Raw genomic sequence first — 113,016 nt, forward strand, 5'->3', positions numbered from 1 at the left:
TATTCATTTGTGCGATTTGAGATTTCATACTGCAGAACGCAGAACGCAGAACGCAGAACGCAGAACGCCGGCCCTCTCTACCCGGAAATCGGCTAAAGACATTTTTGCGCGATGCGGCGCGGTTCGGCGTTGCATTGTGCCGCGCGGTGCGTGCCATGGCGGCCGAATCAGCATCGGCATCCGATAGCCATCCGGCAAGGTTTCGGCGGTTGAAGCTATCATCGCGCTTTGGCCGCATCGCGTATCGGCGATCGCCGGCCTTCCCTCCACGACGTCTCGCCGATGACCACCCCGTTACCCGAATCCACTTCGCCGTCGCCGTTACCCGTCAACCTGTTCCGCCACACACCGTTCCAGCGCTTCTGGGGCACGCGCGTGATGTCGTCGCTCGCTTTCCAGATCCTGTCGGTCGCGATCGGCTGGTACGTCTATGCGCTCACGCACAGCGCGTTCGCGCTCGGGCTCGTCGGGCTTGCGCAGTTCGTGCCGATGTTCGCGCTGACGCTCGTCGTCGGGCAGGTGGCCGACCGCTACGACCGCCGGCGCATCGCGACGATCTGCCAGGGCGTCGAGGCGCTGGCCGCCGGCGTATTCCTGTTCGGCGCGGCGCAAGGCGGGCTCACCGCCCCGGGCGTGTATGCGCTGGCCGCGATCGTCGGCACCGCGCGTGCGTTCGAATCGCCGTCGGTGTCGTCGCTGCTGCCGGCCGTCGTGCCGCGCGGCGACCTGCCGCGCGCGACCGCACTGTCGACGTCCGCGAACCAGGCCGCGCAGATTCTCGGGCCCGCGTTCGGCGGGGTGCTGTATGGCGTCGGCGCGCCCGCGGCGTTCGGCACGAGCGTCGTGGCGTTCGCGATCGCGGCCATCCTGAGCGGCACGATTCCGCTGCGCAGTGCGCCGCCGGCGCGCGAACCGGTCACGCTGCGGTCGGTGTTTTCCGGCATCGCGTTCATCCGGCGCGAACTGGCGATCCTCGGCGCGCTGTCGCTCGACCTGTTCGCGGTGCTGTTCGGCGGCGCGACCGCGCTGCTGCCGATCTACGCGCGCGATATCCTGCAGGTCGGCCCGTGGGGGCTCGGCGCGTTGCGCGCGGCGCCGGCGGTCGGCGCGCTCGCGGGCACGCTGTGGCTCACGCGCTTTCCGCTGAAAGGGCGGCCGGGCCGCGCGATGTTCGGCGGCGTGATCGCGTTCGGCATCGCGACGATCGTGTTCGGGCTGTCACGCAATTTCGTGGTGTCGCTCGTCGCGCTGGCGGCGCTCGGCGCATCGGACGTGGTGAGCGTCGTCGTGCGCCTGTCGCTCGTGCAGCTGCGCACGCCCGACGACATGCTCGGCCGCGTGAGCGCGGTCAACTCGCTGTTCATCGGGACGTCGAACCAGCTCGGCGAATTCGAATCCGGCGTGACGGCTGCGTGGTGGGGTGCCCCGGTGGCGATCGTCGTCGGCGGCGCGGCGACGATCGCCGTCGCGCTGACATGGATGCGGTTGTTCCCGACCTTGCGGAACATGACGTCGCTGGAGCGCGATCATTGAGTCGACGTCAGCGGGGCGATGCGTTTACCGTTCACGGGAAACCGGCCTCATGCGTCGCGATTCATTTCAAATTGCTTTCTTGTTTCAATCGAATTCCAAACGGCATTCGGCCTGGATAATCATCTGAACAATCAATCCGGCGACTGTCGTTTCGCGTGATGCGAGGTATCGGAGCTGAAAGCGGTGCGCATCATCGAGCGCGCCGAGGATGAAATCCGAAAAGAGGCTGATACTTCAGTGCCTTGCTGCACAAGGCTCCCAGCCCTAAATTTGTCAGACTGAATATCCCGACCAATTACAAAAGCCATTCATATAATTACATAAAACTTTCCGTAATTTTTCGAAACATCGTGCTTTCGTATGATGAAGCGGGTATCAATTGAAACGAAAAGAAATATCTGGAATGATACCGATTCTCATTTTCATGACCGCGGCGTCGACTGCGCTGCCGGTCACTCGTCAACCGTAGCCAGCTAGTGTCGCCGTCGGTCTGATCGTCGGCGGCCAGCGAGCCAGCGTATCCGTGCCTCGTGCGCGCGTCGCCGCGCGTCCACGCGGGGCGGTTTCAAATTCCGACTGGATTTTCATGCCGAACAAGACCCCGTTCGCGAGTGCGCTCGCGCTGGCCTTTGCTTTGCCTATCGCTTCGCCTGCATTCGCGCAGAGCACGAGCGCCGAGTCGGCGCCGGCCGTCACCGCGAAACCGGGCAGTGCGACGCCGGCCGCGAGCGACACGCTGCCGACGGTCAACGTGGCGGGGCAGGCCGTGCATCAGGACTTCCAGGCCGAGCGTTCGACCGTCGGCGCGAAAACCCCCACCGCGCTGCGCGACATTCCGCAGTCGGTCACGGTGATCAACAAGGCGCTGCTGGAATCACAGGGGCTCACGTCGTTCCAGGACGCGCTGCGCAATGCGCCGGGCATCACGATCGGCGGCGCGGAAGGCGGGCAGATCGGCAACAACATCAACCTGCGCGGCTTCACCGCGCAGAACGACATCTATCTCGACGGCTTCCGCGACCGTAACCAGTACTACCGCGACACGTTCGATCTCGATTCGGTCGAGGTGCTGTACGGCCCGTCGTCGATGCTGTTCGGGCGCGGCTCGACGGGCGGCGTGATCAACCAGGTGTCGAAGAAGGCGAACCTGAAGCCGTCCGCCGAAGTGTCGACGACGCTCGGCACCGACGACCACTACCGCACGAGCGTCGACCTGAACCGGCCGCTCGGCGCGACCTCCGCGTTCCGCATCAACGCGTTCGGCCAGTCGCTCGGCTCGACGCGCGACGTGATGAAGAACAAGGACTACGGAATCGCGCCGGAGCTGCGCTTCGGCATCGGCACGCCGACGGAGATCACGCTGTCCGCGCTGATCCAGCACAACTACGACATGCCGGACTACGGCGTGCTCGCGGTCGACGGCCATCCGGCGCCGGTGTCGAAGCACACGTTCTACGGCCTCACCGACGACCGCACGATCCAGGACGTGCAGACGGTGTCCGCGCGCATCGATCATCGCGTCAACGACGCGCTGACGATCAGCAACCGCACGTCGTTCTCGCACTCGATGACCGATGCGCGCGAGACGGCCGCGAACGCGGTGCTGACCGGGCCGCTCGCGTCGAGCACCGCGCTCGCGAACGGCAACTACACGTCGTTGCCGATGTCCGCGCTGTACGTGAAGCTCGCGAGTCACGATCGCGTGATCGAAAACCATTCGGTCGACAACGACACGATGGCGCATTTCAAGTTCGACACCGGCTTCGTGAAGCACGACCTGATCGCGGGCGTCGAGGTCGGGCACGACAGCTACACGAACCAGGCGTACACGCGCAGCGGCCTGCCGATCCTGTCGCTGATCGATCCGGCCTATCTGTCGTCGAGCGCGTCCAACGCGACGCAGACGCCGGCCAACCACGCTGAATCGGGCGCGACGACGCTCGCCGCGTACATGAACGACACGGTGTCGATCGGCCGCGACTGGAAGTTCGTCGGCGGCCTGCGCTGGGATCGCTTCCAGGCGCATCTCGCGAACACGGTGAGCGCGCCGGGCTACGCGTCGCAGACGAACTACTTCACGAGCGTGCGGGCCGGCGTGATCTACCAGCCGACCGAATCGCAGTCGTACTACTTCTCGTACGGCACGTCGTTCAACCCGTCGCTCGAGACGCTGACGGTCACGAACAACACGCAGAACCTGTCGCCGGAACACACGAAGTCGTACGAGGTCGGCGGCAAGTGGGATCTGCTGAACGACAACCTGTCGGTCACGTCGGCGCTGTTCCAGCAGGAGAAGAGCAACGCGCGCACGCTGACGTCGACGGGTGAATACCTGCTCGAGGGCGACATTCGCGTGCGTGGCTTCCAGGCGAGCGTGACTGGCCACATCACGCCAAAGTGGCAGGTGTTCGGCAGCTATACGTACATGAACGGCGTGATCCTGAGCGCGCTCGACGGCACCCAGGGCAAGACGCTCGCGAATACGCCACGCAACACGTTCACGCTGTGGACTACGTATGCGTTCACGCCGCACTGGGAAATCGGCGGCGGCCCGACCTACATGTCGGGTCGCTACGCGGCGAACACGAACTACGTGCAGGTGGGCGGCTATACGCGCTGGGATGCAACGGCCGCGTATCACGCGAAGCAGTGGGACCTGCGCCTGAACCTGCTGAACCTGACCGACAAGTTCTATTACGATGCGCTGATCCAGTCGGACGGCGGCCGCGCGGTGCCGGGCGTCGGACGCACGTTCCTCGCGACGCTCGACTACCGGTTCTGACCGCACGCGTGCGATCGCCGCGTCATTCGATGAAAAAGGTGGAACGATGCTTGTACACATCCCGAACGTGCTGACACCCGAGCAGGTGCGCACGGTGCGTGACCGGCTCGACCAGGCGGGCGACGCGTGGGTCGACGGCCGCGCGACGGCCGGCTACACGGGCGCGCCGGTCAAGCGCAACCAGCAGATCGCCGAGCATGCGCCGATTGCGCGCGAACTGGGCGACGCGATCCTCGCCGCGGTCGAGCGCAATCCGCTGTTCATCAGCGCGGCGCTGCCGAACCAGGTCTATCCGCCGCTCTTCAACCGCTACGAAGGCGGGATGACGTTCGGCAGTCACGTGGACGGCGCGGTGCGCGTGCTGCCGAACGGCGTGAAGCTGCGCACCGACGTGTCGGTCACGCTGTTCCTGTCCGCGCCGGACGAATACGACGGCGGCGAACTCGTGATCGAGGACGCGTATGGCGTGCAACAGGTCAAGCTGCCCGCGGGCGACATGATCGTCTATCCGGCGACGAGCCTGCACCAGGTCACGCCGGTCACGCGCGGCGTGCGCGTCGCGAGTTTCTTCTGGGTGCAGAGCCTCGTGCGCAGCGATGCACAGCGGGCGCTGCTGTTCGACATGGACACGGCGATCCAGCGGCTCAACGCCGGCGGCGCCGATACGCAGGCGTGCCGCAGCCTGGTCGGCTGCTACCACAATCTTCTGAGAATCTGGAGCGAGACGTGAGCGTTGCCGATCCCATCGACATCGACGCGGCATCCGCGTCCCGCATCGCGCCGGGCGTGTGCCCGGCCGGCTCCGGCGGCACGCGTTCGCGCCGCGGCACCTTCATCAAATGGCTGCGCAAGGTGCACGGCTGGATCGGCCTGTGGGGCGCGGCGCTCGGCCTGCTGTTCGGCACGACGGGTTTCCTGCTGAATCATCGTGCGCCGCCGCTGCGCATCCAGACCGGCGCGCCGCGCGTCGAGACGTTGCGGCTCGGCGTGCCCGATCCGCGGCCCGCGTCACCGCGCGCGCTCGAGCAATGGCTGCGTGCGCAACCGGATCTGCATCTGCCCGAACGCATGGGCCGCGTGCAGAAGGAGCCCGCGCATCCGGTCGCATGGGGCGACCGCGAAACCGTGCAGCCGGAGCACTGGCAACTCGTGTTCGCGTCGCCGCATGAAAACGTCGCGGTCGACTACTGGATCGGCAGCGACACGATGACGCTCAAGCGTACCGGCAACGGCACGCTCGCGTGGCTGACGAACCTGCACAAGGGCGTCGGGACGAGCATCGGCTGGGTGCTGCTCGTCGATACGCTCGCGGGCGCGCTGATTCTGCTGTCGCTCACCGGCGTGCTGTTGTGGACGGAGCTGAACAAGCGCAAGACGATCGGCGTGGTGCTCGTGATCGGCTCGATCGTCGCGATCGTGTGTGCGGCCAGCGCATAAGCGCATAACGGCTGACGGTCAGACGCCGGCGTCGCGCGCGACCTGTACGGCCGTGCCGTAGCAGATGACTTCCGTGACGCCCGACCCGATCTCGGTCGAGTCGTAGCGCATCGCGACGATCGCGTTCGCGCCGAGCTTGCGCGCGTCGGCGAGCATCTTGTCGAACGCCTGCTGGCGCGCCTTCTCGCACAGCGACGTATAGAGCGTGATGTTGCCGCCGAAGATGGTTTGCAGCGCCGCGCCGAACGAGCCGACGATCGAGCGCGAACGCACGATGATGCCCTGTGCGACGCCGAGCGAGCGGACGATCGTGTGGCCGGGCAAATCGAATGCGGTCGTGACGTGCTCGGGCGAGAGGGCGTCGACGGAGCGGGAGAAATCGGTCATGGCGGAGCACCGTGGTGCGGAAGTGATCGAACGACGATTCTATCCGGAACGGGCAACGCGCTCGACCGGGCGCGCATGATGCACGCGCCCGCCCGGGCGGCTCGAGCCGGTCAGCGCTTGACGGTCGTACTGCCGTCGCCGCCGAGATCGACCGCATACGCAAGCGCCAGCTTGCCGAACTTCAGCGCGTGGTTCGCCTGCCGGTCCGAATTCTCCAGCGTGTCGTTCACGGTATGGATATAGGGACTGTCGTTCTGGTCGGCCTCGAACGGGAACGACGCCGGATAGCCTTGCGCATGCCACGACGCGTGATCCGAGCACGCATAGCCGCATTGCGACGTGCCGATCGCGAGCTCGGGCAGGTAGGTCTTCGCGAGGTTCGTGAGGTAGGTGTTCTGCGCGGCGTTCGTGTAGTCGGTGATCAGATAGATGTCTTTCGGATCGCCCTGGTAGTTCGTCATGTCGAGCTGCAGCACGCCGACCACGTTCGCGTTCTGCGTGCGGAACTGCTTCGCGATCGCCTTTGACCCGAGCAGGCCGGCTTCCTCGGCCGCGTAGCCGACGAACTTGATCGTCCGTTTCGGCCGGTAGCCGTTCGCGAGCAGCACGCGCAGCGCTTCGGTCAGGCTGGCGATGCCGGACGCATCGTCGTCGGCGCCGGGCGAGCGCGTGTTTTCCGTCGTGCGGCCGACCGTCGAATCGAGGTGGCCGCCCAGCACGATCGTGCCCGCGGCCGGATCGCTGCCGCGGATCGTCAGGATCACGGCCTTCTGCGGAAAGCCCGCATGCGTGAACTGCTCGACGGCGATATCGGTGCGCGAGCCGGCCAGTTGCCGCCACTGCAGCGCGAGCCAGTCCGACGCGGCGACGCCGTGCGACGTCGTGTAGTAGCGGTTCGTGAAGCCGGACAGCGACGTGATCGTGCCGACGATGTTGCTGGCCTGCAGTTGCTGGATCCAGGTCTTGATCTGCGGCGCGTTCGATACCGGGTAGGCGGGCACGGCCGCCTGTTTCGCGAATGCCGCGGGCACCGGCTCCAATGCCTGCCGTGCGTCGTCGAACGAGTCGTGCACGATGTAGCCGGGCCCGTGGCCGCGCGCATGGTGGACAGCATGGGCGAGTTCACCGAGTCGTGAATCGTCGATCTCGACGATATGCACGGTTTCGCGGCGCACGGCGCCGTCGGCCGTCTTGCCGGTGTCGACCGCCGTGCTGTACTGCGCGGTTGCGCTCGCATCGATGCGTTGAAGCTGGCGGAACGCGGTGTCGCCGAGCGTGATCCACACCGGCGTCGCGTGCGCGGCGGCGGTCAGCAGCATGCCGCCGAGCGCGGCGCTCAGGCGGGTCAATGTCAGAGTAGGCATGTTCGATCTCATGAGGATGGCGATGTCGAGGAAGAGGGCGCGCGCACGTCGTGCGGCGCCCCCGCCTGCTGCGGAATTACGACTTCTGCGGCACGGTCACGCCGTACGTGCAGCTCTTGTTGTATGCATTGCCGATCGCCGTGAGTTGCGCGCTGCTGTAGCCGAGCGCGGCCGCTGCCGTCAGCACCGCCTGGGCGGCGGCCTTCTGGTTCGTCGAGCTGTTGGTCATCGACAGCCCTTTCAGGAAGGCCTTGTCCATCGCCTGCGCGCCGATCGCGTCGCGCGCGACGAGGTTGCACGACGCCCAGTACTGCCCGGCCGTGTGGATCTCGGCGCCGCGTGCCTGCGCGTAGGTGCGCCCGACGTTCCAGTTCGTCACGCGGCCGCCCCAGTATTCGTTGTGGCCGTCCCAGTTGTAGACCCAGTGATACTGCGCGTCGGACGGGCTCCATTGATTGAAGTCGCGGCTGTACGCGGCGGCGAGATAGTCGCCCGTGCCTTCCGACAGGCCTTCCTGCTGCGACAGGCCGCCGTTGGTCACCCAGTCGTGGATGCCGTGGCCGAGCTCGTGGATCACGACGTCCGCATCTTCCGCGTCGTCGACGCCGCCCTGGCCGAAGGTCAGCCGGCCGCTGCTCGACGAGTACGACGAGTTGTCGTCGCCCGATTCGCCGTGCGGGTCGTACTGCACGCCGCCCGTGTACTGGTAGGGCAGCGCCTTGATGCCGAGCGTCTGGTTCACGTAACGGAGGAACGTGTCGATGTGGTAGTACGTGTTCACCGCCTCGAAATACAGGTTGCCGCGCGTGAACTCGAACGTCGGCGTCGCCTGCGCCGGACACGCGTTGTCGCGCGGCGCATCGAAGTCGACGCACGACGCATACGGGCCCGACAGCACGTAGCGCGAGTTCGACTGCGCGAGATCCTTCAGTGTCACGCGCACGCGCGCGGCCGTGAGCTGGGTTGAATCGGCGTCGTTGCCGTCCTTGTAGCCCGTGCTGCCGTAGCTGCTCTTCGTCGACGAAAGCGGATCGGGCCGGAATACGAAGCCGGTGCCGTCGGTCGCATAGAACGCCTTGTCCTCGGCGCGCAGCACTTCGCCGCTATCCGCGTCGATCAGCAGTTCCCAGTCGCCCTTCGGGCCGTCCTGCGGGCGGCCGCGTACCTTCCATGCGGTATGCGTGCCGGCCTTGTCGACGAACGCGACGCGCTGTGCGTCGAGGTTCGTGAAGCCGCTGACGCCGAGATACGCGCGGGCGCGGTCGAGCGCCTGCTGTTGGTCGACCGCCTGTGTCTTGTGCGCGGTGACGACCACGCCGTTGATCGTGTTGCTCGCGACGTACAGGATGCGGCCGTCCTTCGCGACCGTCACCGCGATGTCGCTGCCGTACACGGGCAGTCCGGCCGCCTGCTGCTGGAAGCGCACGACGGTGAAATCGGCATCGCTGCGCTCCGACGTCACCGCGAGGCTCGCGAGCGCGGCCGGGTCGAGCCCGAGCTGCGTCGCCTGCGCCGCGACGAAATCGCGCGCGGCGGCCGCGGGCGTGGCGGCCGCCTTGTTCGCGCGATAGGCGGGGTTGTACAGCGTGACGGCGACGCCGTCGGCGCGGAACTGCCCGGCGGCGGTATCGGCCTTGGCCGCGGCCGGTGCCACGCCGCGCGTCAGGCTTTCGCGCAGGCTCGACGCCTGCGGGTTCGCGACCTTGGTATCGGCCGCGCTGCCGCCGACGATGCCGAAACCGAGCGCGAGACCCAGGGCGAGCGGCAATGCTTTGCGTGATGTCTGCATGGGTGATCCTCATCTCAACGGTTGGACACGCCCGCGCGCTTATGGCGAGCAGGCACGACACGGCTCGCGCGCCGGCTCGATGGAACCGGTGCGGCGAAGCGGTGCTCGGAGATTCGACTGACTGAGGATAACTAAGCGTCAGGTCGAAACGAATCGGAACGCAATGGCGGCGGGGAAGCGAACGGCAGGCAGGTGCGGCGACGGTGAGGCGAACATCGTCATGTCATACCCCTCGGAATTGATATCGGTCTGGCAGCCTGCGTGGCGCGACATGCGTCGGGCCCGGGCTCTCATCTCCTTAGGGCTGCCTATCTAATTGCGAGGTATGTTACAGAATATTTTCGGCAACTTTGCAATTTATTTTCGAAGGCCGCTTCGGTGCGTCGATCAATCGGCGGCATTATTGAGCGAATGGCGGGGAACGCTGCCGGCGCGTGCAATGGCGCGCCGGATTGTACGCAAAAGCGGCGCCGTTCAGCGCGTCGCGCGGCGGTCGCTGCGCGGGCTCACGCCGAAACGCGAGCGATACGTGCGCGAGAAATGCGACGGCGATTCGAAACCGCACGCAACGCACACCGACGTGATGCTCATGTCGGTCTGCTGCAGCAGCTCGCGTGCGCGATCGAGGCGCAGGTTCAGGTAGAAGCGCGTCGGCGTGTCGTTCAGCGTCGCGCTGAACAGCCGTTCGAGCTGGCGCCGCGTGATCGCCACGTCCTGCGCGAGCGCATCGGAGCCGAGCGGGGTTTCCATGTGCCGCTGCATCGTGTCGATCACCTGAATCAGCTTGCGGTTGTGCACGCCATAGCGCGCGGCGATCTCGAGCCGCTGGCTGTCCGAGCGTTGCCGGATGCGGCTCACGACGAACTGTTCGGAGATGGCCGCCGCGAGATCGGCGCCATGCCGCCGGCCGATCAGGTCGAGCATCATGTCGATCGACGCGGTGCCGCCCGCGCAGGTGATGCGCCGGTCGTCGATCTCGAACAGTTCCTGCGTCGCGTTCAGTCCCGGGTAGCGCTCGCGGAACGCGGCGAGCGCTTCCCAGTGCAGCGTCAGCGTTTGCGATGCGTCGAACAGCCCGGCTTCCGCGAGCACGAAGCTGCCGGTGTCGATGCCGCCGAGCGTCGCGCCGTGCCGGTTCTGGCGGCGCAGCCAGTCCGCGAGCGCACGGTCGTAGCACACGAGCGGATCGAAGCCGGCGACGACGAACACCGTCTCGACCTGTGCGACATCCGCGTACGCGGCTTCGGCCGCGACCGGAATGCCGTTGCTCGCGGCGACGGGCGTGCCGTCCGCGCTGATCACGTGCCAGCGGTACAGCTCGGTGCGAAAGCGGTTCGCGACGCGCAGCGGTTCGACCGCCGACATGAAGCCGAGCGCGGAGAAGCCGGGCAGCAACAGGAAGTGGAAATCCTCTGGCATCGGGGCGTGGGGTGGAAGCGGGTGGTCGTCACGTACTGCGCGGCGCGGCGCGGCGAGCGGGCAGGCCCGCGCGCACCGCGCTCGGCTCGCGGAAGCCGGACGTTCAACGCACGATTATCGCGGTTTTTGCCGGCGCTCAGCGCGTTTTTGCGCCGCGCACCGTCCGGCGCGCCGTCGTCGAAGGCAGTTCGCCGAACTGGGCCCTGTACGCGTTCGCGAAATGCCCGAGGTGGATGAAGCCCCAGCGCGCGGCCGCCTCGCTGATCGGCAGGTCCGACTGCCGCGTGTCGAGCAGCAGGCGTCGCACCTGCGCGAGGCGCAGCGAGCGCGTGTAGTTCAGCGGACCGGTCTGCACGACCGACTGGAAGCTGTTCTGCATCGTGCGCCGGCTCACGCGCAGCTGCGTACACAGGCTCAAGATGTCGACGGGCGCTTCCGGGTGCTCGATCACGTAGTCATGCACGCGCCGCACGATGTCGGCGTGGCACGCATGCGTGAGGCGGTGTGGCGGCTCGGGCATCCGGTAGGTCAGGAGATCGACGAGCACGTTGGCGACCTCGCCGCGCAACTCGGACTGCGCACGCGCCGCATCGAACGTGGCGGGTGCCGACAGCACGCGTTCGAGCAGTGTCGCGAACTGCAGGCTCGCGCGTTCGCGTGCGGCGACCGGCACGTCGACGACGCCGCGCCGCAGCGCGCGCTCGTCGACCCGGACGTCGGCGGCATCCTCGATCTGCTGCATCAGCTCGGCGTCGACGACCACGCCGATCAGCGACATGTCGTCGGGTGAATGCAGTTCGAAAGGCGAGCCGCCGCGCGCCATCACGATCGTGCCGTGCTCGATGCGCGCATCGCCGAAGGCGAAGGTGCCCGAGCCGGTGAGCGGCATTCCGAATACCGTATGGCCAGCCGGCAGGCGCCCGCGCTGGATGACGCGCACGTTCGCCGCTTCCTGGAACAATTGCACGCCGTCGAGCTCCACGTGCTTGACCGTGCTGCGATACGAGCCGCAGCCGATCTGGTCGTAACGCTGATCCCAGCCGCGCAGCGCCTCGGCATGCCGGTCTGCGTCGTCGAACATCTGGTGAAACACGAGCACGGCGCCTCCGGCGGTCGTTCGGACCGCGCAAGATTAAACCGACCGGGCGGTCGGTGCAATACGGATGAGCGCTATTCCGGCAGGGGTTCTGGCGGGGTCGGATGGGGCGCGCCGCAGGTGCCTTTCAGGCGGTTTTCCAATATCCCGAATCGGCACGCACGCGTTGCCGGTCCGGGTGCTGAACCGATTTATTGTCGAACTACAGTCGCCCCACATTACCTGAATCCCAACTGGAGGCGACATGAGAACAAGGCGACGCACCGCGGCTTTCGCGGCGACGCTGGCGTTCGCGGCGGCGTGGGCCGGCAGCGCGGACGCGACGGAAAAGCCCGAGGAACTGGTCGTGCAGAAGATGCCGCCGTGGCATCCGCACGCGGTGTACGTCGTGGACATCGCGATGCCGACGATGACCGACGGGCGCATCTTCGTGTACGACGCCGACGCGAAGAAGCTGCTCGGCCAGATCGACGGCGGCTTCGCGCCCGGCCTCGCGATTTCGCCCGACCGCAAGACGAGCTTCATCGCGACGACCTATTTCTCGCGCGGCTCGCACGGCACGCGCACCGACGTCGTCGAGATGACCGACAACACGACGCTCGATCACACCGGAGAGATCGTGATTCCGGCGAAGCACGGGCAGCACGTGCCGTCGCCGTACAACACCGCGTTCAGTGCGGACGGCAAGCGGCTGTACGTCGCGAACATCACGCCGGCCGCGTCGGTGACGGTGATCGACGCGGTGTCGAAGCAGGTGCTGTCCGAGATCGACACCGCGGCATGCGTGCTTGCGTATCCGTCGGGGAACGACCGCTTCACCGCGCTGTGCGAAAGCGGCAAGGCGCTCACGGTCACGCTCGACGCGAACGGCGAGGAGGTGAAGCGCACGATGTCCGATGCATTCATCGACGTCGACAACGATCCGGCCTTCATCAACGCGTCGCGCTACCAGGGCGGCTATCTGTTCACGACGTATCACGGCAACGTGCGCAGCGCCGATTTCAACGGCGCCAGGCCCGCGTTCGGCAAGTCGTGGTCGCTGCTGACCGACGCCGAGCGCGCCGAAGGCTGGCGCCCGGGCGGCATGCAGCAGACGGCCGTGCAGGTCAGGCAGAACCGTTATTACGTGCTGATGCACAAGGGTGGTGACGGCACGCACAAGGATCCCGGCACGCAGGTGTGGATCTACGACCTGAAGACGAAACAGCGCGTCGCGCGCTGGGATCTCGCGCAGCAGAAGGTCGATCCGCTCGTGTCGATCCAGGTCAGCGAGGATGACAAGCCGCTGTTCTACGGGCTGACGGGCACGTCCGATCTCGTCGTGATGGACGCGCACAGCGGCAAGCTGCAGCACGTCGAGAAGCAGATCGGCAGTACGCCGACGCTGCTCGTGAATCCGTGAGGCCGCGATGACGCTCGATCCCGTACTCGCCACCAGCGCGCAGGCCGGCGCGGCCGTCGTCGTGTTGCTCGGCGCCTTCGCGAAGATGCGCCGGCCCGGGGCGTTCCGGCAGGCGCTCGCCGGCTATCGCCTGCTGCCCGATGCGCTCACCGCGTCCGCCGCGTTCGCGATTCCGCTCGCCGAAGCCGTCTGCGCGGCGGCGCTGCTGTTTCCCGATACACGCATGACCGGCGCGCTCGGCCTGATCGCATTGCTGCTCGTGTTCGCGGCCGGCATGACGATCAACATCCTGCGCGGCCACACCGACATCGACTGCGGCTGTTCCGGTTTTGCCGATGCCGCGCGCACGGATGCGCCGCGCGGCATCGGCTGGCTGCATGTCGCGCGCGTGCTGCTGATCGTCGTGCTGGCCGCGACCGCGCTCGTCGAGCCGGGCAGCCGCGCGGTCGTGTGGTTCGACTACCTGACGCTGTTCTCTTCCGTGCTGCTGATCGTCTGCGCGCTGCTCACCGTCGACGTGCTGCTCGCCAACGTACCGCGCCTTTCCCACCTGAGGAATTCATGATGCAAACCGCTCTCACCGTTTCCACCGCCTTGCTGTGGCTCGCCGTGCTCGGGCTCGGCGCGATCTGCCTCGCGCTCGTGCGCCAGATCGGCATCCTGTACGAACGCATCATGCCGGCCGGCGCATTGATGATCGACAAGGGGCCGGCGGTCGGCGCGATCGCGCCCGCCTTCGAGCTGACCGACATTCGCGGCTCGCAGGTGAAGGTCGGCGGCATCGATGCAGCGGGCAAGGCGACGCTGCTGTTCTTCCTGTCGCCGACGTGCCCGGTCTGCAAGAAGCTGCTGCCGCTGCTGCCGTCGCTGCAGGCGAGTGAGTCGACGCCGGTGAACATCGTGCTCGCGAGCGACGGCGATCCCGACGAACACACGCGCTTCGCGCAGAAGCACGACCTCGCGCGCTTCCCGTACGTGCTGTCGCAGGAGCTCGGCCTCGCATACCAGATCGGCAAGCTGCCGTACGCGGTGCTGCTCGACGACACCGGCACCGTGCGCGCGAAGGGGCTCGTCAATACGCGCGAGCATCTCGAGAGCCTGTTCGAAGCGAAAGAGCGTGGCGTCGCATCGCTGCAGCAGTTCGTGCACGGCGATCACGACCACGACGGCCATCAAGAGCACGCGCAGCACGCGTGATCGGCCGACCTTCCTTCAACGTCAACGGAGAACAACGGAATGGGCCTGTTTGATTCATGGTTCGAACGGTCGGCGCGTGGCGTCGCGCAGCATAGTTCGCGGCGCAGCGCGATGGCGAAGCTCGGCAAGGTGCTGGTGGGATCGGCGATGCTGCCGCTGTTGCCCGTCGATCGCACCGCGTACGCGGCTGACGCGGCCTCGGGTGCATCGGCGGCGTCCGGTGCCGACGCATCGGGCGCGAGCGACGATCCGATGGGCTGCGACTACTGGAAATACTGCGCGATCGACGGCTGGCTGTGCAGCTGCTGCGGCGGTACGTCGAGCAGCTGCCCGCCGGGCACCACACCGTCGCCGATCACGTGGATCGGCACCTGTCGGAATCCGCACGACGGTTCGGACTACATCGTGTCGTACAACGATTGCTGCGGCAAGACGTCGTGCGGCAAGTGCTTCTGCAACCGCAACGAGCGCGAGAAACCGCTGTACAAGCTGTCGCTGAACAACGACATCAACTGGTGCATGGCGAACGGTAATTCGAATTACCACTGTTCGGTTTCGGTCCTGCTGGGAGCGGCAAAGCAATGAAAGTGAAGCAAGCTGGAAAGATCGTGGCGGGCGTGGCCGCCGCCGCCGGGTTTCTGATGCTGCCGGGCGAGGCCGGTGCGCAGCAGGCCGTTCATTACCCGGCGGGCAAGAGCCTGTTCGACGCGCAGTGCGCGGTGTGCCACCAGGCGGGCGGCAAGGGGCAGGACGGCCTCGCGCCGCCGCTGACCGAGTATCCGGGCAAGTACGCGACGGCCGACGCGGGCCGCGCGCAACTCGTCGCGACGCTGTTGCACGGGATGTTCGGCGCGATCGAGGTGCACGACAAGCGCTACAACTTCAAGATGCCGTCGTTCGCGAGCGCGAGCGACGACGACATCGCGAACGTGCTCAACTACGTCGTGTTCGATCTCAACGACCGGCACGGCGACGCGAAGCCGTTCACGGCAGCCGACATTCGCGCGGCGCGGGCGAAGGAGATGGACGGCACGGCCGTTCACGCGCAACGGGCGATCGTGACGAAGGGGCTGGGGCTGTGAATGCGGCCGGCATTCGGCGTCGTGGCGGGCGTACGGCGGCGTTGCGGATCGGCTCGTTCGTGACACGCCGTCTGTCTTCGGCGCTGGTGGTTGCTGTCGCGACATGTGCGATTGCAGCTCCCGCGCATGCCGACGGCGCGGCCGACGCGACGCTCGCGCGGCAGCACTGGGTCCTCAACTGCATGGGCTGCCACACGGCGACGGGCGGCGGCATTCCGGGCAAGGTGCCGCCGCTCGCGAACTCGCTCGGCTATTTCACGCATCTGCCGGCCGGGCGCGAATACGTGATGCGCGTGCCCGGCGCGTCGAACTCGGCGCTGTCGGACCAGGATCTCGCCGACGTACTGAACTGGGTGCTCACGACGATGAATCGCGATGCGCTGCCGCGCGATTTCAAGCCCTATACGGCTGACGAAATCGCCGCGCGTCGACGGCCTGCGTTTTCCGATGTCGCGACGGTGCGTGCGAGGCTCGTGCGCGAATTGCACGAGCGCGGGATCGACGGTGTGTCCGAGCGCTACTGATTGGCGACGACGAGGCGACGCAGCATGTCGCGGCGCTTCGGTCGCGAACACCGGATTGGCAGCGCGCGGGTTCCGCGCTACGCTCTTCGTCATTGGCCGGCGCATGCGCCAGGCGGATCGAACGGAGGTTCAAATGGCAATCGAATACTTCGCAGAAAGCAACCCCGTCACGCGAAACCTGCCTCGATCGTTGGCGACCAAAGCCGGCGATCTGGTATTCGTATCCGGTCAGGTGGCGAGAAACGAAGACGGCAGCATCGTTGCCGGCGGGATCGAAGCGCAGACGCGTCAGACGTTGAAGAACGTCGCACACGTACTCGCGCTGGCAGGATGCACGCTCGGCGACGTCGTGAAAACCACCGTCTGGCTCGAAGACGCGCGCGACTTCGCCGAATTCAATCGCGTCTATGCGGAGTTCTTCCCCGAGAACAAGCCGTCACGCTCGACGTTGCAGGCGACGAACATGGTCGGCACCAGGATCGAGATCGAGGCGATCGCGTGCAAGCCCTGAGTGCCATCGCGCCACGTCGATGCGGCCGCGTGCCGCTTCAGTGCGGCGGCGACAGCCGTTTGAAGCGGCTCCACAGCTGCTTCAACGTCTGATGATCGGCCGCGGCACGCGCGGCCAGAAAGCCGCGAGCAAAGCCCGCGCCCGGCGCGGCGTCGGGTGACGTGCGAGGCAGCGCCTTCAGAAACTGCTCGGCGACCACGGCATCGTTACGCCAGCCCAGATCATCCTGAAGTTCGGACAGCGCGTCGACGTACGAGCGGACGGCTTGCTTGCGGCACAGCGACGCGAAGAATTCGGTGGCATACCGGACCTTCTTCGCCGCGATGCGCGCACGGTGACGCCGGTGATCGTCGAGATCGGCCAGCCTCTTGCCGCGTTTGATCAGTTTCCGGTGCCGGCGACGCAGAACCTCGTGAGCAAACGGACTCGCCGGCTGCATGATGGCATCGCGCCGTTCGTCAGGCATCCCGTCCCGCCAGCCCTTTCGGTTCACCCATGACGCGAGCTGTAACGCGAGCCGCGTGTAGCGAACCGATCCGACTGCGGAAGCCGCGCGCTGGCGATTGACGGCGGCAATGCGCTTGCAGGCGTTCCGCACTGAACGGATCTCGTCCGGATTGCCGTTCGTGCCGGCATGGTCGAGCGTCGCTCCGGCAAGCACTTCCCAGTCGCGCGCGGCGCCGAGCTCGCCGGCGATCCAGCGCAGTTCGTCGTCAAGGCCGGGATACGCGGGAATCACTTTCGCGAACAGGTCGAGCGCCGAACGCAGGCGACGCAGCCCCACCCGCATCTGATGCACGCTCGACGGATCATGACCGGACTCGACACCGCGTTCGTTGGCGCGGATCTGGTCCAGGCAGTTGCGCACGATCCGGCAGAACGCGTCTTCGATCGAATCGTGCTTCTTCAGTTGCACCGGTTGCGCCTTGACGGCCGGCTGGTGCTCGGCGACGAGCAGCCCGTACCCGAGATCGGCCTTGCTCTCGTGATCGATGCGCAATGGCGCGATGTCGAGCAATTTCAGTGCGATGCCGTACAGGTTTTCGGGGCGGCCGCGTTTCAGTTCCAGTTCGATCGCGGCGATCGGGACCGACTTCGAATCCGCGTCGACCGTCCCCTTGTCGAGCGCGACCTCGACTTCATCGCCGGAAGGCAGGCGCAGCGGTAGAACCCGCCGCTTGATCCGCGTGACGAACACGGGCTGAAGATCCGGTGCCGTGGCCTGGTCGCGAACCAGGCGGCCACACTCGGTGTCGTCGGGGAGCGTGTCCCGCAGCCGTGTCAGATCGGGGACGTCGCCGTCGACGGGCGTCTCGAATTCGTCCCGCTCGAACAGGCCGGCCCGGGCCGATCCTTCCAGTTTCAACGTCTGGACTCTGCGGTTGCCGGCCGCACGCACCCGCAGGGAAGCCGCGCACCGGTGAAATGCGAGCGTGGCAGTGTCGAAGTACGTGCTCGTCAGCTGTTGAGTCGCGCCGGCGCCGTTGGACTGCGCAAGCAACGGCGCGTGGCGCAACTTGTCGAGGTTCTTTGCGGAAACCCGCAGCTTCAGCTCTCGTTCCATACCGCCTCCGATATGTTGCCGACCATCAGTCCCCCGCCGATCCCCGGGAGTCTTCCCAGTCGTGCCACTCGATTCGATGCATGTCCACATAACGACTTACCGCTGCGCCGATCGTCGGAAAGAAGTTGTCGTCGCCGAACATGCTGTACATGCCGTAATGCCTGAGGCTGTCCTTGACGGGGCCTTTCAGCTCCGCGAAGACCAGCTTGACCTGCCGGGCGGCAAGTTCGAGATGCAGCCGTTCGAGCACATCGGCAGCCGTGAGGTCGATGTCGGTCACGGGCTCCGCCGCGATGACGATCCAGCGTGCCGGCTCCGGCGATTCATCGACCGCGCGCAACACGCGTTCCCGAAAGATTTCGCCGTTCGCGAAAAAGAGCGGCGCATCCCAGCGCAGCAGCACGAGCCCGGGCACGCGCCGCGCGTCCGGATGGCGCGACACGTCGTGATAGCCCTTCCTGCCGTCGACCCGCCCGAGCACGGCATCGTAAGGCCGCCACGCGCGCCACAGAAACGACAGCACGGTGAGCAGCAGTGCCAGCGCAATGCCGTTCACGACCCCGACGGCTGCAACGCCGACGAAGCACGCCACCGCCTGCACGAACTCGCTTTTGCGGAGCCGATAAAGCCGCACGACGCCGCGCACCTCGATCATGTTCACGCATGCCGCGATCACGACGGCGGCCAGCGCGGATTGCGGCGTGTGCGCAAGCGCGCGCGGCGCGAACAGCAGCAGTGCGGCAACGACCGCGGCAGCCACCACGCCCGTCGCCTGCGTCTTCGCGCCCGCCGCTTCCGCGACGGGCGTGCGTGACCCGCTCGCGCTCACCGCGAACCCTTGCATCAGGCCGGCGGCGAGGTTCGACAGCCCGAGCGCGATGCATTCGTGATTCCGGTCAACGCTGGTGTCGTTGCGCAGTTCGTAGGTGCGGGACAGCACGCTGATATCCGTGAACGAAACGAGCGCGATCGCCGCTGCGCTTCCCGCGAGATGCAGCCAGCCGTCGAGGCTCACGTCGGGGATGCGCGGCACCGGCAGGCCTTGCGGGACCGCACCGACGGTTGCAACGCCGGCGCGCGTCGACAGATCGAACCACATTACCACTGCGGTCGCGCCCGCCACGGCGAGCAGTACACCCGGCAACCTGGGCCAGAGCCGTTTGCACACGAGTATCAGCGCGAGCGCGGCGACGCCGAGTGCGAACGACGTTGCGTTCACCTTCGATGCCGCGATGCCGGCGGCCACGTCGCGCACCTGCTCGATGAACGATTCGCCGCTGCCCTTGTAGCCGAGGAGCTTGGGCAATTGTCCGATGCTGATCGTCAGCATGATGCCGTTCAGAAAGCCGTACCGGATGGGCAGCGACAGCAACTCGGTGACGAATCCGAGCCTGAGCACTCCGACCGCGATGCAGATCGCGCCCGCGAGTATCGCGAGCGCGCCGGCAAGGGCCAGCGCATGCGCGGCATCGCCGTGAGCAAGCGGCGTGATGCTTGCGGCAATCAGCGCGACCAGCGCGGAGTCGGGGCCGAGCACGAGGATGCGGCTGGGGCCGAAGAGCGCATACGCGAGCATCGCGGCAAGCGACGCATAGAGCCCGTTGACGGCGGGCAGGCCGGCTGCGTTCGCGTACGCCATGCCGGCGGGCACGAGCACGGCACTGAGCGTGACGCCGGCAAGCAGATCGTGCGGCAGCCAATGCAATCGATACGTGCGCGCCGCGGCGAGTCCGTTGATCCACTGCAGCAGGCCGGCATCGGGCTTGCGGGGCGGGCGGGCCGTGTGCTGGCGGGCACGGCTTTTGATGTTCATCGCAGGACGTCAGGGAACCCGGGCGGAATCGTTCGTTACGTCCGCCGGTATCGTTAAAGATTATGTTCCCGTGCCCTCGGAGCGCAAGCCCGGTTTCACGATGTTGCGTTTCGGCGCGCCGGTCTGACAGTCCGGCTACTTCGCCGAACACTTGCCCGATCCAGGCTGGCGATGGCCGAAGTGATCGGCGGTGCGGGTGAATCGCCGGCGGGAGAGGCATCGTCCCGCCGTTGTCCGTTACTCGGTCCCGCGATCGCTCGCCGCGCCGAACGAAGCCCGAACTTCGTTCGCCGTCCGGGCGGGCGCCTGCAGATGCGGAAAGTGGCCCAGTTCCGGAAGAATCGAAATGTTCACCCCGTTTCGGTCCGCGTACTCGATGCCCATTTCCTTCTTGATATAGATGTCCTTCCCGCCCCACACGACCTTCACGGGGACTTTCAGCTTTGCCATATTGGCTTCGAAGTAGTCCTGGTCCCGGGTGAAGCTTGCGTAGTAGTGGAAAAAGGCGTCGGCCGCGGTCAAGTCACCGTCCCATCCCTTCGCCACGTCGTCCATGAATTCCTCGGGCAACGTGTAGCGCTCGTCATCCTCCATGCCCCGGAAGAACGTGTTTGCGAGGATTTCGTCGCGATTCCTGTTCATGGCGGCGCGCACGATATCCGACGAAGGCTTCGACTTCAGGCCTTGCAGGCTTTCGTACATATATTGCGGCCGGTTGAACGGGGCAAAGTCGCCAACGATGATTTCCCGCGCGATATCCGGTTGTTCCAACGCTGCCAGCAGCGCCGGAAGCGCACCGATATCCGTCGCATAAATCAACAGTCTCGAACCATCGATGCCCGACGTTCGGATGTAGTCTCTCAGCACACGGGCATAGTCGCTCGGCGCGTACGAAAAGCGATCGGCGCGCGGACGCGACGATTGCCCGTAGCCTGGCCAGTCGAACGCATGGACCTCGTAGTCGCTGGACAGTGATTCGGCAATCGGCTTCCATGCATACATTGTCTCGGGGAAGCCGTGCAGGAACAGCACGATGCCCTTCGATCGTGCGGGGCGGTAGACCATGCAGCGCAGCGTGATGTCGGCATTGACCTGGACGTCGCCGACGTCGACCGTGGGTTCCGGCGACGACGGCGCCGGCACGGTCGGGCACGTTGAAGAACTCGCAGCGGCGGCGGGAGAGGCGGGTGTTTTCGTTACGGGTCGAGTCATGATCGAGGATCTCGTTCGGTGCGACATCGCGCGGCACAAGTTGCGCTTCGCTGTTTCGAAAGATGGCGGGGTGCAGGGGGTTCTACTGAGCCGCCGGAGGATTCAAGAGCTTGCTCAATGGCTTGAGCGGGCCGATCGGGAGCAGCGTGAACGTCATGAGGTGGGCCTTCCCCAACGGGAGTCGTTCCAGCATTTCATGCGCTTCACCCGTGTCCGTCACGTTCAGGACGAACGCGACCCCGGGCCGGTCCTGCAGGGAATACCACTGATCGATCTTGCCCGCGAGATACAGCTGTGTCGTCTCGCGGACTTCGGTCGGAAGAATGGTCTGGACGTGCTGCATGTCCGTGCCGGGAGGAAACGTGCCGATCGCCAGTATCTTCGTGGTGGGCGTGGTCGGCAACGCAGCGGAATGTGCCATGGAGACTCCTGCCAAAGCGAGCAGCAAGCATGCTGCCGTCAAATCAAGAAGAAGGCGTTTCATCCTGCGGCCCCGGACCCGGTGGCGGGACGGCTGCCGCATTGAGCGCGGCGGCTTCCCGTTCCGACAGATAACACGCGCGAAAGCGCTCGTCCACGCGCTCGCGCATCAATTGCGAGAAGAGTAGTGCGGCATCGAGCGGTCGATGATTGATGACGACGGAATCCGTATCGCCTTGCTCGTTCATATGGGCGACGACCACCGTCTCGATCGGCACGCCATTGATACGTGAACGATAGGATTCCAGATAAAGATCGTTGCCGATCATGCCTTTGTAAGCATGCTGCTGGAACTCGTAGAGCGAGACCGCGTGCTTGATCACCGAGAGAATGTCGGCTCGCCCGTCGATCGGGCGCTTCAGCACGGTGGCTTCCAGCGTCGCGTTTTCGGCCAGGCGCGCCAGCCACCGCGGCGGACCGTCGGCGGGTGCCATCATCGGGGCCGTGTCGTTGAATTTCATGGCGGTTACTCCTTGCACGCGTTGCGCGTGACACCTGCGTTTGCGGCATCGAGCGCTGCCGCGAGTGCAACGCGTGCCTTTTCCCGGCGCCGTCGCGCAAGGCGCTCGGTGCCCGCGTCGCGCTCCGGTTCGCCCGCGAGCAGCGCGTGGATATCGGGCAGCGTCCAGATCGCGCCGCGCGTTCCCCACGCACCGTCCGGGATCTCGGTCGGAAAAATCCAGACGCGCGGTGCGACATCGTCGAACGGCCGGCCTTCCGCGCGTGCCACGGCTTCCGTGACGCGTCGGACGAGCGAGCGGCGCGATTCGTCGGTGTATTGCCCTTCGGGAACCGAAGGAATGATCCGGTAGCGCACCGTATCGGTACGTTCGCCGCCGATGTAGATCGCGGCCGGCCGGTGCAGATGGAATACGGTCACGCGCTGAACGACCGGGCTCGCGGGATCGTACCCTTCTGCTTCGATGAGGATATCGGTCAGTTCCCTGACGAGGCGGGCTTCAGCATCGGGCGTCAGTGCGTGGTCGGGCCACATCGCATCGATCATCGGCATGGGATGCTCCTGGTTTCGGTTGATCGGATGGCGCCATCGTCGCGGTTTACGCGGACGCAGGAAAGTGGCAGCATCGCCACTATCAAAGGAAATTCGGACACGCAATGGCGATCATCCGCATCTGGGTCTATGACGGAATCCTGGCGTCCGGCGTCGCGGGCCCGGTCGATGTCTTCAGCGCTGCAAATCAGTTCCATGCGCGCCGGGCGGAACCGGGCGCGCGGTCCGCGCCGTTGTTCGCATGGCGCGTGGAGTCGCTCGACGGGCAACCGGTGAAGGCGGCGTCAGGTCAGATCATTCCGGTCGACGGCAAGATCGACCCGCGCAAACGAGCCGACGCCGTGCTGCTGACGGCACCTTTCTTTTCGCGGATCGACGAGTTCCTCGGGCATCGCGAGCAGTTGAGCGAACTGACTTCCGCACTGCGGCGTCAACACAAGGCCGGCGCGATGCTCGCCGCGTATTGCACGGCGAATTACCTGCTTGCCGAGGCGGGCCTGCTGGATGGCCGCGTCGCGACGACGCACTGGGCGAGAGCGGCGGATTTCGCGCGCCGCTATCCGCGTGTCGAAGTCCGCGCGAACGAGCTGCTGCTCGCGCAAGACGGGATCATCTCGGGCGGCTCCGTCACGTCCTATCTGAACCTCGCCGTGCATCTCGTCGAAGCCTGCGCCGGCGGAGAACTCGCGACGATGACCGCGAAGGCGCTGTTGATCGACATGAACCGGACGTCGCAGGCCTCCTTTGCCACGCTGCTCGACGAACACGGGCATACCGACACGCTCGTGGCGCGCGCTCAGCAGCGGATGGAAGCGACATTGCAGCAAGGATTCCGGCTCGGCGATCTGGCGGCATCGCTTGCCGTCAGCGAACGCACGCTCAATCGTCGCTTCAAGGAAGCGGTCGGCCTCGCGCCGTTGACGTATCTGCAGAATCTGCGGGTCGAGGTTGCGAAACGTCTGCTGGAAACACGGCCGATCGGGCTCGAGGACGTGAGTCAGCGCGTCGGTTACAGCGATGTCAGTACGTTCCGGCAATTGTTCAAGCGCAAGACGGGGTTGTCGCCGAGCGAATATCAAGTGCAGTTCTCGCGTGCGGCGGCAAAGAGCGTGCAAGCCGAACCACGCGATCGGCGCGATTGAGCGTCGCGACGTCGCGTTACCGATCGCGTCAGGTCAGGGCCGCTCCGGTCGCCCCCTTTCTTTGTATCCCGAAGTATCTGCAACAGACGCGGATACGTACGCATACATATCGCCGACTTTCCGACAAGAACGGGATACGTTCGCCTGCTCCAATGCGCCTGTCGCGAGCGGAGTGCCGCACCGCGCATCGTCCAAGGAGTGTGTCATGAAAGTCGTCAAGGCCGCCGCTGTCCAGTTCAGCCCGGTGCTCTACAGTCGTGAAGCCACCGTCGCCAAGGTCGTGGAGAAGATCCACGACCTTGGCCGGCAAGGTGTGCAATTCGCCACTTTTCCCGAAACGGTCGTCCCCTATTACCCGTATTTCGCGGCCGTTCAGACGGGCATCGAACTGCTGTCCGGTACCGAGCATCTCCGGCTGCTGGAACAGGCCGTCACCGTGCCGTCCACCGCGACCGATGCGATCGGCGAAGCAGCACGCATGGCCGGCATGGTCGTGTCCATCGGCGTCAACGAGCGCGACGGCGGCACGCTGTACAACGCGCAATTGCTGTTCGACGCGGACGGGCAACTGATCCAGCGCCGTCGCAAGATCACGCCGACGCACTTCGAGCGCATGGTTTGGGGGCAGGGCGACGGATCGGGGTTGCGCGCGGTCGACAGCGCCGTCGGCCGTATCGGGCAGCTCGCGTGTTTCGAGCACAACAATCCGCTCGCGCGCTACGCGATGATTGCCGACGGCGAGCAGATTCATTCGGCGATGTATCCGGGTTCGGCCTTCGGGGAAGGCTTCGCGCAGCGCATGGAGATCAACATCCGGCAGCATGCGCTCGAGTCCGGCGCGTTCGTCGTCAATGCAACGGCGTGGCTGGATGCCGACCAGCAGGCGCAAATCATGAAGGACACCGGTTGCGCGATCGGGCCTATCTCGGGCGGCTGCTTCACGACGATCGTGTCGCCCGACGGCATGTTGATGGCCGAGCCGCTTCGATCGGGCGAGGGCGAGGTCATCGTCGATCTGGACTTCTCGCTGATCGACCGTCGCAAGATGCTGATGGATGCGGCCGGTCACTATAACCGCTCGGAATTGCTGAGCCTGATGATCGACCGTACGCCGACCGCGCATGTTCACGAACGCGTCGCGCAGCCGGTGGCCGGATATGAAGTGGGCGTGGACGATTGGCGTGCCGCTGCTGCGTGATGCGCGGGCTTGCCCGGCCGTGCTGAACATTCGGCTTGCCGATCGGGTCGGGCAGTCGCAGTATGGATCGCCGCATGACCGCACATTTTTTGATCGCAATATGTGCATATGCATATAAAGGTGTGACGAAATCTTTCCTTGAAAGGTGTGTGATATGAAAACGAACGCTGCCGATGACCGGCCACTCCTGATGTCGGGCGCCGAAAGCGCGCCTGCCGGCGCCGGTCGCAACGTGACGACGTCGTTGTCGCGCCGACGCTTTGTCGGTATCGCGGCCGCCGCACTGGCGGCCGGCTCGCTGAGCCGCCTGGCGCTCGCGCAGACCAGCCCGGCAATCGGCACCGCGGAACCCGCACGCGGTGACAGATCGGCGATTCGGCCGTTCCAGGTGCATGTACCCGACGCGCAGCTCGCCGACATGCGGCACCGCATCAACGCGACGCGTTGGCCGGACCGCGAGACCGTGGCCGACGAGTCGCAGGGCATTCAGCTTGCGACCATTCAGGCGCTCGCGCGGTATTGGGCGAGCGACTACGACTGGCGCAAGTGCGAAGCGACGCTGAATGCGTACCCGCAATTCGTGACCGAAATCGATGGCCTCGACATCCACTTCATCCATGTGCGATCGAAGCACGAGAATGCGATGCCGTTGATCGTGACCCACGGCTGGCCCGGCTCCATCATCGAGCAGTTCAAGATCATCGCGCCCCTCGTCGATCCGACCGCGTACGGCGCGCCGGCGTCGGATGCGTTCCATCTCGTGATTCCGTCGCTGCCCGGCTATGGCTTTTCGGCGCGCCCCACGACGACGGGATGGGGGCCGGAGCGCACGGCGCGCGCATGGGTGACGCTGATGAAACGGCTCGGCTACGCGCGCTTTGCTTCGCAGGGCGGGGACCTCGGCGGCATCGTCACGAACATCATGGCGAAACAGGCGCCGCCTGAACTGATGGGCATTCATGTGAATTTCCCGGCGTCCGTGCCGGCGGAAATTCTGAAGTCGCTGACGGCGGGCGATCCCGCACCTGCCGGCTTGTCGGACGACGAGCGGCACGCATATGAACAGCTGAGCGCCAATTTCAAGAGGAAGCGCGGCTACGCGATTGAAATGGGTACGCGCCCGCAGACGTTGTACGGACTCGCCGATTCGCCCGTCGCGCTGGCGTCGTGGCTGCTCGACCACGGGGACGGTTACGGCCAGCCGGCGGCGGCGCTGAGCGCGGCCGTGCAGGGTCGCCCGGTCAACGGCCACTCGGCCGGCGCGCTGACACGGGACGACGTGCTCGACGACATCACGCTTTACTGGCTGACGAACACGGGCGTCTCGGCGGCGCGTTTCTACTGGGAATCGCATGCGAACTTCTTCCTTGCGGCCGACGTCGGCGTGCCGGCGGCGGTGAGCGCGTTTCCGGGGGAAAACTACCAGGCGCCGCGGAGCTGGACCGAGAGGGCTTATCACAATCTGATTTACTTCAACAAACCGGCAACAGGCGGGCACTTCGCGGCATGGGAAGAACCGATGATCTTCGCGAATGAAGTGCGTGCCGGGTTGAGACCGTTGCGCGCGTGACGGGCGAAGCGCTCCGCCTCGTTTGCGGCGGAGCGCTTCGACAACGACACGGTACGGTGCCTCGATGCGGTCTCGCCGGCTTGTCCGAAATTCAACGGAAGATGGCGATATTGCCTCTTTCGCCGGCTCCGCCTGTGTCCGATCATCCGGCCACTTTTCGTTGCGGAATCCCGAACATGACGGCCAATGCCCACCTCGCGACCGACCTGCTGTTTGCCTACGCAATCTATTTCGTCGGTACCGCGAGCCCCGGACCGAGCAATCTCGCCATCATGTCCATCGCGGCGAATCACGGCCGAAAGGCGGCATTGACGTTCTCGCTTGGCGTCCTGTCGAGTTCGATGTTGTGGGCGAGTGTGGCCGTGCTGGGCGTATCGGCTGCGCTGATCGCGTATGCCCCATTCATCGTCGCGATCAGGATTTTCGGCGGACTGTATCTCTTGTGGCTTGCATTCAAGTCGGCGCGCAATGCGCTCGGACGGGCGGCGCCCGCCGTCTCCGAAACGGCGCGAACGCCGACGTTGGCCAGCATCTATTGCCGCGGTGCGATGCTTCATCTCACCAATCCGAAGGCGATCCTCGTGTGGGTTTCGATCGTGGCGCTGTCGTCCGGCGGCACCCGGCCGTCACAAGGTGCACTGGTCGTGGGTTGTGCGGCCATTGGGTGCGGCGTGTTCGCCGGTTATGCATGGCTGTTTTCCATGGAGCCGGTTCGAAGGATCTACATGCGAACCCACAAGGCACTGGACGGGTGTCTGGCCGTCGTATTCGGGGTCGCTGGGATCAGGTTGCTGGCATCGCGTCCATAGCGCGTCGACCCGTCGCGCGCACGACACCGGATGTGCGGTGAATGAGACAAGCGCCGAAATTTCCAACGAGCGGACAGCTTTCGTTAGAATCGTTCGTCTATCAGAGAAAAGCAGCGTTGCATCGGCGCAGCGGCATCCGCTCATGAACACCGCTCGCGCTCATCCCATGTCCTTTACCGGAGGCGAACGTGCCAGGATTACTTCCCGATGTCGACCGCGACGGGCTTCTCGAATACTCGGTGGTGTACACCGACCGGTCGATCAATCACATGTCGCAGCGCTTCCAGGGCGTGATGCGCGACATTTCCGCTGCGCTGAAGAAGGTCTACAACGCGAAGGCGGTCGCAATCGTCCCGGGCAGCGGGACGTTCGGCATGGAAGCCGTGGCCCGGCAGTTCGCGACGAACAGGAAGTGCCTCGTCATCCGCAACGGCTGGTTCAGCTTCCGCTGGTCGCAGATTTTCGACATGGGCAGCATTCCGTCCGAGTCGATCGTGCTGAAGGCGCGTCCGGTCGAAGCGGGCAGACAGGCCGCCTTTGCGCCGGCGCCGATCGATGAAGTCGTTGCGGCGATTCGCGAGCACAAGCCGGATCTGGTGTTCGCGCCGCACGTCGAAACCGCGTCGGGGATGATGCTGCCCGATGCGTATCTGCGTGCGGTCGCCGACGCCGTGCATGCGGTCGGCGGCATGTTCGTGCTCGATTGCATCGCGTCCGGCACGATCTGGGTCGACATGGAGGCGAGCGGTGTCGACGTGCTGATCAGCGCACCGCAAAAGGGCTGGAGCGCGTCGCCCGGCTGTGCGCTGGTGATGCTCGGTGCGCTCGCCCGCGAGTGCATCGATGCGACGACGAGTACCAGTTTCGCGTGCGATCTGCGCAAGTGGCTGCAGATCATGGAAGCGTACGAAAGCGGCGGGTTCGCGTATCACGCGACGATGCCCACGGACAGCCTCGCGACGCTGCGCGACGTGATCAAGGAAACGGACGCGTACGGCTTCGACAAGGTGAGGGCGGAACAACTGGAGCTCGGCACGCGGATTCGTGCGTTGCTCGCCGAGAAGGGGTTCCGGAGCGTCGCGGCCGAAGGCTTCGAGGCACCGGGAGTCGTCGTCTGTTATACCGATGACGACGATATCCGGTCCGGCAAGAAATTCGCCGATGTCGGCATGCAGATCGCGGCGGGCGTGCCGTTGCAATGCGATGAGCGGGCGGATTTCAAGACTTTCCGGATCGGCTTGTTCGGGCTCGACAAGCTGAATGACGTCGATGCGGCGGTTGCGCGGTTCGCGAGTGCGCTGGAGCGGGTGCTGTAGCGCGTCGCCGATCCAGGCATGTGTTGCGGCGCATGACGTGACGAGATCGATCCGATCACGCGTTACGGATGCGCCGCGTTTTCCGAATGCCGCTGCGATTGATCATCGGCCGATGAACGGATGGGCCTGAGTCGAAGCGAATACGCGCCGGCTACGAGCGCTTGCGTGCGAATCCGATGTGTGAAAGGTTGGACTGGGTCAAACAGGCAGCGTCAGGTCGGCGATATGTGCAGTACGGCAATGGCCCCGTTCGTGTGCTGGTCATGCATGACTGGCTGGGCGACCACTCCAGCTACGATGCCGTCATGCCTCGGCTTGACGGCCACGCGTTCACGCATGTTTTTGTCGATTTGCGTGGCTACGGCCGGTCCATCGAGTTGGACGGCGAACACACAGTAGAAGAGATCGCCGCCGGATACCTCACGGCAGCGGTCTTGGCAAGGTCCGTTGGGTCGTTGAGCGCACGCTTGGATGCACAATTTCCGACGTCTCCGCGTTCGCATCGAGCGACGTCCGGACATCCCAAAGTGCTCCTTGAACTCGGCTGCTGCACGATCTGCTGGAACACATTGCTATACACTTAGCATCCCCTATGAAACCGTCTCTAGGCCGTTCAACCGGTAGCAACCGACCACGGCTGGTCGTGAGCGTGGGCCGTGGATGCCGGATGCGAGCCGAACCTCGTCCGCCAGGAGTCGGGATGTGCGTCACGTAGACGTACCGAGCACACACTCTGCGAGCCACCTCAACTCTCTAAGAACCCCGCGCACATACGCGACCTGGTCGATCGCCCACCGTTCCTCGCCTTCCATCATCTGCTCGAGGGTCAAGCCGGCCGGCAGCGGCGTATCGCTCATCGCGCGATAAGGAATGAACGGATCGGATTCTTCGTCGATCATCCGGAACGCCGGCGCGGGGTAATGGTTTTCCTGTTCGAGGATGAACGCGATCACCTGCGGCGCATCCTCCCCCAGCATCAGCAGGTCGAACAGCATGCGCGCGCCGGGCAGTTCGTCGGCGGCGCTACCCTGCAGCACACCGTAATGTCCGAATCCGCGCGCTTCCGGCACGATGCGCACACCTTTCATGTGGACCTGGCGAATGTGCGGCGCCAGGTTCCGCAACGCCTGCAGCGGCTGCTCGCACGCGTTGATCATGTTCCCGAAATCGAACAGCGCATTGATGCGGGGATGGCCGACCCTACGCAGCAGCATCGCGATTTCGGCGCTCTTGAGCTCTTCGTGCTGTTCGAAGTCGACGTGGAGATCGAAGCGCTCGGCCAGTTGCGCAAGGTAGCGCAGGTCCGCGCCGACCCTGTCCATGACCGCAGACAGCCGTCCTTCGTAGCGCGAATACACGCGGAGATTGCGCACGCCCATCACCCGGGCAATGCGGGCCGCCTCGTCAACATCCGCGTGCGCGGTGCTACTCAGTTCGAGATGGAGTGCGAGCCCCAGCGTTCGGGCACGCTCGGCGACCGCGCACAATCCGTCGTCGGACATTCGAGCGAGACTGTTCGCTTCGCCGTCGAGCAGATGAATGCACATGCCGTCCAATTCGTGACGCGACGCGAAATCGAGCAGATCGATCGGCCGATAGCGACCGTGCGTCAGATTGGTCAGCAGCGGATACGCGTGGCCGAACAGCCGCACGCTGTCGACGCGCTCCAGCAGCTTCGCGGCAAGGGGCGGCGTGAGCGCGGGCGCCGGCCAGCGCGACGGATCGCGCACGTTATGGTTCAACAGCGCGTCGAACCGGTCCTGAACGGGTTGCAACGGTGACATGCTCGTTTTCTCTATGAAGGAAGGCGTGAACGGCGGATGCGCGCCGGCGTTCACGCGGTGTCCTCGCCGCCCCACGGCTGGTCGGCCTGACTGTCGACCGAAATGCGCACCGCGTCGTGGCGCCAGTATTCGTGGTCGCAGTCGACCAGCATGCCGTGCTGGTCGAAATTGACCCGCGTGATCATCAGGATCGGACTGCCGGGCGTGACGTTCAGCTGCTGCGCGACGTCACCGCGCGCGGCCGACGGATAGATCTCGAATCGCGAGCGGGAAAAGCGCAGGTCGTAGAACTGTTCGTAGGTCTGCGTCAGCGATTTCGAAAAATCGTGCTCGAGGATGCCGGGGAAGCGCTCCGGCTTGAGGAAATGCTCGACGTACGACACCGCGCGGCCGTCCAGATAGCGCAGGCGGCGGATCTGGTATAGGCGGGTGAGCGGTGCGAGCGCCATTTCCTTGCACAGCAGCGCGTTTGCGACGACTTGTCCGGTACCGACGACCTTCGTCTCAACCTGACGCTTCTGCAGCGTGACCATGCGCTGAAAGTAGGTGCGGTAGAGCGGGTTGTAGTTCAGCCGCGGATAGGCGACGAACCAGCCGCGCCGTTCCTCCCGGTAGATCAGGCCTTCGGCCTCGAGCGCTAGCAGCGCGTCCTTGAGGGTGATGCGGGTCGTGTCGAACAGCTCGCACAGCTCACGTTCGGACGGCAGCTTCGCGCCGGGGGCGAGGAGGCCGCTGTCGATCTGGCCGGTGAGCGCCTGCCGGATCTGCATGATCTGGGTTGGAGGGCGATCGTTCATGCGATGACTAGTCCAATATTGCTATTTTTCGGATGCCGCCTTTTTGCCAGACCTCGGTGACGGCCGTATGACAACGGAATGATCAACGATGCAGTGCATATGCGACTGAGATTCACGCCATTTTTTCAGAATCTGCGCAGATCGCAAGTTTGAAGACGCAAAACTGACATATTTGGCCTCTAAGATTCGCGCTGTTTTTTGACTAGTCCAGAGGACGACCACCATGCGCACCCTGATTGCCGGTTGCATCGCCGGCGCCCTGAGCCTGACCATCACCACCGCATTCGCGCAAAACATCGACGGCCTGATCAGCGCCGCGAAGCAAGAGGGCGCAGTCAACAGCCTCGGCATGCCGGCCGACTGGGCCAACTGGCAGGACACGTGGACCGGGCTTTCGCAGAAATACGGCCTGAAGCACCAGGACACCGACCTGAGCTCCGCCGAGGAGATCGCAAAGTTCGACGCCGAGAAGACCAACGCGAGCGGCGACATTGGCGACGTCGGCTATACGTTCGCGCCGATCGCGGTGCAAAAGGGCGTGACCCAGCCGTACAAGCCGACCACCTGGAGCCGGATCCCCGCGTGGGCAAAGGACAGGGACGGCCAATGGGTGGTGTCGTACACGGGCACGATCGCGTTCATCGTCAACAACAAGCTGGTGAAGAATCCGCCGAAGACGTGGGCCGACCTGCTGAAGGGCAAATACAAGGTCGCGCTCGGCGACGTCGGCACGTCGGCACGCGCGAGCAGCGCGGTGCTGGCCGCGGCCTATGCGCTCGGCGGCAACGAGAAGAACCTGAAGCCGGCGCTCGACCTGTTCGCCCAGCTCGCGAAGCAGGGCCGCCTGACGCTGAATGACCCGAACATCGCCAATCTGGAAAAAGGCGAGGTGGAGGTCGGCATCCAGTGGGATTTCAACGCGCTCGCGTATCGCGACAAGATCGACGCGTCGCGCTTCGACGTGCTGATACCGCAGGACGGTTCGCTGACCTATGGCTATTCGACGATCATTAACAAGTACGCGAAGCACCCGAATGCGGCGATGCTCGCGCGTGAGTACATCCTGAGCGACGCCGGCCAGGTCAACTTGGCGCGTGGCTACGCACGCCCGATCCGTGCCGACGTGAGGATTCCGCAGGACGTCGCCGCGAAGTTGCTGCCGGCGTCGCAGTACCGCGTCGCGAAGCCGATCGGCGACTTCGCCGCGTGGGAACTCGCGCAGAAGCAATTGCCGCGCGCGTGGCAAGAGCAGGTGATCGTCAACATGCAGTGAGGATGCGCCGCGCAGCCCGGGTCGCCGCGCAATCGCGACGGTCCGGCGCGCAAGCCTTGCGGAACTCCAATCCGATGAAACTCTCCGTCTCCCTACCGCAGCCGCGGGCCGTCGGCGTCGCGCCCGTCCGCAGGCGTTGCCTGCGTCACCCGCGCTCGGCACTGCTGCTCGTTCCGATGCTCGCGCTGTTGACGCTGTTCTGCCTCGCGCCGATGGGCTGGGTGTTGGTGCACAGCGTCGCGGGCGAACACGGCCTGTCGCTCGACAACTTCCGGACGATCGCCGGCTCGCCGTTCTATCGTCAGGCGTTCGGCAACAGCCTGAGCATCTCGTTCTACTCGAGCGTGCTGGCGCTGCTGATCACGCTGCCGGGCGCGGCGTCGCTGCGTCGCGTGGACGGCCGCTTCAGGAATGCGGTGATCGCGCTGACCAACATGACCGGCAATCTGTCCGGCGTGCCGCTCGCATTCGCGTTCGTCATCCTGATCGGCACCAATGGCGCACTCACGCTGCTGCTGCGCGAATGGGGCTGGTTGCAGGACTTCCGTCTGTATTCGCGCGACGGGCTGATCCTGCTGTACACGTACTTCCAGTTGCCGCTTGGCCTGCTGCTGTTCTATCCGGCGCTCGATGCGCTCGACGACCACTGGCAGGAGGCAGCGGCGCTGCTCGGCGCTGGGCATTGGGCGTACTGGCGGCACGTCGCGTTGCCGGTGCTCGCGCCAGCACTGCTCGGCACGTTCATCCTGCTGCTCGCGAACGCGATGGGCGCGTATGCGACTGCTTTCGCGCTGACGTCGGGCAACTTCAATCTGGTGACCGTACGGATCGCGAGTCTCGTGTCCGGCAACATCGACCTGCAGCCGGACCTTGCCGCCGCGCTGTCGGTGCTGCTCGTGGGACTGCTCGCGCTGGTCGCTGCCGTCAACCAGTGGCTGCTGAAGAGGACTTACCATGCGCGCTGACCGCTTCCATCGCTTCGTCGTCGGTGGGCTGAGCGTGCTGCTCGTCGCGCCCGTCGCGGCGACGTTGCTCTACTCGCTCTCACGGCGCTGGGAAGCGACGATCCTGCCAGAGGGGCTGACGCTCGACTGGTATGCGCGGCTCTGGCACGACGCACGCTTCGTGGCCGCGTTCGGCCATTCGCTGTTGCTGTGCGCCGGCACGCTGCTGCTCGCGACGAGCGTGATCGTGCCGGCCGCGTTCGTCGTCTGCTACCGCTTTCCGCGGCTCGATCGCTGGATGAACGTGCTGATCCTGATCCCGTTCTCGATGCCGCCGGTGGTCGCGTCGGTCGGGCTGCTGCAGCTGTTCGCCGCCGGACCGCTGCCGCTCGTCGGCACGCCATGGATCCTGCTCGGCAGCTATTTCACGATCGCATTGCCGTTCGTCTATCGTGCGCTGGCCGACAGCCTGCGCGCGCTCGATGTGACAACCCTGATGGATGCGGCCTATCTGCTGGGTGCCGATACGCCGCAGGCGTTCGTCCGCGTCATCCTGCCGAATCTGCGCAAGGGCTTGATGGCATCGCTGTTGCTGACCTTCTCGCTGCTGCTCGGCGAATTCGTGTTTGCGAACATGCTCGCCGGCGCGCGCTACGAGACGTTGCAGGTCTATCTGTACGGCCTCAATGCCGGTAGCGGCCACCTGACGAGCGCGCTCGTGATGAGCTACTTCCTGTTTACTCTCGTGCTGACCGGGTTCGCGACCCGGTTCGGCCGCTCAGGCAAATAAAGAGGCTGTGTCATGTCTCATGTGGAAATCGACGGTCTGACCAAGCGCTTCGGCGCCACGACCATTTTCGAGGACATCCGGTTCGTCCTCCGCCAGGGCGAGTTCGTCACGCTGCTTGGTCCGAGCGGTTGCGGCAAGTCCACGCTGCTGCGCTGTCTTGCGGGCCTGACTGGCGTCGACGGCGGCTCCATTCGCGTCGACGGCCAGGACATCACGACGCTCGCGCCGCAACGGCGCGGCATCGGCATGGTGTTCCAGAACTACGCGCTGTTCCCGAACATGACCGTCGCGGGCAATATCGCGTTCGGCCTCAAGATGCAGAAGCGCACGGCCGACGACGTCGCGCGACGCGTCGGCGACGTGATTCGTCTCGTCGAGCTGACCGGCATGGAAGCGCGCTATCCGCACGAGCTGTCCGGCGGACAGCGTCAGCGCGTCGCGCTCGCGCGCGCACTGGTTGTGGAGCCGCGCATCCTGCTGCTCGACGAGCCGTTGTCGGCGCTCGACGCGCGCATTCGCCGTAGCCTGCGCGAGCAGATCCGCGACATCCAGCAACGTCTCGGCCTGACTACTGTGTTTGTCACGCACGACCAGGAGGAAGCGCTCACGCTGTCGGACCGGATCTTCGTGATGAATCGCGGACGCATCGTGCAGGAAGGGGCTGCCGAGACAATCTATACGGAGCCGGCAAGTGAGTTCGTCGCACGCTTCATGGGCAGCTACAACCTGCTGTCGCCAGTCGAAGCGGATCGGCTGTTCGGAATTGCGCTGACCGGACATCTGGCGATTCGCCCCGAATCGATCCAGCTGTGCGAACCGGACGCACGGCATCACGCACACCCGGACGCACCGGTGCCGGCCGTCATTCGCGGCCGCCAACTGCTCGGCAATATCGTCCGCTATGAAGTCGACGCCGACGGCGTGAGCCTGCGCGTCGACCACCTGAACCGCGGCGCCGACGATTTGCTGCCGACTGGCAGCGCGATCGGGGTGTCGATCGATCGCAGTCAGATGCGGGAGGTGCACTGAATGGCGCTCGCGATTTTCGACATGGACGACACGCTGATCGACGGCGACAGTTCGAACCTGTGGTTGCGATTCCAGGTCGAGCACGGTCTCGCGCCGGCCGACATGCTGCCGCACGAGGCGGCATTACTGCGCGACTACCATGCGGGCACGCTCGCGATGGAAGACTACATGGACTACACGCTCGCGCCGTTGCAGGGTCTCGCGCGCGACGAGGTCGGCGCGTGGATCGACCGCTTCATCGAAGAGGTGATCGTGCCGCGCGTGTTCCCCGAAGCCTGGAGCCGGCTTGCGCTGCATCGCGCGCGCGGCGACCGCGTGCTCGTCATTTCAGCGTCGGGCGAGCATCTGGTCGGACCGATTGCGCGGCGGCTCGGTGTCGCGGACGTGATCGCGATCCAGCTGGAAATGACCGACGGCGTGTACAGCGGCCGGACATGCGGCGTGCTCAGCTATCGCGAAGGCAAGGTTACGCGGCTGCGGGAGTGGCTCGCGCAGCACGGCGAGTCGCTCGATGGCAGCTACGGCTATAGCGATTCACTGAATGACATGCCACTGCTGCAGTCGGTGCGGCATCCGCACGTCGTGAATCCAGGCGACATGCTGCATGAGGAGGCGGCCCGCAGACAATGGATGGAACTGAACTGGCGACGCGTATTGGCAGAATCTTGAGCACGCGAGACGTAAACCTTCCCGGACAAGCGCACGTCTGCTGCCGAGCAAGCGAGCAGACTATTTCCCCGCCGACAGATCCGGGAGAGACAGGAAGCGACGGCATTCGCCTCCAAGGAAGAGGCCGACTATCAAACTCAAACTCAACTACGTTGGTGCGTCGTTGCGAATACCGATCACGTAACGCGCATTGCGTGCCACGGACGGGTCTGGGTCGGCGGCCAGCCGGGCAAGCAGGGCCGACGCCGTGCCATTGAATTCGGCGAGCGCCTGACAAACACGTACACGGGTCTGGACATCGGCTCGACCGTCCGAGATCGCTGCTTCAAAGCGCTCCACAATTTGCCTTGCGATCGCGGGGTCTTCCGCCAAATCGGCTAACGCATCGGCCGCCTCGACATCGTGAGTCCCGCCAAGAACCTGCTCGATCAGCAGGGGAATGGCGTCGCGTATCCCCCATCCGCCAAGCACCCGCGCAGCGCGATACCGCACGCGCTCCGCGGGGTCGAGGAGCGAGCCACGCAAGGTCTCCACCGCATCGGAACCGCCGAGTTTCGCCAGCGCGAGCACGGCCCGTTCGCGTACTGCCGGATCAGGCTGTTGAAGCGCCGCGCCAAGTACGCTGGCGCCGCTGCCTACGGTTCTTCCCAGCGCCCAGTGCAGCGCACCTGCGACATTCGGCTCTTGCTCATGGAGCAGTGCGTGGGCGATGAGCGCGGCAAGCGGGGCATCGCTGGACGCGGCGTCAAACGCAGCACGCTGTCTCTCAGGCGCATGCGTCGACTCCAGTCCTTTCAACAGATGCACAACCTCAAGCACTGCTGACCAATCATCGGGAGAGGTGGCGGACACAGAAGTCAGCCGGCAAAGCAACGCTTGCTCTGCGGCCAGCCGCTCGCGGCTGCGAACCATCAGCGCGTCAATGAGCACATCGGGGTGAGGCGCCTGTTGGCTGAGCGCCTGACGCACCTCGGCCAGCCCAAGGCCCAGCGAACGCAGGCTCTCCACCTGGAACAGGCGCAAGGCATCGGCTTGCGAATACTCGCGGTATCCCGCTTCCGTACGTCCCGATGGGCTGACCAGTCCGATCGCGTCGTAGTGCCGCAGCATGCGCGCGCTGACGCCGGAACGATTGGCCAACTCGCTGATGCGCATCACTTGTCTCCGGTGTCATCTGGTTCACGCCGCGTCGTGTCTCGGCCTTGGCTCCCATCGAGCCTCGAAGATTCTAACAAACCGCCAACGGCTTCCATCACCTCGGCCAACACGTGGCTCATCACATCGATCGCCGTCAACCCGCCTATTCATCGGCGTAGGGCAACGGTGCACCTGCGCGCCAAGCATCGGCTGGATCGAGCACAAACGCACTCTCCGGGTCCGCGATGAGCCTGAGGCTCGCGCAGGCATGAACGCGAACCGCCGGGTCCGTGTGTCGGGCCGCCGCCGCATCGAGCGGGGCAATGGCGTCGTCTCCAAGCATGAGTAAGGCCCGGCTCAGACTGCGCTTGAGGTCCTTGTCGCCGCGGCCCAGCTCGCGAACCAGTTCGCGTGCCAAGGCGGCTCGTTGCCAGGTCGGCACCAGCCCCGCCGCGGTGCGCCACGCTGTTCGTGCCACCTCCGGATCGGGGTCATGTAGATGCCCGCTCGTGATCGCTGACCAGGTTGCGGGGTCGCCGATCTTCGAGAGCGTATGTAGCGCCTGGCTACGCGCTTGCGCCAACGGCGAGCGCAGCTCGTCAAGCAGCAATGGCAAGGTCAGATCCTGCGCATGCCGGGTGAGCGCCCAGGTGAGCATGTCGCGAACGAAGAAATCCGGTTCGACACCGCAACGCTTCACCAGTAGCGTGATCTGGCCTGGATCGGGAGCCGTGCCGGCACCCAGCGCAGCCGCAAGACGGAGCGAAGCGTCCGGATGCTCGAGTGCTGTGGTCAGTGCGTGACGGGAAGTCGGGGGATAGTGACGGGTCATGAACGCCTCCTCGCCCGACAGTGGACGCCTTGTCACTGTGACAAGGTCAAGCGTTTTCGGGCGAGGGGCGAATTGCACGCCCAGGCAGCCGTTCGTGGGGGCGATCACCGCTTCCTCCGCGGGTGACGGGCGGCCAGTTTCGGTCACTCGACAGTGCGGCCGGATTTGGTGACAATCTGAGCAGTGCTGCTCGTTTAGGCTGCGTAGATCCGCGATGAATCTCAAAGAAAGATTGGTCGAAATAGCCCGACAGTCATCTTGGTGTCTGTCGGCGCTGTCGGCGGCACGTGCAATGGGCCTGAAATCCTGGTGCATTGGCGCAGGGGCCATTCGTAATTTGGTCTGGGACTCGCTCCACGGATATGTGACTCCGACACGCCTAGCCGACGTCGATTTAGCCTACTTCGACCCGTCCGACTTGTCGTCGATTCGCGATGCCGAAATCCAGCGCAGCCTCACCGCGCAGTGTCCCGAAATTCCGTGGGAGGTCACGAATCAGGCCGCTGTTCATCTCTGGTTCGAGAGCGCCTTTGGGCATCCGGTGCCCCCCTTCAGTTCACTGGCCGAAGCCATTGCGTCCTGGCCGGAGTACACGACGACGGTAGGACTGACTTTGCTCCGTGACGGGACAATTGATGTCTGCGCGCCATACGGGCTCGACGACCTCTTTTCCATGGTGGTACGACGCAATCCAGCGCGTGTCAGCATTGATACCTATCTTCAGCGAATCCAGCAGAAAAGATACAAGGACCGCTGGCCCCGTGTGACCATCATCATTTAGAGATGCCGCAGGCAGCCAAGAGGCGAGTTACCGACGGAAGTCGACCATAGATGGTCAATCGACGCGAGAGGATTCCCGAATGCTCACAACAGCGTTCGTCGTTGAGGTTCCCGCAGCCGAGTCAACGGTAGCGGACCTTCGGAGCCGGTTTGATGCTACCTCTGACTTGGGCGTGCCGGCGCATATCACGGTCCTGTTTCCCTTCATGCCGCCTGACGAAATTACGCCCGATGTCCTTCATCAGGCACAAAGCGCGCTGAGTAACGTGCGGCCGTTCGAATTTTCGTTGAGGAAGGTCGAGCGGTTTGCGGTCACCACTTATCTTGCTCCCGATCCGCCAGAACCGTTTGTCGCCTTGACGACTGCGCTGGTCGAGCGATTCCCCATGTTTCGCCCCTATGGGGGCGCACACGATGGCATCGTCCCACATCTGACTGTCGCACACGGCGATGCCGTGACAGCACATTTGGCTGCCGTCGAGCTCGAACATCGTCTGTCTGCGCGGGAGGCGATTCGATCGTGCTGTAGCGCTGTCGCTCTGCTGGGGAACTCGTCGGGCCGCTGGAGGAAGATGCATGTGATTGATCTTCCAAATGTCTACGTGTAGTGACGATCGACCGCAGTCCGGTCTGGACTGTTCCATGGGACTATGCGTCTGGCCCATCTGAAGCGAATGGCTGCTTTGTAGAAAGCCGACCGTCCGCTTCAGGTCGATCACCGCCATTGGCGACGAGCGATCGTATTATCCGAGACCTAATCTGACGTTGACCCACCGGTCAGATCCCGGCCTATACACCCGATGCTACCGATGGCGTCTCTTCCAGTCGAACGACGGAAGCTCGATACGACTGGCGACAGACCCGTTCCAGGACGTTTCGAACCCGGCCCGCGCAAGCGCTTCCGCGACCTGGCGGCCCACTACCGCACCGCGCGCGTCGTCGCCGGCGAGGTCGCCGAAGGCGATCGTGAGGCCGTGTCCATCCAGCGCTCTTTCGACATCCTGTCCGTGATAAAAGCAGTACCCGTGGTAGCGCCCCTGCGGCGCGTCCTGCACGGCTTCCGAAACGTCCGAGTGGCCATCCGACATCGTGTATCCGGCGTTCGACAGCGCGCAGATGCCGTCGTCGTCCAGTTCATCGAACACGCGATCCAGCCGATCGCAATCCGTCTCCCGAGGCCAGGACCGTTCTGCCGCAGCCTTGCGCTCGAATTCCGACTCGATGAAACCTTCCAGCCGATCTGCGTCGCAGTCCGGCTCCAGGATGTCCTCCATCATTTCCCGGACATCATCGGGATCGTTGAAGCCCGACCAGACCCATTTGGTGATGCACTCCATCACGTATTTTTCGGTGTCCGTCACGTCATGGTCTCCAGGTGTCGTCGTTGATCTTCAACGCCGCTGCCGGCCGTTACCCGCCAGCGACAGTCCTGCTCGACAGTTCGCACCGGCGTATTGAAACCGTGTCGAGCGACGAACGTCCCTCCGGAAAACGGTTCGGCGTCTCGACGCGCGCCAGCGGCGCCGCCCGTTTTCGCGAGCACTAGCACCAGCACAAGCGTGCGCGATGCGCAGCTTCCAGCGCCACCATGTCGAATGCGCTTTCTCCAGTTGCCGGTGCTCATCGTCGCGGCACCGTTTCAGCGGAGGGCAGGATCGATTTCGGCACTGCTCAATCCGAATCCCGCCATGCGCGCGCGATGCTCCGGCGAGCCCAGATACGCGCGCAGCTGCCGGTTGACCGCATCAAGCAACGCGCTGTTTTGTCGATTGAACGAGAAGGCACCCAACGGCGGCAGGTGGTGTAACCGGTCCGCTACCGGTTCATGCGCGATGGCCTCGAGCAATGCGCCGCCCATCCGCTTCGCCACGATCCGAAGTCCGAGCGCAGTACTCGCGTACGCGTCGACCGCGCCGGCGCGCACCGCGTCGATCGCATCGGCTTGCCGGTCGAACAGGGTGATCTGATGCTCGCTCACGCCCGCGGCTTTCGCCGAGTCGTGCTGTACCTGTCCGGTAATGATGCCAAGACGTGCATCGGGACGCGCGGCAAGCGACGCATAGCCGGTCAGTTGCTTCGGGTTTCCGGCACGAACGAGAAAGCCGTCCGCGATTCCCCACACGGGTACGCTGAACGCGACCTTGGCGGCGCGTTCCGGCGTAACGAAGAGCGGAACGTTCATGTCCCAGCGGCCTGCGGCGACACCGGGCAGCAGTTCACTGAACGTCGTCAGGTGAGGTTCGATCCGCGTGACACCGATCGCCCGAAGGATCTCGCCGGCAAGATCGAGGTCGGCACCGGTTGCCGTGCCGTCCGGTTCCGTCCATCCAAATGGCGGTTCGTCGAGGTATGCAATCGTTACCTTCATCGCGTCTTCTCGCGAGCAGGGACGGCCGCCGAATCGGCAGCCGATTGCCGACGATTCTAATACTTCGCTCGCAGGACAGGGCCGGCCGCAGCCGGCCCCCATCATGCGACTACCTGGGCCGCACTCAACCCGCCACGTTCCGATTCGCTTCGATCACGGTCAACGCCGTCATGTTCACGATCCGTCGCACGGTCGCGCTCGACGTGAGGATGTTCACCGGCGCATTGACCCCCAGCAGGAACGGCCCGACCGCGACGTTGCTGCCGGCTTCCGTCTTGAGCAGGTTGTAAGCGATGTTCCCTGCATCGACGTTCGGGCACACGAGCAGGTTCGCCGCGCCCTTCAGTGGCGACATCGGCAGCAGCCGCGCACGCAGCGCCTCATCGAGCGCGCAGTCGCCATGCATCTCGCCATCGGCTTCGATATCCGGCGCGTGCGCGCGGATGATCTCGAGCGCCTTGCGCATCTTCACGCCCGACGCCGCGCTGCCCGACCCGAAGTTCGACCGCGACAGCAGCGCAGCCTTCGGCGTGAGGTTCAGCCATTCCATCTGCCGCGCGGCCGCGATCGTGAATTCCGCGATCTGCTCCGCATCCGGGTTGTCGTTCACGTGCGTATCCACGAGCGCGACCGTCCGCTGATTGAGCAGCAGGATGTTCATCGCCGCGTAGGTCGATGCATCGGGCTTCTTGCCGATCACTTCATCGACGAAGCGCAGGTGGTTGTGATACTCGCCGACCGTCCCGCAGATCATCCCGTCCGCATCGCCGAGCCGCACCATCATCGCGCCGATCAGCGTCAGGCGCCGGCGCATTTCGACGCGCGCCATTTCCTTCGAGATGCCGTCGCGGCAGCGCAGTTCCCAATACGTGGTCCAGTATTGCGGGAAGCGCTCGTCGTATTCCGGATTGGTCACCTCGACGTCCTGACCGAGACGCAGGCGCAGGCCGAACCGCTCGATCCGCGCGAGCAGCACCTCCGGACGGCCGACCAGGATCGGACGCGCGAGCTTCTCGTCGACGATCACCTGCACCGCGCGGAGCACACGCTCGTCCTCGCCTTCGGTGAACACGATGCGTGCCTTGCCGCCGTCACGCACGAGCTGGCGCGCGGTCGCGAACAGCGGCTTCATGAACGCGCCCGAGTGGTAGACGAACTGCTGCAGCTGCTCGACATACGCGTCGAGATCCGCGAGCGGGCGCGTCGCCACGCCGCCTTCGATCGCCGCCTTGGCGACGGCCGGTGCGATACGCACGATCAGGCGCGGATCGAACGGCTTCGGAATCAGGTATTGCGGACCGAACGACACTTCATCGCCGCCGTAGGCCGCGGCGACGATGTCGTTCTGCTCTTCCTGCGCGAGGCCGGCGATCGCGTGAACCGCGGCGATTTCCATTTCGCGGGTGATCGTCGTCGCGCCCACATCCAGCGCGCCACGGAAGATGTACGGGAAGCAGAGAACGTTATTGACCTGATTCGGGAAATCCGAGCGGCCGGTCGCGATCACGACGTCGTCGCGCGTCGCGTGCGCGAGTTCGGGGAAGATCTCCGGCGTCGGGTTGGCGAGCGCGAGAATCAGCGGACGCGCGGCCATCGCCTTCAGCATCTCCGGCTTCAGGATGCCGCCGACCGACAACCCGAGGAACACGTCCGCGTCGCCGATCACTTCGGACAGCGTGCGCGCATCGGTTTCCTGCGCGAAGCGTTCCTTGGCCGGATCCATCAGCGTGGTGCGGCCGCGATAGACGACGCCTTCGATATCCGTCGCCCAGATGTTCGCGACCGGCAGCCCGAGGTCGACGAGCAGGTCCAGGCAGGCCAGCGCCGCCGCGCCGGCACCGGACGTCACGACCTTCACTTCCTTGATCGACTTCCCGACCACCTTCAGCCCGTTGATGAACGCGGCGGCGACGGTGATCGCGGTGCCGTGCTGGTCGTCGTGAAAGACGGGAATCTTCATGCGCTCGCGCAGCTTGCGCTCGACGGTGAAGCACTCCGGCGCCTTGATGTCCTCGAGGTTGATCCCGCCGAAGGTCGGCTCGAGGCCGGCGATGATGTCGACGAGCTTGTCCGGGTCGGTTTCGTTGATCTCGATGTCGAACACGTCGATCCCCGCGAACTTCTTGAACAGCACGGCCTTGCCTTCCATGACCGGCTTGGACGCGAGCGCGCCGATGTTGCCCAGACCCAGCACGGCGGTGCCGTTGGTGATGACGCCCACCAGATTCCCGCGGCTCGTGAAGCGGTGCGCGTTCAGCGGCTCGGCGGCGATCGACTCGCAGACGCTGGCGACGCCGGGCGTGTAGGCGAGCGCGAGATCGCGCTGCGTCACGAGCGGCTTGCTGGCGACGACGGAGATCTTCCCCGGGGTCGGAAACTCGTGATAGTCGTACGCGGCCTGCTGCTGGGTCTCTGTCTGTTTCATGTTGTCGGGTCCGGGCGTGCGCGTCAGGCCAGTCCCGACGCGATCCATGGAGGTGATTCTAGGGATCGGCCATAAGGAGATGATTCTGTTTTAATATCGCTCCATCACTTTTTCATGATGGTGCGGCGGTACGGCAATGACATTCGACGCGAACGACGTGGTTAGGCGGCTTGGCGCGCGCCTGAAGATGCGGCACCTGATGCTGTTGCTGCAGATCCAGCAGCACGGGTCGCTGACGCGCGTCGCGGAGCACATGGCCAGCAGCCAGCCCGCCGTGACGAATGCGCTGTCCGAGCTGGAAAGCATGTTCGGCACGCCGCTGTTCGAGCGCTCGTCGCGCGGGATGCGGCCGACCGCGCTCGGTTCGGTCGTGCTCGAGCGCGCCAAGGCGATGCTGAAGGATCTCGACCATCTCGCCCGCGAGATGGAGGCGGTCGCCGCCGGCCATGCGGCGCACCTGCATATCGGCGTGATTCCGTTTATTTCGGGCCAGATGCTGTCGGCGGCGCTCAAGCGCCTGCAATCCCGGATGGAACGGCGCCTGACCGTGACGATCCACGAGGGCACCAGCGATCAGCTGCTGTTGCAGCTCAAGGACCACAGCGTCGATCTCGTGATCGGGCGGGCATCGTCGGCGATCGATCTGGGGCAGGTCTCCTTCGAAGTCCTGTACCAGCAGCAGCCCCGGATGATCGCGAGCCGGCGCCTCGCCGCGAAACTGGCCCGCACGAAGCTCGACTGGGAGAAGCTGCACGCGCTGGACTGGATTCTCGGCGCGCCCCACACGCCGATGCGCGAGCAGGTGACCGACCTGTTCCTGTCGGCGGGCATCGCGCCGCCCGTGCCGATCGTCGAAAGCTACTCGTCGAAGCTGATCGGCGAAATGATCGCGTCGAGCGACGACGCGGTGTCGATCGTGCCGGCCGATATCGCGGAAGAAATGGTGCGCATCGCCGGCGTGGCGATCGTGCCTTACTCGCTGGTCTGGACGTTGCCGCCCATCGCGCTATTTACCCGCGCTGCCGAATCGCATGCGCCGACGCGGGATGTGCTCGTCCAGGCGCTGCGCGAGATCTGCAGGGAAACCTACGTCGAAGCGCCGCGATAAGCGTTCGGTTGCCGGCCGGTGCGTGCGCGGCCGGCAACCGCGTCATTCCCGCTTTTCATCGTCCGCCGATTCACATGGCGTGCTGTGGCGGGCGTGCTGCAATTGCATGGATCGTCATCGTCAACTGCGTCGTCAACCATCACTGGATCGTCACGGCGCATGGCCGGCAACAGAGGCGGCAAGTCCGATGCTGGCACGACTCGATTCCGTCATCAAGAAACGAGCGGCATGGGTGGATTTCCAAATAGTGGTTGTTCATCGAGCGGTGCTTGTCCTACCCTCATAATCGGTCCACAAGGAAGGCTCGCGGCGGCCGCGTACCGTATCGATTCCATCGTCTTTGTCGCTTGTTCCGTCGCAGTTCGGCGGATTATCAACGTCAGACGCGTGCATGTCGATTCGTATGGTATGCGTTGCACCATCGCTGCCGTGATGGCATGGGTTGCCGGCCAACGATAATGCGCCGGCGTGTGCGGTGCGATCGGCAAGCAGTCGTTTGCCGGAAGGGTATCGGGATGTCGGGCAACCTGCTCGCGCCTGGCGCGGCGAGGGCCCGGATGTTTTTTCGATCGATGCGGACACAACGTGCGCGCTCGCGAGGCATGCAGCGGGCGGTCGAGACGTGGAGGGGGCGAGCTTGATTTTGCGACTCACATTCAAACATTTCGCATGGCTGATCGTGGCCGCCGCACCGGCGGCCGCGTTCGCGCAGACGAGCGTGACGCTGTACGGCCGGATCGACGGCGGCGTCGAATACCTGAACCACATCGCGACGCCCGGCGGCAGTTCGACGCGCTGGAGCGCGGAAGGCGGCGACTGGGGCACCAGCATGTTCGGCCTGAAGGGCTTCGAGGATCTCGGCGGCGGGATGTCGACGGTCTTCAACCTGGAAACCGCGTTCCAGGTGATGAACGGCACGACCGGCGGCGCACGCATGTGGTCGCGCCGCGCGTATGTCGGCCTGAAGAGCGACACGTGGGGCCAGCTGCAGGCCGGCCGCAACCTGTTCATCGACAGCGATGGCGTGTGGGAATTCGATCCGTTCGTGCAGCAGGCGTTTTCGTCCGCATCGCTCGTGCGCGGCCGCAACTGGCAGCAGAGCAGCAACAACGTCGAATATCACAGCCCGGTGATCGGCGGCTTCGACGTGCAGGCGCAGTATGCGTTCGGCAACCAGTCGCGCGGCTTCAACTACGGCGCGGCCGACGACTTCGGCCGCTCGGACGGGATCATGATCTCGTATCACTCGCCGATGCTCGACGTGCGCGGCCTCTACGACGAACTGCGCGACAACAACGGCAAGTTCAGCAACATCTTCACCGCGTCGCGCGAGTATTTCGTCGGCGCGAACGTGAAGGTGTCGAAGTTCAAGATCCAGGGCGCGTATACGCACTACCAGGCGCCGGACAGCCCGGCGGGCGTCGCCGATCGCGCCGATCACTACTGGCTCGGCGCGACCTATACGGCCAATCCGCAATGGGCGGTGACGGGCGGCGGGTATTACGTGAAGGTCGGCGACGGCGGCGGCGACGCGTCGCACGATCCGTCGGGCCACGCGATCATGTACGTGCTCGGCACGACGTACAACCTGTCGAAGCGCACGTTCCTGTACGGCACCGTCGCGTACGTGCGCAACGGCGGGAATTCGAACTTCTCGCTGCTCGCGTCGCCGCGGGATGCGACCTCGGGCACGAGCCCGATAACGGGCGAGTCGCAGACGGGCGCGTATGTGGGGATGATGCATACGTTCTGAGCGGGGCGTCGCGCACGCAAGGCACGGGTGAGGGTGGCCCGTGCCTTGTTGCGTTTACGGGGGCCGGCGTGCGGCGTGCCGTACGCGTTGCTGGTCAGAACCCGCATGCCTCGGTCGTCGTCAACGTCGCGAACGGCCCGCCGAGCGTCGCATTGTGATGCGCGACGATCCGCTCGGCCGGCAACGCGGGCGTATCCATGCAGGTATGCGCATCGGCGACGAGCACGGCGCGAAAGCCGAGATCGGCGGCCGCGCGGCACGCCGTGTCGATGCAGTACTGCGTCTTCATCCCCGCAATCACGATCTCGCCGATCCCGGCCGCGTGCAGCCATTCGGCGAGCCGCGTGCCCGCGAAACAACTCGGCCGGGTCTTGTCGAACACGATGTCGCGTGCCGTATCGATCGCGAGCGCCGGCAGCAATGCGGCGAGCGGCGCATCGGGCGCGATCGGCGAACCCGCCGGGCCGGTGTGGCGTACGGCGAACACGGGCGCGCCGGCTTCATGTGCGCGGCGAATCAGCCGGTTGACGTTGGCCAGCACGCGTTCGCCGTCATGCGGACGATCGGGGCCATGGAACAACCCGACTTGCATGTCGACGACGAGCAGCGCACGTTTCGGGGATGGGGCTTCGGACATCGCGTTTCTCCTGAGTGGCCGATACGGACGGAGAAACGACGAGACCCCGTCCGGAACCGGCGGGGCCTGTGGGAATCGGTGAAGGGCGCTACGACCTTGCGCGCATTCGCCGCACGGGCCCGCCGAAGGCGGTCGTGCGCGTGGTCGTCGAAAGGGTGAGCGTGGCGTCGTGCATGGAGCGATCATGCACGATGCGCGTTCGCTGCGTCAATGACGTGTCGCACGTCCCGCGCCGCCACCGCTCAATCGAGCGCCTTCCCGGCCTTCTCGTCCATGCAGCGAATCGCGAGCAGCGTGAGCACGCCGCAGCCGATCGCATACCACGCGGGCGCATTCGGATTGCCGGTCGCCGCGATCAGCCACGTGACGAAGAACTGCGCGAAGCCGCCGAAGATCGCGACGCCCACGCTGTACACGAGCGCGCCGCCGGTCGCCCGCACCGCCCGCGGGAACAGCTCGCCGAGCATCGCACCCGTCGCGCCGATGTTGATCGCGTGCACGACCGACAGCGCGGAGATGATCGACAGCAGCGACGCGGCGCCCGGCCAGCGGTTCAGCGCGATGAACGCGGGATAGATCGCGGCCATCAGCACGATGCGCGTCCACCAGACGATCCGGTTGCGGCCGAACACATCGGACAGGTGCCCGCCGATCGGCGTCACGAGCATCAGGATCGCGCCGGCGACGCAGCCGGCCGTCATCGACAGCCAGGTCGGCAGGTGCAGCACCTGCACGCCGTAGATCGCCATGTAGAACACGATGATGTAGTGGATCGACGTGCCGCCGATCGTCACGCCGAGACCGGCGAACACGGCCTTGCCGTGATGGCGCAGCACGTCGGCGAGCGGCAGTGACGCGACCGGTTCGTCGCGCGCGGCGGCCGGCGTTGCCGCCGGCACTTCCTCGACGGTGCGGCGCAGCCAGTAGCCGAGCGGCACGAACAGCGTGCCGATGATGAACGGCACGCGCCAGCCCCAGCTCTCGAGCTGCGCGGCGTTGAGCGTCGACGTCAGCGCGACGCCGGTGAGCGCCCCGGCGAGTGCGGCGAGCCCCTGGCTCGAGAACTGGAACGACGCGTAGAAGCCGCGGCGATGCTGCGGCGCCTGTTCGAGCAGCAACGTCGTCGACGCGCCGACTTCGCCGCCCGAGGCGAACCCCTGCAGCAGGCGTGCAAGCACGAGCAGCAGCGGCGCGGCGAGGCCGATCTGCGCGAAGGTCGGCGCGATCGCGATCGTCGCGGTGCCGAGCGCCATCAGCAACAGCGTCAGGATCATCGCCTTCTTGCGGCCGGCGCGGTCGGCATACATGCCGATCACGAGGCTGCCGAGCGGGCGTGTGACGAAGCCGACGCCGAAGCTCGCGACCGCGAGCATCAATTGCCCGAACGACGAGTGCACCGGGAAGAACAGCTTGCCGATCAGGATCGCGAAGAAGCTGTAGACCGTGAAGTCGTAGAACTCGAGCGCGTTGCCGACCGCGGCGGCCGCGATCAGGCGGCGTTTCTTCGCGGCGGCGCGGGCATCGGCCGGCGAGCCGGCGAACGGAAGGGCGGACGTTTCCATGAGGTTCCCCTGCTAAGGCGCGGAACTGCGTGATGAAGGGCCGTCAGGCCGCGAGCCAGGCTTCGGCGACGCGGACCCAGTAACTCGCGCCGATCGCGAGGATGTCGTCGTTGAAGTCGTAGCCGGGGTTGTGCACCATGCAGCCGCCCTTGCTGCCGATGCCGTTGCCGATGAACGCATAGCAGCCGGGGCGTGCTTCGAGCATGTAGGCGAAGTCCTCGCTGCCCATCAGCGGCGCGGCTTCGGTTTCGACGCGATCGGCGCCGAGCATCTGGCGGGCGATGTCGGCCGCGAATGCGGTCGGTTCGGGATGGTTCACGAGGACCGGATAGCCGTAGTCGTAGTCGACTTCCGCCGTGATGCCGAAGCTTTCCGCCTGGCCCTTCGCGAGCGCGTCGATCCGGCGTGCGAGCAGCGCGCGCACGTCGGCGTCCAGCGCGCGCACCGACAGCTTCATCACGACGGTTTCCGGAATGATGTTGAAGGTCTCGCCGGCCTGCACGCTGCCGACGGTGATCACGGCCGCATGCTGCGCATCGACCTCGCGCGCGACGATCGTCTGCAGCGCGACCATGATGCTGCCCGCGGCCGACATCGGGTCGCGCGCGAAATGCGGCATCGCGCCGTGTCCGCCGACGCCGCGCAGCGTGATCGTCACGCGGTCGGCCGACGCCATCGCGGCACCGGCGCGGAACGCCATGTCGCCGGCGGCGCGGCCCGGCATGTTGTGGATCGCGAAGATCGCGTCGCACGGAAAGCGCTCGAACAGGCCGTCGTCCATCATCGATTTCGCGCCGCCGAAGTTTTCCTCGGCCGGCTGGAAGATCAGGTTCAGCGTGCCGGAGAACTGGCGCGTGGCGGCGAGGTGGCGCGCCGCGCACAGCAGCATCGCGGTGTGGCCGTCGTGACCGCATGCATGCATCTTGTTTGCGTGGCGGCTCGCGTACGGCAGGCCGGTGGCTTCGGCGAGCGGCAGTGCGTCCATGTCGGCGCGCAGGCCGACGGTGCGCGTGCCTTGTCCTTCGCGCAGCACGCCGACGACGCCCGTCTTGCCGATGCCGCGATGCACTTCATAGCCCCACCCCGTGAGCAACTCGGCGACGAGATCGCTGGTCAGCGTTTCCTCGAACGCGAGCTCCGGATGCGCGTGGATGCGGCGGCGCACGTCGATCAGGTCGGGGGCGATCGCGGCGATGCCGGGGATGACGGGGTTCACGGCTTGCAGCATGGTGTCTCCTGTGGAGCAGGTGAGGCAGGTGGGGCCGGTGGGCGTTCGACGCACATATGACGGCCAAGCATATAAATTTCTGTCGGGTACCAGAAGCTGCTAAATTGCTTTGGTGCTCACCACCGGTTGCCGCTCGGGAATACCCTGATCCGCTGCGCGTGGCCGGGCGTCGGGTTTCCACGAATCACGCATGCCGCCATGAAATACCATCAGCTGAAAGCGTTCGTCACCGTCGCGGACGAAGGGAGCATCCGCGCGGCTGCGCGGCGCCTGAACGTGTCGCCGGCGGCGCTGACGAAGGCGGTCAAGGAGCTGGAGATCGCGCTCGGCGTGTCGCTCGTCGTGCGCACCGCGCGCGGCGTGCAACTCACCGCGTTCGGCCAGCAGCTGCAGGTGCGCGCGCGGCTGATCGTCGCCGAGATGCAGCGGGCGCGCGACGATATCGAGCAGGCGCAGGGCGCGATGACGGGCTCGGTCGCGGCGGCGATCACGCCGGCCGCGGCGGTGACGATCCTGCCCGACGCGTTTCGCGCGTTCCGGCGGCGCTTTCCGGTCGCGCGCGTCAATCTGATCGAAGGGTTTCCCGGCGTCGCGCTGCCGCGGCTGCACGACGGCTCGCTCGATTTCGCGGTCGCCGTCGTCGTGCCCGAACTGCTGGCGGCCGAGTTCGACCACGCGGAACTCTATGCGAGCCGATCGCTGATCGTCGCGCGCAAGGGGCATCCGCTCGCATCGGCCACGTCGCTGGCCGATCTCGTCGAGGCCGACTGGCTGATGAATCCGTCGCCGGAAAGCTCGACCCAGGTGCTGTTCAACTCGTTCGTCGCGTACGGGCTGCCGGTGCCGCAGCGGGTCGTCGAATGCCCGAGCTTCGGGCTCGCGCACAGCCTGATGACGGGCTGCGACCTGATCGCGTCGATGCCCGAACAGCTGCTGCAGGGCGAGTGGGCGCGCGACCAGCTCGCGGTGCTGCCGATCCGCGAGCGGCTGCCCGGCGTGTCCGTGCAGGTCGTCACGCGTCGCGACAGCCCGCTCACGCCGGCCGCGTCGATGCTGCTCGACTGCCTGCGCGATTCCGCGCGGCGCAAGGGGCTCCGATGAGTCGGGCAATGCATCGCGTAGTGATCCTGAACATCTGCCGCGCACCGCGGACCATTCCCGCTCGCGGCGCGCTCGCCGCGAGCCGGTATCATAGCGGCCGGCCCGCCGTTCCGGCCGGCTTCCGACAACACGCCATCCGGCATCCAGCAATCAGAGGCATCACATGACCAGTGCAACCCAATTCGACAACGTATCGGTCGTCAAGCGCGCGAACGTCTATTTCGACGGCAAGTGCGTGTCGCATACCGTGCTCTTCCCGGACGGCACGCGCAAGACGCTCGGCGTGATCCTGCCGTGCGCGCTCAACTTCGGCACGGACGCGCCCGAATTGATGGAAGTGCAGGCCGGCAAGTGCCGCGTGAAGCTCGACGGCAGCAGCGAATGGCAAACCTACGGCGCCGGCGAGTCGTTCTCGGTGCCGGGCAAGAGCCGCTTCGACATCGAAGTGCTCGAGACGCTCGACTACGTCTGCAGCTACCTGTAAGCGCATGAGCACCGGCCGCGGCATGCGCGCGCGGCCGATGCGCCCAAACAAAAAGCCCCGCTCGAAGCGGGGCTTGTCGCATGCGGACGGCGCAACGCTGTCCGGCGCGGAGCTTACAGGCAGGCGTTGATGTCGCCCGCGGAAGCGGCGTCGCCACGCATGCCGACCCACGTCTTCGCGCCCGGCTTCGACGCCGGACGAACCATCGCGGCCGCGCCGTTCGGCGGTTGCTGGCCCGGGACGTAGACATCGGTCGCGAGGCCGTTGGCGAGCACGTTCTGCGTGACCACCTGTTGCTGCGACTTGTCGGCCCAGGTCTTTGCGATGCACGCCGACACGTCCTCCGCGGACTTCTGGCTTTGCCCCACGTTCTGCATGGCCGGATCGGCTGCGTGTGCGGAAATTGCCACGGTCAATGCGATGAGCGGTAAGTATTTCACGTTCACGTTTTATCTCCCTCGAGTCGTGATTGATTGAGCGGGACGCGCAGCAGAACTTGAACTGCGTTCTTGTGAGATTGCATCGGACAAATGCGGTTCCGGCGATTCCGAAACAAGTTGTTAACACGCTTGCCAAACGACAATCCGGATGCTGTCCGTTCTGTTGCGATGCGGCATGGGTCGCGCACGGCCCGCGTGGAGGCGGGGACGCGGCGACGACGTCATGCGTCGTGAGGTCGGCTCGCTGCCCTGTGGTGTGGCGGATTGACGGCCGCGGCGTGCTGCATGTATCTGCATGTCGCGCCGCGACGCTTCTTTATTGGATGACGAAGTGGAATGGCTGAAAGGGTGGCCCCGTCGCATGAGCACCATGATGACAAACTTTCGTCCGATGAATTGTCAACCAAGTTCAAACGCCGGACGCGGCGGAATGCGAACCGGCGCGGAGGGCGCGCGCCGATCCGGAACGGCGGGAGACGGTGAAGCGCGCGGTACGTATCAGCTGGCCTTGCGCGCACCGGCGTCGCGCAGGTTGACCGGTACGACCGGGCGGAAGCGTTCGCGCTTGTGTTCGTCGTCGAAGTGCTGGAGCGCGGGCTTGATGAGATCGCTGCGCGACACGATGCCGATGATGCGCAGCGATTGCGGATCGTCGACGACCGGCAGGCGTTCGAGGCCGAGCATCGCGAGCCGCGACGCGACCACGCGGCACGTTTCGTGCGCGTGCGCGACGGGCGGCGCACGATCGATGAATGCGTTCGCGAGCGCCGCGCCGGGACCGGCTTGCGCACGCTGCGCGTCGAGCGTCGCGCGATCGACGAGACCGATCAGGCGGCCGTTCTGCACGACGGGGTACGCACGGTGCGTCTGCTTCGCGCCGAAGTACTGCGACTCGACGGCGTCGAGCGTCGTGGCGCCGTCGATCGAGACGAGATCGTCGGCCGGCGTCATCACCTCGGCCACGTCATGGCGTTCGAGCGGATCGACGCCGTATTCCCGGTAGATGTGGTAACCGCGGCGCGCGATCTTTTCCGTCATGATCGAACGCTTCATCACGACGGTCGCGAAGCCGTGCGCGACGAGCGTCGCCGCGAGCAGCGGCAGCAGCGCGTTCGCGTCGTGCGTGAGGCCGAACGCGAACACGATCGCGGTCAGCGGCGCACCGAGCGTGGCGCCGAGCGTCGCGGCCATGCAGACGAGCGGCCACAGCGCCGGATCGCCGCCGGGCAGCACCGGCGACAGCACGGTGCCGAGGCCCGCGCCGAGCATCAGCAGCGGGGCGAGTACACCGCCGGACGTGCCGGAGCCGAGCGCGATCACCCACATCACGGCCTTCACGGTCAACAGTGCGAGCGCGATCTTCAGCGCGATGTGCTGGTGCAGCAGGTCGCCGATCACGTCGTAGCCGACGCCGAGCGCGCGCGGCTCGAGCCAGCCGCCGATGCCGATCACGATCGCGCCGAGCGCCGGCCACCACATCCAGTGCACCGGCAGCTTCGCGAAGGTGTCCTCGACGCGGTACAGCGCGGCCGACAGGCCGCACGCGAGCGCACCCGACAGCAGGCCCGCGACGATGCACGACAGCAGCGCGACGGGCGTCGGCGGCGCCGTGGTCAGCGCAAACAGCGGGTCGACTCCGAAGAACACGGCGCGGGCGAAACCGGCGACCGCGCAGGCGAGCGCGACCGGCAGGAAACTGCGCGGACGCCATTCGAACAGCAGCAGTTCGACCGCGAGCAGCACGGCGGCGACCGGCGTGCCGAACACGGCGGTCATGCCGGCGGCCGCGCCCGCGACGAGCAGCGTCTTGCGCTCGGCGGCGGTCACGTGCACGCATTGCGCGATCAGCGAGCCGAGCGCGCCGCCCGTCATGATGATCGGGCCTTCGGCACCGAACGGTCCGCCGCTGCCGATCACGACACCCGACGACAGCGGCTTGAGGATCGCGACCTTCGGCGACATGCGGCTCTTGCCGAACAGGATCGCCTCGATCGCTTCGGGAATGCCGTGGCCGCGGATCTTCTCCGAACCGAAGCGCGCCATCAGCCCGACGATCAGCCCGCCGATCACCGGCACGACGATCACCCATGCGCCGAGCGTGTGGTGCGCGGGCGAACGGTCGGCGAACGAAAACTGCTGGAAGAAGAACAGGTTCGTGAACAGGTGGATCAGGCTCGACAGCACGAACGCCGCCAGCGTGCCGAGCAAGCCGATCCCGGCAGCGAGCAACGCGATCCTGGGCAGGCGTTCGTTGGTCGAGAAGTCGCGTTTGTGCGGTGCGTTCATCGGCGTGAGGATAGGTCGGTAAAGCCAGGGTCAGTTATTGATCTGCGGAACCTGGAACGTGCCCTTGAGCGATTTCAGTTCCGCGCGATGCATGGCCGCGAGGTGGGCGAGCAGCGTCTCGCCGGCTTCCTCGAGGTGGACCTCGACCTGCCGGCGGTCCGCTTCGCTCGTCTTGCGCTTCACGAGCCCGAGCGCCTCGCAGCGCGTCACCAGCGCAACGACGCCGTGATGCTGCGCCTGCAGGCGTTCCGCGAGTTCGCCGATGGTGGCCCATTCGCGGTGCGGATAGCCCTTGATGTGCAGCAGCAGCAGGTACTGCAGCGGCGTCACGCCTTCGCTTTGCGCGGCGCGTTCGGAGAAGCGCTCGAAACGGCGCATCTGGTAGCGGAACTCGGACAGTTGCTGGAAATCGCTTTTGGTCAGCGCGCGTCGGATATCGGTCATTGCGGTCGGTCGGGCAGCAGTTTCGGTAACGCGAAATATATCACAATATGATATAAGCGGCCGAATTTCGGCGAAATGGATACATTGCGCTATCGTCGGCTCCGTTGAGCGTCCGCGTTACGCGGCTTCGAGCATCTGCGTCTGGCGGTACAGGCCGGTGACGAGATCCGTCTGCGTGATGATGCCGACGAGCCGACGCGATGCGTCGACGACCGGGATGTGGTGATGGCCCGAATGCGTAAACAGCGGCACCAGCGCGGTGATCGGCATGGTCTGCGGCACGGATGCGACGTCGCGGGTCATCACGGTCGCGACGCTGGGCGGCCGGCCGCCGAACGATTGCGGCAGCCGCGCGGCCAGCCGCCGCCACAGCGGGACCGGGCGGCGCAACGGGCGCGTGAGGTCGGCGCGCGTGACGATGCCGACCAGGCGATCGCTGCCGTCCACGACGGGCAGCGCCTTCACGCGATGGCGGTCGAGCAGCGTCAGCGCGGCCGTGACCGACGTCGACGGCGCGACTTCGATCGCGTTCTTCGTCATCAGGTCGGCGCACGTGAGCTGGCCGAACGTGCGCGCATAGGCTTGCATCTCGGTTTCGCGCAGCAGCATTTCGAGGTCGTCCGGGTCGACGTCGAGCCATTCGCCGCGGCGCTTCAGCACGGCGTCGAGATCGGCGCGCGTGAAGCCGCCGCGTGCCGGCGCGGCGCTGCCGCCTTGCGGCTTCGCGTCGTGGCGCACGCCGCCGTGCGGATAGCGGTGGCCGGTCAGCGCGTGGTACACGAGCGCGGCCGACAGCAGGATCGCCGATTGCAGTGCGATCGGCTCGACCACGAAGCGCAAGCCGAGCGCGTGGATCGCCGGGCCGCCGAGCACGGCCGTCAGCGCGACCGCGCCCGACGGCGGGTGCACGCAGCGCAGCGCGAACATGCCGCCGATCGCGAGGGCGACCGCGACCGCGGCGGCCGTGATCGGATCGGCGATCCACTGCGCGCAGGCGACGCCGACGGTCGCCGCCACCAGATTGCCGCCGATGATCGACCACGGCTGCGCGAGCGGACTCGCGGGCACCGCGAACAGCAGCACGGCCGACGCGCCCATCGGCGCGACGAGCAGCGGCACGAGGCCCGGCACGCCGGGCAGCAGCCGCATCGTGACGCCGACCGTCGCGATCCCGACGAGCGCGCCCGCGCACGAGCGCATGCGCTCGCGCCAGCCGAGCGTCATCGGATGGGGAATGAAGCTGTGCAGCCATTGGCGGAAGGTGCGGCGCGACGGGGAGGAGCCTGACGACATGGACGATTGAGCGGTAAACATGACGATGCGCATGACGCAGCGCGAGGACGTCGAGAATTATATCGCGTCGTGATATAAATTGTCGCGCTGCATCAACGCGTTGCCTGCGCGCGCCGCATCCGTCTTGCAGGAACCTTTCATCGGATGAAAGCCTGACTGCCCTGCGACCGCGCAAATTTGTCTGCAGCGGCGTACAATTCGGGCCACCGAATTCCCCGATACGCCACAACCACGCACGCGATGCCCGCTCTCCCGCCCGTTCCCCGGCATGGTGATCGCTTGCGCGTGGTTCGCGCGCACGCGCCGATTCCCGTCTGACGCGAGCGCCGCCGACGTTTCCCCACCGACACTCCCCAAGCCAATTCAATGGACATGCTCGAAAACATGCGCCTGTTCGTGCGCGTTGTCGAAGCCGGCAGTTTCACCGCGGTCGCCAAAGAAATCGATGCGACCACCGCGCAGGTGTCGCGCGCGGTGTCGAACCTCGAAGCCCACGTACAGACGCGCCTGCTGCATCGCACGACGCGCCATCTCGGCCTCACCGAAAGCGGCGAGCGCTACTTCGAGCGTGCGAAATCGATCCTCGCCGAATTCGACTACGCGAACGCCGAGGCCCGCAACGCGCTGCTGCGGCCGAGCGGCAAGATGCGGATCCATGCGATGACGGGGCTCGGGCAGAGTCATGTCGTGTCGTCGATCGTGCGCTACCAGGAAGACAACCCGGACGTGTCGGTCGAGCTGACGCTCGCGCAACGGATGCCGAACCTCGTCGAGGAAGGCTACGACGTGTCGATCGTGACCGCGTCGCAGCTGCCCGATTCCGGCTACGTCGCGCAGACCTGCGGCACCAGTTGCAGCGTGCTGGTCGCGTCGCGCGAATATCTCGCGCGGCACGGCACGCCGAAGACGCCCGACGACCTGCCGAACCACGTGTGCCTGCGCCTCGATACGCCGGCATCGCCGGCCAGCGAGTGGCGGCTCGAGCGCGACGACGGCGAGGAGACGGTCTACGAACTGCAGCCGGCACCGTTCCAGGTCAACGTGCCGGATGCGCTGTGCGTCGCGGTGCGGGCGGGGCGCGGCATCGCGTGCGTCGCGCTGTATACGGTGCTCGACGACCTCCGCGCGGGGCGCCTGATCCGCGTGCTGCCCGAGTATCGGTTGCAGACCGTCAGCGTGTACGCGGTCTATGCGACGCGGCGCTATCTCGATGCGAAGATCCGCACCTTCCTCGACCATCTGCGCACGACGCTCACGCCCGCGCTGGAGAACGACCTGCGCGAACTCGACCGGCTTGCGGTCGAGCCGATGCCGGGCAGCCGCCAGCGCGCCTGATGCCGCCGGTCGCACGCCCGGCGGCGCCCGGTATCACGCGTCCGGCGTGACGCGAATCCGTTCGAAGCGGCCGGCGAGCCACGCGTAGGCGGCGATGCCGAGCAGCCCGTGCGCGGCGACGAACCACAGTGCGCCCGCGAACGAGCCCGTGTGCGCGACGAAGTAGCCGATCACGAGCGGCGTGACGATCCCCGCGAGGTTGCCGAGACCGTTGAACACGCCGCCGCTCAGGCCGACCATCCCTTCGGGCGCGGTGTCGGCGAGCACAGCCCAGCCGACCGCCGCGAGCCCCTTGCCGAAGAACGCGATCGTCATCAGCGCGATCACGACGGCATTCGACGACGCGCCGTTCGCGAGCACGAGCAGCGTCGCCAGCGCCATCCCGACGACGAACGGCGTCTTGCGGGCGCGCGACGGATGCACGCCGCGCCGGATCAGCCAGTCCGACAGCACGCCGCCGAGCACGCCGCCCGTGAAGCCGCAGAGCGCCGGCAGCGCGGCCACCCAGCCGGCTTCCATGATCGTCATCCCGCGCCCCTTGATCAGGTAGATCGGGAACCACGTGATGAAGAAGTAGGTGAGCGCGGTGATGCAGTACTGGCCGATGTAGATCGCCCACAGGTTGCGGTGGCGGAACAGCTGCGACGCGTCGCGCCACGACAGGCGCGAGCGCTCGCGGACGCGGTTCGCTTCGAGATCGACGAGCGCACCGTGCGCGCGCAGGTAGTCGCGCTCGGCGTTGCTCACGCGCGGATGGCCGTGCGGCTCGCGATACCACGCGAACCAGAGCGCCGACAGCGCGACACCGAGCATCCCCATCCACAGGAACACGTGTTCCCAACCGAGCGCATGCGTGAGCCACGCCATCGCGGGCGTGAACAGCACGACGGCCATGTACTGCGCGGAGTTGAACAGTGCGGATGCGGTGCCGCGCTCCGCGGTCGGAAACCAGCACGCGACGATCCGCGAATTGGCCGGGAACGCCGGCGATTCGACGAGGCCGAGCATGAAGCGCATCGCGAACAGCGCGAGCGTCGCGGCCGCCCCCTGCACGGCGAACCAGCCGACCGTGCCCTGCAGCATCGTGAAGATCGACCACAGCAGCAAGCTCAGGCCATACACGCGGCGCGCGCCGAAACGGTCGAGCAGCCAGCCGCCCGGGATCTGGCCGAGCGCATAGGCCCACGCGAACGCCGAAAACACGATGCCGAGCTGCATGGGCGTGAGACCGAGGGCGTGCGCGACGCCGGTACCGGCGATCGACATCGTCGCGCGGTCCGCATAGTTGACGACGGTGACGGCGAAGATCAGCGCGAGGACCGTGTAACGGACGCGGCCGATCGTGCGCGACGCGGCGGATGAGGCGGGAGAGGTGGAAGAGGCGGCGACGGCTGCGCCGCCGCTGGATCGATTGGGCATGCGAGTCTCCTGGCCTCCGGCGTACGGAGGCGTTTCATTGGATGTTGTCTTGGTCGGGGAGGGGCGTGCAGCGGTCAGCCTGTAACGCTCGTCGGCGGCCGCTGGCCCGCGAAGCACGCGGCGAGGTTGGCGAGCACGATCCGGCCCATTCGTTCGCGTGTCTCGTGCGTGGCGCTCGCGCGGTGCGGCTGCACGACGACGCGCTCGAGTTCGAGCAGCGCGGCCGGCACGCGCGGTTCGTCGGCGAACACGTCGAGCCCCGCGCCGGCGATCGTGCCGTCGGCGAGCGCGCGCACGAGCGCGGCTTCGTCGACGAGCTTGCCGCGCGCGACGTTGATCAGGAATCCTTTGCTACCGAGCGCGGCGAGCACGTCGGCGGTCACGAGCACGTTGCCGTGATCGGCCGACGCCGCGAGCACGAGCACGTCGCTGTCGCGCGCGAGCGCGGCGAGGTCGGGCACGTAGCGATAGCCGCTGTCGCGGTGTTCGCGCGGGCCGAAATAGCTGACCGGCATCCGGAACGCCTGCGCGCGCTGCGCGATCGCACGTCCTACGCGGCCAAGGCCGACGATGCCGAGCCGCTTGCCCGTCACCTGCGTCGCGAGCGGCTGCGCCGCCTTGCCCCAGCGGCCGGCGCGCACGATGCGCTCGCCGGCGCCGAGGTCGCGCAGCGTCATCAGGATCAGCCCCAGCGCCATGTCGGCGACGTCGTCGGTCAGCACGTCGGGCGTCGTCGTCACGTGAATGCCGCGTGCGCGGGCGAGCTCGAGATCGACGGCGTCGGTGCCGATACCGTTGATCGCGATGATCTCGAGCGCGCTCAGCCGCGCCATCAACGCGGCCGGCAACCCGTTCGCGCCGCCCGTGACGACGCCGCGGATGCGCGATGCGACGCGATCGAGCAGCGCGTCGGGCTGGTCGGCCGCATACAGCCGATGCACCGCGTAGCGGGCGGACAGTTCGGCGTCGATGGTGTCGGGAAGCGGCTGGGTGAGCAGAAGGTCGATGGTCATGAGGGTCTCGGTCGGCGTGCGCGGCGCGGGCCGCGCATCAGGTGCAACCGAGTATAGGAATCGAATCGATATCGGTCTAACATCAAGACGCTATCAATTGATTCAAGATTTGAATGATTGAACTGAACCAGCTTCGCTGCTTCGTCGCCGTGGCCGAGGAACTGCATTTCGGGCGCGCGGCCAGGCGGCTCTTCATGACGCAGCCGCCGCTCAGCCGGCAGATCCAGTTGCTCGAGCACGCGCTCGGCATCGCGCTGCTCGAACGCAGCAGCCGGCAGGTCAGGCTGACCGCGGCCGGCGAGCGCTTCTTGCGCGACGCACGGCACATCCTCGAGTTTTCCGCGCGGGCCGAACAGGCCGCGCAGCGCGTCGCGCATGGCGGGGCCGGCCGCATCACGCTCGGCTTCACGGCCGTCAGCGCGTACCGGATGATTCCGGCGCTGCTCGCGCATGCGGCGCACGCGCTGCCCGACGTCGACGTCGAACTGCGTGAAATGGTGTCGACGGTGCAGATCGACGCGCTGGCGTCGCGCATGCTCGATGCGGGCTTCGTGCGCCAGCGCGCGGCGCGCCATCCGCTCGAATACCGGCTCGTGCAACGCGAGCCGATGCTCGTCGCGGTCGCGCAGGGCGCGCCGCTGGCCGCGTACGAGCGGATCGGCCCGGACCAGCTCGACCGCCAGCCGTTCATCGCGTATTCGCCGAACGAAGGCAAGTACTTCCACGACATGATCTCGGGGATGTTCGCCGGCGCAGGGCGCTTGCCGAACTACCTGCATTACGTCGGGCAGACGCATACGATCCTCGGCCTGGTGCGTGCCGGCCTGGGTGCGGCGCTGGTGCCGGCGTCGGCGCGCGAGCTGCATGTGGACGGCGTGGTGTTCCGGCCGCTTGCGGACGTCGACGTCGCGGCGGAGCTGTATCTCGCGTGGCGAGCGGACAACGACAATCCGGCGCTGCCGGTGTTCAACGCGATGGTCGAGCAGTTTCTGACGGAAGGGACGGACGGCGGCGTCGTTTAGAGGCAGTCGGACCGAGCGCGGCGAATCGCTGCGTCGGCAACATCCTTACCGTTCCGAAAGCTGACGCGTCGTGCACGCTTGCGCTCGCGAAAGGCAACGCACCGCGCCGATCGCTTGACGCTGCATGCCGGTCGGCGCAGGATACGTGCGTGCATTTGGAGCGGGGCGCGCTGGCCGCGCGTTCCCGCATCAGCGACGCGCACAAGAACAACGATGAGCCTTCACGCACTCGTACCGGAATCCCGGCGCCGCAGCCACCGGCCCGCCGGAACCACGATCCTCCCGACGCCCGTCGCGTCACGTATCCGTCATCCCGTTTCGTACCGTGCGTCGGTACACTTTCCCGTTCGCGCGCTGGCCGCGCCGATGAACGATGCCGATCGGCGCCGCCGTGTCGCGCGCCAGCCCGCCGCACCTGAATACCGTATCGCGCATGACGCCTGCACCGGTGTCTCGTGACGCCGCCGCCACGCGTCCACGCATCATGGCGCCGACCGCCCCGCGCGCGCGGCGCCACTGGAGTCCGAAGCATTTCGATTGAGCATGACGTAGCACACGCACGCAGTTCAGTTCGAGGTTCAAGGAGAGAAACTCATGTCGCAGCTTTCGAATGAAGCAAACGGCAGTTCGGGGAGTGGCAAGGCAAGGCTGATCAAATGGGCGATCATCGTCGCCGGCGTCGCGATCGCGGCACCGGCCGCGCTGTTCATCCTGAAGGGGGTGATCGCGCTGGTCACCGCGGCCGTGATCGGCCTCGGGGCGATCTATTTCGCGCCGGTCGTCGCGATGAAGTTCGCGAACCAGAAGGTGAAGATGATCGTCGAGGAAGCACAGGCGAATCCGATCGAGACGCTGATCAACCAGCTCGCGGAAAAGCGCCACGCGGCGCAGAAATTCGCGGACAGCATCACCGCGTTCCGCACCGAAGTGAAGAACTTCGAGGACAAGACCGAGCTGTTCGAGAAGCAGTATCCGGACGACGCGCCACGCTTTCGCGCGCAGCTCGACACGATGAAGCAGCTGCTCGCGTTCCGCGAAGGCCGCTACAAGCAGGTGCAGGTCGAGCTGAAGAATTTCGCATCGGCGATCGACCGCGCAAAGGCGATGTGGGACATGTCGCAGGCGGCGCAGCACATGAACAAGCTCGCGGGCCGGCAGACGGCCGATACGTTCGAGCAGATCAAGACCGACGTGGCCGTCGATTCGGTGATGCGCTCGGTGAACAAGGCGTTCTCCGAAATGGAGACGTCGCTGCTGGACAACCCCGAGGTCAAGCAGGCGCAACAGCAGGCGGTGATGAACGGCACCCCCGTGCCCGGCCCCGATGCGGCACGGGCCGCCGCATTGCCGTCGAAACAACAATAACTTTCCGCAGGCACGCAACCATGAAAAAACTTCTCGGTGCAGTCGTGTTCCTGGTGGTGCTCGTCGGCGTATGGATCGTCCACCAGGGCGGCCTGTCGACACTGATTCCCGCGCACGACGCGGCGCCTGGCGCGGCCTCCGCGCAATCGGCCGGCGCAGGCCAGCCCGCGCAGCCCTCGGGGGCGGGCAACGTGCTGCCGGCCGGCTTCACGCCGCAGGCCGACACGCTGAAATCGATCGCGGAAAACGGCATCGTGCGGGTCTCGGTGCAGAACCCGAGCGAGCCGTTCTTCGGCGAGGACAAGGGCGCGCCGCACGGCTTCAACGTCGAATTCGCGCGGCTGCTGTTCGCCGATCCGTCGTTCTCGCGCGGCGGCAAGCCGATCGTCGTCGATACGCGTCACGAAGTCGACACGTATCCGGGCGTGCCGAAGCAACTGCTCGACACCGATGCGAAGGGCAATCATGTCGTCGACGTCGCGATGGACGGGCTGACGTTCCCGGACAACACGCCGGCGGGCGTCGTCTACTCGGTGCCGTACGTCGACGATTTCGGCTATTCGCTGATCGTGCGGCAGGGCTCCGCGATCCGCTCGGCGGACGATCTGGCCGGCAAGACGGTCGGCATCCTGAAGGGCGACCCGGACGTGCGTGCGTTCGTCACGCGCCAGTATCCGAACGTCCGTTTCGTCGAGATCGACGATTCCGATCCGGCATTCATCGCGAAGAGCCTCGACGGCCGTGCGGTCGACGCGTTCGTCTACGACTATCCGTTCGCGGTCAGCTCGATCAAGGGGACCGACCTGAAGTTCGCGGTGACCAAGCTCGACGGCTCGAACATCGCGTACAAGATCGGCGTGCGCGCCGACGACCAGGACCTGCTGATCTACCTGAACGCCGCGATCGCGAAGCTCAAGCAGTCGCCGCAGTATCTGGACCTGCTGCGCAAGTACTTCGTCAGCGACCAGACGATGACGACCGCGGCCGCGTCCGGCGAGCATACGTACGTGGTGAAGGCCGGCGACACGCTGAACCTGATCGCGGCGAGCAAGCTCGGCAGCGGCCAGCGCTATCGCGAGATCCAGCGCCGCAACAACCTCGCGAACCCGAACCTGATCCTGGCCGGCCAGCATCTGGTGATTCCGGTCCGGTAGCGGCGGTGTGAAGCGAAGAAGGTGAAGCGAAGAAGGTGAGCGGCGCGCGGGCCCCGGCGGAGAGGATCCGCCGGGGCCCGCGCCGCTTTACATCAGTGCGTGACCGACAGGAACAGGTACGCCGCGAACAGCGACAGATGCACGACGCCGTGCAGCACCGTCGTGCGTCCCTGGCTGAGCGTCAGCGTGCTGACGAGCAGCGTCAGCGACAACAGCACGGTTTCCATCGCGCCGATGCCGAGCGTGAGCGGCTGGCCGACCCAGATGAACACGGCCGCGACGGTCGGGATCGTGAGCCCGATGCTCGCGAGCGCCGAACCGAGCGCGAGGTTCATGCTGGTCTGCAGGCGATTCGCCCGCGCGGCGGTGACGGCCGCGAGCCCTTCGGGCAGCAGCACCAGCGCGGCGATCACGATGCCGACCGCCGCTTCCGGCGCGCCGAGCTTCATCACCGCATGCTCGACGGCCGGCGACAGCAGCTTCGCGAGGAGCACGACCGCGACGAGGCTCACGAACAGCAGCACGAGGCTGATCAGCGCGGTGCGGCCGCTCGGCGGTGCCGCATGCACTGATTCGTTCGCGCTGTCGTGCTCGGTGAGGAAGTAGTCGCGGTGGCGCACGGTCTGCACGAATACGAATGCGCCGTACAGCACGAGCGACGACACGCCGGCGAACGCAAGCTGCGATTTCGAAAAGAACGGGCCCGGCGCGGCGTTCAGGTAGTTCGGCATCACGAGCGACAGCACCGACAGCGACGCGAGCACCGCGAGCGCCTTGCTCGCGCCGCGCCCCTGGAAATCCTGCTCGCCATGCTTCCACGCACCGACCAGCAGGCAGAGGCCGACGATGCCGTTGCAGATGATCATCACCGCGGCGAACACGGTATCGCGCGCGAGGCCCGATTTCTCGGGGCCGGCGCCGAGCATCACCGACACGATCAGCGCGACCTCGATGACGGTCACGGCGACCGCCAGCACGAGCGTGCCGAACGGCTCGCCGACGCGGTGCGCGACGACTTCGGCATGGTGGACGGCGGCGAACACGGCGCCGGCGAGGGCGGCGGCGAACACGGCGATGACGAGGCCTTCGGCCGGCACGACGCGCGACAGCGCGAGTACCAGCCACGCGGCAAGCGGGGCCACGAGGGTCCAGCGCGGGAGCTGGTTGGACGAGAGCGGCATGGACGGTTTCCTATGCGAGTGGCGGCGCGCGACGCGCCGTCACGGGTTGACGAAGCCCGGCCGGATGATCCGCCGAACGTGGACGATGATGCTGATGGGCGGCAGCGCGGAGCCGTGCTGCCCTGGATTCGCCGCCGTGAAGCGGCGAGGGGCGCGGGCGGGCCGAAGCCCGTCGCTGGATGAAACGGTTCGATGCGACCGGGTGCCGAGGGCGGGGCGCGGGTACGTCACGACAGGCGGGTGGCGCGATTCCGACCCCGAAAGGAGGGCAGGCGGTGGACGGCAGCGGCGTGACACGCGGTTTCCCCCTGAAATCCGGCGATTTGTCGAATTTTATCAGGCGTTCGGGGGACACTATCTCATAATCGGACGCTTTCATTGACCTTTCGGTTTCAAAAAAGTGCCCCGATCGTTCGATTTTTTGTTCTTGCGCTTTTCGTAACGGTCTCTTGCACGACAAATTCGGGCTCGCCCTGACATAAATCTACCGACCGGTCGGTTTATAATCGCTCGCACTTCCACTTCATGACGGATCGCAAGCGATGGCTGTTTCTTCTGCACATTCGGTGAATTCGGGCGCGCTGGCGCCGTCGGCGGTCGTCGGCGTGATCGGCGCGGGCGCGATGGGCGCGGGCATCGCGCAGGTGGCCGCGGCGGCCGGTCATGCGGTGCTGCTGTACGACCTGAACGAAGCCGCATGCGACAAGGCGCTGGCCGGCATCCGCGCGCAGTTCGCGCGGCTCGCGGAAAAGGGCCGGATGGAACCGGCCCAGGCCGACGCGGCCGGCAGCCGGATTCGCGCGGTGCGCGCGCTGGCCGACTTCGCGGGCGCCGCGCTGATCGTCGAGGCGGCGGCCGAGCGGCTCGACGTGAAGCGCGAGATCTTCGCGACGCTCGAACGCCATGTCGACGACAGCTGCGTGCTGGCGACCAACACGTCGTCGATCTCGATCACGTCGATCGCGGCCGGGCTGCGCGCGCCGCAGCGCGTGGCCGGCCTGCATTTCTTCAATCCGGCGCCGCTGATGGCGCTCGTCGAGGTGGTCAGCGGGCTCGCGACCGCGCCGGATGTCGCGCAGGCCCTCTACGACACGGCCGCCGCGTGGGGCAAGCGGCCGGTGCTGGCGAAGTCGACGCCCGGCTTCATCGTGAACCGCGTCGCGCGGCCGTATTACGCGGAGGCGCTGCGCGTGCTGAACGAGCAGGGCGGCACGCCGGCCTCGATCGACGCGGTGATGCGCGACGCCGGCGGCTTCCGGATGGGGCCGTTCGAGTTGATGGACCTGATCGGCCACGACGTGAACTTCGCGGTGACCGAGTCGGTGTTCCGCGCGTACTTCAACGATCCGCGCTATACGCCGTCGCTGATCCAGCAGGAACTCGTGAACGCGGGCTTCCTGGGGCGCAAGTCGGGCCGCGGCTTCTATTCGTATGCGGACGGCGCGACGCCGCCCGCGCCCGCGTTCGAACCGCCGTGCGATGCGCCGGCCGACGTCGTGCTGTTCGCGCAGGACGGCCCGGCCGCCGCGCTGCATGCCCGCGTTGTCGAACGCATCGCGCTCGCGCGGCAGAACGGCGCGCATGCCGACGAACTGCTCGCCGTGGCCGGCCGCGCGTCGATCGCGCTGACCGACGGCCGCACCGCGACCGTGCGCGCCACGCAAACCGGCGTGGCCGACCTCGTGCTCGTCGATCTCGCGCGCGATTACGCGCAGGCCGGGCTCGTCGCGCTGACGCGCGCGCTGCAGTGCAGCGACGCGGCCTATGCGGATGCGGTCGGGCTGTTCCAGCAAGCGGGTTTTCGCGTCGTCGGCATCGCCGACGTGCCGGGCATGGTCGCGATGCGCACCGTCGCGATGCTCGCGAACGAGGCGGCCGACACGGTGAACCAGGGCGTGTGCTCGCCCGCCGATCTCGATCTCGCGATGGAGAAGGGCGTGAACTACCCGTGCGGCCCGCTCGCGTGGGCCGATGCGATCGGCATCGGCCGCGTGTTTCGCGTGCTGTCGAACCTGGCGGCGAGCTACGGCGAGGACCGCTATCGCGTGTCGCCGCGCATCGCCGCGCTGCACGCGGCCGGCCGCACGTTCCGCTAGCCGCCGGCCCCGTCACCCCGATCACGATAACGACATCACTCCACTGGAGGAGCACCCCGATGACTCACCCGACGCACCCCGCCGCCGCCCTCGAGCCGATCGAGACCGCCGGCCGCGACGAACTGCAGGCGCTGCAGCTCGAGCGCCTCAAGTGGTCGCTGCGCCACGCGTACGACAACGTCCCGCACTATCGCCGCACGTTCGACGCGGCGGGCGTGCATCCGGACGACCTGAAGACGCTCGCCGATCTCGCGAAATTCCCGTTCTCGACCAAGAACGATTTGCGCGATAACTATCCGTTCGGGCTGTTCGCGGTGCCGCGCGAGCAGGTCGTGCGCGTGCATGCGTCGAGCGGCACCACGGGCAAGCCGACCGTGGTCGGCTATACCGCGCGCGACATCGACACGTGGGCGAACGTGACCGCGCGTTCGATCCGCGCGGCCGGCGGCCGCCCGGGCGACACGCTGCACAACGCATTCGGCTACGGGCTCTTCACGGGCGGCCTCGGGATTCACTACGGCGCGGAGCGGCTCGGCTGCATGGTCGTGCCGATGTCGGGCGGGCAGACTGAAAAGCAGGTGCAGCTGATCCGCGATTTCGAGCCGAAGATCATCCTCGTCACGCCGTCGTACATGCTGAACCTGATCGACGAGATGGTGCGGCAGGGCATGGACCCGGCCGAGTCGTCGCTGAAGATCGGCATCTTCGGCGCGGAGCCGTGGACGCAGGCGCTGCGCGAGGAAGTGGAGACACGCGTGGGCATCGACGCACTCGACATCTACGGGCTGTCGGAAGTGATGGGCCCGGGCGTCGCGTGCGAATGCGTCGAGACGAAGGACGGCCCGGTGATCTGGGAAGACCATTTCTATCCGGAGATCATCGACCCGGCGACCGGCGAGGTGCTGCCGGACGGCAGCGAGGGCGAGCTCGTGTTCACGTCGCTGACGAAGGAGGCGATGCCGGTGATCCGCTACCGCACGCGCGACCTCACCGCGCTGCTGCCGCCGACCGCGCGCGCGATGCGCCGGCTCGCGAAGATCACGGGCCGCTCCGACGACATGCTGATCGTGCGCGGCGTGAACGTGTTCCCGAGCCAGATCGAGGAAATCGTCGTCGCGCAGACGAAGCTGTCGGGGCAGTTCCAGATCACGCTTTCGCGCGACGGCCACATGGACCGGCTGGATCTCGCGGTCGAGCTGCGCTCCGAGGCCGTCGCGTGCGTGACCGACGCCGAGCGCGCGGCGATCGCGCGCGAGCTGCAGCACCGGATCAAGACGATGATCGGCGTGTCGGCCGGCGTGACGGTGCTCGCCGCGGGCGGCATTCCCGCGAGCGCGACCGGCAAGGCCCGGCGCGTGATCGACCGCCGGCAGGCCGCCTGAGTTTCGCCGTTCCCTGTTTCTACCCCGAGGAAACCTGTTCGATGGATGGATTGAAGACCCTGGCCGTTGGCGTCGATGCGCGCGGCATCGCGACCGTCGCGCTGCAGCGCGGCGACGTGCTCAACGCGTTCGACGAGACGATGATCGCCGAGCTGACCGACGCGTTCACGACGCTCGGCCGGCGCGACGACGTGCGCGCGATCGTGCTGCGCTCGGACGGTCGCGCGTTCTGCGCGGGCGCCGACCTGCAGTGGATGCAGCGCGCGAGCGCGAACGACGCGGCCGCGAACCTGCGCGACGCCGAGCGGTTCGCCGCGATGATGCGGGCGATCCGGCAGTGCCCGAAGCCGACGGTCGCGCGCGTGCAGGGCCACGCGTTCGGCGGCGGCGTCGGCCTGTGCGCGGCCTGCGACATCGTGATCGCGAGCGACCACGCGCGCTTTTCGGTCAGCGAGGCCCGTTTCGGGATCCTGCCGTCGGTGATCGGCCCGTATCTGGTCGAGGCGGTCGGCCAGCGCCAGGCGCGCCGGCTCGCGCTGACCGCGACGCAACTCGCGGCCGCCGAAGCCGTCGCGATCGGGCTGATCCACCAGGCCGTGCCGCTGGATGCGCTCGACGCCGCAGTGGACAAGGCGCTCGCCGAGTTGAGCCGCAACGGCCCGAACGCGCTGATGGAGATCAAGCGCTTTTTCGACGCGATCGGCGAGTACCCGCCGTCGGACGAACGCGCGGCGTTCACCGCGCAGACGATCTCCCGCGTGCGGGCGACGCCGGAAGCGAAGGAGGGCTTCGCCGCGTTCTTCGCGAAGCGGCCGCCGGCCTGGGAGCCGGGCGCCGAGTAAGGCGGCGGCGCGGCCCGCCGGGCCCGGGGCGCGATTTGCGTCTCGGGCGCGGGCGCTTGCTCTACAATGCGTGACCCCCGGCGCGCCGCCGGCCCAGCCCCGACCGCTTCTTCGCACCCGATGATCGTCAATCGCCTTATCTCCGAGATCCTGTTCGGCTTTACCGGCCTGATCGGCATCATCAATCCGATCGGCATCGCGTTCCTGTTTCTCGAACGCACCGAGGCGCTGACCGAGCACGAGCGCAACCTGCTCGCGAAGAAGGTGGCGTTCAACGCGTTCATCGTGTTGCTGGTCGCGTTCTTCGCCGGCACGCCGGTGCTGCATTTCTTCGGGATCTCGATGGAAGCGCTGCGGATCGGCGGCGGCTTCGCGGTCGCCGTCGCGGGCTGGCAGATGCTGAACGAGCCGGACGGGCCGGCGGGCGGCGGCGATACGCCGATCAAGCCGATCGATGCGAACGCGATCATGACCCGCGCGTTCTTCCCGCTGACCGTGCCGCTGACCGTCGGCCCCGGCTCGATCGCCACCGCGATCGCGCTGAACGCGAACCGCACGCACAAGCTGTCGGAATTCATGCTGTCGAGCATCGTGTCGATCTCGGTGTCGGCGCTCGTCGCGGTCGTGATCTGGCTGACCTACAGCCGTGCCGCGCTGCTCTCCCGCTATCTCGGCACCGAAGGCACCAAGGTCGCGAAGCGCGTGTCGGCATTCCTGCTGCTGTGCATCGGCGTGCAGATCATGCTGACCGGCTTCTCCGAATTCCTGCAGCCGCTCGCCGACCAGATCAAGTAAGCCGTTCGTCGTTCGCGAGTAATCCGTTCGTTCGTCGACGCGCAACCGGCGCGGCGCCACGCCGCGCATTCTGATCATGGATGCTGCGTGGCGCGTCGGTGTGCGCCGTCGAAGCCTTGCTCGAGTGGGATTGGGCTGTGGTTCCGGCGCGTCGGCGTTCCTGGGCGACCCGGCCGCAGCAGGCCGTCGCGTCGACTACGCGTTCGCGCGCTGCGCGATACCATGCGACGTCTGGCCGATGCAGCGCACGGCGTTCGTACCCGGTGCACCGAACCGGGCCGCGCATCCGGCCGCAACCCCACTTCAATGACGAGGCGAGCGATGGAATACGTGAAATTCGGGTCGACCGGGATGGACGTGTCGAAGCTGGTGCTGGGCTGCATGACGTTCGGCGAGCCGTCGCGCGGCACCCACCCGTGGACGCTGCCGGAAGCGGAAAGCCGCCCGATCATCCAGCGCGCGATCGAGGCCGGCATCAATTTCTTCGATACCGCGAACATGTATTCGGACGGCACGTCCGAGGAGATCGTCGGCCGTGCGTTGCGCGACTTCGCGAAGCGCGACGACGTCGTGATCGCGACCAAGGTGTTCTACCGGATGCGCCCGGGGCCGAACGGCGCGGGATTGTCGCGCAAGGCGATCATGACGGACATCGACCAGAGCCTGAAGCGGCTCGGCACCGACTACGTCGACCTGTACCAGATCCATCGCTGGGACTACGGCACGCCGATCGAGGAGACGCTCGAGGCGCTGCACGACGTCGTGAAGGCCGGCAAGGCGCGCTACATCGGTGCGTCGTCGATGTTTGCGTGGCAGTTCGCGAAGGCGCTGTATACGTCGAAGCAGAACGGCTGGACCCGCTTCGTCAGCATGCAGAACCACCTGAACCTGCTGTATCGCGAGGAAGAACGGGAAATGCTGCCGCTGTGCGAGGCCGAAGGCATCGCGGTGATTCCGTGGAGCCCGCTCGCGCGCGGCCGGCTGACGCGCAACTGGGACGAGTCGTCCGGCCGGCAGCAGAGCGACGAGGTCGGTCAGCGGATGTACGACGCGACGGCCGGTGCCGATCGCGCGGTCGTCGAGGCCGTCGCGGCGATCGCCGCCGCACGCAACGTGCCGCGTGCGCAGGTCGCGCTCGCATGGGTCGCGCACAAGCGCGGCGTCACCGCGCCGATCGTCGGCATCTCGAAGCCGCATCATCTGGACGATGCGCTCGGCGCGCTGCAGCTGAAGCTGACGAACGATGAAATCGCGACGCTCGAAGGCCCTTACGTGCCGCACGCGGTAGCCGGCTTCAACTGAGTTCGACCGCGCGAAACCGGCGGGATGCCGCCGCGTGCGGCGTTCAGCGCGCGGCGGCGAGCATCGGGTAGGTGAACAGCGCGAAGTGGATCACGTTCAGCCCCGCATGCGCGAGCGCGGATGCGAGCAGGCCGCCGCGCCGCCATGCGAGGCCGTAGCCGATGCCGGCCACCGTGCCGAGCACGATCCAGGGCCAGCCGCCGGCCGCGTGCGCGGCGCCGAACAGCCCCGCGCCGATCGCGAGCGCGGCCCACGGCCCCCAGCCGAACCGGCCGAGCACGCGCGTGAGCCCGCCTTGCACGTAGCCGCGGAACAGCGCTTCCTCGGCGAGCGTGACGAGCAGCACGTTGTTGACGAGCCACATCCAGCCCGACGCCGGCCATTTCGGCGCCCAGCCGACCATGCCGAACGCGAGCGCGCCGGCCAGGCAGGCCGCCGCCGTCGCGACGGCCGCCACGGCGCCGGTGCGCAGCGCGCGTGCCGGCGGGACGTCCGGCGCCACCCACGGCAGCGCCCACAGCAGCCACAGGCCGACGAGCGGCTTGTCGAAATTCAGGTACATCGTGAACGGCACGGCATCCGGCGTGAAACGCGTCGGCTCGATCACGCGCGGATTGTGGAAGCCGGGAAGCAGGTGCAGGCTCAGCGCGATCGCGAGCGCGGCAAACACGACGTGCGCGACGATCCGCATCGCGAGCGGGCGGCCCGGCGCGACGCCCCAGGCGGCGGCCGCGAGCAGCGCGAGCGGCGCGAGCACGATCGGTTCGAGCTTGCCGAACGCCAGCGCGCCGGCATAGCCGAGCGCGGCAACGGCGATGCTCAGGCCATGCAGCGGGCGCTGCCACGCGAACGCGGCGGCCGCGAACAGTGCGAGCCAGATCGTGGCACACGGGAGAAGCGAGAGAGACATGGGGCGATGCAGGGGGCGAACGAGAGCCGCGCATCATACCCCAGCGGCCGTGACGGCCGCCGGGCCGGCCGCGCGGGGCGGACGGGGCGGGCGCTCAGCGGCCGGCGATCTCGGTGACGCCGTCGCGGGTCGGGATGTCGACGCTGTTGCGCTCGCGCATCCGCCGCCGGTACCAGAAGGTCCACAGCAGCAGCGTGCCGAACACCGTGTAGCCCATGATCGGCGACACGACGAGCACGCGCTCGACCGGCCAGGTGACGACCATCCACAGGCGCAGCAGCATCTCCAGCGTCATGCAGGCGCCCCACACGAAGGTCATCAGGCGGAGCATCTGGCGCAGCCCCGGCTGCTCGGCCCAGACCGTCTCGAAACGCGCGGCGCCGCCGGCCATCTCGCGGGCCACCGTCGCGCGCGCGAGGTAGAAGATCAGCGGACGCTCGCGGAACAACGACAGCAGGAACACGACGCCGATCGTGCCGGACGCGAGCGATTCGCGCATCAGCAGCGTGCGCGCGCTGCCGCCGAGCGCCATGCCGGCGATCGACAGCGCGATACCGAGCAGCACGATGGCGGCCACCGCATCGATGCGGCGCGAGCGGATGAATTCGACGACGGACCAGACGATGGGCGGAATCGCCGACGCGTACAGCGCGCCGGTTTCGCCGAAATACGGATGCGCGACCCGATATGCGACCCAGGGCAGCATCAGGTTGACGAAGAGTTCGAGGATCAGGCCGGCTCGTGGTTTCACGGAAGCGGGCGCGCGGGTGGCGCGCGGGGCGGTGATGTCGCTTCGAGTATATCGAAGTCCGACCCCGCGCGCCGCACCCGGCGCGGTTGCGCACGCACCGAAAACGGGCAGCAACACGCGGCGGCCGGCGGCGGGCCGCGCCCGGGATGCACCGGGGCCGCCCCGGGACCGTTCGGCGCCGCTTCCGGCCGCCGCGGGGCCGTCATCGTCCTGTCAACGGTTCGTCAGGCGGCCGCGGGCTGGACGATGATCTTCACGTTCCGGTCCTTGTGGTTGACCAGCTCCTCGAAGCCGTGCGTGACGATGTCGCCGAGCGTGATCCGGCCGGTGATCAGCGGCTGCACGTCGATGCGGCCGTCCGCGATGAAGCGGATCACGTCCGCGAATTCGCCGTTGTACGCGAGCGAGCCGATCACTTCCTTCTCGGTCGACACGATGTCGAAGAAGTTGAACGACGTCGGCTCCTCGAAGATGCCGACCATCACCGACTTGCCGGCCTTGCGGATCACGTCGATCGCGAGCTGCGCGGTGGCCGTGTGCCCGATGCACTCGAACGACACGTCGGCGCCGTAGCCGCCCGTCAGCGCCTTGACTTCCGCGACCGCGTCGGACGCCTTCGGATCGATCACGACCGTCGCGCCGACCTCCAGCGCCTTCTGCTTGCGCGCGGCCGACATTTCCAGCGCGATCACGCGTCCGGCGCCCGCGGCCTTCGCGCACATGATCGTGCACAGGCCGATCGTGCCGGCGCCGACCACGACGACGGTCTGGCCGACGATGTTGCCGGCCTTCTTCACCGCATGCAGCCCGACCGCGAGCGGCTCGATCAGCGCGCCGGCCTCCGTCGGGAAGTTGTCGGGCAGCTTGTACAGCAGCTCGGCCGGCACGTTCACGAATTCGGCGAACGCGCCGTTGTTCATCAGCCCGGTGAACGCGAGGTTCTCGCAGATGTTGTACAGCCCGTGCCGGCAATACCAGCAGGTGCCGCAATGCTGGCAGGCGTCGGCCGTCACGCGCTCGCCGACCGCGAAGCCCGTCACGCCCGCGCCGAGCGCCGCGATCTCGCCGCTGAACTCGTGGCCGAGGATGCACTGGCCCTTCAGGCCCGTCAGCGGGTGCGGCGCGTCGACGGGAATGAACACGGGCCCGGCGACGTACTCGTGCAGGTCGGAGCCGCAGATCCCGCACCAGTGCACGCGGATCTGGACCCAGCCGGCCGGCGGATGCGCCGGAACGGGAACCTCTTCGACGCGGATGTCGTGGCGGCCATGCCAGACGGCGGCCTTCATGCTGGGAGCGGTGTTCGATGCCGGTGTACTCACGTTGCTGTCTCCGTCAGGTTGTCGTCGGACGCGCGGCCAAGGGCCGGTTCGTCCGTCGCGCGATTGCGCGAGCGACCGACATGCAGGAACGGGGCCAGCTTGAATCGGCGGTCGGGTGGCGAAGGCGTCGGGCGGGCGGTGTGCGATGCAGCAGGCCGCCTTGCGTTGACATCAGCCGGGGCCGTGCGAATCACATGCGAAATTTGCTGCGATTGCGACGGGGCGCGGCGGCTGAGACGCCGGGACATTCGTCTCAGCCGTTTGAGACGAAACGCGAGACGCGCGGTTCGGTCGTGGGCGTCGTAGCCGCGGTCGTTGCGGTCCATTGTGGCGATCAGCGAAACGCATCGTTGCGCATGTTTCCCCTTTACTTGAAGTTAACTTCAACTTGTATCATCTGCGGCAATGTCCGATCGCCATGCGTGCATGGTGGTTGCACCGGAGGCGGGGTGCATGACTGAATCGGTCGTTGCTGCCGTGCGAAGGGCCGAGCGCGGCTCGTCTCAAATCTTCACGGAATGTCGTCAAGCATGCCAAACGTTATCGAATGCCTGATCTGCGAGTACGTGTCGTACCACATGCTGGTAGCCGAAGAGCGGGACGCGATGCCGTTACCGGCAGACGTCGGGATGGCCCGGCGATCGGAGCGTGCCGATCGCGCGCCGACTCCGGAGCCTGTCGCACCGGGCGTTTCACCGTTGCGGCCGCAACTGTTCGTGTCGGTTCTGGAAGCGGGCGACGACGGCTTGCTGGTGCGCTGGAGCGAAAGCGGGCGCTGCCATTACGGCGAGCAACGCTGGCGCTTGCGCGTCGCGTTGCAGGCGGGCCGCTGCGCGATCTCCGGGCAGGCGATCGAGCCGGGCGAACCGGTGTACCGGCCGGTGCGGCGGCCGGTGCCGGTCAACGGCGACGAGATGATCCACCCCGCGTCGGTGCCGCCTGCGGCTGGCGCCGCGTGTCGCGCGGCACCAGCCCGCGGCGAGGCGACGGATCCGGTCGATGCCCCGGGCTGAGCGACCAGTTGCACTCTCGCATTACTTGAGATCCTTCCGGTACTGGATGAACCCCGCGCTGTTCGCGAGCTTGTCGTACAGCGCGCGGGCGGTCGTGTTGGTTTCGTGCGTGAGCCAGTACACGCGGCTTGCGCCGGCTTCGCGGGCCCGCTCGTACACGGCTTCGATCAGTGCGCCGCCCGCGCCTTGCCCGCGGGCGTCCGCCGCCGTGAACAGGTCCTGCAGATAGCAGTACGGCCCTTCGGTCCAGCACGAGCGGTGATAGATCGCGTGCACGATGCCGACCAGCGTACCCGACGCGTCGAAGGCGCCGAGCGCGAACATCGGTTCGGCGGGATCCATCAGGCGCGCCCATGTCGTCGCGAACACGGCGTCGCTCAGCGCGGTCTCGTAGAAAGTCTGGTAGCCCTGCCACAGCGGGCGCCACGCGGCTTCGTCGGCGGCCACGAGCGGCCGGACCGTGACGCGCGTCGCGTCGTTCGCGCGGCCGGCCGCATCGCGCGCACGCGCCCGCGCGTGGCGGATCGCGACGAGCGTCTCGCGCTGCGTACCGCTGGCGTCGAAGTTCTCCGGCGCGAGCCAGGCTTCGAACGCGGCGCGCACGTCCGGCCATTCGCCGTCGACGATCGAGAACCATGCCGTGTCGCGGTTGCGGCCCTTGTAGATGATCGCCTGCCGGAACGTGCCTTCGTAACGGAAGCCGAGCCGCGCTGCCGCCTTGCGCGACGGTTCGTTGAGGTCGTCGCACTTCCATTCGTAGCGCCGGTAGCCGAGCGTGTCGAACGCGTACTTCATCAGCAGGTACTGCGCTTCGGTCGAAATCGGCGTGCGCTTCAGCAGCGGCGAGAAGGTGACGGAACCGACCTCGATCACGCCGTTGGCCGGGTCGATGCGCATCAGCGCGAGCGTGCCGACGGCGCGGTTCGTCGCGCGGTCGATCACCGTGTAGTGCAGCGGATCGGCGCTGGCCGCCGCGCCGCGCGCGTAGTCGCGGTAGCTCGACTCGTCGGCGTACGGCCCGTGCGCGAGATAGGTCCAGTCGCTGCCGTCCGGCGCCTGCGCGTACGCGGCGTACAGGTCGGCGGCATGGCGGTCGGCGTCGAGCGGTTCGAGGCGGCAGTAGCGGCCCTCGAGCACGATGCGCTCCGGGCGAGGGCGCGCGGACCAGTCGGGAACGGGGTGGCCGATGGGCTGCTGGAAGTCGTTGGTGAGCGTGGACAAGGTCGATCTCGCTTCGGTTGGCGGCCGGCGACATGCCGGCATGCAGACGATCGTAGTCCCGGCGAGGTACCATGAGAAGCGCCAGCCGACAGCAAATTTATGGTGCCACGAAGGTGCTGCCGAGGTGCCACGAACGCGCCACGCCGGTGCCATGCCGGCGCCGCGCTCGACGCGCGATGCCCCGAGGCTTCCACACTGCGATATCCCGATGACGACTGCCTTTCCTTCCGGCGACGCACCGCTGTTGCCGCTCGACGCGCCGCTCGCGCGCACGGCCGGCGCGCCTTCGTTGCAGCGGCAGTTGCTGCGCCGCGTGCGCGACGCGATTCTCGGCGGCGCGATGCCGGCCGGCACGCGGCTGCCCGGCACGCGCGCGCTGGCCGAGACGCTCGGCGTGTCGCGCAACACGACGGCGGCCGTCTACGAGCAGCTCGTCGCCGAAGGCTTCCTGCAATCCGATCGCCGCGGAACGCGCGTGGTCGGCCTGTCGCGGCCGGCCGCGCCGCGCCGGCGGGTCGCACCGCCGGCCGTCGCGCAGCGGCTCGGCCGGATTCGCCCGAGCCTGATCGGCGCCGGCGAGTCGGAAGGCTTCCGGCCGGGCGTGCCCGCGCTGTCGCATTTCCCGGTGGATGCGTGGCGGCATGCGATCGACCGCGCGCTGCGCCGCGCCGGCCGCGACCTGCTCGCGTATGGCGACCCGCTCGGCGAACGCGCGCTGCGCGAGTCGATCGCGCGCCACCTGGCCGTGACGCGCGGCGTGCGCTGCGATCCCGAGCAGATCGTGATCACCGAAGGCGCGCAGGGCGCGATCGCGCTGTGCGCGCAGTTGCTGACGAACCCCGGCGACACGGTCTGGGTCGAGGAGCCCGGCTATCGCGGTGCGCGCACCGCGATGCAGGCGGCCGATCTCGACGTCGTGCCGATGCCGGTCGACGCGGAGGGGCTGCGCGCGGCAGACACGGACTGGCGCGAACGGACGCCCCGGCTCGTCTACACCACGCCGTCGAACCAGTTCCCGACCGGCGCGGTGCTGTCGATCTCGCGCCGGCTCGCGCTGATCGATGCCGCACGCCGGCATCGCGCATGGATCATCGAGGACGATTACGACAGCGAGTTTCGGCATACCGGCGAGCCGATCGGCGCGTTGCACGGGCTCGCGGCCGATTCGCCGGTCGTCTATCTCGGCTCGTTCAGCAAGACGATGTTTCCGGCGTTGCGGATCGGCTTTCTCGTGCTGCCCGACGCGCTGCTCGCCGCGGTGCGGCCGGCGTTGCCGGAGATGCTGCGCGGCGGGACGCGCCACGTGCAGCTCGCGCTCGCCGATTTCATCGAGACGGGGGAGTACGGGCGCCATCTCGGGCGGATGCGACGGCTGTATCGCGACCGGCGGCGCTCGCTGCTCGCCGCGCTGGACGACGCGTTCACCGTGCCGCATCAGGTCGAGGGCGGGCCGTGCGGGCTGCATCTGGCGTTGCGGCTGCCGGCCCGTTTTCGAGACCGCGTGATCGTCGAAGCGGCGCGCACGCACGGGATCGGGCCGTTTCCGCTGTCGGGGTTCTCGATTCACGCGACGTCGCCGGCCAACGGGCTCGTGCTCGGGTTCGGCAATACGTCGGCCGATGCGTTCGCGCCGATGCTGCGGACGCTGTCGACGATCGCGCATCGGGTCGCGGGCGAGTGACCCGGCGCGCGGGTGACGCCGCCCGGGAAGCGGCACGATTGTCGCGCGTCGTTACTTTTTCAGCATGTCGAGCACGGCATCGACCATCGGATGATGACGGTTCGTATTCCAGACAGCGGCCGCCGTCACGACCATGACCTTTTCCTTCAACGGCCGCACGACGACGTTCTCCGGCGCGAGCTTGCGGGTCGACGCAGGCACCAGCGCCACGCCCTGACCGCAGCCGACGTACGCAATCTGCGACGTCACCGAACGCACCTCGTGAATCACGCGCGGTGTCAGCCCATGCGTGCGGCAGACGGACGTCAACATGTCGAAGTAGACGGGGCTGACCTGTCGCGACGACATGATCAGCGGTTCGTCCATCAACGCGCGCAGCCGCACCCTTGGTATGGCCGCCAGTGGATGCTTCTTCGGCAACGCGACAGCGAGCCGGTCCTCGGCCATCGGCATCGTCGCGATACCGTTCGCTACCTCGCCATCGACGCGTGCAAAGGCGAGATCAAGCTCGCCGGCCTCCAGCGCCGGAATCGCGTCGACGCTGTCGATCTCGTTGACGAACACGGTCAGGTTCGGATGCGCGCGCTTGAGCGCGTCCAGTAGCGGCGGCACCGTGTCGAGCATCGCGGACGTGATCGCGCCGACGTGCAGCACGCCCGACTGGCCGGCCGCGACCTCGCGCACGACACGCTGCAGCCGCTCGGCCTGGCCGGCGAATTGCCGGACGGCCGGCAGGATCGCGGCGCCCGCCGGGCTCAGTTGGGTTCCCTGCCGCGAGCGGTAGAACAACTGGATCCTGAGCGACTGCTCCAGTACCTTGATCTGCTCGGTCAACGGCGGTTGCGACATGTTCAGCCGCTTCGCCGCGCGCCCGAAATGCTGCTCCTCGGCGACGGCGAGAAACATCCAGAGTTGCCGAATCAGCCGGTAGTCGATCGTGTTGCTCATGGCGGGTATGCCCGGAGTGAAGCAGCGCGGAAAATGCCGCGGGGAGGGCGGCGCGGCGCGACATGGTGGTTGCCGGCCGCGCGCGACGTGAGGTTTTTCGTATTCCGGAAATCGTATCACGCAGATATGAAATACGAAATTTACTTGTCACGCTACCGAAGCGACGATGGCTGCACTTGTCAACGGGAAACAGCATGATGAACCAGCCTTCCTTGCTCGAGCGCCTTGCGTCGCTCGACACCAATACCGTATCCGACGCGCTCGACTTTCTCGGCATGCCTGGCGCTACGGTCGGCCTGCGTCCACTGTGGAACTGCCCGAAGATCGTCGGGCGTGCCAGCACCATTCAGCTCGGTCCGAAAGCCGATGCCAAACCGACCGTGCACCTGATCTCGCCGGTCGTCGACGCGATCGCCACCGACGATCGCGTGCTGGTGATCGCCGGCGGCGCGGACGGAATTTCCTGCTGGGGCGACATTCTCGCGAACGCGGCGACCGCGAAGCGCATTCGCGGCTCGGTGATCGACGGCCTGAGCCGCGACATCGACGGAAGCGAATCGATCGGCTATCCGGTGTACGGACGCGGCATCACGATGATCAGCGCGCGCAACCGCGTGATCCAGATCGATTCCGGCACACCGGTGCAGATGGCCGGTGTGACTGTCCATCAGGACGATTACGTGATCGCCGACCGATGCGGCACGGTGTTCATACCGGCGCGGTGCATCGAGGACGTGCTCGATCTCGGTGAGCGTATCGCGAAGCGACAGGACGGGATGGTCGCCGCCGTGCGTGCCGGCCGCCCGGTCGCGGACGTGATGCACGACAAGGAATTCGAAGCCATCGCGGTGCGCTGACCGCTCATCCTTCTAGCGGAGTTTTGATATGACGAATCCCAACAAGGCTGCGGCGGAAGACCAGGAACTGGTCGCGCTGTTCGAAGGGCTCGATACGCCCGGCGTTTCCGATGCGATGGACAAGCTCGGGCTGCACGGACAGGCGCTCGGCATCATGCCGTTGGCCAACTACACGAAGGTCGTCGTCGGTCCCGCCTTCACGGTCAAGTACGTACCCGCGAGCGTGCCGCCCGGCACCGTCGGCGACTTCATCGACGATGTCGCGCAAGGTGACGTGGTCGTGATCGACAACGACGGCCGGACCGACTGCACGGTATGGGGCGACATCATGACCCAGTATGCCGGGCAGCGTGGCATTGCCGGCACCGTGATCGACGGCGTGTGCCGCGACGTGAACAAGGCGCTGGGCGACAACTATCCGCTGTTCACGGCAGGGCGCTTCATGCGGACTGGCAAGGACCGCGTGCAGGTCGAGTCGGTGAATACGACGGTCGCAATCGGCACCGTGCGCGTGGCGGCGCGCGACATCGTCGTCGCGGATGCGAACGGCGCCGTGATCGTGCCCCGCGATCGAGCGCGCGAAGTCGCACAGGTTGCTCGCCGGATCGAAGAAGTCGAATCGCATATCCGCGAACAGATCGCACAGGGCAAGACGCTTGGCGAAGCGCGAGCGGCGCTGGGCTATCACACACTGCAAAGCAAGGCCTGAACGATGAACCCGACCCAGACTTATGAGCCGGCGCTGCTGGAGCAGGCGCGTAAACTCGGCACCTCCACGTTGTTCGAGGCCTCGGGCCTGTCCACCGGCGCCGTCGATCCGGCGATCCGCACGGTGTGGCCCGGCGCGTCGGTCGCCGGTCCTGCCTTTCCGCTCGAATGTTCGCCGGGCGACAACCTTTCGATTCATATCGCGATGGAGCAGGTGTCGCGCGGCAGCGTGCTCGTCATCTCGACGGGCGGCTTCGTCGCCGGTTACTGGGGCGAGGTGCTGACTGTCGCCGCCGAGGCGGCCGGCGTGGCCGGGCTGGTCATCGACGGTGGCGTGCGCGATATCGCGGCGCTGACCGCACGGCGCTTTCCGGTATTCACGCGCGGCATTTCCATGCGCGGCACGATCAAGGCGAGCGCGCCGTCGGTCGGACAGTCGATCAGCTTCGCGGGAACGCCTGTAGCCGCCGGCGATCTGGTCGTGGCCGACGACGACGGCGTGCTGGTGATACCAGTTGCATATGTCGAGACGACGCTGGCCCAAGGGCAGGCGCGTGCTGACAAGGAAGCGCAAATGATGGACGCATTGCGCGCAGGGCGCAGCACGCTCGAACTGATGGGTCTGACGAACTGGAGGAACGCTCAATGAGCGCACCGATCGATACGCTGAACCGCTTCCTCGCAGCCGCGCGTCCGTCGGCGACCTACAAGGTGATGGATCGTGTGGCCGCCCGGCGCGCGAGCGGTGCCGCGGTGATTTCGCTGAGCGCCGGCGAGCCGGATTTCGACACGCCGGAACACGTGCGGGAAGCGGGCATCGCCGCGATCCGCGCGGGCCACACGCGCTACACGCAGGTGGCAGGGCTGCGTGCGCTGCGCGAGGCGATTGCCGAGAAGTTCCGGCGCGAGAACAGCGTCGACGTGGACTGGCGCGACACGCTCGTGTGCAGCGGCGGCAAGCAGGTGATCTTCAATGCGCTGGCCGCGACGCTGAACGAGGGCGACGAAGTCATCGTCCCGGCACCGTACTGGGTCAGCTATCCGGAGATCGTGCAGCTGTGCGGCGGTCGCTCCATCACTGTCGCATGCGGCGCGGAAAGCGGCTTCAAGCTCACACCGGACGCGCTGCTGGCGGCGATCACGCCGCGCACGCGATGGCTGATCCTGAACTCGCCGTCGAACCCGACCGGCGCGGTGTATAGCCGTGCGGAGCTGAAGGCGCTCGCCGAGGTGCTGCTCGCGCATCCGCACGTGCTGGTGCTGTCCGACGATATCTACGAGCACCTGATTTTCGATGGCATCGAATTCTTCACGATCGCCCAGGTCGAGCCGCGGCTGCGCGAACGCGTGCTGACGATGAACGGTGTGTCGAAGGCCTATGCGATGACGGGCTGGCGCATCGGTTTCGGTACCGGGCCGCGCTGGCTGATCGATGCGATGGAGAAGTTGCAAGGGCAGCAGACGTCCGGCGCGTCGACGATCTCGCAGCACGCGGCGCTGGCCGCGCTGACGGGGCCGCAGGATTTCATCGCGCATTCCCGCGTCGCGTTCCAGCGACGGCGTGATCTGGTCGTCGAACAACTGAACCAGGCGCCGGGTTTGCGCTGCGATGTTCCGCAGGGCGCGTTCTATGCGTTCGCGTCGTGCGAGGGGGTGATCGGCAAGACGACCCGTGCGGGCGTGCAACTGGCGAGCGACGAGGATGTGGTGAATGCGTTGCTCGACGAAGCCGGCGTGGCCACCGTGCACGGGAGCGCTTTCGGGCTCGGCCCGTACATCCGGATCGCTTACGCGCTCGACGACAAGTCGTTGCTGCGTGCGTGCACCGCGATCCAGGATTTCTGCCGGATGCTGACGGCCTGAGCGTCGTTGCCCGGCGTCTGTCATTCCACCCCGGTCGACCCTGTCGCGCCGGGGCGGGCGCTACACCATCCTTACCCGGAATTCGATTAGATGAGTGATGAGTTTTCCCAGTCGCGGTTGTCCTTCGCCGTCGACAGCACCGACCTGGATGTGTCGGCCATTCATCGCGGCGGCGAGCACGCGCCCGTCGTGTTTCTCCACGGCTTCGGCTCGACCAAGGAGGATTACGCGGACATCGTGCGCCATCGCGAATTCGACGGCCGGCCTTTCGTTGCATACGATGCGCCGGGCTGCGGTGAAACGCATTGCGCGGATCTGTCGAAGATATCGATTCCGTTTCTCGTCGAGACTGCGCTGAACGTGATCGACCGCCTGGGCTTCGATCGATTCCATCTCGTCGGCCATTCGATGGGCGGGCTGACGTCGTTGATGCTCGCACATCTGTATCCGCGGCGCGTGCTGAGCTTCGTCGACATCGAGGGGAACATCGCGCCCGAGGATTGTTTCCTGAGCCGGCAGATCGTCGACCATCCGCGCGACAGCGCCGAGCGGTTCTTCGACGATTTCATCGACCGCACCCGTCGCGCGCCGGCCTACGCGAGCGCGCTGTACTCGGCGAGCCTGCGTCACAAGGTGCGGGCCGAAGCGGTCGGGGCGATCTTCCGCTCGATGGTCGACCTGTCCGACAACGGCGACCTGATGCGCAAATTCCTCGGCCTGCCGTTTCCCCGGATGTTCATGTACGGCGCGCAGAACGCGTCGCTGTCGTACCTGAGCGCGATCGAGGCGCACGGTGTCTTTCTGTCGGAAATACCGGATTGCGGGCATTTCCCGATGTACTCGAATCCGGTGCTGATGTGGAAGGCGATCGCGAAGTTCCATGCGCGCGTGCGCTGACGCGATGCATTTGGTGGCGGCGCATGTCGTGGTGGCGTTTACCGCACGCGTTCCGCGCGCATGATCCGGTGCGCCGCTGCCAGGCCGAGCACGAGCAGCACCGCGACATACGCGACGACCGCGCTCCACGCACCGTGTTGCCAGAACGAGCCGCCGATGGAGCCCAGCACGCTCGACCCGAGGTAATAGGCCAGCAGGTAGAGCGACGCGGCGTGCCCCTTCGCGGAACCGGCGAGATGCCCGACCCAGCCGCTCGCGACCGCATGGGCGACGAAGAAGCCGATCGTGATCAGCACGATCCCGACGATGATCGCGACGAGCGAATGCGACAGCGTCAGTGCGAGGCCGGCCGCGAACACGAGCATGCCGCTGACGAGGACGGGCGCGCGCCCGAGACGATCGGCGAGCGCACCGGCGCTCGACGAAGACACCATCCCGAACAGGTAGGCACCGAAGATCAGTCCGCAGGCGGTCGCGCTCAGGTTGAACGGCGCGGCCGTCAGCCGGAACCCGGCGTAGTTGTAGACGGTCACGAACGCGCCCATCACGAGGAAGCCGATCGCGAACACGAACGGCAGCCGCGCGTGATGCAGCTGCGCGTTCCACAGCCGCAGATGGTGACGCAGCGTCAGGTCGGTGCGCTTCACGAAGCGTCGCGACTGCGGCAGCAGCATCACGAACGCGACCGCCGCGACGAGGTCGACCACGCCGATCGTCAGCATCGCGGTGCGCCACGAGAAATACTCTTCGAGCGCGCTCATCCCGATCCGCCCGATCATGCCGCCGAACGCGGTGCCGCCGACGTAAAGTCCCATCGCCAGGCCCAGCCCGTCGGCGGCGATTTCCTCGGCGAGATAGGCCATCGCCACCGCCGGAACGCCGCCGAGCGCGAACCCTTCGAGCGCGCGCCAGAGCAGCAGCAGGTTCCAGTTCGGCGAAATCGCGGCGAGCAGGTTGAACAGCGCGGCCAGCGTCATCGACGCGAACATCAGCCCGCGTCGTCCGACGCGTTCGGACAGCGCGCCGGCGCACAGGATGGAAACCGCCAGCAGCCCGGTCGACAGCGACAGGGACAGCGAGCTCGACGCCGCGCCGATGTTGAACTCGCGTGCGAACGCGGGCAGCAGCGGCTGCACGCAGTACAGCAGCGAGAAGGTGGAAAAGCCGGCGAGGAACAGCGCCAGCGCGATGCGCTTGTAGGCTGCCGAGCGCGGCGACACGCCGATAGGCAGCGCATCCGGCGCGGCGTTCGCGGCGCGATTCGTGGCGGGTGACATTGCGGGAGTGGACATGACAGGTGCCCGATGGGTCAGGGAATGCCCGAATTCTTGCGCACGCTCATGTATATGTCCAATATATGAAATGAACCGTAGCGATACGTTTTTCGACTGGCTCTAAAGCCGCTTCCATCTACCCCGGGATCACAACAACGCATGGAACTTCGGCATCTCCGATACTTTCTGGCCGTGGCGGCCACGTCCAACTTCACGAAGGCCGCGGAAACGCTCGGCATGGGTCAGCCGCCGCTCAGCCAGCAGATCAAGGCGCTCGAGAACGAACTCGGCGTGGCGTTGTTCAAGCGGACCGCGCGCGGCGCCGAACTGACCGTGGCGGGAGAGGTATTCGCGGAGGAGGCACGGCGCGTGCTCGACGACGCGGAACGCGCGGCGCGGGCGGCAAGACGGGCGGCGCGCGGGGAGATCGGGCAATTGCGGGTCGGGTTCACCGGGACGGCGGCCTTCAATTCGAAGGTGGCGGACCTGATTCGCCGCTTTCGCGAAGCGTTTCCCGATACGGATCTGACGTTGCAGGAGGCGACCTCCGGCGTGCTGCTCGACGCGCTGGCGGCCGGGCGGCTCGACGTCGCGATCGTGCGTCCGGAGCGCCGCATCGCGGACACGCTGGTGGCAGCGGACTGGGACGAGGAGCCGATGTTCATCGCGCTGCCGGTCGCGCATCGGCTCGCGCGGCGGCGTCGGATCGATCTGGCGGAGCTGGCCGACGAGGCGTTCGTGCAGGTGCCGCGCGAAGCGGGCAGCGCGCTGTTCGACGACATCGTCGCCGCATGCAATGCCGCCGGCTTCCAGCCGCGCATGGCGCAGCCCGCGCCGCAAATCGCTTCGGCGGTGACGCTCGTCGCGGCCGGGCTCGGCGTGTCGATCGTGCCGAAGGCGATCACGCAGGTGCAGGTCGCGGGCGTCGTGTATCGGCAGGTCGCGGGCAACGGGCTGCGTGCGAGGCTCGCCATTGCGTCGCGGCGCGACGATCCGTCGGCGGTGGTGCGCAATTTTCTGGCGCTGGCCTGGTAGCGCGGGACGCATTGCGTCGCGCCTCGCCGCCGCGTCGGGGGAATGTTCCGATTGACGAACCGCGAACTTTGTCCGGAACGAACGCTGTCGCGGTTCCGCCGCTGCCCGACCACCCGGCATGCGGGTTTCGATTCGTATGTTCCGGAGGTGGCGTGGACTATAAATGGAGGGGTGTACCGGTGCTTGTCGGGCGTCCGCGCGTCTCGCGCGGGTCGGCGCCGCGACTGCCGGGGGAGGTGCACCGTGGTTCGCCAGACGCTTGCTCGCGCCGTGCTTCGCACCGCGTTGATCGGGGGCGTATTCGCCCTGGTTTTGGCGTCGCCGCCGGCCGCTGCCGGGACCGTCGCGCCGCCCGCCACGCCACCGGTGATGAAGAACAGGCCCGCCGCACGGTCTTACTCGATGCCGGTCGACTTCTCGGCGATCGTCGACCGCTACGGCCCGGCGATCGTGACCATCATGACCGCGGCGACCGACCAGCAGGCCGGCGGGCCGTCCTTCGTGTACCTCGATCCCGACGATCCGCTTTCCGCGTTCTTCCGCCGCGGCGCGCCGCTGCCGCCCGCGCAAGGCGCGCAGGCGCCTGCGCCTGATTCGTCGCCGCGCGCGATCGCGGGCATCGGCTCGGGCTTCATCGTCGGCGCCGACGGGGTGATCCTGACTTCCGCGCATGTCGTCGCCGACGCGACCGACGTGACGGTGCGACTGGCCGATCGTCGAGAGTTGAAGGCGACGGTGGTGACCGTCGATCCGCAGAGCGACGTCGCCGTGCTGCACATCGACGCGACAAAGCTGCCGGTCGTGCATATCGGCGATTCGTCGCGGGTGCGTGCCGGCGAACCGGTGATGACGATCGGCGCGCCGGACGGCTCCGGCAACACGGTCACGGCCGGCATCGTCAGCGCGACGTCGCATGCGCTGCCGGACGGCAGCGCGTTTCCGTTCTTCCAGACCGATATCGCGGTGAACCCCGACAACTCGGGCGGCCCCGTGTTCAACCGCGCGGGCGACGTGATCGGCATCGCGGTGCAGGTCTATACGGACGCCGACCGCTATGCGAGCACGACGTTCGCGATTCCGATCGCGCTCGCCATCAAGGTGCGTGCGCAGGTGCAGGCGCAGATGCGGGCCAATGCGCAGGCGGCGCAGCGCACGTCGTCCGGCAATGCGCTGGGCGTCGACGTGCAGGATGTCGGCGTCGGGCTGGCCGCGGCGTTCGGCCTGCCGCGTCCGGCGGGCGCGCTCGTCAACGGCGTCGATGCCGGCTCGCCCGCCGCCGCGGCCGGCGTGAAGCCCGGTGACGTGATCGTGAAGTTCGGCGGCAAGCCGATCGGACGGTCGGCCGAGCTGAACGACCTGGCCGCCGCGTTGCCGCCCGGCGGAAAGGCGCCGCTGCGGCTGATCCGCAACCGCACGCCGATGATGCTGACGGTCACGGGAGCGGGAGCTGGAGCGGGGGCCGGCGACGCGATCGACAACGCGGCCGCGACGGGCAGCAGTGCGGGCAGCGCGGGCACGGTCGGCGCGGCCGGTGCCGCCGGTGTGGCGATGGCCGCCGCGCGGCCGGCAGACTCCGGCGATCGGCTCGGGCTGACGATGCATCCGCTGAGCGACGCCGAACGGCGTTCGACCGGGCTCGCGGTCGGGATGATGGTGGATGCGGTGCACGGGCCGGCCGCGAATGCGGGCATCCGGCCCGGCGACGTCGTGCTCGAACTCAACGACACGCTGCTCGAAACGCCGGACGACGTGCAGGCGCTCGAAGCGAAAGGCGGCGTGATCGCCGTGCTGATTCAGCGCGAGAACGCACGCAAGTTCGTGTCGGTGCGGGCGCGGTAGGGTGTCGACGGGGGCGCGGGGAAGAGCGGCGGCGCTCCGTCGATTCGTCATGTGGACGATGCAGCGCATCCGACGGCTTGACCGGAAACGGCGCCCCGGTTGCGACGCGCTTCATGGGCGCCCCTGATCGCGGCGACGCGCAACGCGTGGCACCGGAATCGAGCGCACGTCGGCCGATGTACGTTGCACTCACGCCATGCCAGCGGTCGCATCGTTACGCATGCGATATTCAGTCGGCGTTGTCGACAGGTATTTCCGGAACAGCCTCGCCAGTTGGGCGCCACTGTTGATGCCGCAGCGACGCGCGACCTTGTCGACCGGCAAGCTCGATTCCACCAGCATCCTGCAGCTCATGTTCAAGCGCGCGCGTTGCAGGTAGTCGGATGGCGTCATGCCGATCTCGCTCTTGAACCTTCTCAGGAAGTTGCGCTCGCTCATGGCCGCGACTTGCGCCGCGGCATCGATCGAGACGGGCCGGTCGACGTTCGCCTCCAGCCAGCGCGCGGATGCCGTGATCTGCTCGCTCACACGTGGCGCGTTGCTCGCCACAACGAACGCATCCGACGGTGCAGGCGCCGGCATCGCCAGAGACCCGGACACTTGCCGCGCGAGTTCCCCGCCAAAATCGTCTTCGACCACGCGCAACGCAATGCGAATGGCATCAGGCTCGCCGCCCGGCGATCTGGCGGCATGCATGTCGGGCGTGTCGTTGGCGGCACGAAATCCGCTCGGAAGACCGGCCGCATCCAGGAGAAGTTTTCCGTTTGCGATCGGATGAACGGTTTCGCATAGCGGATGCTGGCGGCGTAGCCAATCGATCAGCCGCTTGTCGCGACAGGCCGGATCAGCAGCCGCTCCGCCTGCGACGAACATGATCTGCTTGCCTTCCACGCGCCGCCGCGAATCGATGCTTTCCGTCCAGACAAAGACCGACGAAGAGGCGGCAATTCGGCCGCCAGCAGAGGAGACCAGCGATACGTCATAGCGCGCCTCGCCGGACGGACGAGCTGTCGTCAGCGCACTTGCTTTATGAAAAATCTCGATGATCGCCGCGACGTCGTGCAGTGCAAATCCGTTGGACAGCACAATGTCGACTCGCGTCGGCGCCCCTGCGGTGGGCATCCGCGAGCGAGACATGGTGGAGTGCTCCGATTCCATCGGTGATTCCCCAAGGATGTTGTTGACCGGCAGCGGCCCGCTTCGGGCTCTGCAACTCGAAGCCGTTGACGCATGCCTTACAGGCGGCCTTCGACAACTATCGCGTGGCCGGATTCGACAGCGTGTGGCCGCCTGAAACAGGCAAGCACCCGCGGACATGCGGCCCCGAGAATTCTAGAAAGGGCGGTCGGGTCGGCTTGACACTCCGTCTCAAAAAATCGGAACTTCTATCGGATGCGCTGGGCCCGGTCGAATTGCCGGAAGCACGAGCGATCAGGCTCGCCTTCGCGCAGGTGGTGAAATCGCGATTCGCAAACGATTGCGTGATGCTGAAGAAGCGGGAGGGGACGCGCCGTGTGCTACGGCAAAGCACGTACTGGTATGCTTCCCATGCTGCACTAGCGCGTTCCGGGCGAGCGATTGGATCAATATGGCGTTCAGGAGTGCTGGGCAGATCAAAGCCGGACGAAAATCAGCGAAGAGCGCCGCATTGAACGACGACCTACTACACACAGCGATACCGCCAGGCCGCCTGTCGTTGCCGCCGGAGCGGCCGGTGCTCGCGCCCGGCATCGTGCACAGCAGTTTCAGCGTTCAAGGCGACGCCCGTCGAAGCTTGCTGGCCTGGCAAGAGCGCATGAGTCCCGTCTACGACATATTGCCTTCGTCGAAGCAAGCCGAGGATACGTTCGATGCATCGATGTCCCGTTACACGATCGAGAATCTGAGCATCTTCGACTTTCGCACGGGGCCGAACCTGGCCGTGCGATCGTTGGGTCGGGTTTCGACCGAGAGCGTGCGGGACGTCTCGTTCAGCATATATCTTGAAGGGTCGCCGGGGCAGTTCCTGGGCGGCAAACCACGGTCCGACGCGCCGCACGTGCCGCACGTGCCAAGTATCCTCGCCCTGGACATGGATCAGCCGTGCACGATCCGGAGTTTTCATAGCCGGATACTTCTCCTGTTTGTGCCACGCGCACTGGTGGAAAAGTCATTCCCCGATGCGGCCTCGCTGCATGGCCGCTGGATTCACGCCACCGATCCGCTGACGCGCATGCTGATCGAGCATGTGGTGGCGCTCAATAAGACCATCGTCGGACTGAGCAAGGATGAAGCGCATCGGTCCTTGCTCACGGCGGTAGAGTTGATCGTTGCAGCCTTCTGCCGCCAGGCGGGTCTTGCCGGCAATGCCCGCGCGGCTGTCCGCGCTGCTGTATACGGGCAAGTACGGCGGCACGTCGAGGCAAATCTGCATGATCCGAATCTGTCGCCCGACAGCGTGTTGGCGTCGCTTAATCTCTCACGCGCCAGCGTGTACCGCATATTTGAGCATGAAGGGGGCCTCGCCGCTTATATCCGCAACCGCAGGCTGCGAATGGCGGCCGATGAACTGGTGCGCTTTCCCCATGTGGAGGTACAGGACGTTGCCTCGGGGTTGGGCTTCAATGATGCATCAAGCTTTACTCGTGCATTCCGTCGAGCCTTCGACATCTCGCCACGAGAATTGCACGAGTACGCGCCGTTGTTCCAGCATGGGGATACAAAACGGGAGCGCTTCACGAAGAGGCAGAGTTGAACGGATTGGCTCGTCGACTGCGACGAACCTGGGTGGCGGCTGTGTTTCGATAGCCGCTCGAAAGCGGCCACTGACTTTGGCCGTCGGGGTGAACGATTGCTGCATGACTCGGCGCTGCTTCGGTAGATTACGGCGCATGAAGCGCCGTTAGCCTGCATGCTCATTCGGACAATCGAGCGATCGCTCCAGTCGGCAAACGGCCGTTCCGGCGAGAATGATTCGGATCTCGTCATCTGCCAAAGCGCCCCTGACCTGTACTCAGGGTGTTCAGAACCTGGTGAATGCTCAACCCGACGGATGGGCGCCGCGGCGACATGCTACGATCAATGCGATCCGACTTTCATCCCGACGCACCATGACGACAATGTATGAATTGCTCGGTGTGCGCGAGAACGCCACCGACGAGGAAATCAAGCGCGGCTACCGGAAAGCAGCGATGAAAGCGCATCCCGACCGCAACGTCGGGTGCGAAGCGGACGCGCATGCGCGATTTCAGGAGATCAAGGAAGCATACGCGATTCTCTCGGACCCGAAGCTGCGCCGCGTCTATGACACCGTTTACGCAGAGGAAATGCTCCGTCACGCACGGCTTCGCGAAGAAGAGGAACGCCTGAAGGCAGAGCGCGAAGCGGAATATGCGCGGTTCGTGGCATTGGCGATGCGCTTCGCCGAGCAAGGGCACAATCGCGACGTCGTCTTCGGTGTTCTGCTCGGCCGTGATTGCGATGTTCAACTCGCCGAGCGCATTGCCGGCAGCGTGGTCGAGCTGCATGCGTCGCGCCAGCCGGGCGCATCGCGGGACGGGCAGCGTGATGAGCAGATGCCGCAAGGCGACGAGAGGGCGACACAGGAGGCATCGGAGCAGGCGCCGAAGAGCGACGCGCGAAGGAGTGACGAACACGCGCATACGGACTTTTTCAGCGCTCTGTGGCACGGCGTGTTCGGGCTGCGCCAGTGAGTGCTGGTGGGGGACCGGGCTTGCGAATGCGGAACTCGACCGCGATCGGTGGCATCTTCGGGGGAGGTTCTTCGAGCGACTGCTTCATGAATTGACGGCTAATTGGGCAGTATTCGGCTGCGGATTCAACCCGTCGATGCAACGAATTGATGAAATTGCTCGATCGGTGTATCGAAGTCTGGTGTCTTTCGCGGACGTTCATTGAGCCGCCTGGCTACAGCGTTGAGCTTTCGCAGACGCTTCGCGACTGCGTAGCCAACCAATCCGATCGCTTGACAAGCGTTCATAACCGCCGCGAGTTTCGGTCGGTCGTTGGGCCATGGGTGCCCGGATCGTAGACGATCAATGCTTTGCCGATCAACGATGCATGATTAACTGACACGGCGTCTGGATTGATTCGAACATGGGATGTCGGAGATGTATAGAAAATTGGTATGCGTGCTTGCCATAGGCCTGATTGTGACGCAGGGTTGTTTTGCCCTGACGGTTGACGAACTGATGCGCGGTCTGGATCAAGCACTTGGCGACAAAGCATCTTCTACTACCCAACTCGCCGCCTACGTCACCGGCTACGTTCATGGAAGCGCAGAGTACGGGCGGACACTGGGGCTCGTCTGTGACGAATCTGGGCTGCGTTCAACGAACGACGAGCTGCGAGCGGTCCGAATCTATGTGGGCGCTAATCCAGACCAATGGCGTGACGGTGCACAAATATTGATTAATCGTGCGCTCATGTCACCCCGGTGCCACCATTGATCGGTGCCTGCCGTACCTGACGGGCATCGGCCAGGAAGGGACATTCGGCGTCAGATCCGATGGTTGGGGTGCGTCGTTCAGAAACGCAGCTGAAAACATTTCTTGACGTCTTGCCGCCGTCGCAGTCCGGCCACAATCGGACGTTCGACACAGCTTTTTAGATCGTCGACAATCGGTGCAGATAAGGGCGTGGTCTTTAGCGGTTACCGTCGATCAGATCGTTCAGCAGCGCATCGAACGCGGCCTGTGCGTCTTCAAGTTCCTGCAGGGCGGCATCAAAGGTTTGCAGCGCGAACGGCGAAGGCTCGCCGCTGCCTTGCGGCGGAAATTGCTTCTGCATCGAGGCGAACGTACTCTGCACGCGCAGCGTGGCGGCCACCATGCGCTCCATCGCCTGGGTTTCTTCGGCTCGGGCCTGTTCCGGATTCATTCCTCTCTCCTTGGATGGTTTTCTTGAAGACCAGATCGTACACGCTGTGTCCGTTCTTGCCGCCCATGGCAGAACGACTCCGTTGAAGGTTCCAACGGCACGCTGCGGGAGAAGCAATTTAATCGGGCATGATTCCGCAGTCGCGCCGAGGCCAAGATACTCATCGAGCGTGGCTACAAAATCCCGCTGCAGGTCACAACGATTGGCCGCTTTGGATAAATCTGAAGAGCCGTTCAGGGTCGACAACCGACCTCCCCGAAAATCCACGAACAACGTCTTTTGCATTGCGCACGTCCACCCGACGCGTGCGCGGAGGGCACCCGCTTGCAACCAAACCCGCCGATCGCTTCCGAACCGGCTGCACCGCGACACGCAACGCTGATCCTGCTGTGCGCGTTCTCGGTGCTGCCGTTGAGCCTGTTCCTGCCGTCGCTGCCTGCGATCGCGCGCGACCTGCGCGCCGACTATGCGCTCGTCGCGCTGTCGCTAGGCGGCTACGCGGCGGTCGCCGTGTCGCTCGAGTTCGTGATGGGACCGCTCTCGAACCGGTCCGGGCGGCGACCGATCATGCTGACGCGCCTCGGCATCTTCACGCTCGGGTCGCTGGGCTGCACGATGGCGACCAGTCCACGACGATCGCGCTGGCTACCTCGGTGTGCGTACGAATCTTCGACGCCCGCGAACGGCGCGCGTGATCGACGCGACAGGACCGGCACGCCGATCCGGCGCGATGCGATCGCTGCCCGGATCGGCAAGGAGCGATACGACCCGACCCGACAGCCGTCGGACCGACTGCGCGTCGCATGCGCCCGCACGATGCCTTACGGCTTCGCCCCCATCACGAACTCGAACGTCGCGACGCCGTCGACGCCACCCGTCACGCGGTCGCCCGGCTGCAGCGCGCCGACGCCGGCCGGCGTGCCGGTGAAGATCAGGTCGCCGGCCTTCAGCTCGACCGAGCGCGACACGTACGCGATCACGTCCGGCACGGCCCAGATCATGTCGGCGAGATCGCCTTGCTGGCGCGTTTCGCCATTGACCGCGAGCCAGATCCGGCCGCTTGCCGGATGGCCGGTCGCGGTCGCCGCGCGCAGCGCGGTCACGGGCCCCGACGCGTCGAAACCCTTCGCCCAGTCCCACGGCCGGCTCAGCTTCTTCGCTTCGGCCTGCAGGTCGCGGCGCGTGAGGTCGACGCCGACGCCGTAGCCCCACACGTGCGACAGCGCATCGGCCGGGTCGATCGACCGGCCGTCCTTGCCGATCGCGACGACCAGCTCGATTTCATGATGGAGGTCGCCGGTCAGCGGCGGATACGGGACGGTGCCGGCGGCCGGGACGATCGCGTCGGCCGGCTTCGTGAAGAAGAACGGCGGTTCACGGTCGGGATCGGCGCCCATTTCGCGTGCGTGGTCGGCGTAGTTGCGGCCGACGCAGAACACGCGGCGCACCGGAAAGCGCGCGGACGACTGTTCGACTTCGACGGAAGGACGCTCGGAAGCGTCGATGACGTATGCGGACATCGGATGACCTCGTTCGATGAATAGACGGATGCCGTTGCCCGCGCAATGCGCCGCGGGCCGGCATGCATGGAACGATACCCGACGCATGCGCGCCGGGATGCGACGCAACTGCGCTTTAACCGGACAAATCTACGCGTCGCCGGCCGTCGGCGCTGCGTCGGCGTCCGGCAGCGCGGCGTTGGCATCCCGGTACGCCTTCGGCGACACGCCGACCCGCGCGCGGAAGCGCCGCGCGAAATAACCTTCGTCGCGGAAGCCGACCGAGCGCGCGATGTCGGCGATGCGCCGGCTCGTATGCGCGAGCAGCGACTGCGCGAGCGCGATCCGGCGCTCGGTCACGAGATCGGTGAAGGTGCTGCCGGTTTCCTTGCGCACCAGGTGCGCGAGGTAGTTCGGCGACAGGAACGCGGCCTCGGCGGTGGCCGCGAGCGTCAGGTCCTCGCGGGTCAGGTTCGCGCGCACGTGGCGCAGCACGCGCGCGAGGGCGTCGCGCCGGCCCGCGCGCTGGGCGCCACGCTGCGCCAGCTTGTCGAGCGCGCCCGCGTACTGCGTGCAGACGAGGCCGATCAGCTGCAGCAGGTAGCCGCGCAGCAACGTGGTCGAGCCGAAGGTGCGCACGCGGTCGGCATCGAGCATGCACAGCGCGAGGCGCCGCGCCTCGTCGAACGCGTCGCCGGTCAGGATGAAGTCGAGATGTTCCTGGAAGCGGAACGGCGTCAGCTCCGGAAAGCGCTGCGCGGGGACATCCTCGAGATCGAGCGGATCGACGTCGAGATCGGCGCGCAGGAACGCCTGGCTGAAGTTGATGACGATGAAGTGCGCGCCTTCCGGATGCGGAATCAGGTGCTCGCGGTGCGGCAGCACGAACGCGAGCGCGCCGCGCGGAAACGGCCGCGTGACGCCGCCGATCCGCTGCTCGGTGTCGCCGCCGAGGTTGAACTGGATCTGGAAATACGCGTGCCGGTGCGGCTCGGTGATCGCCTGGCGCGACGCCTGGTCGCGGATGTAGAAATCGAGCCGGTCGCTGCGTTCGGGCATCCCGTACAGGCGCGGCGGGGCGGTGGAGGGCATGAAGGATTCTGCTGTTCGTGACGCGGTTGAGCCGCGATGGTACAGCGAACCGGGCGCGGCCGGAATCCGCGGGCCGATCGGCGCAAGCCGGACGGGCGGGGACACGCTCCATCCGGCCCGGTGACACCGCAATCAGGCGGCCGAACAAAGTCGATGTCGTTCCGGTTCGTCGCGACAGGGAGCAGGGGCGCGGCCGGTTTCCGTCAGCCGGCGATCAGCGGCGCGACGCGCCGCCGCAGTTCCGGCACGACCTCGGCATCGAACCACGGATGGTGCTTGAACCACGCCTGGTTGCGCGGCGACGGATGCGGCAGCGGCAGCACGTCGGGGCCGTAGTCGCGCCACGCGTGCACGGTGTCGGTCAGCGTCGCCTTGCGCGTGTCGCGCAGGAAATGCCGCTGCGCGTACTGGCCGATCAGCAGCGTCAGCCGAATCGATGGCAATTCGGCGAGCAGCCGGTCGATCCACAGTGGTGCGCATTCAGGACGCGGCGGGTTGTCGCCGCTTGGGCCGCGGCCGGGGTAGCAGAAACCCATCGGCACGATCGCGAAGCGGGTCTCGTCGTAGAACGTGTCGGCGTCGACACCGAGCCAGTCGCGCAGCCGCTTGCCGCTGGCATCGTCCCACGGGATGCCGCTCGCATGGACGCGGGCGCCGGGCGCCTGCCCGACGATCAGGATGCGGGCGTCGCGATGGGCGCGCACGACGGGGCGCGGGCCGAGCGGCAGGTCGGCTTCGCAGGCGCGGCACGCGCGGATTTCGGTGAGCAGCACGTCGAGCGGCGTGCGCGTTCGTTTCGGCATCGATTCTGAACGGGGACTGACTGGCGGCGCGGATGCAAACGCGTCCATGCGGCGCGGCGAGCCGGAGCGGACCGGCGCATCGCGTCAGGCATTCCGCGGGGCGCGGCATGGTGCTGCGCGAGGGCCCCGGCATCCCGTGCCGGGATCACCTGTCCGCCGCACCGCCTTCGGCGACCGCAGCATCATACAACGCCGTTTGCGCGATCGCCGCGGCGATGGCCGCGTCGTCGTGCGTGCCGTCGAGCATGCCCCAGCGCCGGTATTGCAACAGGAACCACCGGCCTTCCTGCGGATCCGGCCGGTTCACGGCGCCGCCGTCGTGGAAGCGGATCGGCAGCGGCGGCTGCGCGAACGGCCCCGGGCCGTAGTCGCCGAGCAGGCGCGGCGCGATCAGCCGGGCCGGCACGCCGAGCGCATCGGGCGACGCGAGCCAGCCGGCCACGTCGCGACGGTGCGCGGCGCTGTCGAGCCACGCGCACGCATCGACGAGCGTGCGGATCAGCGCGCGCGCGGTGGCCGGATACAGCGCGACGAAATCGCGCCGGGCCGCGAGCACCTTCTCCGGATGATCGGGCCAGATCTCGCTGGTGACGGCGACGGTCCGGCCGGCGCCGCACGCTTCGGCCACCGCGTGCCACGGCTCGCCCGCGCAGAAACCGTCGAGTTCGCCGCTCGCGAGCGCCGCGACCATCTCGGGCGGCGGAATCACGACGCTGCGCACGTCGCGCAGCGGATCGATGCCGTGCGACGCGAGCCAGTGGTTCAGCCACATCGCATGCGTGCCGGTCGGGAAGGTCTGCGCGAGCAGCGGCTTGCGGCCGAGCGTCGCGAGCGCCGTGCGGACGTCGCCGCTTGCGCGGTAGGCGTCGGCGAGGCCGCGGGCGAACGTGATCGCCTGGCCGTTGCGGTTCAGCACCATCAGCGCGGCCATGTCGGCCTGCGGGCCGCCGATGCCGAGCTGCAGCCCGCACACGAGTCCGTACAGCGCGTGCGCGGCGTCGAGTTCGCCGCTCAGCAGCTTGTCGCGCACGGCGGCCCAGGACGGCTGGCGGCTCAGTTCCAGCGTCAGGCCGTGGCGCGCGCCGAGATTCAACTGCTGCGCGACGATCAGCGGGGCCGCGTCGCTCAGCGCGACGAACCCGAGACGAAGATGCGCGCGTTCCGGCGCGGCGGGAGGCGAAGGGTTCATGGCATTCATGACGGTTGGGACGCATCGAGCAGTTGCCGCGCGACGTCGACGATGCGCAGGCCCTGGTCCATCGCGCGCTTGCGCAGCAACGCATACGCATCGTGCTCGGACAGCCTGCGCTGATCCATCAGCAGGCGCTTCGCGCGATCGATCAGCTTGCGTTCGGCGAGCTCGCGCTCGACGTCGGCGAGCCGGCGGCGCAGCGCATCGTCGTGCGAGAAACGCGCGAGCGCGACTTCGAGGATCGGCGCGAGGCGCTCGGCCGACAGGCCTTCGACGAGATACGCGCTGACGCCGGCGCCGACCGCCGCGTGAATCAGCGCCTGGTCGGCATCGTGGCTGAACATCAGCACGGGGCGCGGCGCGGTCGCGTGCATCACGGCCAGTTGCTCGAGCGTGTCGCGCGACGGCGAATCGGTATCGATGATCACGACGTCGGGGCGCTGCTCCTCGACGGCCGCGGGCAGGCGCGCGGGCGTCGCGACGTCGTTGAGCATCTCGTAGCCGAGGCGCGCGAGCGCGTCGCCGAGTTCGCCGATCGGCTTGTCGGTGTCGGTGACGAGCAGCACGCGCAGGCGTGCGGGCGGGGCGGACGAACTCATGACGCGAACGGGGACGGACCGGCTTCGGTACAAGGGTTGAGCGGGGGTTGCGGGGTGCGGGCGGAAGTCGATGTACCCGGAACCTTGCGCATGCATCCCCGGCAGCCGGCGCGAACGCGGCCGCGGTGAGCGGAACGGGCGTGCGGACGGTGCCGCGTGACGTGACCCATGCTACGCCGCCCGCGACAGGAGCGCCTCGCCGGCGACATCGGTGCGCTGCACGGCGGCTTCGCCGATCGCCGCGCCGACCAGCATCACGGCCGGGCTGCCGAGCCCGGCCGCCGCGACGCCGCGCGCGAGGCCGCCGAGCGTGCCGGTCCAGCGGCGCTCATGCGGCGTGCCGGCCCACTGCACGGCGGCGGCCGGCGTCGACGCGGGCAAGGCGGCGAGCAGGCCCGCCGCGATGCTGTCGACGCGGCTCGTGCCCATGTAGATCGCGAGCGTGGTGCCGGTCGCCGCGAGCGCCGCCCAGTCGGGTTCGCCGTGGTCCTGGCGATGTGCGGTGACGAACGTGACGCCCTGGCAGTGCTCGCGGTGCGTGAGCGAGATGCCGAGGCTCGCGGCGGCCGCGAAGCCCGACGAGATGCCGTTGACGATGTCGACGGGAATCGCGGCGGCGCGCAGCGTCGCGAGTTCCTCGCCGGCGCGGCCGAACAGCAGCGCGTCGCCGCCCTTGACGCGCACGACGTGCGCGCCGCGCAGCGCGTAGCGGCGCATCAGTTTCTCGATGAACGCCTGCGGCGTGGAGCGGCAGCCGCCGCGCTTGCCGACGCGGATCACGCGCGCGTGCGGCGCGAGTTCGACGATGCCGGGCGCGACGAGATCGTCGAGCAGCAGCACGTCGGCGGCCGCCAGCGCCTTCACGGCCTTCAGTGTGAGGAGATCGGGATCGCCGGGCCCGGCGCCCAGCAGCGTGACTTTTCCAGTCGTCATGTCGTGTTCCAGTGCCGCGTGCGTGCGGCGATCGATAACGCATTGTTGCTTGCGGCGGCGGCGGGCGGTCGACGCGATCGCGACATCCGGCCGTGCCGGGCACGGGGGGGACGTCGTTGTCCTGATCTGTTGCGCCCGCCTGCGGCGGCGGGCCCGACTTGCGGGGACTGCCCACCGGCGCCGTTGCCGGTGTGGTCCGAATTCAGCAATATCCGGGCCAACCTGATCGAACCGGGCGGCGAGCGCGGCTACAGACGTGGCGACAAGTGCGGCAATAAGCGCGGCGATACACACGGCGCGACCGCCACGACGGACGCCGGCCCGCATGCGGCCGCGCGGCCGCGGTGCACGCAATGCCGCATCGGCGTGCATCGCGGCCCCGTCCACGCGCACCGCGATGTCGCACGGCGACAGTGCTGCAGCGCACCGTATCTGTGCCTCGCTGCATCCCGACGCATCATGCGCGGCGTCGTGCAGCGATGCGTGCAACGGCCGGCGAGCCTTGTGCGGCGGGGCTGCAACTGCGATTCGGGCGGATATGGCACGGCGCTTGCGTAAGCTGGCTCGGGCGGATCAACGACGATTCGTCCGCAGTACCGATTACCGACGCGCCCGGCAACGGGCTTCATGGGCAACGGCGTCCTACACATCGGGTCTCGACGAGACCGGGTGTGCAGGACGCCGTTTTTCGTTTGGCGGATGACATGACCGACAAAGCTACCCGTATCGATCTCTTCAGCTTCCGCACCGCGCCGATGCGCGCGTTCCACATGACGTGGATGGCGTTCTTCGTATGCTTCTTCGCGTGGTTCGCATGCGCGCCGCTGATGCCGCTGATCGCGCGCGAGTTCCACCTCACCGCGGCACAGGTCGCGAACATCAACATCGCCGCGGTGGCCGCGACGATCGCCGTGCGGCTGCTGGTCGGCCCGATGTGCGACCGCTTCGGCCCGCGCCGCATCTATGTCGGGCTGCTCGTGCTCGGCGCGATTCCGGTGTTCGCGGTGTCGTTCTCGCACGACTATGTGACGTTCCTGATCTGCCGGCTCGGCATCGGCGCGATCGGCGCGGGCTTCGTGATCACGCAGTACCACACGTCGGTGATGTTCGCGCCGAACGTGGTCGGCACCGCGAACGCGACGACGGCCGGCTGGGGCAACGCCGGCGCGGGCGCGACGCAGGCGATGATGCCGCTGCTCGTCGCCGCCGGCCTGATGCTCGGCTTCGGCGAGGATTCGTCGTGGCGCATCGCGCTCGTCGTGCCGGGCGTCGCGATGCTCGCGATGGCCTGGGCGTACTGGCGCTTCACGCAGGACTGCCCGCAAGGCGACTTCGTCGCGCTGCGCAAGCAGGGCGTGACGGTCGACAGCGGCAAGAAGGGCGGCTGGGCGAGCTTCTTCGCCGCGTGCGGCAACTATCGCGTGTGGATGCTGTTCGTCACGTACGGCGCGTGCTTCGGCGTCGAGGTGTTCATCCACAACATCGCCGCGCTGTACTACGTCGATCACTTCAAGTTGTCGCTGAAGGACGCCGGCCTCGCAGCCGGGACGTTCGGGCTGCTCGCGCTGTTCGCCCGCGCGCTCGGCGGCTGGCTGTCGGACAAGATCGCCGCGCGCCGCAGCCTCGACGTGCGCGCGACGCTGCTGTGCGCGCTGATCGTCGGCGAAGGGCTCGGGCTGGTCTGGTTCTCGCATGCGCAGGGCATCGGCATGGCGCTCGTCGCGATGCTGACCTTCGGCCTCTTCACGCACATGGCCTGCGGCGCGACCTATGCGCTGGTGCCGTTCATCGACCGCAAGGCGCTCGGCGGCGTCGCCGGGATCGTCGGCGCGGGCGGCAACGTCGGCGCGGTGGCCGCGGCGTTCCTGCTGAAGGGCGTCGGCGACGTGCAGCACACGCTGAGCCTGCTCGGGCTCGCCGTCACCGCGACCGCGCTGTGCGCGATGGCCGTGCGCTTCAGCGAAGAACACAAGGCACGCGAGGCCGAGCTGCGCGACCGCGCGCTCGCCGCCGCCAGCGTCGCGAACTGATCGACCGAAGGAAACGTCATCATGAAACTCATCGTCATCGGCCACGGGATGGTCGGCCACAAGCTCCTCGAATGCGTCGCCGCGCAAGCCGGCGCGGCGGGCGCGCTGCAGGTCACGGTGCTCGGCGAGGAACCGCGTCCGGCGTACGACCGCGTGCACCTGTCGGAATTCTTCGCGGGCAAGTCGGCCGACGACCTGTCGCTCGTTGAGCCCGGTTTCTTCGAACGGCATCCGCAGTTCGACCTGCGCCTGAACGCGTGCGTCGCGTCGATCGATCGCGACGCGCACACGGTCACGCTCGCGTCCGGCGAAACGCTCGCATACGACAAGCTGGTGCTCGCGACGGGCTCGCGTCCGTTCGTGCCGCCGGTGCCGGGCCGCGATCGCGCGGGCTGCTTCGTGTATCGGACGATCGAGGATCTCGAAGCGATGCAGGCGTGCGGCACGCACGCGAAGCGCGGCGTGGTGATCGGCGGCGGGCTGCTCGGCCTCGAATGCGCGAAGGCGCTGCGCGACATGGGGCTCGACACGCACGTCGTCGAATTCGCGCCGCGGCTGATGGCGGTGCAGGTCGACGACGGCGGCGGCCGGATGCTGCGCGCGAAGATCGAGGCGCTCGGCGTGACCGTGCATACGGGCAAGAACACGCTCGAAATCGTCGACGGCGAGCAAGGCACGCACCGGATGGCGTTTGCCGACGGTTCGCATCTCGATGCCGACATGATCGTGTTCTCGGCCGGCATCCGCGCGCGCGACGAACTGGCGCGTGCGTGCGGCCTCGAAATCGGCCCGCGCGGCGGCGTCGCGATCGACGATGCATGTCGCACGAGCGACGCCGACATCTACGCGATCGGCGAATGCGCGGCCTGGAACGGGATGGTGTACGGGCTCGTCGCACCGGGCTACGACATGGCGCGCGTGGTCGCGAAGCAGCTCGGCGGTGCCCCGGAAGAAGCGGCCGAAGCCGCATTCGCCGGTGCCGACATGAGCACCAAGCTGAAGCTGATGGGCGTCGACGTCGCGAGCATCGGCGACGCGCACGGCGCGACGGCCGGTAGCCGCACCTACCAGTACGCGGACGAGCGCCGCCAGGTCTACAAGAAACTGGTGGTGTCCGACTGCGGCAAATTCCTGCACGGCGCGGTGATGGTCGGCGACGCGGCCGAATACGGCACGCTGCTGCAGATGATGCTGAACCGCATCGAGCTGCCCGAGTCGCCGGAATTCCTGATCCTGCCGTCGTCGGACGGCGCGGCGAAGCCCGCGATCGGCGTCGACGCGCTGCCGGAAGGCGCGCAGATCTGCTCGTGCAACAACGTGTCGAAGTCGCAGATCTGCGCGGCGGTGGCCGACGGCGCGACGAGCCTGGGCGCACTGAAGTCGTGCACGGGCGCGGGCACGTCGTGCGGCGGCTGCGTGCCGCTCGTCACGCAGATCATGAAGGCCGAGATGAAGAAGCAGGGCCTCGCGGTCAATAACCATCTGTGCGAGCACTTTCCGTATTCGCGCCAGGAGCTGTTTCACCTGATCCGCGTCGAGCGCATCACGACCTTCGACGCGCTGCTCGCGAAGCACGGCCACGGGCTCGGCTGCGACGTGTGCAAGCCGGCGGTGGCGGGCATCCTCGCGTCGTGCTTCAACGAGTTCGTGCTGAAGAAGGAGCATGCGGGGCTGCAGGATTCGAACGACTACTACCTCGCGAACATCCAGCGCGACGGCACGTACTCGGTCGTGCCGCGCATGCCGGGCGGCGAGGTGACGCCGGAAGGGCTGATCGCGGTCGGCCAGGTCGCGAAGAAGTACGGGCTCTACACGAAGATCACCGGCGGCCAGCGCGTCGACCTGTTCGGCGCGCGCGTCGAGCAGCTGCCGTCGATCTGGGAGGAACTGATCGCGGCCGGCTTCGAATCGGGGCATGCGTACGGCAAGGCGCTTCGTACCGTGAAGTCGTGCGTTGGCTCGACGTGGTGCCGCTACGGCGTCGACGATTCGGTCGGCCTCGCGATCGACCTCGAGAACCGCTACAAGGGCCTGCGCGCGCCGCACAAGATCAAGTTCGGCGTATCGGGCTGCACGCGCGAGTGTGCGGAAGCGCAGGGCAAGGACGTCGGGATCATCGCGACCGAGAAGGGCTGGAACCTGTACGTATGCGGCAACGGCGGGATGAAGCCGCGCCACGCGGAACTGCTCGCGTCCGACCTCGACCGCGCCACGCTGATCCGCTACATCGACCGCTTCCTGATGTTCTACGTGCGCACGGCCGACCGGCTGCAGCGCACCAGCGTGTGGCGCGACAACCTCGAGGGCGGGCTCGACTACCTGGCCGACGTCGTCGTGCACGACACGCTCGGGATCGCGGCCGAACTCGAAGCCGACATGCAGCACGTGGTCGACACCTACGAATGCGAATGGAAGAAGGCCGTCACCGACCCGGACACGCGCAAGCGCTTCCGCCACTTCGTGAACAGCGACGCGCCGGACACGACCATCGCATTCGTCGAGACGCGCGGCCAGATCCGGCCTGCCACGCTCGCCGAGCGCGCGGGCGGCAAGCCCGTTGCGATTCCCGTCGTCGCCGAACCCGCAACCGTGTGACTTCGACCGACACCAGCGTCTTTTCCAAGGAGCCCATCATGAACGATCGTCATCCCCAGTCCTGGACCCGCGTGTGCCCGCTCGACGACATCGTGCCGAACACCGGCGTGTGCGCGCTCGTCAACGGCGAGCAGGTCGCCGTGTTTCGCGTCGCGCATGCCGAGGAAGGCGGCGTGTTCGCGATCGACAACGTCGACCCGGTGTCGCAGGCGGCGGTGATGTCGCGCGGGCTGATCGGCAGCCTCGGCGAGCGCGTGGTCGTCGCGTCGCCGCTGTACAAGCAGCATTTCGACCTGCGGACCGGCGAATGCCTCGAAGCGCCCGAGCAGTCGGTGAACGCATATCCGTCGCGGGTCGAGGACGGTTTCGTATGGATCGCCGCCTGAACGCCCCGGAGCACGCATGAGCGCGACCCCCGTCAAGAGCGTGTGCCCGTACTGCGGCGTCGGCTGCGGGATGGTGCTGCACGTCGAGGATGACGAAGTCGTCAAGGTATCGGGCGACTCTGACCATCCGGCCAACTTCGGACGGCTGTGCACGAAGGGTTCGTCGGCGCATGTCGCGCTGCGCCGCTCGGGGCGGCTCGACCGGGCGTTCGTGCGGCGCGCGCGCGAGGACGACCTCGTGCCGCTGCCGGCCCGCGACGCGATCGCCGAGACCGCGCGGCGGCTGCGCGCGGTGCTCGACGCGCACGGACCCGACGCGCTGTCGTTCTACGTGTCGGGGCAGATGTCGATCGAGGCGCAATACCTCGTGAACAAGCTCGCGAAGGGCTTCGTCGGCACCAACAACATCGAGTCGAACTCGCGCCTGTGCATGGCGAGCGCGGGCACCGGCTACAAGCAGTCGCTCGGCGCGGACGGCCCGCCCGGGTCGTACCAGGACTTCGATCGCGCGAACCTGTTCTTCGTGATCGGCGCGAACATGGCCGATTGCCACCCGATCCTGTTCCTGCGGATGATGGATCGCGTGAAGGCCGGCGCGAAGCTGATCGTCGTCGATCCGCGCCGCACCGGCACCGCCGACAAGGCCGACCTGTTCCTGCAGATCCGGCCGGGCACCGATCTCGCGCTGACGAACGGATTGCTGCACCTGCTGCATGCGAACGGCCGCATCGATGCCGCGTTCATCGATGCGTACACCGAAGGCTGGGACGCGATGCCCGCGTTCCTCGCCGACTACACGCCCGAACGCGTCGCCGAGATCACTGGCCTCGCCGAAGCCGACATCCGCACGGCCGCGCAATGGATCGGCGACGCGCAGGAATGGATGAGCTGCTGGACCATGGGGCTCAACCAGAGCACGCACGGCGTGTGGAACACCAACGCGATCTGCAACCTGCATCTCGCGACGGGCACGATCTGCCGCCCGGGCAGCGGGCCGTTCTCGCTGACCGGCCAGCCGAACGCGATGGGCGGGCGCGAGATGGGCTACATGGGGCCCGGGCTGCCGGGCCAGCGCTCGGTGCTGTCCGATGACGACCGGCGCTTCGTCGAACACCTGTGGCGCGTGCCGGCCGGCACGCTGCGCCAGGACGCCGGCCGCGGCACCGTCGACCTGTTCGAACGGATGGCGGCCGGCGACATCAAGGCGTGCTGGATCGTCTGCACGAATCCGGTCGCGACGGTGCCGAACCGGCAGAACGTGATCGCGGGGCTGCAGGCGGCGGAACTCGTGATCGCGCAGGACGCATTCCTCGACACCGAGACCAACCGCTACGCGGACATCCTGCTGCCCGGCGCGCTGTGGGCCGAGGGCGACGGCGTGATGATCAACTCCGAACGCAACATGACGCTGATGCGCGCCGCGGTTGCACCGCCCGGCGACGCGCTGCCGGACTGGCGCATCGTCGCGGAAGTCGCGCGCGAGATGGGTTTCGGCGATGCGTTCGACTATGCGTCGGCGGCCGACGTGTTCGACGAGATCGTGCGGTTTTCGAATCCGGCGACCGGCTACGACCTGCGCGGCGCGAGCCATGCGGCGCTGCGCGAGGGCCCGGTGCAATGGCCGGTCGCGCCGGGCACCGCGCGCGAGCGGCACCCGATCCGCTACCTGAACGACGGCGTGAGCCAGACGCCGCGCGCGGCGGCCGACGGCGGCGATCCGCCGCGCCTCGCGTTCCCGACGCCGTCCGGCAAGGCGCGCTTTTTCGCGCGGCCGCACGTCGATCCGGCCGAGCTGCCGGACGATACGTTCCCGATCGTGCTGAACACCGGCCGGCTGCAGCATCAATGGCACACGATGACGAAGACGGGCAAGGTCGCGATGCTGAACAAGCTCAATCCGCGCCCGTTCGTCGAACTGCATCCGGACGACGCGAGCGCGCTCGGCATCGCCACGCAGGACAGCGTCGAGATTCGCTCGGCGCGCGGCCGCGCCGTGCTGCCGGCCGTCGTGACCGAGCGCGTGCAGCGCGGCAACTGCTTCGCGCCGATGCACTGGAACGACGTGTACGGCGACGACCTGTGCATCAACGCGGTGACGAACGACGCGATCGATCCGGAATCGCAGCAACCCGAACTGAAGTATTGCGCGGTCGCGCTCGCGCGCGTCGACACGGACGCGTTCGCGTCCGCCGCCGACGACACGGCGCGACCCGATGCCGCCGCCGGCGACGCGCGGCCCGTGCCGGCGGCGGTGCAGATCACGGCTTCACAGGAATCCGACATGGCAGACCTCGACACTTTCGCGGCCGCGCTCGGCGTGGCCGATCTCGCGCCGCCGCCGCTCACCGACGCGGAGCGCCTGTACGTGGCCGGCCTCGTCAGCGGGCTGAAGGCGAGCGGCGGCCGGCGCGACGGCAGCGTGCCGGTGCTGCCGGCCGGCGCGCCGCTCGTGCCGCCGGTGCGGCTCTGGCTCGACGGGATGCTGGCGGGGTTGTTCAGCCGAGCGGTGCCGGCCCACATCGCGGAAGGCGCTGTGCCCGCACTGCCGTCCGAGGCCGCCGCGCCCGGCGGCGTGCGGATCGTGCGCACGCGCCCGAAGGTCGTGCTGCTGTGGGCGTCGCAGACCGGCAACATCGAATCGCTGACCGAGGATTTTGCGACGCAGCTGATGAACGCCGGCTTCGAGATCCGCACCGCGTGCATGTCCGACTATCCGGTCGCGTCGCTGGCGGGCGCGCAGTACGTGCTGCTGATGACGAGCACGTTCGGCGACGGCGACGCGCCCGACAACGGCAGCGAGTTCTGGGACGCGCTGCAGGCCGGCAGCGCCGCGCGCCTCGACGGCGTGCACTTCGCGGTGCTAGCGTTCGGCGATCGCAACTACGACCAGTTCTGCGGGCACGGCCGCCGGCTCGATGCGAGGCTCGCGGAACTCGGCGCGGCGCGCCTGTGCGCGCGCGTCGATTGCGACGTCGAGTTCCAGCGCGATGCCGACCAGTGGCTCGAACGCGTGGTCGCCCGGATCAAGGAAGCCGATGCGGCGCTGCATGCGGTGCCGACCGCCGGGATGAGCGCGTCGGGGCTGCTGCCGACCAAGGCGCATCCGGCGCCGTCGAAGCTCGTCGCGAACCTGCGGCTCAACCGGCCGGGCGCCGCGAAGGACACGCGCTATGTGTCGCTGTCGACCGAAGGCGCGAACCTTGAATACGAAACCGGCGACGCGCTCGGCGTGTGGCCGACCAACTGCCCGGAGCTGGTCGACGAGCTGCTGTCGGTCACCGCGCTGAAGGCCGACGCCACCGTGTCGGTCGCGGGCGTCGGCGACATGCGGCTCGGCGATGCGCTGGCGCGCCACTTCGACATCACGCGCCCGCATCCCGACACGCTCGCGTTCATCGCATCGCGCAGCGCGAACGGTGCGCTGAAGGCGCTGCTCGGCGACGATCGCAAGGCCGACCTGAAGCAATGGTTGTGGGGGCAACAGCTCGCGGACGTGCTGCACGAATTCCCGGTCGAGCTGTCGGGCACGGAGCTGGTCGGGATGCTGAAGCGGCTGCAGCCGCGCCTGTATTCGATCGCGTCGAGCCCGAGCGCACACCCGGGCGAGATTCACCTGACGGTATCGGCCGTGCGTTATCACAATGGCCGCCGCGCGCGCAAAGGCGTCGCGTCGACGTTCCTCGCCGATCGCGCGGACGATGGCCGCGTGCCGGTGTTCGTGCAGAAGTCCGCGCATTTCCGGCCGCCGGTGAACGGCGACGTGCCGGTCGTGATGGTCGGGCCCGGCACCGGCGTCGCGCCGTTCCGCGGCTTCCTGCACGAGCGGCAGGCGCGCGGCGCGCGCGGCCGCAACTGGCTGTTCTTCGGCGAGCAGCATGCGCAGACCGACTTCTACTACGGCGACGAACTGAGCGCGATGCGCGACAGCGGTTTCCTCACGCGGCTCGATCTCGCGTTCTCGCGCGACCAGGCCGACAAGATCTACGTGCAGGACCGGATGCGCGAGCAGGGCGCCGAGCTGTACAAGTGGCTGGAGGAAGGCGCGCACTTCTACGTGTGCGGCGACGCCGCGCGGATGGCCAAGGACGTCGATACCGCGCTGAAGGCGGTCGTCGCCGAGCACGGCGGGATGTCGGACGAAGCCGCGAACGACTACGTCGCGAAGCTCTCGAAGGCGCGGCGCTACATGCGGGACGTGTACTGACCACGCGCGGCGCAGCTCGACGCGGCCCGCCCGGTTGCGGGCCCGGCTTCGGCGACGCGTCGACCCGCGACGGTTCGTGCCGTCGGGAGGGTCATCGACGGCGAACGTCGTACGCGACAGGCCGGGCGGCGGGCAGGGCGTTCCTGCGTGACCCGCCTGCCGCCGCGGGCCTGCGTCACTGCTGCCGGTCCCACGCGCGCGCCTGCTCGGCGCGCACGAATGCTTCCGACGACTGCGGCAGCAGGTTGCGGAATGCGCCGCCGTCGTTTTCGATCACGTCGACCATCTTCGCGATCATCTCCTCCGGATCGTGCTGCTCGAGCGGGAAGGTCAGCCGCTCGGGCGTCACCGTGTGGACGGCCGGATCGCGCCAGCGTCGCGGCGTTTCCATCATGCGGTCGTTGAAGCCGGTGCTGTACGGGCCCGGGTTCACGACCGCGACACGGATGCCGTGCGGCGCCAGTTCCGCGTGCATCGCCTCGGCGACCGATTCGACCGCGTGCTTCGACGCGCAATAGGCGCCCGTGAACGGCCCCGTGATCAACCCCGCGATCGACGACACGAACACGATCTTGCCGTGCCCGCGCGCGAGCATGCCGCGGGCGATCTGCTGCGTGAGTTCGAGCGGCCCGAACAGGTTGACGCCGAACAGCTCGCGCACGATCTCGACCGGCAGGTCGACCAGCGCGCCGGCTTCGCCGACGCCCGCGTTGTTCACGAGCACGTCGACTTCGAATTCGGCCGCGCGGGCGCGGTCGTAGGCCGACGTCACGTCGAGCTTCACCGCGCGCAGTGCCGTGCCGCGCTGCGCGGCGGCGTCCGTCAGCGCGTCGATTTCGGCGGTCGTGCGGACGCCGGCCGTGACCGCGTGACCGTGTTGCGCGAGCCGCAGCGCGACTTCGCGGCCGAAGCCGCTGCCCGCGCCGGTGATGAGGATGCGTTTCTGAGCCATGTGCTTTACCTCGAGGTGGGAAAGGTTGCGTGAAAGCGATCGCGACAATGTCGCGCGATCGCGTCGTCCTGCTCGACGCTGCCGCCCGATATGCCGATCGCGCCGACGCAGCGCCCGTCGCCGTCGACGAGCGGCTCGCCGCCGCCGAACGTGACGAGCCCGCCGTGGCTGTGCTCGATCCCGCGCAGCGGGCCGTCGCCGGACATCGCGCCGAGCGCGGCGGTCGATGCGCGGAAGCGGATCGCCGTCAGTGCCTTGCGTTGCGCGAGGTCGATCGCGCCGAGAAAGCAATCGTCGGTGCGGATGAATGCGAGCAGGTTCGCGCCGGCGTCGACGATCGCGATCGACACACCGGCGACCTGCAGCGACGCGGCCTGCGCGAGCGCGGCTTCGATCGTCTGCCGGACAGCTGCGAGCGGCAGTGCGGGGCTGTGATGCGGATTCATTCGATGCTCCGGTGGAAGACGACGGGGCCAGTGTAGGCAGTTCCGGTATATGGGAGAATCCGCATTCCGCTCGAAGGAATTTCAAGTTTTTTTAATGATGAGCAGACGCGATCCGATGGCCGGGCTGCACGTGTTCATGACGGTCGCGACGGCCGGCAACTTCACGCGCGCGGCCGCCGCGCTGGGACTGACGCCCGCCGCCGTCAGTCTTGCGATCGGCCAGCTCGAGGGCGAGCTGAACGTGAAGCTGTTCAACCGCAGCACGCGCGGCGTGAGCCTGACCGAAGCCGGCCAGCATTACCGGCAGCAGACGGAGCCCGCGTACCGGCAGGTCATGCAGGCGCGCGACGCGCTGAAGGAGGTGCGCAGCGAGCCGGGCGGGCTGTTGCGCGTCACGGCGCTGCCGCTCGCGCGTTCGCTCGTGATCGCGCCCATACTGGCCGCGTTCCGCGCGCGCTATCCGAAGGTCCGGCTCGAAATCCGCTACGAGAACGAGCTGGTCGATATCGCGAAGGAGGGTTTCGACGCGGGGATTCGTCTTGCCGACCGGCTGCAGCCCGGCATGATCGGCGTGCGGATCGCGCCCGCGCTGACCTGCGCGCTGGTCGCATCGCCCGGCTATCTGGCGCGGCACGGCACGCCCGCGTCGATCGCCGAGCTGGCGCGCCATGCGTGCATCCGGTTCCGGTTTTCGGAGAGCGGGCGCCTGCACAAGTGGCTGCTGCACGACGGGCGTCACGACGTCGATCTCGATCCGGAAGGCGTGCTCGTGACGAACGACGCGGATGCGGTGATCGATGCCGCGCGCGAGGGTGTCGGCATCGCGTTCGCGTTCATGCGCGAGCGCATCGACGCGGACCTGCGCGACGACACGCTCGTCGAGGTGCTGCCGGGCGCGTGCCGGACGCTGCCGCCGATGTGGCTCTATTACGTGAATCGCAAGCACGTGCCGGCAATGCTGCGCGCGTTCATCGACATATTGCGGGAGCGGGCCGGCGCCGACTGGCACGATGACGGCGCGACAAAGGGACCGTAAGGCGGGCACGGCAATCCGTCCCCATTCCCCGAATCCCGCGCCGGTCGCGGGTTTGCTCTCGCGGGTTCGGCCGGGCCGGGAGAATTTCTCCCAAAAGCGTCGCAAGTCATTCATTCGATGAAAAATTCCCTGCGGTTCCCGGTATGATGCGCACCTTGCGCATGAATTTGACGCGTCGTTGATGCGACCGCCGCGCCCGAACCGCTCAGTACGGGATCGAAAGATTCTGTAATATAAAATCCGTATACTCGTAATTTCTGATTCAGGCGCCGCCTGGCTTCGTCCCAGGCCGACCGCCCACGCAGAACAACCAGATTCGTCGCCGCGAGGCCACCCTGCGCCGCGACAAGCTACGCACCACCACTGAACACTCTATGTCTTCCCGCCACCCTGGCCAGCCCGGCCGTGCCGCGGCAGCGATCGCCCGTGTCGCGACGCTGATCCGCAATGAGCGCGTGCTGTCGCCGCTGCTCGCGCTCGGCATCGGCCTGCTGCTGATCGTGGTGTTCCAGCACCTGTCCGAATCCGTCGACTACCGGTCGGTGATCCGCCAACTGCGCCACCTGTCCGCGGGCGAGTGGGGCGCGTCGCTGGCCGCGACGGCCCTCAGCTATCTCGCGCTCGTCGCCCGCGATGCGGTCGGCCTGCGCTACGTCGCCGCGAAAGTGCCGCGCGCCGCGCTGTGGATCGGCGCGATCGCCGGCTCCGCGCTCGGCAATGCGACCGGCTTCGGCGCGCTGACGGGCGGCGCCGTGCGCGCGCGCGTGTACGGCGTGTCGGGCGTCACCCCCGCGCAGATCGGCCGGATGACCGTCTTCACCAGCGGCACGCTCGCGCTCGCACTGGTGCTGATGACGGCGGTCGGCATGGTCTGCGTGCCGCAGACGCTCGCCGCGATGCTGCATGTCGCACCCGGCGTGCTCACGTGGAGCGGCGCCGCGCTGCTCGTGGTGCTGGCCGTCATGACGATGCTGTGCGGCAAGGTGGCGCGCCCGGTCGTCACGCGCTTCAAATGGCTCGCGTTCGACGTGCCGGCGCGGCGCGACCTCGTCGCCCAGGTCGTCTATGCGGTGCTCGACGTCGTGGCCGCGGGCCTGACGCTGTGGGTGCTGTTGCCGGCCGCTCCAGTCGGCTTGCCGACTTTCATCACCGTGTACGCGGCCGCGCTGCTGCTCGGGATGATCGGCCATACGCCGGGCGGGATCGGCGTGTTCGAGGCCGCGATGGTCTTCACGCTGGGCCGCGAAGTGCCGGCGCACGCGATGGTCGCCGCGCTGATCGCCTATCGCGCGATCTACTTCGGCGTGCCGCTCGTGCTGTCGGCCGGCCTGCTGGCCGGGTTCGAGGGCCGCGCGCTGCGCCGCCGGCTCGTGACGCGGCAGGCCGCGCGCGTGTCGCAGCTGGCGCCGCTGTTCCTGAGCCTCGTGACCTTCGCGGTCGGCGGGATGCTGGTGATCTCGAGCGCGACGCCCGCGTTCTGGCACCGGATCGCGATCCTGCGCAACATCGTGCCGCTGTGGGTGCTCGAAGGCTCGCAGGTGATCTGCAGCGTGCTGGGCGTCGCGTTGCTGTTCGTCGCGCGCGGGCTGCTGCGCCGGCTCGACGGCGCATGGTGGATGACTTTCGCGCTGACGCTCGCGAGCCTCGCGCTGTCGCTGGCCAAGGGCCTCGCGTTCGTCGAGGCCGGCGTGCTCGGCACGCTGCTGGTGCTGCTGCTCGTCAGCCGCCGCCGCTTCAACCGGCATTCGTCGCTGCTCGCCGAGCGCTTCACGGTGAGCTGGTTCGTGTCGGTGACGATGGTGCTCGTGCTCGCCGTGTGGGTGCTGTGCTTCGCGTTCCGCGACGTGCCTTACACGCGCGATCTGTGGTCGCACTTCGCGTTCGACGAGCGCGCGCCGCGGGCGCTGCGCGCGACGCTGGCGGCCGGCGTGTTCGTCGCGATGTTCGCGCTGTGGCAACTGCTGCGGCCGGCGCCCGGGCGTTTCGTGAAGCCCGCCGAGCAGGACCTGATCGATGCGGAGCAGATCATCCGCGCGCAGGAGTGCAGCGATGCGGGCCTCGCGCTGATGGGCGACAAGTCGTTCCTGTTCTCCGAATCGCGCCGCGCGTTCCTGATGTATGCGAAGAACGGCCGCACGTGGGCCGCGCTGCACGATCCGGTCGGCCCGCGCGAGGAATGGCCGGCGCTGATCGGCAAGTTCATCGCGCTGGCGCATGCGCACAGCGGCCGCGCGGCGTTCTACCAGGTGCGCGCGAACGCGCTGCCGCTGTATCTCGACGCGGGGCTCACGCTGATGAAGCTCGGCGAGGAAGCGCACATCGCGCTCGACCGCTTCGACCTGAAGGGTTCGAACCGGTCGCACCTGCGCTATGCGCTGCGCCGCGGCGACAAGGACGCGCTGACGGTCGAGGTGATCGCGCCGCGCGACGTGCCGGCCGCGCTGCCGTCGCTGCGCGACATCTCCGACGGCTGGCTCGACAGCCGCGACGCGCGCGAGAAGAGCTTCTCGGTGGCCGCGTTCCACGACGGCTATCTCGCGACGCAGTCGGTGATGCTCGTGCGCCAGGCCGACAAGCCGATCGCGTTCGTCACGTTCATGACGACCGACCTCAACACCGAGGCGACGGTTGGCGTGATGCGTCATCTGCCGGACGCGTCGCCGTATGCGATGGAGTATCTGTTTACGCAGCTCGCGCTGCATCTGAAGGAAGCGGGGTTCCGCAAGCTGAGCCTGGGCATCGCGCCGTTCTCGGGGATGGGGGCGGCGAAGATGCCGTCGCCGTGGCACCGGTTCGGGCTGATGGTCTGGCGCTTCGGCGGCCGCTTCTACAACTTCCGTGGCTTGCGTGCATTCAAGAGCAAGTTCGAGCCGCACTGGGAGCCGCGCTATCTCGCGGCCTCGGGCTCGGTCGGCGTGTTCGTCACGCTCGCGGATCTGTCCCTGCTGGCTGGAGGTCGGCGTTCATGATGTTGAAGAAGGGTATCGCGCGGGCGGCAGCCGCCTGCGCGGGAATGATGCTGGCCGGCGCGGCGTTCGCGGCGCAGGCCGCGGCGCAACCGGAAACCGTGTCGGGCGGCCGCTACGGCCCCGTGACCGTGACGAAGCCGGGCGGCCCGCTGCGCGGCTTCGTCGTGCTGTTCTCGCGCGGGCGGGGCTGGGGCGCCGCCGACCAGCAGGCGGCCGACGCCCTCGCGAAAGCGGGCGCGATGACGGTCGGGGTGGATTCGGAGCGTTATGCGGCGAACCTCGCCGCGAAGCAGGAAACCTGTCACCACCTCGACGGCGATGCCGAAGCGGTCAGCCACCAGCTCGAACGCCTCGCGCAATCGGCGCGTTACTAC

General features: G+C 67.0%; 103 protein-coding genes and 3 pseudogenes (1 of these 106 only partly in view). 57 read left to right on the forward strand and 49 right to left on the reverse strand.

Annotated features, from left to right (window positions below):
* Positions 1 to 238 (reverse strand): hypothetical protein (locus tag U4Z31_RS03415; RefSeq protein WP_321809420.1); only part of this gene is annotated, 238 nt, incomplete at its 3' end.
* A gap of 44 nt (positions 239 to 282) precedes the next feature.
* On the opposite strand from U4Z31_RS03415, the gene U4Z31_RS03420 reads away from it, so the two are divergent.
* The 4 genes from U4Z31_RS03420 to U4Z31_RS03435 all read left to right on the forward strand — a co-directional run bounded on the left by U4Z31_RS03420 (position 283) and on the right by U4Z31_RS03435 (position 5,752).
* A complete protein-coding gene (locus U4Z31_RS03420) occupies positions 283 to 1,533 on the forward strand; it encodes an MFS transporter (protein WP_321809421.1) in 1,251 nt (416 codons plus the stop codon).
* A 586-nt stretch (positions 1,534 to 2,119) separates the two neighbouring features.
* Positions 2,120 to 4,315, forward strand: a complete 2,196-nt coding sequence (locus tag U4Z31_RS03425; RefSeq protein WP_321809422.1) for a TonB-dependent siderophore receptor — start codon at positions 2,120 to 2,122, stop codon at positions 4,313 to 4,315.
* Between the two features lie 46 nt (positions 4,316 to 4,361).
* Positions 4,362 to 5,045 carry a Fe2+-dependent dioxygenase gene (locus U4Z31_RS03430; RefSeq protein ID WP_124492195.1) on the forward strand — a complete coding sequence of 228 codons (684 nt, stop codon included), beginning with the start codon at positions 4,362 to 4,364 and terminating at the stop codon, positions 5,043 to 5,045.
* Positions 5,042 to 5,752 (forward strand): PepSY-associated TM helix domain-containing protein, encoded by a 711-nt coding sequence (locus U4Z31_RS03435; protein WP_321809423.1) that lies wholly within the window; start codon positions 5,042 to 5,044, stop codon positions 5,750 to 5,752. The genes U4Z31_RS03430 and U4Z31_RS03435 overlap by 4 nt, the downstream gene beginning before the upstream one ends.
* 18 nt (positions 5,753 to 5,770) lie before the next feature.
* Here U4Z31_RS03435 and U4Z31_RS03440 read toward each other — a convergent pair whose 3' ends face one another.
* From U4Z31_RS03440 to U4Z31_RS03460, 5 genes are all read right to left on the reverse strand, one after another.
* Positions 5,771 to 6,139, reverse strand: coding sequence for a YbjQ family protein (locus tag U4Z31_RS03440; RefSeq protein WP_044847755.1), 369 nt, complete (start codon positions 6,137 to 6,139; stop codon positions 5,771 to 5,773).
* A 110-nt stretch (positions 6,140 to 6,249) separates the two neighbouring features.
* Positions 6,250 to 7,503 (reverse strand): M20/M25/M40 family metallo-hydrolase, encoded by a 1,254-nt coding sequence (locus U4Z31_RS03445; protein ID WP_321809424.1) that lies wholly within the window; start codon positions 7,501 to 7,503, stop codon positions 6,250 to 6,252.
* Between the two features lie 76 nt (positions 7,504 to 7,579).
* Positions 7,580 to 9,292, reverse strand: coding sequence for a M36 family metallopeptidase (locus U4Z31_RS03450; RefSeq protein ID WP_321809425.1), 1,713 nt, complete (start codon positions 9,290 to 9,292; stop codon positions 7,580 to 7,582).
* A gap of 474 nt (positions 9,293 to 9,766) precedes the next feature.
* Positions 9,767 to 10,711, reverse strand: coding sequence for a GlxA family transcriptional regulator (locus tag U4Z31_RS03455; protein ID WP_044847758.1), 945 nt, complete (start codon positions 10,709 to 10,711; stop codon positions 9,767 to 9,769).
* Between the two features lie 136 nt (positions 10,712 to 10,847).
* Positions 10,848 to 11,810: a helix-turn-helix domain-containing protein gene (locus tag U4Z31_RS03460; RefSeq protein ID WP_321809426.1), complete on the reverse strand. Its 963-nt coding sequence runs from the start codon at positions 11,808 to 11,810 to the stop codon at positions 10,848 to 10,850.
* Between the two features lie 241 nt (positions 11,811 to 12,051).
* Here U4Z31_RS03460 and U4Z31_RS03465 point away from each other — a divergent pair, with 241 nt between their 5' ends.
* From U4Z31_RS03465 to U4Z31_RS03495, 7 genes are all read left to right on the forward strand, one after another.
* Positions 12,052 to 13,209, forward strand: coding sequence for an amine dehydrogenase large subunit (locus U4Z31_RS03465; RefSeq protein WP_321809427.1), 1,158 nt, complete (start codon positions 12,052 to 12,054; stop codon positions 13,207 to 13,209).
* Between the two features lie 7 nt (positions 13,210 to 13,216).
* The gene (locus tag U4Z31_RS03470) at positions 13,217 to 13,774 is read left to right on the forward strand and encodes a MauE/DoxX family redox-associated membrane protein (RefSeq protein WP_321809428.1); all 558 of its coding nucleotides are present in this window, start codon (positions 13,217 to 13,219) and stop codon (positions 13,772 to 13,774) included.
* On the forward strand, positions 13,771 to 14,406 hold the full coding sequence (mauD, locus tag U4Z31_RS03475; protein WP_321809429.1) for a methylamine dehydrogenase accessory protein MauD: 636 nt from the start codon (positions 13,771 to 13,773) through the stop codon (positions 14,404 to 14,406). The genes U4Z31_RS03470 and mauD overlap by 4 nt, the downstream gene beginning before the upstream one ends.
* A gap of 39 nt (positions 14,407 to 14,445) precedes the next feature.
* Complete coding sequence (locus U4Z31_RS03480) at positions 14,446 to 14,991, forward strand: methylamine dehydrogenase light chain (RefSeq protein ID WP_321809430.1); 546 nt, start codon at positions 14,446 to 14,448, stop codon at positions 14,989 to 14,991.
* Entirely contained in the window at positions 14,988 to 15,488 is a 501-nt protein-coding gene (locus U4Z31_RS03485; RefSeq protein WP_321809431.1) for a cytochrome c, read from the forward strand. Before U4Z31_RS03480 ends, U4Z31_RS03485 begins: the two co-directional genes overlap by 4 nt.
* A 41-nt stretch (positions 15,489 to 15,529) precedes the next feature.
* Entirely contained in the window at positions 15,530 to 16,012 is a 483-nt protein-coding gene (locus U4Z31_RS03490) for a c-type cytochrome (RefSeq protein ID WP_185733771.1), read from the forward strand.
* A gap of 133 nt (positions 16,013 to 16,145) precedes the next feature.
* On the forward strand, positions 16,146 to 16,523 hold the full coding sequence (locus U4Z31_RS03495; RefSeq protein WP_044847766.1) for a RidA family protein: 378 nt from the start codon (positions 16,146 to 16,148) through the stop codon (positions 16,521 to 16,523).
* A gap of 37 nt (positions 16,524 to 16,560) precedes the next feature.
* On the opposite strand, the gene U4Z31_RS03500 is transcribed toward U4Z31_RS03495, so the two are convergent.
* The 6 genes from U4Z31_RS03500 to U4Z31_RS03525 form a co-directional block, all read right to left on the reverse strand.
* Positions 16,561 to 18,087: a CHAD domain-containing protein gene (locus U4Z31_RS03500; RefSeq protein WP_321809591.1), complete on the reverse strand. Its 1,527-nt coding sequence runs from the start codon at positions 18,085 to 18,087 to the stop codon at positions 16,561 to 16,563.
* 25 nt (positions 18,088 to 18,112) lie between these two features.
* On the reverse strand, positions 18,113 to 19,900 hold the full coding sequence (locus U4Z31_RS03505; RefSeq protein WP_321809432.1) for a SulP family inorganic anion transporter: 1,788 nt from the start codon (positions 19,898 to 19,900) through the stop codon (positions 18,113 to 18,115).
* A 237-nt stretch (positions 19,901 to 20,137) separates the two neighbouring features.
* Positions 20,138 to 21,112, reverse strand: coding sequence for an alpha/beta hydrolase (locus tag U4Z31_RS03510; protein ID WP_321809433.1), 975 nt, complete (start codon positions 21,110 to 21,112; stop codon positions 20,138 to 20,140).
* Between the two features lie 82 nt (positions 21,113 to 21,194).
* Positions 21,195 to 21,533 carry a muconolactone Delta-isomerase family protein gene (locus tag U4Z31_RS03515; RefSeq protein ID WP_044847812.1) on the reverse strand — a complete coding sequence of 113 codons (339 nt, stop codon included), beginning with the start codon at positions 21,531 to 21,533 and terminating at the stop codon, positions 21,195 to 21,197.
* A gap of 43 nt (positions 21,534 to 21,576) precedes the next feature.
* Entirely contained in the window at positions 21,577 to 22,053 is a 477-nt protein-coding gene (locus U4Z31_RS03520; RefSeq protein WP_124666915.1) for a hypothetical protein, read from the reverse strand.
* 5 nt (positions 22,054 to 22,058) lie between these two features.
* Complete coding sequence (locus tag U4Z31_RS03525) at positions 22,059 to 22,604, reverse strand: tautomerase family protein (RefSeq protein ID WP_044847770.1); 546 nt, start codon at positions 22,602 to 22,604, stop codon at positions 22,059 to 22,061.
* 104 nt (positions 22,605 to 22,708) lie between these two features.
* On the opposite strand from U4Z31_RS03525, the gene U4Z31_RS03530 reads away from it, so the two are divergent.
* The 6 genes and pseudogenes from U4Z31_RS03530 to U4Z31_RS03555 all read left to right on the forward strand — a co-directional run.
* Positions 22,709 to 23,746, forward strand: a complete 1,038-nt coding sequence (locus U4Z31_RS03530) for a GlxA family transcriptional regulator (RefSeq protein ID WP_321809434.1) — start codon at positions 22,709 to 22,711, stop codon at positions 23,744 to 23,746.
* 205 nt (positions 23,747 to 23,951) lie between these two features.
* On the forward strand, positions 23,952 to 24,944 hold the full coding sequence (locus tag U4Z31_RS03535) for a carbon-nitrogen hydrolase family protein (RefSeq protein WP_321809592.1): 993 nt from the start codon (positions 23,952 to 23,954) through the stop codon (positions 24,942 to 24,944).
* A 190-nt stretch (positions 24,945 to 25,134) separates the two neighbouring features.
* Entirely contained in the window at positions 25,135 to 26,514 is a 1,380-nt protein-coding gene (locus U4Z31_RS03540) for an epoxide hydrolase family protein (RefSeq protein ID WP_321809593.1), read from the forward strand.
* 176 nt (positions 26,515 to 26,690) lie between these two features.
* Complete coding sequence (locus tag U4Z31_RS03545) at positions 26,691 to 27,323, forward strand: LysE family translocator (protein ID WP_321809435.1); 633 nt, start codon at positions 26,691 to 26,693, stop codon at positions 27,321 to 27,323.
* Positions 27,324 to 27,511: 188 nt separating this feature from the next.
* Positions 27,512 to 28,639: an aminotransferase class V-fold PLP-dependent enzyme gene (locus tag U4Z31_RS03550; protein ID WP_321809436.1), complete on the forward strand. Its 1,128-nt coding sequence runs from the start codon at positions 27,512 to 27,514 to the stop codon at positions 28,637 to 28,639.
* A 406-nt stretch (positions 28,640 to 29,045) separates the two neighbouring features.
* Positions 29,046 to 29,223 (forward strand): annotated as a pseudogene (locus U4Z31_RS03555) (IS5/IS1182 family transposase); the annotation flags it as partial.
* Between the two features lie 123 nt (positions 29,224 to 29,346).
* On the opposite strand, the gene U4Z31_RS03560 reads toward U4Z31_RS03555, so the two are convergent.
* Together U4Z31_RS03560 and U4Z31_RS03565 are read right to left on the reverse strand one after the other, a co-directional pair.
* Entirely contained in the window at positions 29,347 to 30,423 is a 1,077-nt protein-coding gene (locus U4Z31_RS03560; protein ID WP_321809437.1) for a sugar phosphate isomerase/epimerase family protein, read from the reverse strand.
* A gap of 50 nt (positions 30,424 to 30,473) precedes the next feature.
* Positions 30,474 to 31,220, reverse strand: coding sequence for a UTRA domain-containing protein (locus U4Z31_RS03565; RefSeq protein WP_321809438.1), 747 nt, complete (start codon positions 31,218 to 31,220; stop codon positions 30,474 to 30,476).
* A gap of 223 nt (positions 31,221 to 31,443) precedes the next feature.
* On the opposite strand from U4Z31_RS03565, the gene U4Z31_RS03570 reads away from it, so the two are divergent.
* The 5 genes from U4Z31_RS03570 (at position 31,444) to U4Z31_RS03590 (ending at position 35,925) form a co-directional block, all read left to right on the forward strand.
* A complete protein-coding gene (locus tag U4Z31_RS03570; protein ID WP_321809439.1) occupies positions 31,444 to 32,493 on the forward strand; it encodes an ABC transporter substrate-binding protein in 1,050 nt (349 codons plus the stop codon).
* A 74-nt stretch (positions 32,494 to 32,567) separates the two neighbouring features.
* Positions 32,568 to 33,458 (forward strand): ABC transporter permease, encoded by an 891-nt coding sequence (locus U4Z31_RS03575; RefSeq protein ID WP_321809440.1) that lies wholly within the window; start codon positions 32,568 to 32,570, stop codon positions 33,456 to 33,458.
* The gene (locus U4Z31_RS03580; RefSeq protein WP_321809441.1) at positions 33,448 to 34,227 is read left to right on the forward strand and encodes an ABC transporter permease; all 780 of its coding nucleotides are present in this window, start codon (positions 33,448 to 33,450) and stop codon (positions 34,225 to 34,227) included. Before U4Z31_RS03575 ends, U4Z31_RS03580 begins: the two co-directional genes overlap by 11 nt.
* A 12-nt stretch (positions 34,228 to 34,239) precedes the next feature.
* Positions 34,240 to 35,256 carry an ABC transporter ATP-binding protein gene (locus U4Z31_RS03585; RefSeq protein ID WP_321809442.1) on the forward strand — a complete coding sequence of 339 codons (1,017 nt, stop codon included), beginning with the start codon at positions 34,240 to 34,242 and terminating at the stop codon, positions 35,254 to 35,256.
* The gene (locus U4Z31_RS03590; protein ID WP_321809443.1) at positions 35,257 to 35,925 is read left to right on the forward strand and encodes an HAD family hydrolase; all 669 of its coding nucleotides are present in this window, start codon (positions 35,257 to 35,259) and stop codon (positions 35,923 to 35,925) included.
* Between the two features lie 147 nt (positions 35,926 to 36,072).
* Here U4Z31_RS03590 and U4Z31_RS03595 read toward each other — a convergent pair whose 3' ends face one another.
* Both U4Z31_RS03595 and U4Z31_RS03600 read right to left on the reverse strand, forming a co-directional pair.
* A complete protein-coding gene (locus U4Z31_RS03595) occupies positions 36,073 to 37,080 on the reverse strand; it encodes a HEAT repeat domain-containing protein (RefSeq protein WP_321809444.1) in 1,008 nt (335 codons plus the stop codon).
* Positions 37,081 to 37,225: 145 nt separating this feature from the next.
* Entirely contained in the window at positions 37,226 to 37,894 is a 669-nt protein-coding gene (locus U4Z31_RS03600) for a hypothetical protein (protein ID WP_321809445.1), read from the reverse strand.
* A gap of 214 nt (positions 37,895 to 38,108) precedes the next feature.
* Here U4Z31_RS03600 and U4Z31_RS03605 point away from each other — a divergent pair, with 214 nt between their 5' ends.
* Entirely contained in the window at positions 38,109 to 38,675 is a 567-nt protein-coding gene (locus tag U4Z31_RS03605; RefSeq protein WP_321809446.1) for a nucleotidyltransferase family protein, read from the forward strand.
* Positions 38,676 to 38,754: 79 nt separating this feature from the next.
* Positions 38,755 to 39,282 (forward strand): 2'-5' RNA ligase family protein, encoded by a 528-nt coding sequence (locus U4Z31_RS03610; RefSeq protein ID WP_321809447.1) that lies wholly within the window; start codon positions 38,755 to 38,757, stop codon positions 39,280 to 39,282.
* Positions 39,283 to 39,477: 195 nt separating this feature from the next.
* On the opposite strand, the gene U4Z31_RS03615 is transcribed toward U4Z31_RS03610, so the two are convergent.
* From U4Z31_RS03615 to U4Z31_RS03630, 4 genes are all read right to left on the reverse strand, one after another.
* A complete protein-coding gene (locus U4Z31_RS03615; protein ID WP_321809448.1) occupies positions 39,478 to 40,035 on the reverse strand; it encodes a DUF6891 domain-containing protein in 558 nt (185 codons plus the stop codon).
* Positions 40,032 to 40,298: a hypothetical protein gene (locus tag U4Z31_RS03620; protein WP_321809449.1), complete on the reverse strand. Its 267-nt coding sequence runs from the start codon at positions 40,296 to 40,298 to the stop codon at positions 40,032 to 40,034. Before U4Z31_RS03620 ends, U4Z31_RS03615 begins: the two co-directional genes overlap by 4 nt.
* 15 nt (positions 40,299 to 40,313) lie before the next feature.
* A complete protein-coding gene (locus tag U4Z31_RS03625; RefSeq protein WP_321809450.1) occupies positions 40,314 to 41,042 on the reverse strand; it encodes a transporter substrate-binding domain-containing protein in 729 nt (242 codons plus the stop codon).
* 124 nt (positions 41,043 to 41,166) lie between these two features.
* A complete protein-coding gene (locus U4Z31_RS03630; RefSeq protein ID WP_124521810.1) occupies positions 41,167 to 43,467 on the reverse strand; it encodes an NADP-dependent malic enzyme in 2,301 nt (766 codons plus the stop codon).
* 136 nt (positions 43,468 to 43,603) lie between these two features.
* Between U4Z31_RS03630 and U4Z31_RS03635 the strand changes: the two genes are divergently transcribed.
* Both U4Z31_RS03635 and U4Z31_RS03640 read left to right on the forward strand, forming a co-directional pair.
* Entirely contained in the window at positions 43,604 to 44,575 is a 972-nt protein-coding gene (locus tag U4Z31_RS03635; protein WP_124485204.1) for a LysR substrate-binding domain-containing protein, read from the forward strand.
* Between the two features lie 643 nt (positions 44,576 to 45,218).
* Positions 45,219 to 46,328 (forward strand): porin, encoded by a 1,110-nt coding sequence (locus U4Z31_RS03640; protein ID WP_415750262.1) that lies wholly within the window; start codon positions 45,219 to 45,221, stop codon positions 46,326 to 46,328.
* A 94-nt stretch (positions 46,329 to 46,422) separates the two neighbouring features.
* Here the strand turns inward: U4Z31_RS03640 and U4Z31_RS03645 are convergent, their stop codons facing one another.
* From U4Z31_RS03645 to U4Z31_RS03655, 3 genes are all read right to left on the reverse strand, one after another.
* Positions 46,423 to 46,965 (reverse strand): cysteine hydrolase family protein, encoded by a 543-nt coding sequence (locus tag U4Z31_RS03645; protein ID WP_124522101.1) that lies wholly within the window; start codon positions 46,963 to 46,965, stop codon positions 46,423 to 46,425.
* Positions 46,966 to 47,207: 242 nt separating this feature from the next.
* Positions 47,208 to 48,527 carry an MFS transporter gene (locus U4Z31_RS03650; protein WP_321809452.1) on the reverse strand — a complete coding sequence of 440 codons (1,320 nt, stop codon included), beginning with the start codon at positions 48,525 to 48,527 and terminating at the stop codon, positions 47,208 to 47,210.
* Between the two features lie 43 nt (positions 48,528 to 48,570).
* On the reverse strand, positions 48,571 to 49,755 hold the full coding sequence (locus tag U4Z31_RS03655) for a M20 aminoacylase family protein (RefSeq protein ID WP_321809453.1): 1,185 nt from the start codon (positions 49,753 to 49,755) through the stop codon (positions 48,571 to 48,573).
* A 198-nt stretch (positions 49,756 to 49,953) separates the two neighbouring features.
* Here U4Z31_RS03655 and U4Z31_RS03660 point away from each other — a divergent pair, with 198 nt between their 5' ends.
* The gene (locus U4Z31_RS03660) at positions 49,954 to 50,856 is read left to right on the forward strand and encodes a LysR substrate-binding domain-containing protein (RefSeq protein ID WP_044843294.1); all 903 of its coding nucleotides are present in this window, start codon (positions 49,954 to 49,956) and stop codon (positions 50,854 to 50,856) included.
* A gap of 163 nt (positions 50,857 to 51,019) precedes the next feature.
* Entirely contained in the window at positions 51,020 to 51,340 is a 321-nt protein-coding gene (locus U4Z31_RS03665; RefSeq protein WP_006478890.1) for a pyrimidine/purine nucleoside phosphorylase, read from the forward strand.
* 113 nt (positions 51,341 to 51,453) lie between these two features.
* Here the strand turns inward: U4Z31_RS03665 and U4Z31_RS03670 are convergent, their stop codons facing one another.
* From U4Z31_RS03670 to U4Z31_RS03685, 4 genes are all read right to left on the reverse strand, one after another.
* Complete coding sequence (locus tag U4Z31_RS03670) at positions 51,454 to 51,786, reverse strand: hypothetical protein (protein WP_185643516.1); 333 nt, start codon at positions 51,784 to 51,786, stop codon at positions 51,454 to 51,456.
* A 492-nt stretch (positions 51,787 to 52,278) separates the two neighbouring features.
* Complete coding sequence (locus U4Z31_RS03675; RefSeq protein ID WP_321809454.1) at positions 52,279 to 54,066, reverse strand: chloride channel protein; 1,788 nt, start codon at positions 54,064 to 54,066, stop codon at positions 52,279 to 52,281.
* Positions 54,067 to 54,096: 30 nt separating this feature from the next.
* On the reverse strand, positions 54,097 to 54,510 hold the full coding sequence (locus U4Z31_RS03680) for a MarR family winged helix-turn-helix transcriptional regulator (RefSeq protein WP_044843296.1): 414 nt from the start codon (positions 54,508 to 54,510) through the stop codon (positions 54,097 to 54,099).
* A gap of 117 nt (positions 54,511 to 54,627) precedes the next feature.
* Entirely contained in the window at positions 54,628 to 55,803 is a 1,176-nt protein-coding gene (locus U4Z31_RS03685) for an HPP family protein (protein ID WP_321809455.1), read from the reverse strand.
* Between the two features lie 366 nt (positions 55,804 to 56,169).
* Here U4Z31_RS03685 and U4Z31_RS03690 point away from each other — a divergent pair, with 366 nt between their 5' ends.
* Entirely contained in the window at positions 56,170 to 57,138 is a 969-nt protein-coding gene (locus tag U4Z31_RS03690; protein WP_044843298.1) for a LysR family transcriptional regulator, read from the forward strand.
* A gap of 33 nt (positions 57,139 to 57,171) precedes the next feature.
* On the opposite strand, the gene U4Z31_RS03695 is transcribed toward U4Z31_RS03690, so the two are convergent.
* Together U4Z31_RS03695 and U4Z31_RS03700 are read right to left on the reverse strand one after the other, a co-directional pair.
* Positions 57,172 to 58,557, reverse strand: a complete 1,386-nt coding sequence (locus U4Z31_RS03695; RefSeq protein WP_321809456.1) for an MFS transporter — start codon at positions 58,555 to 58,557, stop codon at positions 57,172 to 57,174.
* A 74-nt stretch (positions 58,558 to 58,631) separates the two neighbouring features.
* Positions 58,632 to 59,570, reverse strand: coding sequence for a 2-hydroxyacid dehydrogenase (locus U4Z31_RS03700; protein WP_044843300.1), 939 nt, complete (start codon positions 59,568 to 59,570; stop codon positions 58,632 to 58,634).
* 113 nt (positions 59,571 to 59,683) lie between these two features.
* Between U4Z31_RS03700 and U4Z31_RS03705 the strand changes: the two genes are divergently transcribed.
* Complete coding sequence (locus tag U4Z31_RS03705; RefSeq protein WP_044843301.1) at positions 59,684 to 60,592, forward strand: LysR substrate-binding domain-containing protein; 909 nt, start codon at positions 59,684 to 59,686, stop codon at positions 60,590 to 60,592.
* Between the two features lie 297 nt (positions 60,593 to 60,889).
* On the opposite strand, the gene U4Z31_RS03710 is transcribed toward U4Z31_RS03705, so the two are convergent.
* Positions 60,890 to 61,174 (reverse strand): hypothetical protein, encoded by a 285-nt coding sequence (locus U4Z31_RS03710; protein WP_321809457.1) that lies wholly within the window; start codon positions 61,172 to 61,174, stop codon positions 60,890 to 60,892.
* A gap of 12 nt (positions 61,175 to 61,186) precedes the next feature.
* Between U4Z31_RS03710 and U4Z31_RS03715 the strand changes: the two genes are divergently transcribed.
* Together U4Z31_RS03715 and U4Z31_RS03720 are read left to right on the forward strand one after the other, a co-directional pair.
* Complete coding sequence (locus U4Z31_RS03715) at positions 61,187 to 61,957, forward strand: hypothetical protein (RefSeq protein WP_044843303.1); 771 nt, start codon at positions 61,187 to 61,189, stop codon at positions 61,955 to 61,957.
* Between the two features lie 20 nt (positions 61,958 to 61,977).
* Positions 61,978 to 63,111, forward strand: a complete 1,134-nt coding sequence (locus U4Z31_RS03720) for a LysM peptidoglycan-binding domain-containing protein (RefSeq protein WP_321809458.1) — start codon at positions 61,978 to 61,980, stop codon at positions 63,109 to 63,111.
* Positions 63,112 to 63,203: 92 nt separating this feature from the next.
* Here the strand turns inward: U4Z31_RS03720 and U4Z31_RS03725 are convergent, their stop codons facing one another.
* Positions 63,204 to 64,292, reverse strand: coding sequence for an ionic transporter y4hA (locus tag U4Z31_RS03725; protein ID WP_321795945.1), 1,089 nt, complete (start codon positions 64,290 to 64,292; stop codon positions 63,204 to 63,206).
* Positions 64,293 to 64,834: 542 nt separating this feature from the next.
* Here U4Z31_RS03725 and U4Z31_RS03730 point away from each other — a divergent pair.
* From U4Z31_RS03730 to U4Z31_RS03750, 5 genes are all read left to right on the forward strand, one after another.
* Positions 64,835 to 66,388 (forward strand): 3-hydroxyacyl-CoA dehydrogenase, encoded by a 1,554-nt coding sequence (locus tag U4Z31_RS03730; protein WP_321809459.1) that lies wholly within the window; start codon positions 64,835 to 64,837, stop codon positions 66,386 to 66,388.
* A 59-nt stretch (positions 66,389 to 66,447) separates the two neighbouring features.
* Entirely contained in the window at positions 66,448 to 67,770 is a 1,323-nt protein-coding gene (paaK, locus tag U4Z31_RS03735) for a phenylacetate--CoA ligase PaaK (protein WP_321809460.1), read from the forward strand.
* Between the two features lie 41 nt (positions 67,771 to 67,811).
* Complete coding sequence (locus U4Z31_RS03740; RefSeq protein ID WP_321809461.1) at positions 67,812 to 68,612, forward strand: enoyl-CoA hydratase-related protein; 801 nt, start codon at positions 67,812 to 67,814, stop codon at positions 68,610 to 68,612.
* Positions 68,613 to 68,732: 120 nt separating this feature from the next.
* Positions 68,733 to 69,407, forward strand: a complete 675-nt coding sequence (locus U4Z31_RS03745) for a MarC family protein (RefSeq protein WP_044843309.1) — start codon at positions 68,733 to 68,735, stop codon at positions 69,405 to 69,407.
* Positions 69,408 to 69,728: 321 nt separating this feature from the next.
* The gene (locus U4Z31_RS03750; RefSeq protein ID WP_321809462.1) at positions 69,729 to 70,709 is read left to right on the forward strand and encodes an aldo/keto reductase; all 981 of its coding nucleotides are present in this window, start codon (positions 69,729 to 69,731) and stop codon (positions 70,707 to 70,709) included.
* 43 nt (positions 70,710 to 70,752) lie between these two features.
* Here the strand turns inward: U4Z31_RS03750 and U4Z31_RS03755 are convergent, their stop codons facing one another.
* From U4Z31_RS03755 to U4Z31_RS03770, 4 genes are all read right to left on the reverse strand, one after another.
* Positions 70,753 to 71,619, reverse strand: coding sequence for a CPBP family intramembrane glutamic endopeptidase (locus U4Z31_RS03755; protein WP_321809463.1), 867 nt, complete (start codon positions 71,617 to 71,619; stop codon positions 70,753 to 70,755).
* Positions 71,620 to 71,713: 94 nt separating this feature from the next.
* The gene (locus U4Z31_RS03760; protein ID WP_321809464.1) at positions 71,714 to 72,370 is read right to left on the reverse strand and encodes a VC0807 family protein; all 657 of its coding nucleotides are present in this window, start codon (positions 72,368 to 72,370) and stop codon (positions 71,714 to 71,716) included.
* Between the two features lie 224 nt (positions 72,371 to 72,594).
* On the reverse strand, positions 72,595 to 73,659 hold the full coding sequence (locus U4Z31_RS03765; RefSeq protein ID WP_044843313.1) for a 2,3-butanediol dehydrogenase: 1,065 nt from the start codon (positions 73,657 to 73,659) through the stop codon (positions 72,595 to 72,597).
* Between the two features lie 29 nt (positions 73,660 to 73,688).
* On the reverse strand, positions 73,689 to 74,018 hold the full coding sequence (locus U4Z31_RS03770) for a hypothetical protein (protein WP_321809465.1): 330 nt from the start codon (positions 74,016 to 74,018) through the stop codon (positions 73,689 to 73,691).
* 204 nt (positions 74,019 to 74,222) lie between these two features.
* Here U4Z31_RS03770 and U4Z31_RS03775 point away from each other — a divergent pair, with 204 nt between their 5' ends.
* The gene (locus U4Z31_RS03775; RefSeq protein WP_321809466.1) at positions 74,223 to 74,705 is read left to right on the forward strand and encodes a DUF3331 domain-containing protein; all 483 of its coding nucleotides are present in this window, start codon (positions 74,223 to 74,225) and stop codon (positions 74,703 to 74,705) included.
* A gap of 21 nt (positions 74,706 to 74,726) precedes the next feature.
* On the opposite strand, the gene U4Z31_RS03780 is transcribed toward U4Z31_RS03775, so the two are convergent.
* Positions 74,727 to 75,926: a GNAT family N-acetyltransferase gene (locus U4Z31_RS03780; protein WP_321809467.1), complete on the reverse strand. Its 1,200-nt coding sequence runs from the start codon at positions 75,924 to 75,926 to the stop codon at positions 74,727 to 74,729.
* 208 nt (positions 75,927 to 76,134) lie between these two features.
* On the opposite strand from U4Z31_RS03780, the gene U4Z31_RS03785 reads away from it, so the two are divergent.
* Positions 76,135 to 77,607, forward strand: a complete 1,473-nt coding sequence (locus U4Z31_RS03785; protein ID WP_321809468.1) for a PLP-dependent aminotransferase family protein — start codon at positions 76,135 to 76,137, stop codon at positions 77,605 to 77,607.
* A gap of 51 nt (positions 77,608 to 77,658) precedes the next feature.
* Here the strand turns inward: U4Z31_RS03785 and U4Z31_RS03790 are convergent, their stop codons facing one another.
* Entirely contained in the window at positions 77,659 to 78,555 is an 897-nt protein-coding gene (locus U4Z31_RS03790; protein ID WP_044843317.1) for a LysR substrate-binding domain-containing protein, read from the reverse strand.
* A 197-nt stretch (positions 78,556 to 78,752) separates the two neighbouring features.
* On the opposite strand from U4Z31_RS03790, the gene U4Z31_RS03795 reads away from it, so the two are divergent.
* From U4Z31_RS03795 to U4Z31_RS03815, 5 genes are all read left to right on the forward strand, one after another.
* Complete coding sequence (locus tag U4Z31_RS03795; RefSeq protein WP_044843347.1) at positions 78,753 to 79,412, forward strand: RraA family protein; 660 nt, start codon at positions 78,753 to 78,755, stop codon at positions 79,410 to 79,412.
* A 28-nt stretch (positions 79,413 to 79,440) separates the two neighbouring features.
* A complete protein-coding gene (locus tag U4Z31_RS03800) occupies positions 79,441 to 80,121 on the forward strand; it encodes an RraA family protein (protein WP_321809469.1) in 681 nt (226 codons plus the stop codon).
* 3 nt (positions 80,122 to 80,124) lie between these two features.
* Positions 80,125 to 80,769, forward strand: coding sequence for an RraA family protein (locus U4Z31_RS03805; RefSeq protein ID WP_044843319.1), 645 nt, complete (start codon positions 80,125 to 80,127; stop codon positions 80,767 to 80,769).
* The gene (locus tag U4Z31_RS03810; RefSeq protein ID WP_321809470.1) at positions 80,766 to 81,983 is read left to right on the forward strand and encodes a pyridoxal phosphate-dependent aminotransferase; all 1,218 of its coding nucleotides are present in this window, start codon (positions 80,766 to 80,768) and stop codon (positions 81,981 to 81,983) included. The genes U4Z31_RS03805 and U4Z31_RS03810 overlap by 4 nt, the downstream gene beginning before the upstream one ends.
* 90 nt (positions 81,984 to 82,073) lie before the next feature.
* Positions 82,074 to 82,880: an alpha/beta hydrolase gene (locus U4Z31_RS03815; RefSeq protein WP_321809471.1), complete on the forward strand. Its 807-nt coding sequence runs from the start codon at positions 82,074 to 82,076 to the stop codon at positions 82,878 to 82,880.
* Between the two features lie 38 nt (positions 82,881 to 82,918).
* Here the strand turns inward: U4Z31_RS03815 and U4Z31_RS03820 are convergent, their stop codons facing one another.
* Positions 82,919 to 84,172: an MFS transporter gene (locus tag U4Z31_RS03820; protein WP_124645937.1), complete on the reverse strand. Its 1,254-nt coding sequence runs from the start codon at positions 84,170 to 84,172 to the stop codon at positions 82,919 to 82,921.
* A gap of 141 nt (positions 84,173 to 84,313) precedes the next feature.
* Here U4Z31_RS03820 and U4Z31_RS03825 point away from each other — a divergent pair, with 141 nt between their 5' ends.
* Positions 84,314 to 85,189 (forward strand): LysR family transcriptional regulator, encoded by an 876-nt coding sequence (locus U4Z31_RS03825; protein ID WP_321809472.1) that lies wholly within the window; start codon positions 84,314 to 84,316, stop codon positions 85,187 to 85,189.
* Positions 85,190 to 85,432: 243 nt separating this feature from the next.
* Entirely contained in the window at positions 85,433 to 87,028 is a 1,596-nt protein-coding gene (locus tag U4Z31_RS03830) for a trypsin-like peptidase domain-containing protein (protein ID WP_321809594.1), read from the forward strand.
* Between the two features lie 189 nt (positions 87,029 to 87,217).
* Here U4Z31_RS03830 and U4Z31_RS03835 read toward each other — a convergent pair whose 3' ends face one another.
* A complete protein-coding gene (locus U4Z31_RS03835; protein ID WP_321809473.1) occupies positions 87,218 to 88,186 on the reverse strand; it encodes a GlxA family transcriptional regulator in 969 nt (322 codons plus the stop codon).
* 490 nt (positions 88,187 to 88,676) lie between these two features.
* Here U4Z31_RS03835 and U4Z31_RS03840 point away from each other — a divergent pair, with 490 nt between their 5' ends.
* Both U4Z31_RS03840 and U4Z31_RS03845 read left to right on the forward strand, forming a co-directional pair.
* Positions 88,677 to 89,762, forward strand: coding sequence for a helix-turn-helix domain-containing protein (locus U4Z31_RS03840; protein WP_321809474.1), 1,086 nt, complete (start codon positions 88,677 to 88,679; stop codon positions 89,760 to 89,762).
* Positions 89,763 to 90,117: 355 nt separating this feature from the next.
* Positions 90,118 to 90,720 (forward strand): J domain-containing protein, encoded by a 603-nt coding sequence (locus U4Z31_RS03845; protein WP_321809475.1) that lies wholly within the window; start codon positions 90,118 to 90,120, stop codon positions 90,718 to 90,720.
* Between the two features lie 125 nt (positions 90,721 to 90,845).
* Here U4Z31_RS03845 and U4Z31_RS37145 read toward each other — a convergent pair.
* A pseudogene (locus U4Z31_RS37145) lies at positions 90,846 to 90,995 on the reverse strand (IS30 family transposase); the annotation flags it as partial.
* 133 nt (positions 90,996 to 91,128) lie between these two features.
* Here U4Z31_RS37145 and U4Z31_RS03850 point away from each other — a divergent pair.
* Complete coding sequence (locus tag U4Z31_RS03850; RefSeq protein WP_321809476.1) at positions 91,129 to 91,476, forward strand: hypothetical protein; 348 nt, start codon at positions 91,129 to 91,131, stop codon at positions 91,474 to 91,476.
* A gap of 196 nt (positions 91,477 to 91,672) precedes the next feature.
* Here U4Z31_RS03850 and U4Z31_RS03855 read toward each other — a convergent pair whose 3' ends face one another.
* A complete protein-coding gene (locus U4Z31_RS03855) occupies positions 91,673 to 91,906 on the reverse strand; it encodes a hypothetical protein (protein WP_011549124.1) in 234 nt (77 codons plus the stop codon).
* A 324-nt stretch (positions 91,907 to 92,230) separates the two neighbouring features.
* On the opposite strand from U4Z31_RS03855, the pseudogene U4Z31_RS03860 reads away from it, so the two are divergent.
* Positions 92,231 to 92,539: pseudogene (locus tag U4Z31_RS03860) on the forward strand (MFS transporter); the annotation flags it as partial.
* Between the two features lie 188 nt (positions 92,540 to 92,727).
* Here the strand turns inward: U4Z31_RS03860 and U4Z31_RS03865 are convergent.
* The 6 genes from U4Z31_RS03865 to cobA all read right to left on the reverse strand — a co-directional run bounded on the left by U4Z31_RS03865 (position 92,728) and on the right by cobA (position 98,024).
* Positions 92,728 to 93,426 (reverse strand): fumarylacetoacetate hydrolase family protein, encoded by a 699-nt coding sequence (locus tag U4Z31_RS03865; RefSeq protein WP_124903870.1) that lies wholly within the window; start codon positions 93,424 to 93,426, stop codon positions 92,728 to 92,730.
* A gap of 129 nt (positions 93,427 to 93,555) precedes the next feature.
* Positions 93,556 to 94,497: a helix-turn-helix transcriptional regulator gene (locus U4Z31_RS03870; RefSeq protein WP_044843331.1), complete on the reverse strand. Its 942-nt coding sequence runs from the start codon at positions 94,495 to 94,497 to the stop codon at positions 93,556 to 93,558.
* Between the two features lie 203 nt (positions 94,498 to 94,700).
* A complete protein-coding gene (locus U4Z31_RS03875; protein WP_321809477.1) occupies positions 94,701 to 95,300 on the reverse strand; it encodes a uracil-DNA glycosylase family protein in 600 nt (199 codons plus the stop codon).
* Positions 95,301 to 95,445: 145 nt separating this feature from the next.
* The gene (locus U4Z31_RS03880) at positions 95,446 to 96,489 is read right to left on the reverse strand and encodes a CmpA/NrtA family ABC transporter substrate-binding protein (RefSeq protein WP_321809478.1); all 1,044 of its coding nucleotides are present in this window, start codon (positions 96,487 to 96,489) and stop codon (positions 95,446 to 95,448) included.
* Positions 96,490 to 96,494: 5 nt separating this feature from the next.
* The gene (locus tag U4Z31_RS03885) at positions 96,495 to 97,091 is read right to left on the reverse strand and encodes an ANTAR domain-containing response regulator (RefSeq protein WP_124645930.1); all 597 of its coding nucleotides are present in this window, start codon (positions 97,089 to 97,091) and stop codon (positions 96,495 to 96,497) included.
* A gap of 171 nt (positions 97,092 to 97,262) precedes the next feature.
* Entirely contained in the window at positions 97,263 to 98,024 is a 762-nt protein-coding gene (cobA, locus tag U4Z31_RS03890) for a uroporphyrinogen-III C-methyltransferase (protein WP_321809479.1), read from the reverse strand.
* Positions 98,025 to 98,728: 704 nt separating this feature from the next.
* On the opposite strand from cobA, the gene U4Z31_RS03895 reads away from it, so the two are divergent.
* The 4 genes from U4Z31_RS03895 to U4Z31_RS03910 are packed head-to-tail and all read left to right on the forward strand — an operon-like array spanning position 98,729 to position 107,239.
* Positions 98,729 to 100,054, forward strand: coding sequence for an MFS transporter (locus U4Z31_RS03895; RefSeq protein ID WP_321809480.1), 1,326 nt, complete (start codon positions 98,729 to 98,731; stop codon positions 100,052 to 100,054).
* Positions 100,055 to 100,075: 21 nt separating this feature from the next.
* Entirely contained in the window at positions 100,076 to 102,649 is a 2,574-nt protein-coding gene (gene nirB / locus U4Z31_RS03900; protein ID WP_321809481.1) for a nitrite reductase large subunit NirB, read from the forward strand.
* 38 nt (positions 102,650 to 102,687) lie between these two features.
* On the forward strand, positions 102,688 to 103,035 hold the full coding sequence (nirD, locus tag U4Z31_RS03905; RefSeq protein ID WP_321809482.1) for a nitrite reductase small subunit NirD: 348 nt from the start codon (positions 102,688 to 102,690) through the stop codon (positions 103,033 to 103,035).
* Between the two features lie 16 nt (positions 103,036 to 103,051).
* On the forward strand, positions 103,052 to 107,239 hold the full coding sequence (locus tag U4Z31_RS03910) for a bifunctional nitrate reductase/sulfite reductase flavoprotein subunit alpha (protein ID WP_321809483.1): 4,188 nt from the start codon (positions 103,052 to 103,054) through the stop codon (positions 107,237 to 107,239).
* 175 nt (positions 107,240 to 107,414) lie between these two features.
* On the opposite strand, the gene U4Z31_RS03915 is transcribed toward U4Z31_RS03910, so the two are convergent.
* A complete protein-coding gene (locus tag U4Z31_RS03915) occupies positions 107,415 to 108,191 on the reverse strand; it encodes an SDR family oxidoreductase (protein WP_321809484.1) in 777 nt (258 codons plus the stop codon).
* A 5-nt stretch (positions 108,192 to 108,196) separates the two neighbouring features.
* Positions 108,197 to 108,637, reverse strand: coding sequence for a GlcG/HbpS family heme-binding protein (locus U4Z31_RS03920; RefSeq protein ID WP_124645923.1), 441 nt, complete (start codon positions 108,635 to 108,637; stop codon positions 108,197 to 108,199).
* 97 nt (positions 108,638 to 108,734) lie between these two features.
* Between U4Z31_RS03920 and U4Z31_RS03925 the strand changes: the two genes are divergently transcribed.
* From U4Z31_RS03925 to U4Z31_RS03935, 3 genes are all read left to right on the forward strand, one after another.
* Entirely contained in the window at positions 108,735 to 109,673 is a 939-nt protein-coding gene (locus U4Z31_RS03925; RefSeq protein WP_321809595.1) for a LysR family transcriptional regulator, read from the forward strand.
* A 374-nt stretch (positions 109,674 to 110,047) separates the two neighbouring features.
* The gene (mprF, locus tag U4Z31_RS03930; RefSeq protein ID WP_321809485.1) at positions 110,048 to 112,642 is read left to right on the forward strand and encodes a bifunctional lysylphosphatidylglycerol flippase/synthetase MprF; all 2,595 of its coding nucleotides are present in this window, start codon (positions 110,048 to 110,050) and stop codon (positions 112,640 to 112,642) included.
* Positions 112,639 to 113,016, forward strand: the 5' end (the start) of a protein-coding gene (locus U4Z31_RS03935; protein ID WP_321809486.1) for a virulence factor family protein. The gene runs 900 nt beyond the window's last position; only the first 378 of its 1,278 coding nucleotides appear in the window; its start codon is at positions 112,639 to 112,641; its stop codon lies beyond the right edge, outside the window. Before mprF ends, U4Z31_RS03935 begins: the two co-directional genes overlap by 4 nt.

This window comes from Burkholderia sp. BCC1985, assembly GCF_905339915.1.
In the GTDB taxonomy this organism is placed as follows: domain Bacteria; phylum Pseudomonadota; class Gammaproteobacteria; order Burkholderiales; family Burkholderiaceae; genus Burkholderia.

What these genes read in the sequence shown, in the direction of transcription:
- U4Z31_RS03420 (WP_321809421.1), top strand. Translation starts at nt 283, where the DNA reads ATGACCACCCCGTTACCCGAATCCACTTCGCCGTCGCCGTTACCCGTC.
- U4Z31_RS03425 (WP_321809422.1), top strand. Translation starts at nt 2,120, where the DNA reads ATGCCGAACAAGACCCCGTTCGCGAGTGCGCTCGCGCTGGCCTTTGCT.
- U4Z31_RS03430 (WP_124492195.1), top strand. Translation starts at nt 4,362, where the DNA reads ATGCTTGTACACATCCCGAACGTGCTGACACCCGAGCAGGTGCGCACG.
- U4Z31_RS03440 (WP_044847755.1), bottom strand. Translation starts at nt 6,139, where the DNA reads ATGACCGATTTCTCCCGCTCCGTCGACGCCCTCTCGCCCGAGCACGTC.
- U4Z31_RS03445 (WP_321809424.1), bottom strand. Translation starts at nt 7,503, where the DNA reads ATGCCTACTCTGACATTGACCCGCCTGAGCGCCGCGCTCGGCGGCATG.
- U4Z31_RS03450 (WP_321809425.1), bottom strand. Translation starts at nt 9,292, where the DNA reads ATGCAGACATCACGCAAAGCATTGCCGCTCGCCCTGGGTCTCGCGCTC.
- U4Z31_RS03455 (WP_044847758.1), bottom strand. Translation starts at nt 10,711, where the DNA reads ATGCCAGAGGATTTCCACTTCCTGTTGCTGCCCGGCTTCTCCGCGCTC.
- U4Z31_RS03465 (WP_321809427.1), top strand. Translation starts at nt 12,052, where the DNA reads ATGAGAACAAGGCGACGCACCGCGGCTTTCGCGGCGACGCTGGCGTTC.
- U4Z31_RS03470 (WP_321809428.1), top strand. Translation starts at nt 13,217, where the DNA reads ATGACGCTCGATCCCGTACTCGCCACCAGCGCGCAGGCCGGCGCGGCC.
- mauD (WP_321809429.1), top strand. Translation starts at nt 13,771, where the DNA reads ATGATGCAAACCGCTCTCACCGTTTCCACCGCCTTGCTGTGGCTCGCC.
- U4Z31_RS03480 (WP_321809430.1), top strand. Translation starts at nt 14,446, where the DNA reads ATGGGCCTGTTTGATTCATGGTTCGAACGGTCGGCGCGTGGCGTCGCG.
- U4Z31_RS03485 (WP_321809431.1), top strand. Translation starts at nt 14,988, where the DNA reads ATGAAAGTGAAGCAAGCTGGAAAGATCGTGGCGGGCGTGGCCGCCGCC.
- U4Z31_RS03495 (WP_044847766.1), top strand. Translation starts at nt 16,146, where the DNA reads ATGGCAATCGAATACTTCGCAGAAAGCAACCCCGTCACGCGAAACCTG.
- U4Z31_RS03500 (WP_321809591.1), bottom strand. Translation starts at nt 18,087, where the DNA reads ATGGAACGAGAGCTGAAGCTGCGGGTTTCCGCAAAGAACCTCGACAAG.
- U4Z31_RS03505 (WP_321809432.1), bottom strand. Translation starts at nt 19,900, where the DNA reads ATGAACATCAAAAGCCGTGCCCGCCAGCACACGGCCCGCCCGCCCCGC.
- U4Z31_RS03510 (WP_321809433.1), bottom strand. Translation starts at nt 21,112, where the DNA reads ATGACTCGACCCGTAACGAAAACACCCGCCTCTCCCGCCGCCGCTGCG.
- U4Z31_RS03515 (WP_044847812.1), bottom strand. Translation starts at nt 21,533, where the DNA reads ATGGCACATTCCGCTGCGTTGCCGACCACGCCCACCACGAAGATACTG.
- U4Z31_RS03520 (WP_124666915.1), bottom strand. Translation starts at nt 22,053, where the DNA reads ATGAAATTCAACGACACGGCCCCGATGATGGCACCCGCCGACGGTCCG.
- U4Z31_RS03525 (WP_044847770.1), bottom strand. Translation starts at nt 22,604, where the DNA reads ATGCCGATGATCGATGCGATGTGGCCCGACCACGCACTGACGCCCGAT.
- U4Z31_RS03530 (WP_321809434.1), top strand. Translation starts at nt 22,709, where the DNA reads ATGGCGATCATCCGCATCTGGGTCTATGACGGAATCCTGGCGTCCGGC.
- U4Z31_RS03535 (WP_321809592.1), top strand. Translation starts at nt 23,952, where the DNA reads ATGAAAGTCGTCAAGGCCGCCGCTGTCCAGTTCAGCCCGGTGCTCTAC.
- U4Z31_RS03540 (WP_321809593.1), top strand. Translation starts at nt 25,135, where the DNA reads ATGTCGGGCGCCGAAAGCGCGCCTGCCGGCGCCGGTCGCAACGTGACG.
- U4Z31_RS03545 (WP_321809435.1), top strand. Translation starts at nt 26,691, where the DNA reads ATGACGGCCAATGCCCACCTCGCGACCGACCTGCTGTTTGCCTACGCA.
- U4Z31_RS03560 (WP_321809437.1), bottom strand. Translation starts at nt 30,423, where the DNA reads ATGTCACCGTTGCAACCCGTTCAGGACCGGTTCGACGCGCTGTTGAAC.
- U4Z31_RS03565 (WP_321809438.1), bottom strand. Translation starts at nt 31,220, where the DNA reads ATGAACGATCGCCCTCCAACCCAGATCATGCAGATCCGGCAGGCGCTC.
- U4Z31_RS03570 (WP_321809439.1), top strand. Translation starts at nt 31,444, where the DNA reads ATGCGCACCCTGATTGCCGGTTGCATCGCCGGCGCCCTGAGCCTGACC.
- U4Z31_RS03575 (WP_321809440.1), top strand. Translation starts at nt 32,568, where the DNA reads ATGAAACTCTCCGTCTCCCTACCGCAGCCGCGGGCCGTCGGCGTCGCG.
- U4Z31_RS03580 (WP_321809441.1), top strand. Translation starts at nt 33,448, where the DNA reads ATGCGCGCTGACCGCTTCCATCGCTTCGTCGTCGGTGGGCTGAGCGTG.
- U4Z31_RS03585 (WP_321809442.1), top strand. Translation starts at nt 34,240, where the DNA reads ATGTCTCATGTGGAAATCGACGGTCTGACCAAGCGCTTCGGCGCCACG.
- U4Z31_RS03590 (WP_321809443.1), top strand. Translation starts at nt 35,257, where the DNA reads ATGGCGCTCGCGATTTTCGACATGGACGACACGCTGATCGACGGCGAC.
- U4Z31_RS03595 (WP_321809444.1), bottom strand. Translation starts at nt 37,080, where the DNA reads ATGCGCATCAGCGAGTTGGCCAATCGTTCCGGCGTCAGCGCGCGCATG.
- U4Z31_RS03600 (WP_321809445.1), bottom strand. Translation starts at nt 37,894, where the DNA reads ATGACCCGTCACTATCCCCCGACTTCCCGTCACGCACTGACCACAGCA.
- U4Z31_RS03605 (WP_321809446.1), top strand. Translation starts at nt 38,109, where the DNA reads ATGAATCTCAAAGAAAGATTGGTCGAAATAGCCCGACAGTCATCTTGG.
- U4Z31_RS03610 (WP_321809447.1), top strand. Translation starts at nt 38,755, where the DNA reads ATGCTCACAACAGCGTTCGTCGTTGAGGTTCCCGCAGCCGAGTCAACG.
- U4Z31_RS03620 (WP_321809449.1), bottom strand. Translation starts at nt 40,298, where the DNA reads ATGAGCACCGGCAACTGGAGAAAGCGCATTCGACATGGTGGCGCTGGA.
- U4Z31_RS03625 (WP_321809450.1), bottom strand. Translation starts at nt 41,042, where the DNA reads ATGAAGGTAACGATTGCATACCTCGACGAACCGCCATTTGGATGGACG.
- U4Z31_RS03630 (WP_124521810.1), bottom strand. Translation starts at nt 43,467, where the DNA reads ATGAAACAGACAGAGACCCAGCAGCAGGCCGCGTACGACTATCACGAG.
- U4Z31_RS03635 (WP_124485204.1), top strand. Translation starts at nt 43,604, where the DNA reads ATGACATTCGACGCGAACGACGTGGTTAGGCGGCTTGGCGCGCGCCTG.
- U4Z31_RS03645 (WP_124522101.1), bottom strand. Translation starts at nt 46,965, where the DNA reads ATGTCCGAAGCCCCATCCCCGAAACGTGCGCTGCTCGTCGTCGACATG.
- U4Z31_RS03650 (WP_321809452.1), bottom strand. Translation starts at nt 48,527, where the DNA reads ATGGAAACGTCCGCCCTTCCGTTCGCCGGCTCGCCGGCCGATGCCCGC.
- U4Z31_RS03655 (WP_321809453.1), bottom strand. Translation starts at nt 49,755, where the DNA reads ATGCTGCAAGCCGTGAACCCCGTCATCCCCGGCATCGCCGCGATCGCC.
- U4Z31_RS03660 (WP_044843294.1), top strand. Translation starts at nt 49,954, where the DNA reads ATGAAATACCATCAGCTGAAAGCGTTCGTCACCGTCGCGGACGAAGGG.
- U4Z31_RS03665 (WP_006478890.1), top strand. Translation starts at nt 51,020, where the DNA reads ATGACCAGTGCAACCCAATTCGACAACGTATCGGTCGTCAAGCGCGCG.
- U4Z31_RS03675 (WP_321809454.1), bottom strand. Translation starts at nt 54,066, where the DNA reads ATGAACGCACCGCACAAACGCGACTTCTCGACCAACGAACGCCTGCCC.
- U4Z31_RS03680 (WP_044843296.1), bottom strand. Translation starts at nt 54,510, where the DNA reads ATGACCGATATCCGACGCGCGCTGACCAAAAGCGATTTCCAGCAACTG.
- U4Z31_RS03685 (WP_321809455.1), bottom strand. Translation starts at nt 55,803, where the DNA reads ATGTCGTCAGGCTCCTCCCCGTCGCGCCGCACCTTCCGCCAATGGCTG.
- U4Z31_RS03690 (WP_044843298.1), top strand. Translation starts at nt 56,170, where the DNA reads ATGGACATGCTCGAAAACATGCGCCTGTTCGTGCGCGTTGTCGAAGCC.
- U4Z31_RS03695 (WP_321809456.1), bottom strand. Translation starts at nt 58,557, where the DNA reads ATGCCCAATCGATCCAGCGGCGGCGCAGCCGTCGCCGCCTCTTCCACC.
- U4Z31_RS03700 (WP_044843300.1), bottom strand. Translation starts at nt 59,570, where the DNA reads ATGACCATCGACCTTCTGCTCACCCAGCCGCTTCCCGACACCATCGAC.
- U4Z31_RS03705 (WP_044843301.1), top strand. Translation starts at nt 59,684, where the DNA reads ATGATTGAACTGAACCAGCTTCGCTGCTTCGTCGCCGTGGCCGAGGAA.
- U4Z31_RS03715 (WP_044843303.1), top strand. Translation starts at nt 61,187, where the DNA reads ATGTCGCAGCTTTCGAATGAAGCAAACGGCAGTTCGGGGAGTGGCAAG.
- U4Z31_RS03720 (WP_321809458.1), top strand. Translation starts at nt 61,978, where the DNA reads ATGAAAAAACTTCTCGGTGCAGTCGTGTTCCTGGTGGTGCTCGTCGGC.
- U4Z31_RS03725 (WP_321795945.1), bottom strand. Translation starts at nt 64,292, where the DNA reads ATGCCGCTCTCGTCCAACCAGCTCCCGCGCTGGACCCTCGTGGCCCCG.
- U4Z31_RS03730 (WP_321809459.1), top strand. Translation starts at nt 64,835, where the DNA reads ATGGCTGTTTCTTCTGCACATTCGGTGAATTCGGGCGCGCTGGCGCCG.
- paaK (WP_321809460.1), top strand. Translation starts at nt 66,448, where the DNA reads ATGACTCACCCGACGCACCCCGCCGCCGCCCTCGAGCCGATCGAGACC.
- U4Z31_RS03740 (WP_321809461.1), top strand. Translation starts at nt 67,812, where the DNA reads ATGGATGGATTGAAGACCCTGGCCGTTGGCGTCGATGCGCGCGGCATC.
- U4Z31_RS03745 (WP_044843309.1), top strand. Translation starts at nt 68,733, where the DNA reads ATGATCGTCAATCGCCTTATCTCCGAGATCCTGTTCGGCTTTACCGGC.
- U4Z31_RS03750 (WP_321809462.1), top strand. Translation starts at nt 69,729, where the DNA reads ATGGAATACGTGAAATTCGGGTCGACCGGGATGGACGTGTCGAAGCTG.
- U4Z31_RS03755 (WP_321809463.1), bottom strand. Translation starts at nt 71,619, where the DNA reads ATGTCTCTCTCGCTTCTCCCGTGTGCCACGATCTGGCTCGCACTGTTC.
- U4Z31_RS03765 (WP_044843313.1), bottom strand. Translation starts at nt 73,659, where the DNA reads ATGAAGGCCGCCGTCTGGCATGGCCGCCACGACATCCGCGTCGAAGAG.
- U4Z31_RS03770 (WP_321809465.1), bottom strand. Translation starts at nt 74,018, where the DNA reads ATGGACCGCAACGACCGCGGCTACGACGCCCACGACCGAACCGCGCGT.
- U4Z31_RS03775 (WP_321809466.1), top strand. Translation starts at nt 74,223, where the DNA reads ATGCCAAACGTTATCGAATGCCTGATCTGCGAGTACGTGTCGTACCAC.
- U4Z31_RS03785 (WP_321809468.1), top strand. Translation starts at nt 76,135, where the DNA reads ATGACGACTGCCTTTCCTTCCGGCGACGCACCGCTGTTGCCGCTCGAC.
- U4Z31_RS03790 (WP_044843317.1), bottom strand. Translation starts at nt 78,555, where the DNA reads ATGAGCAACACGATCGACTACCGGCTGATTCGGCAACTCTGGATGTTT.
- U4Z31_RS03795 (WP_044843347.1), top strand. Translation starts at nt 78,753, where the DNA reads ATGAACCAGCCTTCCTTGCTCGAGCGCCTTGCGTCGCTCGACACCAAT.
- U4Z31_RS03800 (WP_321809469.1), top strand. Translation starts at nt 79,441, where the DNA reads ATGACGAATCCCAACAAGGCTGCGGCGGAAGACCAGGAACTGGTCGCG.
- U4Z31_RS03805 (WP_044843319.1), top strand. Translation starts at nt 80,125, where the DNA reads ATGAACCCGACCCAGACTTATGAGCCGGCGCTGCTGGAGCAGGCGCGT.
- U4Z31_RS03810 (WP_321809470.1), top strand. Translation starts at nt 80,766, where the DNA reads ATGAGCGCACCGATCGATACGCTGAACCGCTTCCTCGCAGCCGCGCGT.
- U4Z31_RS03815 (WP_321809471.1), top strand. Translation starts at nt 82,074, where the DNA reads ATGAGTGATGAGTTTTCCCAGTCGCGGTTGTCCTTCGCCGTCGACAGC.
- U4Z31_RS03820 (WP_124645937.1), bottom strand. Translation starts at nt 84,172, where the DNA reads ATGTCCACTCCCGCAATGTCACCCGCCACGAATCGCGCCGCGAACGCC.
- U4Z31_RS03825 (WP_321809472.1), top strand. Translation starts at nt 84,314, where the DNA reads ATGGAACTTCGGCATCTCCGATACTTTCTGGCCGTGGCGGCCACGTCC.
- U4Z31_RS03835 (WP_321809473.1), bottom strand. Translation starts at nt 88,186, where the DNA reads ATGGAATCGGAGCACTCCACCATGTCTCGCTCGCGGATGCCCACCGCA.
- U4Z31_RS03845 (WP_321809475.1), top strand. Translation starts at nt 90,118, where the DNA reads ATGACGACAATGTATGAATTGCTCGGTGTGCGCGAGAACGCCACCGAC.
- U4Z31_RS03850 (WP_321809476.1), top strand. Translation starts at nt 91,129, where the DNA reads ATGTCGGAGATGTATAGAAAATTGGTATGCGTGCTTGCCATAGGCCTG.
- U4Z31_RS03855 (WP_011549124.1), bottom strand. Translation starts at nt 91,906, where the DNA reads ATGAATCCGGAACAGGCCCGAGCCGAAGAAACCCAGGCGATGGAGCGC.
- U4Z31_RS03865 (WP_124903870.1), bottom strand. Translation starts at nt 93,426, where the DNA reads ATGTCCGCATACGTCATCGACGCTTCCGAGCGTCCTTCCGTCGAAGTC.
- U4Z31_RS03870 (WP_044843331.1), bottom strand. Translation starts at nt 94,497, where the DNA reads ATGCCCTCCACCGCCCCGCCGCGCCTGTACGGGATGCCCGAACGCAGC.
- U4Z31_RS03875 (WP_321809477.1), bottom strand. Translation starts at nt 95,300, where the DNA reads ATGCCGAAACGAACGCGCACGCCGCTCGACGTGCTGCTCACCGAAATC.
- U4Z31_RS03880 (WP_321809478.1), bottom strand. Translation starts at nt 96,489, where the DNA reads ATGAACCCTTCGCCTCCCGCCGCGCCGGAACGCGCGCATCTTCGTCTC.
- U4Z31_RS03885 (WP_124645930.1), bottom strand. Translation starts at nt 97,091, where the DNA reads ATGAGTTCGTCCGCCCCGCCCGCACGCCTGCGCGTGCTGCTCGTCACC.
- cobA (WP_321809479.1), bottom strand. Translation starts at nt 98,024, where the DNA reads ATGACGACTGGAAAAGTCACGCTGCTGGGCGCCGGGCCCGGCGATCCC.
- U4Z31_RS03895 (WP_321809480.1), top strand. Translation starts at nt 98,729, where the DNA reads ATGACCGACAAAGCTACCCGTATCGATCTCTTCAGCTTCCGCACCGCG.
- nirB (WP_321809481.1), top strand. Translation starts at nt 100,076, where the DNA reads ATGAAACTCATCGTCATCGGCCACGGGATGGTCGGCCACAAGCTCCTC.
- nirD (WP_321809482.1), top strand. Translation starts at nt 102,688, where the DNA reads ATGAACGATCGTCATCCCCAGTCCTGGACCCGCGTGTGCCCGCTCGAC.
- U4Z31_RS03910 (WP_321809483.1), top strand. Translation starts at nt 103,052, where the DNA reads ATGAGCGCGACCCCCGTCAAGAGCGTGTGCCCGTACTGCGGCGTCGGC.
- U4Z31_RS03915 (WP_321809484.1), bottom strand. Translation starts at nt 108,191, where the DNA reads ATGGCTCAGAAACGCATCCTCATCACCGGCGCGGGCAGCGGCTTCGGC.
- U4Z31_RS03920 (WP_124645923.1), bottom strand. Translation starts at nt 108,637, where the DNA reads ATGAATCCGCATCACAGCCCCGCACTGCCGCTCGCAGCTGTCCGGCAG.
- U4Z31_RS03925 (WP_321809595.1), top strand. Translation starts at nt 108,735, where the DNA reads ATGAGCAGACGCGATCCGATGGCCGGGCTGCACGTGTTCATGACGGTC.
- mprF (WP_321809485.1), top strand. Translation starts at nt 110,048, where the DNA reads ATGTCTTCCCGCCACCCTGGCCAGCCCGGCCGTGCCGCGGCAGCGATC.